This is a genomic window from Candidatus Thiodictyon syntrophicum (genome assembly GCF_002813775.1).
GTDB lineage: Bacteria > Pseudomonadota > Gammaproteobacteria > Chromatiales > Chromatiaceae > Thiodictyon > Thiodictyon syntrophicum.
Window position 1 is genome coordinate 3,891,941 of the sequence record NZ_CP020370.1, and the last position, 115,343, is coordinate 4,007,283.

Here is a 115,343-nt window from a genome sequence, read left to right on the forward strand (position 1 = left end):
CGCATTTGGGCAGTTGATTATCAGGGCGGCATCTACGGCGAGATCTTTACCCAAGGGCGAATCTTCTCGAGCATTTTCTCGCCAATGCCCCTTACCCGCAAGAGATCTTCGACGGTCTGGTATGGGCGCCCCTCAATGATGGCATTGGCAGTCGCTTCGCCGACCCTGGGGATGCCCATCAGTTCATCTCTGGCCGCAGAGTTGACATCCACCATCTGCGTGGGCTGCTTCGGGTGCTTGTGCCCAGTCGCGATGCGGGCTTCCGAATCCTCCACTCGCTCGGCGCGACGCTCTTCCGCCAAGGCATCCCAATCGGTGTAGGCCCAGACCCCTTTGCGCTTATTGGCCGCCAGCAGTTCGCTGTCTCGCAGGACGTCCCGATAGTCTTCCTTGCTCAATCCCTTCGGAGTCGCTCGATACACGCCAAAGGCGCGGGCATGCCCCGCGGATACCAGTGACGTGGCAAGGTCCTCGCCTTGGGCTGTGGTAACGAATGCAAAAATGCGCCTGTACCTGCCGTCGCCTTTGGCATCGGAAAACGCGGTGTGCACAGTGAATGGTTCCGCCAACAGTGAACGCGTCGCGACGGCTGCGGCCTCCCCCAGGGATTTTGCCAGTTCGATAGAAGCGGTCGGCGTTCCGCCGTAACCGGAAATACCGAAGTACCGTCGCTGGGCACGTAGGCGCCTGGCGTCGGCGCCATCCGTAACATGCCACTCCAGGCAATCCGCACCATACAGGCGCAGCGTGTGTTCCGATCCGTCCGGGAAACGCACCAGAAAGCTGTCGCCATCCGCCCATTCGGCCGGCACCAAGCGAACGTTCTCAATGGCTTGCAGATCCGCGGCAAGAGCAAGTCCGTTCAGAAAGACAAGGACACAGAGCAGTGTTGATCGGATTACAGCGGAGAACATGATGTGAATCGAATGAGTTGATCCGGTCTGAGAGGGTGTTCATCTCGAAGATGGCAGCGGTGACGACAGAAACGCCCATCGGCAATGGCCTGCGCAAGGTTGTATTGGTACACGATCGAGCCGAAGTAGTCCAGCACCGCGGCAGTCCCAACGGGGTCGAAATGGCGTTCCGGGGTGGCGGAGAGTCCCAGGCGCAGGGTGATGCCGTCGGGCAGTGCCGCACGGGCGTTCTCGGCGCCCAGGTCGTGGACCTCGTCGGCGATCAGCAGGTGGTGGACGTTGCCGGCCGCGACCCGCGGGCGCAGGCGGGTCTGGAAGGCGTCGCTTTGAAAGGTCGCATTGGTGGTGACAATGGCCTGGACCTGGTCGAGCCCGGCGGTGAGGCGTTGGTATCCCTCTTCCAGTTGCGCCTGCCAGCGGTGGCGGCCCTCGAAGCAGGCGATGGCGTCGAGGCCGAAGGCGGCGATTTCTCTGATCCACTGGCGACAGAGATTGATGAAGGGACAGACGATGATCACGACCAGGGGCCGGTTGCGCTCGGCGACCTTGCTGGCGAGAACGAGCGCGGTGACGGTCTTGCCGGAGCCGGTCGCGATGGCGAAGACGCCGCGCCCGCCGGCCTTGCTCCAGGCGCGGATGGCGTCCTTCTGGTAGGGACGCAGTTCGAGCCCGGCGGGCGGGGTCAAGGTGGCGCCGGGGCCGGGCTCGCGGACCTGGTTGGGGTCGATGCCGGGCGGGGGTTGGTCGGGGTTGCGGTAGCGTTCCAGGAGGACGCGGCTGGCCTGGCTGAAGTCGATGATGGAGAGGCCCGGGACCTGGCCGGTCCACAGTGACTCGAAGTCGTCGATGGCGGCCTGGACCCGGCCTTCCGGGTCCTGCCAGGAGCGGAACACGTCCAGGTGCTCGAAATTCTCGACCAGGCCACCGGCGGTCTCGTTGGCGGAGCCGGAGAAGCTGACGTGGTGGCCGCGGTCGTCGGAGAAGACGCCGGTCTTGGCGTGGAAGAGGCCGCGGGCGTAGCTGCCCTGCGGGGTGACGCGTAGCGCCAGCTTGATCTCCAAGAGACCGGCGGCGGCGAGCCAGGCGAGCGCGTTGAGCCGGTCCTTGATCAGGGCGTCTTCGATCTCGGCCAGGCTGCGGGCGGCGATGGTGCGCAGCACCGCAGCCGGGGTGTCACGGGCACGTTCCAGGGCGGCGCAGTCGTCCGGTTCCAGGTGCGGGGAGACGATGAGTCGCATCCGCCCGCGCCGCAGCGCCAGGCTCGCGACCCCGCGGGCGGCGAGCGCGAGGCCGCTGCTGGTGAAATAGCCGGCGGCGCGGCGGTAGAGGACGGCTGACTGGAGACAGGGGACGAAGAAGCCGCGCACCAGGTCGTCCCGGCCGGTGCGGTAGGTGAGTTGCAGCGGGAGGTCGGTCAGGTTGGGCACTGGGTGTTCGGGTTCTGGGGCAGTGGCGGGCTGGGCGTCCGGTTACTGCTGCCAGGCGGCGGCTCAGTGTTGGCGGAGCCAGGCTTCGAGGTCGGTGACCGCGGTGAAGTCCAGCAGCGCCTCACCCAGGTCTTCGCTTCGTTCCAGCGGCAGATCGGCGATGCGCTCGGCGGTCTCCGCAGCCAGTACGCCGAAGCGGCGCCGCAGCAGTTTTTGCACCAGGGCCGAGGCTTCTGCGCGGCGGCCTTCCTCATGGCCTTCAAGATGACCCCGTTGGTAGGGTGTTCAATATCGGACCTATTTCACAAATTATCTTCATACAGTTTTAGTGTTTGATAACGAATCAATGAGAGCATGCCGACGCCGGGCCAGCATCGACGCACCGATATGCGCTTGCGCCCAGTGCTCGACATCAATCGTACGCACCGATTCCATCGCCTCCCGAATCAACGGAGTCGCCAGGTCGGCGATGAAGGCAGGAATCGCAAGCAGCAGCTTGCCGATCTCCTTGAGTGGCCCCCTGGCGGTGAAGCATTTGTATTTCCCGAAGACCGATTCGATGATATCGGAGGATGCCAGCCAGACATTATCAGTCGGGATCTTGGCGGCTTCCACTGCCACCTTCGCGAGCATCTGTTGGGTAAAGGCCGCCGTGCGTGGGGTGAGCGTTGACTGCGGTGGCAGCGTGGCCTGGAGTGATTCCTGGGAGCCCCGCTGGAGGCCCTTGGATTTGAGGTGCGACTGAATCAGCTTGGATTGCGCCATCATTTGCGCGTAATCCACCAGGTCATCCCGGTAGGACAGTAGCCAGGCAAAGCCGTCAAGGAAGCGGCTGTACCCAGCGTCCGCTTGCTGCCAGAACACATCGTCGAGCGTATCACTCTCGAGGTCTGAGTGTGTCTGCAGTGCCTGGCAAAAAGCCGCCCGGTCGGGATAGCGAATGCCGACGATGGCCCGCAATGGGTGCGCCCGGGCGGCGCCGAACCGCGCGCACAGGTGCTCCCATGCCGGCCACTTCAGGACGTATTGCGCGCGGATCGCGCTGAAGTCGCCGCGATCATGGTAGGCGAGGAGCCGTTGTGCCCACCGCACCTGGACATCCAGATTCATGAAACGCGCCTTGAGGCGCTGCCGAGGCGGCAGCAAGAAGGCCAGATCGGTCTGCTGCAAGGCTGACCAGGCGTTGCGACAGTGCGCCAGCAAGGACTCCCAGCGCGCGTCCCGGCCCATCTCGGCCTTGAGCAGCGTCGCGATCAGATGAGAAATATCATAAGTATAGACGCAGGCAGTGGCGTGCTCCTGAAACAAGGCGATGCCCTTGCGCAGGTCGCTGCCGTGGTCGGCAACGATCTGGACCGGGGGACCGGTGCGTTGCGCAACGCGCCTGAGCACGTTCGCGACCCACGCCCCCGTGCTGTGTGTGGTGATCTCCACGGCCAGCACCTGCATGGCGCCGTGACCCGGACTGTAACCGCTCCGAGCCAGTGCATTCACCGGAATACCCAGGATTACCAGGCACTTGGATGCCCCCAAGGCGATGGTATGATCAGCGACGTAGATCCAATCCGTGCGCCATTCCGGTTGGCGATTGAGGATCGCGAGACCGCAGCGATAGATCCAGTTCAGCACCGTGGTGTGGGCTGGCGCCGCCACCGGGAATGTCGCGCCGAACAGATTCAAGACCCGCGCCACGCCGCGACTGCCAAGCCCCGCGTGCAGATACAGCCGCATGGTCAACTGCATGACCATGACCGAATAGTGATGGCCGACCGGCGGGGACAGCGCAAGCTGTGGTGGCTCATCCACTGGTTCGTCAGCCGCCGGCGCCGCGGCCTCTTCGGCGCCCGTTCGCCCACGCTCCGCCTTTAGCGCACGCGCCTTCCACTGCGCGCGGCTGTGCTCCAGATCCCGAATCTTGACCTCCGCGGCCCGCAGGCGCTGCTGCCGCTCCAACGCTTTCGCCTTCCAGGCATCACGTGACCGCTGGAACAGGTTGGCCAGACGGCTCACTGGGCTCTTGAATGCGTTCATCACGTCGTGCGCGCTCCGGCAAGGCGGTCAGATCACCGCGCCAGTAGGCTGGCCAACCGTTCGCCGTTTGTCAAGGGCTGGGCATGAGCTAGTGTCGCACCGTCATCGTACCCACCCGAGCACAGAACCGACAGCCGGGCCTTCCCGGCAACACGCTTCTTGCATGGGCTTTTCAGCGCCTTTTTGGGTCAGATTGAACATCCTACCCCGTTGGTATCCGATGCGTTCGACAGAGGTGACGTAAGGCATGGTCTTGTTGCACTCCAGGATAGTGAGTTCCTGCCAGAGCTTGTTCTCCAACTCGGGAGGCAGGCGCCTCATCCAGTCGATGACGGCGAACAGGTCGATGATCCACTGGCGATCCCAGTCGCGCTCGTAGAGCAGCCGGGCGAGGCGCCATTTTGCCGCATAGCGGCGTTCGGTGTCGCCGCGGGTCTCGCGGGTGAGCAGATGCGCGGCGGTGACCAAGGCGAGGGGGTTGGGGATTTCACGGGTAGAGGCGCTTGGTCTTGATCCCGGCCAGCGTGCCGAGCGCGCGGTCGCCGGTCCGCGCAGCGGACCCTACGGGCGCGCAGCCGCAAGGCGTCCGGTACGGACCGCACAGTGTCGGGTGTCGTGTTGCTTCGGTGGAAACCCGAGGTTGCCGGATTCAGTGCCGACGCAGCCAGATGTCCAGGTCCACGAGGGAGTTGAAGTCCAGAAGGTCTTCGCCAAGTGCTTCGACTCGCTCCAGCGGCAGGGCCACGATTTGATCCTCGGTTTCCTGAGCAAGCGGGCCAAACCGGCGCCGAAGCAATTTTTGCACGAGGGCACCGGCCTCCTCTTGGCGCCCCCGCTGATACCCGATGCGTTCGACAGAGGTGACGTAAGGCATGGTCTTGTTACACTCCAGGGTGGTGAGTTCCTGCCAGAGCTTGGTTTCCAACTCGGGAGGCAGGCGCATCATCCAGTCGATGACGGCGAAGAGGTCGATGATCCGCTGGCGATCCCAATCCCGTTCATAGAGTAGTCGGGCGAGGCGCCATTTTGCCGCATATCTGCGCTCGGCGTCGCCGCGGGTCTCGCGGGTGAGCAGATGCGCGGCGGTGACCAGGGCGAAGGGGTTGGGGTCTGCCAACAGGCCTTCCAGGCGGGGCGCGTAATCGAGGAGCTTGACCAGCGGGTACTCCAGGACGTGCCGACAGCCGAACAGGTCCCAGCCGAAGGCGCCCGGACGCCAGTTGGGACTGTCGTCCGCGAGCACGGCGAGACTGGCGACGGGGCGGTCGTAGCGTTGGAAGATCCGGCAGTTGTAGGTGAACATCCGCTAGGCGAGGAACTCCGGAAAGTGGTGCTCCAGGGCGTTCTTCCAGGGGGTGTCGTTGTCGGTTGCGGGGGTGGGCTGGTCGGGGCGCTCGGCCATGGTTGAATCTCGGGTTCGTCGATGCCTTGTGATCATGGTGCCGGACGCTGCGTTGACGGCGAGGGCGATGGTCCGCACAGCGGACCCTACGCGGCGCCGCGCCCGTAGGGTCCGCTGTGCGGACCACTCAGGCATCCGCCGGCACCATGGCCAGAACGGGCTTGGGACCGGACCCCAGGCGGCTGCTGCCCGGGCGCACGAAGCGCCAGCTTGACCTCCAGCAGGCCGGGGGCGGCGAGCCAGGCAAGCGCATTGAGCCGGTCCTTGATCAGGGCGTCCTCGATCTCGGCTATGTCGCGGGCCAGGTCTTCGTCATGACCGGGGCCGCACACGCAGAGCGGCGCGGATCGCCCCCGGGTCCACTGCTCCGCCCTCGCCCGCCGACGCCCAGCCATTGCGTCGCTGCGCAAGGTGCGCAAGGTGCGCACGGCGCACCCTACCCCGATCGTCGGCCGCGGGCGCAACGACGATCGAGGCCGCGGTGCCCAGGGCCCGTCCTGCCGCCGGTCGCGCACAAAAAAGCGGGACCGGGCAAAGGCCCAGTCCCGCTTTGAATTCCCCGGCCTTCCCTGGCCGGCACCGATCAGATCAGTGGAATTGCTCTTCTTCAGTCGACCCGGTAAGCGCGGTGACCGAGGAGTGACCGCCCTGGATGACGGTGGTCACGTCGTCGAAATAGCCGACACCGACCTCCTGTTGATGGGAGACGAAGGTGTAGCCGCGCTCGCGGGCTTCAAACTCGCGTTCCTGAACCTTCTCGACGTAGTGCTTCATGCCCTGGCCGCGGGCATAGTCATAGGCCAGGTCGAACATGTTGTACCACATGTTGTGGATACCGGCCAGGGTGATGAACTGGTACTTGTAACCCAGATCGGCCAGCCCTTCCTGGAAGCTCGCGATGTCCTTGTCGTTCAGGTTCTTCTTCCAGTTGAAGGAGGGCGAGCAGTTATAGGCCAGGAGCTTGTTGGGATTGGCCTTGAGCAGCTCGTCGGCGAACTCCTTGGCAAAGCCCAGGTCCGGGGTCTCGGTCTCGCACCACACCAGATCAGCATAGGGGGCATAGGCCAGGCCGCGGCTGATCGCCTGCTCACCGCCGTTGCGCACCACATAGAAGCCCTCGTCGGAGCGGGCGCCGGTGAGGAAGGGCTTGTCGTTGGGGTCGACATCGTTGGTCAGGAGGTTGGCGGCCTTGGCGTCGGTGCGGGCCAGGAGCAGCGTGGGCACGCCCATGACATCGGAGGCCAGGCGCGCGGCGATCAGCTTCTCGACCGCCTCGCGGGTGGGCACCAGGACCTTGCCGCCCATGTGGCCGCACTTCTTGACGGCGGCGAGCTGGTCCTCGAAGTGGACCCCGGCGGCGCCGGCGACGATCATGTTCTTCATCAACTCGAAGGCGTTGAGCACGCCGCCGAAACCGGCCTCGGCATCCGCCACGATGGGCAGGAAGTAATCGATGAAATCCTTGTCGCCGGGGCCGATGCCGCGCGACCACTGGATCTCGTCGGCCCGCTTGAAGGTGTTGTTGATGCGACGCACCATGGTCGGGACCGAGTCATAGGCATAGAGCGACTGGTCAGGGTACATGGTCTCGGAGGTGTTGCCGTCGGCGGCCACCTGCCAGCCGGAGAGATAGATGGCCTCGATCCCGGCCTTGGCCTGCTGCATGGCCTGACCGGCGGTGATGGCGCCCATGCAGTTGACATAGCCCTTCTTGGAGCCGCCGCGTACCAGTTCCCACAACCGCTCCGCACCGCGCTGGGCGAGCGTGTGCTCGGGTTGAACACTGCCGCGCAGACGCACCACGTCGGCGGCCTTGTAGCCGCGCTTCACATCCGTCCAACGCGGGTTCTCTGCCCAGTCCATTTCCAGAGCCTTGATTTGTTCGTCGCGGGTCATGTGGTAACTCTCTTGAAGTGGTGGAAAAACCGGAAACTGCCTGCCTCGCCTCGCCCCCGGCGGGTCCCGCTGCCTGTTCGCGCGGGCCTTGTTCTTATTTACCGACCAAATATGTCGGTCTTAATCACGCAAATTACCGGGCTGGAGCGGATTTGACGAACCAATTCTACTAATAGTCAGTATTGGTGTTGCCAAGGGTCGGTGCGAGCGTCGATGATTAGCGGCTGAACACCACGGCGGCACCGTCGTCGACCGCCCGGGAGCCCCCGCGACTCCCCGCCCCCAGCCACAGGAACCCCAGCGATGAATGTGAACCCGGAAGCCTTCCGCACCGCCGCCATGGCCCAGGGGCTGGGCGAGGCGGACCTGAACCCGGACCCGGTGCTCCAGTTCCAGCACTGGTACGAAGACGCCATCGCCCAGGACCTGCCGGAGCCCAACGCCATGAGCCTGGCGACGGTCGATGCCGACGGCCAGCCCTACCTGCGCACCGTGCTGCTCAAGCTCTACGACCGGGCGGGCTTCGTCTTCTTCACCAACTACGACAGCCGCAAGTCGCACCAGATCGGGACCAACCCGCGGGTCGCCCTGCTGTTCCCCTGGGTCGCCCTGGCCCGTCAGGTGCACATCACCGGCAGCGCCCGGCGCATCTCCACCACGGATTCGCTGCGTTACTTCGCCACCCGCCCGCGCGGCAGCCAGATCGGGGCCTGGGCCTCGCCCCAGAGCCGGGTCATCAGCTCGCGCTCCCTGCTGGAGCTGGAGGTGGCGGCGATGCAGCGGCGCTTTGCCGAGGGGGAGATCCCGCTGCCGGACTTCTGGGGCGGCTACCGGGTGGAGCCCACCGAGATCGAGTTCTGGCAGGGGCGCGACTGCCGGCTGCACGACCGCTTCCGCTACCGGCGTGCCGCGGGCGCGGACTGGACGGTGGAGCGCCTGGCGCCCTGAGCGCACCCCGCGGCTTGCCCGAGCGCGCGGACTCCGGGAGAATCCGGGGCCAGTAGAAGCCGATCGCGATCACCAGCACCGGGAGACAGCACGATGCGTTTGAACCACCCCTGGCGCACCGGCGCCCTGTCACTCCTTGCGCTCGGCGCCCTGGGCCTGATGCCGGGGGCGGCCCGGGCCGGTCTCACCGACTTCCAGACCTGGACCCAGGTGCAGGACCCGCCACACGTGAGTTTCACCGGCCTTGCGACCGCGACCGAGGTGACCCTGAGTGCCGACGGCGGACCAGTCCCCGGCGGGACCGATATCGGCTACCAGAGCGTCGACGGCAAGACCCCCGGCGTCTCCAGCCTGGGCTATGCCTTCAGCCCCGGCGCCGACTTTGCCTTGGCGATCGATTTCGCCATCACCTTCGGCAACAGTCCGGTCGGGTATCTGGGGCTCGGCTTCGGCATCGGGGAGGACAGCGACGGGACCGACTCAGCCGGGGCGGCGCTCCTGTTCAATAACGGCAATGCCCTGGGGATCTTCGGCGCCGCCGCGCGGGTCGACGACGTCAACCAGACCCCGCTGGCGCTTCCGGTACTGGCTTCTGCCAGCGGCAGCATGTTCGTAAGCTACCAGGCAACGAGCGGCAACGTGACCTTGGGCGCGTCCCGCACCCAGGGTGTGTCCAATCCCACGGGCACCGGCACCTTCACCGGCATCCAGAACAACTGGGACGGCGGCAACCTCCTGGTCTCGTTCTTCCTGCGCAGCGACGGGTCCTTGGGCACACCCTGGCAGAGCGGCACGGCGCACGCGGTCTTCTCCAATCTGCGGGTGCTCTCCGGCACGCCCCTGGCCGTGCCCGCCCCGCCCCCGCTCGCGCTCCTCGCGCTCGGCCTCGCGGCGCTGGCCGTGCGGCGGCGGCCGGCGTCGAGCGCCGGGCAGCGGCGCCGGAGGGAGTAGGTCAGGTTGAACTGCGGCGGCTAGGACTGATGTTGTGTACTTCAAAGGCGCGCGATCGATCCCTGCCATGCGGGGCCCGGTCGCCTGCCGCCAGGCCGCGGCGCACGATGGCGCTGTCGCCAACCAGGACGACCAACCCAAAATGATCAAGACACCACCGCGACCGGTCCTCTTCTACGATGGCGGCTGCCCCCTGTGCCGACGCGAGATCGCCCATTACCGCCGACTCGACCGGGACGGCGCGCTCGAGTGGGTGGACCTGCTGGCCGCGCCGGAGCGCCTGCGTCAGGTCGGACTCGACACCCGACAGGCCATGGCCCGGCTGCATGTCATCGATGTCGATGGCCGCTTGATCAGCGGCGTGGCCGGATTCGTCGCGATCTGGCGGCGGCTCCCCTACTATCGGCACCTGGCCCGGGTCGTGACCGGCCTGGGGCTGCTGCGCCCCCTGGACTGGGCCTACAGTCACTTCGCCGCCCGGCGTTTTCGCAGCCGGTGCAAGGCGGGCGTCTGCGGGGTCGGTTGAGGGCGCCCGCTCATCCGGAGCAGTTCTCACGCAGAGGCGCAGAGGCGTTGCCCCGCGAGGTCCCCTCCGGACTTTCACGGTCAATCGGGGAATTGCTCTCACAAAGACACAAAGACACAAAGAAAAACAGATCATTGGAGGTGTTGGGCCGATCGCCGCCCAGGTGACTTCATCGACCGACATATCGCTTTGACGTTCTTTCTGATCTTTGTGTCTTTGTGTCTTTGTGAGAGAACTACTCTTTCTTCGTTCAGCCGCGACGAGACCGCGACGGCTTGCGCGGTCCGACCCCAACGGGGTCAGACATACCAGCCCAGGGCAACGCCCTGGGAGAGCGTCGTCTATTCGGGCCAGCCCTGAAAGGGCGTGACATAACGGCACAGACCCTGATGTCAGGCCCTTTCAGGGCTGGGCCCCGTCCCAGGGCCTTGCCCTCACTGCCATTAAGTTAAGCCGCACGGCTACTGGGAGCGCCGCACCCCAGTGCGGCGCGGCCTCCGGCGAACCCACACCGGCGGGGTTTTCTGCGAGATCGCGCCGCACTGGGGTGCGGCGCTCCCAGGCCTGGCCGGACTGGAAGTGGACCGGGGGTCAGGCCCCCGGCGGGCCCGCCTGCCGGTGGGCGCGCCCTTGGTCGAGCTCCTGCCCGAGCATCCGCGCCGGCTCCTGCGCCAGCACCAGGTCCCGCCACAGGGGGACCTGCCAGCGATAGCCGTCCCCCTCGCGCCCCACCAGGAAGGCGAGTTCCAGCCGGGTCAGTGACTCCTTGATCGACTCCGGCGCCACCTGGAGCCCGCCCAGCAGGTCCAGCACGTCCGCCAGCCGGAACCGCTCCCGCCCGATCAGCCCATAGACGATCACCCGGTCCAGCCGTGCCGCCGCCGGGTCCGCGGTCAGTTCCCCCCAGCCCTCCAGCGCGCTGCGCAGCGACCCGCTGGTCAGGGCACGTTCCAGGTCCGAGTCATCGAGCACCCGCTGCGCGAGCCCGAGCCCCTGGAGCATCTGGTCGCACAGGATGGCGATCAGGTTGGCCCGCCCGCCGGTCCGCTCCAGGATGCGCTCCACCATCCCCGTGTCGGCATAGGTCAGCCCCAGGGCCGCCATCGGCTTGGTCACCAGGTCCCGGCACGCCTCCGGCTCCAGTGCACCGATCTGGATGGTCTCGGCGAAGTTCTTGATCGGCGACTGATAGTCGAAGCTGGCGGAGCGGTACAGGCTCCAGAACCCGGCCAGGATGAAGTGGCAGCGGCCCTCGTCGCTCAGTGACCGGAAGCCGTTCAGACAGGCATAGCCGCGGGCGGCGTCCGCGGCCACGAAGGCGTCCGCCTCGTCCAGCAGCAGCACCCGCCGGGTGCCGGGCGGTACCTGCGCCAACTGCCGCAGCAGGTCCTGCAGGGGTGTCGCCATCGGCAGCCCCAGGGCGGCGGCGAGCCGGGACTCCATGCTTGCCTGGCCCACGGACAGATAGCGGCAGTCGACGCCCTTGCGCCCATCAAAGCGGCGTTGCAGGGCCAGCAGCAGGCTCGACTTGCCGAGCTGGCGCCCGCCCACCAACAGATAATTGGCCAGGTCCCCGCGGTTGAGGATGTCCGACAGGATGCGGGTACGGCCGAAGAAGCCGGACTCCTTACGCACGCCGAGGCTCGTCTGGTACGGCGAGATGCGCGCTACCTTCACATAGCGTGCGATCAGGCGGGCGAAGGTGTCCACCGGCTCCGCGGCCAGCAGCAGGGCGGAGAGTTCGCCGTCCTGCGGCGCCACCCACCAGGTCTCGGGGGAGCGGCAGCGGCGGCTGAGATCCGCGCACTGGTCGGGGTCGCGCCCGAGCACCAGACAGGGCCGGTCGCCGCCGGTGCCCAGCAGCGTCAGCACGTCCTGCGCCGGCCAGTCCGCGGGCGGGAAGGCCACCCGGCAGGCGTTCAGGTTCAGCGGAAAGCCGTCCCCGAGCGTCAACTCGAAGTGCTCCATGGCCCCACCGTCCCCCAGCCCTTCGAGCCGTTGCCAGCCCGCCCCCAGCCGCTCGGCCAGCCAGCGTACCTGCCCCTCCGGCGACTCGCCGCGGAACCGGATCGCCCGGTCCAGCCAGCGCCCCTGCACCCCGCCGGCCGCGAGCACAGCGCCGAGCCGGCGGGTGCGCCGCAGCAGGGTGCGCGCCCGCTCCAACTGACCGAGCCCGAGCCCGGCCAGGGCGGCCGGGTCCGCGGCCAACCGGCGGGTCAGCGGGTGGGTGTATTGGCGCAGCGACCAGAGCAGCGCGGACAGGGTCAGGACCAGCGCGGCGAGTCCGGCATAGAGCTGCCAGGGCGGGGTGGGCAGGCGGATCGGCCGGTCGGCGAAGGTCCAGTCGTGGGGCGGATAGGAGCGCTCATCGACGACCAGGGTCAGGCGGCTGTCCTTGTCCACCCGGGCGCCCTTGGGCAGCGCGAAGGAGAGCGGTAGATCGGCGCCCGCCTTGACCAGGGGCTGGCTCTGACGCGGGAGGTCCGCGGCGAGGCCGGTCAGATGGGCGCGCACCTCCGCCTGCTCCAGGTCCTGACCGCCGCCGTTGCGCAGCCTCACCGAGACGGCCGGGGCGTCTCCCGGGACCAGTTCGGGCTCCGCCGCGACGACGATCCCCGGGGCCGTGGCGCGTATCGGGACTTCGACGGCTCCCGCGGTCCCGTGGGCGTGGTCCAGTTGGAGCCGCAGCCGGCCCGTGTGGGCTTGCGGGTCGGTCCAGGCGGCGAGATAGGAGACCTGGCCGGTGAGGTCGACCGACTGACCGGGGTCGAGACGCGGATGGACCGGCGGCGGAATATAGAGCAAGGGGTCGCCCAGGTCGCGCGCTTGGCGGATGCGCAGCCAATAGGCAGGGACCGAGCCCTGGTTGACGATGCGGACGCTGACCTCGGTGGAGCGGCCGTCGCCGGTGGCTAGGTCCGAAACGGGCCTTCCCCTTTCGAGTGCGTAGAACTCCAGGCGGGCGGGCTCGGCGCCGGCTGGCGGGGGCACCGGGGTCAGGAGACCGTTGGCCCCCTTGCGAACCAACAGCGAGCCGTTGTCATGCCGCCAACAGCGCCCCTCGGCGGGTCGGCAGGCGACCCATGCCCCATCGCGACCGCTGGCCAGGATCGCATTGCAGACTCCCGATTTCGGGTCCCACAGGCGCACCGTCTTGTCGCCCGAGGTGCTGGCGAGCAGGCGCCCGTCGGGGCTGAAGGCGACCCAATCCCCGTGCCCCTCCAGGGTGCGCACCGCCGCCCCCGTGGCCAGGTCCCAGAGGCGCACCGTGTTGTCCGAGGCGCTGGCGAGTAGGCGCCCGTCAGGGCTGAAGGCGACCATCTCCCCTTGCTTCTTCAGGGTGCGCACCACCGCCCCGGTGGCAGGGTCCCATAGACGCACCGTCTCGTCCCACGAGGCGCTGGCGAGCAGACGCCCGTGGGGGCTGAAAGCGATCGCTTTAACCTCGTCCTTCCCCCGTTCCCGCAGATGCGGGTCACCATAATATGGGGAGCCCTCCAGGATGCGCACGGCCCCCCCCGTAGCCGGGTCCCACAGGCGCACCGTGTTGTCATCCGAGGCGCTGGCGAGTCGGCGTCCGTCGGGGCTGAAGGCGACCGCGTTGACCACATCCCCGTGACCCTCCAGGGTGCGCACCGCCACCCCCGTGGCCGGGTCCCACAGGCGCACCGTGTTATCCTCCGAGGCGCTGGCGAGCCGGCGTCCGTCGGGACTGAAGGCGACCGCGGTGACCTGATTCCCGTGCCCCTCCAGGCTGCGCACGGCCGCCCCCGTGGCCGAGTCCCACAGGCGCACAGCGTTGTCATACGAGGCACTACTAGCGAGTAGCCGTCCGTCGGGGCTGAACGCGACCCCGGTGACCCAATCCCCGTGCCCCTCCAGGGTGCGCACGACCGCCGCGGTGGCCGGATCCCACAGGCACACCGGATTGACTCCCGAGGCGCTGGCAAGCAAGCGCCCATCGGGGCTGAAGGCGACCGCGTTGACCCAATCCCCGTGCCCCTCCAGGGTGCGCACCACCGCCCCCGTGGCCGGGTCCCACAGGCTCACCATATCCCTCGAGGCGCTGGCGATCAGGCGCCCGTCGGGGCTGAAGGCCACCACGGTGACCGAACTCCCGTGCCCCTCCAGGGTGCGCACTGCTGCGCCCGTGGCCGGGTCCCACAGGCGCACGGTGTTGTCGCGCGAGGCGCCAGCGAGCAGGCGCCCATCGGGGCTGAAGGCGATAGCACCGACCGGCGCGTTATCTCCCGCGAGATTTCTTACTGTCGGGCCCGTGGTCAGTTCCCACTGGCGGACGCTCGTACCCGCGGAGGTGCTCGCGAGGAGGCGCCCATCGGGGCTGAAGGCGACCGCGGTGACCTCTCGCTGCCACACCGCGCCTTTAGGCGCCCCAGTGGCCGGGCTCCAGAGCCACACGGTGCCGTCGTCCGACACGCTTACCAACTGGTCCCCGTCGGGGCTGAAGGCGACCTTGACCTCGACATAAACGACGCGAAGAACGTCAAACCCTATAGGTCCCTCCGTGGGCTCGGTATACACCGTGCAGTCCTGCCCGAGGCACGCCCCCGTGGCCGGGTCCCAGAGGCGCACGGTGCCGTCTCGCGAGGCGCCTGCGAGCACGCGCCCGTCGGGGCTGAAGGTGATCGCTTCGTCCGTTTCCTGATACCGCTCTAGGGCACGCACGAGCGCGCCGGTGGCCGGGTCCCACAGGCGCACGCGATCCCGGGACGCGCTCGCCAGCAGCCGTCCGTCGGGGCTGAAGGCGACCGCAGTGACCGAATACCCGTCCCCTTCCAGGGTGCGCACGGCCGCGCCCGTGGCCGGGTCCCAGAGGTAAACCACGTCACCCGAACCACTGGCGAGCAGACGCCCGTCGGGGCTGAAGGCAACCGCGCTGACCACCTCTTGCGGCATAATCCCAGCAATGACCCCTTCCGGATCATCGATCACCTCCCCCTCCGCCACCAGCGGCAGAAAATCCCCAGCCGCCAGGCCGCGCGCCAGGCACAAGAGCAAGAGCCCCCACCACCCAAGCCCCAGCCGCCGCCAAAGCCCCCCCGCCCGGCTCATGCGAGCACCCGCAGCCCCGCCCCAACCACCGCCGGGCAGCGCCAGACCAGCCGCTCCTGACCCGCCGGGCCCTCGGCGCGCAGCAGGTTCAGCCAGTAGAGCCGGCGGAGCCCCGGGTTGCCGATCCAGGTCCGAAAGGCCCCCAGGTCGGACCGGGCCAGCCACTCCTTGAGGTCCCGGCGCTGGTCCGGGTCCTGGGCGATGGCGCTGAACTGGGCCTCGATCTGGCTGGAGCGCTCAAGCGCCTGGGTACACTCGGGCAGCGGCCGACCCTTGGCCCGGAGCCGCAGGGCGTCCAGGATCAGGCGCGGGTGTCCGCCGCTCGCCGTCAGGATCGCCAGGGCGTCCTCCGCGGACAGGTCCAGGGGCGGGGTGCAGTGCCGGGCCTGATCCATCAGATCGCCGGTGTTCCACTCGGGCCAGTGCCTGGGCTCGGCGTGGCTCAGAAAGGACAGGTCGCCCTGGGCGTATTTGAGCCCGGCGAGCCCCTCGCCGCCCACGAGCACGACGCGCAGGGCCTCACCGTGGAAATCGGAGAGTCCGCGCAGGCAGGCCGCGAGCCGCGAGCGACCGGCCTCGGAGCAGGAGTCCAGGCCGCTGACCAGCAGGAACAGCCGCTCACCGGCGGCGAGCCGATCCTCCAGGCGGGACTCGAAGGCGCCGGCATCCTGGGGCGGCGGCTGCATCCCGGCGCGCCGGCCCAGGGTGGCGAAGAATTCGGCCTCGGTGGCCTCCGGACCCTGGGGCGGGGCCAGGCGCAGCGCCCGTTCGGAGCCGCAAACTTCCTTCGACCGCTCGTGCAGCGCCGCCAGTGAGCCGTTGAGTTCCCGATCCTTCTGGGCGAGCAGGATCAGGGTCGGGTAGCTGTAGAGAAGCTCGAAGACCTCGTCCAGGAAGACGCTGTCGCTGGGCAGCGGCGGCGGGTCGGCCGCCAGGCCGTCGGCGGGAGCGGTCGTCGGGGCGGCGCCGGTCCCTGACGCGGGGGGCCGGCCGGTGATGCCCCAGACCAGGCGCGCAAGGTCCTCGCCATCGAGCCCGCCGCGCAGGTCAACCCAGGTGCGGTTAGCCAGGAACAGCGGCAGTTCCGGCTGCACCGGCGCCCCCGGCAGGACCACCGGGATGACCGGCCGGCCATCGCGCACGGCCAAGGTCAGTGCCCCCCGCATCTCCTCGTCCTCCCAAGGCCCGATACCGTCCGCGGCCACACAGACCGCGACGCTCGCGGCGCCCTTGATCCCCTGCTCCAACAGGCTCTGCCAGGGCAGACCTGGGCGCAACTGCTCCTCGTCCAGCCAGCAGCGCACACCCTGCCCCTCCAGGGCCAGTTTGAGCGCCCGCACGGCGGGCTTGTCCTTGCTGTTGTGGGAGAGGAAGCAATCGAAGCTGGGCATGGCCGGTTCCTTTGTCGGATCATCCGCCGATTATGCCCGCCCGCGGCGGGCCTGTCCCGTGCCGCCCTTCGTCACCATTCCCGGCGGCGGTCTTCGCGGCAGCCCGTCGCGGCCGGGGGCCGCTCCTACGGCGTAGGAGCGGCCCCCAGGCCGCGACGGGTAGCAAACAGACACAGCGCGGCGGCCAGGACGCTAAGCGGCGTCCATCACCCGCATGTTCGACCGCCCAGGCATGATGCCGCTCGCGGCGATCAAGAAAGGCCACCAAGGGTCCGGTATCAGCGATGGCCCAGCGCGTCACGACCGAACCCTTCCAGGTGCCGCGGATGACTGGCCAGGTCATCGACGCCCGAATCGATGATGCCCGCGCCATCCGCCATCAACGCCGATAGGTCCGCCGCCATCGCCCCCGGCTCAAGCTGCATTTGCTTGGAGTCCAACCGCTGCGCCGGGGGCAGCAAGCGGCGCAGTGCCTCTGCCAGCAGGTCGGCCAGACGCAGGCCGCGCCGGGCCGCTTCAGTATTGGCCTGACGCAGCAGTTCGTCCGGTAGATCGACGGTGGTCTTCATGGCTCGATACTCGGCAGAAGGACGGATACGGATAGGAACTTCAACGACCAGAGACTGGATATAGCCCCGATCCCAGCCACGCGAAGGGCGCCGGTCAAGGCGGTTCGCGAGTTGCCGTCAGCCGGTGTCGGAGCACGAGCACGAGTCCAGTCCGATGCCGTCCACGGCGACACAGACCGCGACGCTGCCGGCGCTCTTGATCCCCTGCTCCAACAGCGTCTGCCAGGGCAGCCCGGGCCGCAACTGCTCCTCGTCCAGCCAGCAGCGCACCCCCTGCCCTTCCAGGGCCAGTTTGAGCGCCCGCACGGCGGGCTTGTCCTTGCTGTTGTGGGAGAGGAAGCAATCGAAGCTGGGCATGGCCGGTTCCTTTGTCGGATCGCCCGCCGATTATGCCCGCCCGCGGCGGCCCTGTCCCGTGCCGTGCTTCGTCACCATTCCAGGCGGCGGTCTTCGCGGCTGCACGTCGCGGCCTGGCGGCTGCTCCTACGGCGTATACGCGGCCTCCAGCACCCGCATTTCAACCTGTCAACCGGCCGCCGACGCGATGTTGACCAGGCAATCCAGGCCGAACAGGTTGATCTTGCCGCGCATGAGGTCGCAGACCCGCGGTTGCGTGACGCCGAGCAGCTTGGCGGCTCGCGACTGACTCCGACCTGGAGCCGGGTCTCTCGCTACCGGCGGGGTTGCGGGTGAATGCGTATATCGCGATCCCGCCGCCAGGCTGAGCCGGGAACATTGTCGTTGTCGTTGTCGTTGTCGTAATCGGAAAAGCGATGCACGTTGGGTGCAAGAGAATCCGGAACGCAACATCGATTACGACTACGACTACGACAACGACAACGACGCTACAGGCAGTCCCTGATGAAATTATTTTACTTACTGGTTAGCCGTCCCCAAGTTCTCTTCTTAGAGTGAAGACGGGACCCTCGCACTGAGGCGCGGGGATGGCCGGGCTGCTCGCCTGGCGCAACCTCGCCCATGACCGCTCCCGCTTTGCCGTGACCCTGATCGGGATCATCTTCGCGGTGGTGCTGATCGCCATGCAGATCGGGCTCTTCCTGGGCTTCTCCGACAGCACCACCAATGTCATCCGCCACACCCGTGCGGACTTCTGGATCGTCGCCAAGTCGGGGTCAGCCGGATCGGCACCCGCGTGGAGATCAACAACCGGCGCGCGCTGGTGGTCGGGTTCACCCAGGGCATCCGCTCCTTCACTACCTCCCCCTGGGTCTTCGCCTCCACCCGCAATGCCCAGCGTCTGAGCGGCTTCGCCGAGGACCAGACCAACTATGTCATCGGGCGGCTGCGCCCCGGTGCGGACCAGCAGCGGGTACGCGACGACCTGGTCCGCACCCTGCCGCGGACCGACGTCTATCTCAGCGAAACATTTGCCGCCCGCACGCGCGACTACTGGATGTTCACCACCGGCGCCGGGGCCTCGGTGCTGGTCTCCGCCGTCCTCGGCCTCCTGGTCGGCGTGGTGATCGTCGCCCAGGTGCTCTATGCCACCACCGTCGACCACCTCCCGGAGTTCGGCACCCTGCGCGCCATGGGGGCACCGCGCGCCTTCATCTATAAGGTCATCATGGGGCAGGCGGTGATCAGCGCAACCCTGGGCGGACTGCCCGGCATCGCCCTGTCGCTGCTGTTCGCCCGGGGCAGCGAGGCCGGCGCCGCCGTGATCCTGGTTCCGCCGGGGTTGGCCGTGGCGCTCTATGGCGTGACGCTCGTGATGTGCGTTCTGGCCTCGGTCGTCTCCATCCGCAAGGCGATGAGCATCGACCCGGCGATGGTCTTCCAACGATGAGTTCGCCGGCCTTGGAAACCCGCGGTCTGTCCATGGTCTACGGCACCGGGGACACGGCCGTGCGCGCCTTGGACGGGGTGGACTTCCAGGTCGCCGCCGGACAGGTCATGGCCCTGATGGGGCCATCCGGGAGCGGCAAGACCACGCTGCTGATGATCCTGGGCTGTCTGCTGCACCCCACCGCGGGCTCCGTCCGGGTGGAGGGCCAGGCACTCGCCGGGCTCTCCACCCAGGCGCTGACCCGGCTGCGCCTGCGGCGCATGGGCTTCATCTTCCAGAGTTACAACCTGTTCCCGGCCCTCACCGCGGCGGAGAACGTGCAGGTCGCACTGGAACTCAAAGGCCGGGACCTGGGTGAGGCGTCCGCACTCCTGGACCTGGTGGGCCTGGCCGGACGGCGGCGCAACTTCCCCGCCCAGCTTTCCGGCGGCGAGAAGCAGCGCGTCGCCATCGCCCGCGCCCTGGCCGGCGACCCGCCCATCCTGCTCGCCGACGAGCCCACCGCCGCCCTGGACTCGGTCAACGGGCGCGCCGTCGTGCGCCTGCTCGGGGACCTGGCCCATGCGCAGGGCCGGGCGGTGGTGATCGTGACCCACGACCCGCGCATCGGTGAACTGGCCGACCGGGTGGTGCACATCGAGGACGGCCGAATTCAGGGCTAGCGGCGCGAACCGAATCCGCGATGCAAGTCGGGCGAGCGCGCCAGAAGCAAGAAATTGGACAGGATTAGCAGGATCGACAGAGTGCGACGTTCAGCAACAGACCATCCTGTAAATCCTGAGAAATCCTGTTAATCCTGTCTATTTTTCGCGCTCGCTGTTGGTCACGAATGGTGTCGGGATCTGCGCTTCGTGTTACTAAGGGTTTGGTTCCCCTGCTTCGGTATAATTGGGGGCTTTCCCGATCCTCCCCCTGACCCCCGCGGACCTCTCTTAAGCCATGCTGGACAAGAACTACGACCCCCAAACCCTGGAACAGGCCTGGTACGAGCGCTGGGAGGGCCGCGGCTGGTTCGCCCCGGGACCGGCCGGGGGCGCCGGGGCCGGGACCGGCGCCGGGACCTATTGCATCATGATCCCGCCGCCCAATGTGACCGGCAGTCTGCACATGGGCCACGGGTTCAACAACACGGTGATGGATGCGCTGATCCGCTACCGCCGGATGTGCGGGGACCGGACCCTGTGGCAGCCCGGCACCGACCATGCCGGCATCGCCACTCAGATGGTGGTGGAGCGGCAACTGGAGGCACAGGGCAAGACGCGGCATGATCTCGGCCGGGACGCCTTCATCGCGCGGGTCTGGGAGTGGAAGGCGCAGTCGGGCGGGGCCATCACGGGCCAGTTGCGGCGGCTCGGGTCCTCGCTCGACTGGGGCAATGAGCGCTTCACCATGGACGAGGGTCTCTCGGCGGCCGTGCGCGAGGTCTTCGTGCGCCTGCACCAAGAGGGTCTGATTTACCGGCGCAAGCGCCTGGTGAACTGGGACCCGGTGCTGCACACGGCGGTGTCGGACCTGGAGGTGCTCTCAGAGGAGGAGTCCGGGTATCTGTGGGACATGCGTTATCCGCTGACCAACGGGACCGGCCACCTGGTGGTCTCCACCACCCGCCCCGAGACCCTGCTCGGCGACTGCGCGGTGGCCGTGAACCCGCACGACGAGCGTTACCAACACCTGATCGGCGAGTTCGTGGAACTGCCGCTGACCGGCCGGCGCATCCCCATCATCGCCGACGACTACGCGGACCCGGCGTTCGGCACCGGCTGCGTCAAGATCACCCCGGCCCACGACTTCAACGACTACGCGGTCTGGGAGCGCCACCGCGACGAGCTCGCCATCGCCGGCCAGCCCCACGGCGGCCTGATCAACATCTTCAGCCCGGACGCGGCGGTGCGTGACAACCTGCCCGAGGAGGGCGACCTGATCCCCGCCGCCTATGTCGGCCTGGACCGCTTCGCGGCGCGCAAGCGCATCGTCGTCGACCTGGAGGCCCTGGGCCTCCTGGCCCTGGTCAAGGACCACAAGTTGCAGCAACCCCGCGGCGACCGCTCCGGGGCCCTGATCGAGCCCTATCTCACCGATCAGTGGTATGTGCGCATCGCCCCGCTCGCCGAGCCGGCCATCGCGGCGGTGGAGGACGGGCGCATCCGCTTCGTCCCGGACAACTGGAAGAACACCTATTTCGAGTGGATGCGCAACATCCAGGACTGGTGCATCAGCCGCCAGATCTGGTGGGGGCACCGCATCCCCGCCTGGTATGACGCCGAAGGCAACGTCTATGTCGGCCGCGACGAACAGGAGGTGCGCGCGACCCACCAACTCCCGCCGGAACTCGCCCTGGAGCAGGACCCGGACGTGCTGGACACCTGGTTCAGCTCCGCACTCTGGCCCTTCAGCACCCTGGGCTGGCCGGACGACACCGAGCGGCTGCGCGACTTCTACCCGACCTCGGTCCTGATCACCGGCTTCGACATCATCTTCTTCTGGGTCGCCCGGATGATCATGATGGGGCTCAAATTCATGGGGGATGTCCCCTTTCGGGATGTCTATATCCACGGCCTGGTGCGCGACGCCCACGGCGACAAGATGTCCAAGTCCAAGGGCAATGTGCTGGACCCCATCGATCTGATCGACGGGATCGGGCTGGATGCCCTGGTCGAGAAGCGCACCCAGGGGATGATGCAGCCGCACCTGCGCGAGAAGATCGCCCGCCAGACCCGCGCCGACTTCCCCGGCGGCATCCCCGGCTTCGGCACCGATGCACTGCGCTTTACCTTCGCGGCGCTGGCCACCACCGGGCGCGACGTGAAGTTCGACCTGGGCCGCATCGAGGGCTACCGCAACTTCTGCAACAAGCTCTGGAATGCCTCGCGCTACGTATTGATGAACACGGAAGGTCAGGATTGCGGTCTGGGGTCGGACCCGCTCGAATTCTCCCCTGCGGACCGCTGGATCGCCGCGCGGCTGGCAGCCACCACCAATACAGTGCGCGAGGCCATGGACGCTTACCGCTTCGACCTGGCCGCCCAGGCGCTCTACGACTTCACCTGGAACGAGTTCTGCGACTGGTATCTGGAACTGTGCAAGCCGGTCCTGACCGGGGCGGGCGCGAGCGACGCCGCCCGCCGCGGCACCCGCCGCACCCTGGTCACGACGCTTGAGACCCTGCTGCGCCTCATCCACCCGCTCATGCCCTTCATCACGGAGGAGATCTGGCAGAAGGTCGCCCCCTTGGCCGGGGTCGCGGGCGAAACCATCATGCTCGCCCCCTACCCCGCCGCGCCCGCCGTCGCGGCGGACCCCGCGGGCGAGCGCGAAGTGACGGCGGAGATCGACTGGGTGCGCCAGTTCATCCTCGGGATGCGGCGCATCAAGGGCGAGATGAACATCCCCCCGGGCAAGCCGTTGCCGGTGCTGATCGCCAATGCATCGGAGCAGGACCGCCGCTGGCTGACCGCCGCCCGCCCCTATCTCGACTTCCTGGCCCGTACCGAGTCCATCACGGTGCTCGAGGACGAGTCGCAGGCGCCGGAATCCGCCATCGCCCTGGTCGGCGCCATGAAGGTCCTGATCCCAATGGCGGGGCTGATCGACAAGGACGCCGAACTCAAGCGCCTCGACAAGGAGATCGGCCGCCTTGCCGACGACGTGGCGCGGACCCAGGCCAAGCTCACCAACCCCGCCTTCGTCGACAAGGCCCCGGCGACGGTGGTGCAAAAGGAGCGCGACAAACTCGCCGAGCACGCCACAGCGATCGGGAACCTCAGGACGCAGCGGGAGCGGATTGCGGCGCTCTGACGTGACAGGCTTGACCCGGTGCGGGACCGGGGCTAGCGTTTCGCGGGAAGCCACCAGGAGCGCCCCATGACCACCACCAAGTCAGACCTGCAGGCGCTGGAACTGGCCCTCAAGTCGGAGATCCGCGAGTTCGAGTACCGCCTGATCATCAAGCTTGGGGCCATGCTGGTGGGCGCGGTGGCCGCGGTCGCCGCCTTGGTCAAGTTGCTGTGACCAGATGAGTCACGCCTGCGGGTCTGAAAATAACTTGTTGCAGCACACGCCAGTCATACAGCAATACCTGGGCTTCAAGGCGCAGCACCCAGGGATGCTGCTGTTCTTCCGCATGGGCGACTTCTACGAGTTGTTTTTCGAGGATGCCGAGCGCGCCGCCGCGCTCCTGGACATCACGCTGACCAAGCGGGGCACCTCCGCCGGGCAGCCGATCCCGATGGCCGGGGTTCCCTATCACGCCGCCGAGGGCTACCTGGCCCGGCTGGTGCGCAAGGGGGTCTCGGTCGCCATCTGCGAGCAGATCGGGGACCCGGCCACGACCAAGGGGCCGGTGGAGCGGCGGGTGCTGCGGATCGTCACCCCGGGGACCCTGACCGACGATGCCCTGCTCGATGAACGCCAGGAGAACCTGCTGGTCGCCATCGCAGAGAGCGCCGCCGGCGCGCCGCCGGGCTTCGGTCTGGCCGTCCTGGAGTTGTCGAGCGGGCGCTTCTCGGTCCTGGAGTTGGAGTCGATGGAGGCCCTGGCGAGTGAACTGGCGCGCCTGCGCCCGGCCGAGGTCCTGTTGGCGGAGGACAGCCAACTCCCCGCGGCGCTCGGCCTGGAGCGGGGCCTGACCCGCCGCCCCGCCTGGCACCTGGACGCGGACAGCGGGGAGCGGCTGTTGTGCGAGCAGTTCGGCACCCGTGACCTGACCGGGTTCGGGTGCGCCGGGCTGCGCCTGGCGGTCGGGGCGGCTGGCTGTCTCCTTCAGTATGTCCGCGACACTCAGCGCGCCGCCCTGCCCCACCTGCGCGGCCTGACCACGGAGAGCCGGGACGCGGCGGTGATCCTGGACGCCGCCACCCGCCGTAACCTGGAGCTGACCGAGAGCCTGTCCGGCCGCGCCGAGCACACCCTGGCCGGGGTGCTGGACCACACCGCCACCGCCATGGGCAGCCGGCTCCTGCGCCGCCGCCTGGCCCGACCCTTGCGCGATCAGGCGGCGGTGCGCGCCCGTCATCAGGCACTCGCGGCCCTGATCGACGCGGCCGCGGGGGCGCCCCTGCGGGACCTGCTGACCGGCATCGGCGACCTGGAGCGCATCCTCGCGCGGGTCGCCCTGGGCACGGCGCGTCCGCGGGACCTCGCGGTCCTGCGCGATTCGTTCGCCCTCTGTCCGGACCTGGGCACCCTGTTGGCCGCCATCGACGACCCGCTGCTGGCGGACCTGCACGCGCAGCTCGGCGAGCACCCCGACCTGGTCGCCTTGCTCAATCGCGCCATCCTGCCCCAGCCGCCGCTCCTGATCCGCGACGGCGGGGTCATCGCCCCCGGCTATGACAGTGACCTGGACCAGCTGCGGGCGCTTTCCACCAACGCGGACCAGTTCCTGCTGGACCTGGAACTGCGCGAGCGCGAGCGCACCGGGATTGCGACGCTCAAGGTCGGCTACAACCGCGTCCACGGCTATTACATCGAATTGGGCCGGGCGCGCGCCGATCAGGTCCCCCCGGACTATGTGCGCCGCCAGACCCTCAAGGGCGCGGAGCGCTATATCACCCCGGAACTCAAACGCTTCGAGGACGAGGTGCTGGGCGCCCGGGAGCGTTCGCTGGCGCGGGAGAAGGCGCTCTACGAGGCCCTGCTCGCCACCCTGCGCGACGCGATCGATGCGCTGCAAGTCAGCGCCGCGGCCATCGCCCAGATCGATGTCATGGTCAATCTGGCGCTGCGGGCCCAGGCCCTGGACTGGTCCCGGCCCAGCCTCACAGACGAGGCCATCATCGAGATCACCGACGGTCGCCACCCGGTCGTGGAACGGGTCCTGGACCGCCCCTTCGTGCCCAATGGGCTGCGCCTGGACGGACGGCGGCGCATGTTGGTGATCACCGGTCCCAACATGGGCGGCAAGTCGACCTATATGCGCCAGTGCGCCCTGATCGTGCTGCTCGCCTATGCCGGCAGCTTCGTGCCGGCACGCGCCGCCACCCTGGGGCCGGTCGACCGGGTCTTCTCGCGCATCGGCGCCGCCGATGACCTGGCCGGGGGGCGCTCGACCTTCATGGTGGAGATGGAAGAGACGGCCAACATCCTGAACAACGCCACGGCCCAGAGCCTGGTGCTGATGGACGAGGTGGGCCGCGGCACCAGCACCTTCGACGGACTCTCGCTCGCCTGGTCCTGCGGCGTGGAACTGGCCACCCGCATCCGCGCCTACACCCTGTTCGCCACCCACTATTTCGAGCTGACCACCCTGCCGGACGAATACCCGGGCATCGCCAACGTCCACCTGGACGCCGTGGAGCACGGTGCGAGCATCGTCTTTCTGCACGCCCTGCTGGAGGGGCCGGCCAATCAGAGCTATGGGCTCGCGGTCGCCGCCCTGGCCGGGGTGCCGCCGGGGGTCATCACGCGCGCCCGCGGGCGCCTGCGGGAGTTGGAAGACGCCGCCCGCCGCCATGCGGAGCAGGGATCGCGGCAGTTGTCGCTGTTCCTGCCCGAACCCCAGCGCGCCCCTGACCCGCCGCCGGAGCCCCCCGCCTGCGCGGCCCTGCGCGCCATCGAGCCGGACGAACTGACCCCAAAGGCCGCGCTGGACGCCCTGTATCGGTTGAAAGGACTACTGTAGGGTCCGCTGTGCGGACCGCCACCCGCAGACCGCCGCCCGCAGACCGCCGCCCGCAACCAACTGACTAGCCGGGCGACATCGGCGCCCCGGCACTAGCGCGCGCCGGCCCTTCCCCCATCCACCGACCCCGCCGCGCCCGGACCGGCCTGACCGCACCACAACGAGTCACCGCTCACACGATAGACCGTCGCCACCGCGGGTTCCACCAACTGCCGCAGCGGCCGATCCAGCCTGCCCGCCAGGCCCCCGGGCAGCAACGCGACGCCGGCCCGCACCCCCTGCAGGAGGCGCACCCCCAGGCCCATTCCGCGCGGATTCAGGTCCTGCAACTTAGTCCAGCAGGCCGGCACGGTATCGATCACCACCGCCCCGTTGCCCCAGGACTGGTTCTCCCGGTCGATGATCGCCAGGGTCTGCGCCGGCGCACCCTCGCCCGCGGCGGGCAGCGGCTGCCGCCCGGCCTGGTCGAAGGTCAGGACCCGCTGTGCCAGCCCCGGATCGCTATCGAGAACCGAGCGCACACCGGCCATCCGGACGTTATTGACCGAACCGACCACCAGGGCCTGCGGATGCGCCAACGCCAATTCCACCGCCGCCTTGCTGTTCGCGGTGAACACCTGATAGGCGGCCTGCTCCATGACCCCGAGCCCCAGGCCCCCGACCACCGCCGCGCTGAGGAGGCCGATACGCAGACCAGCGCGTGACAATTGCGCGAGCCAGGCACCGCCGAGGATTGCCATGGGCGCCAGGAACAGGTTCAGATAGTTCGACTGTTTCTGCACCAATATGAACGGATCGAGTGATACCGGCAAAAAGGAGAGCACGGCCAGCAAACCCAGCAGCCACCAGGCGGTATAGGCCGGCACCGACAGCGTCGGGGCAGCGCAGTTACGACCGGTGCCGCCGGTGCCGCGCCGTCGCCGCAGCAGCTGAACCAAGGCCGCGAGACTCAGCCAGGCCAGCAGAAAGGTGTGCTTGACATCGAACAGGAGATAGCCGAAATAATACCAGGGTGACTGCGACGCCGCCCCATCCGCATTAACGGCCCGCCCGACCTGACCCAGGACGACCCGAAACGCGTGCAGCGGATCGCCCGCAATAGCCTGCATCAAGAGCAGGTGCGCCGCGAGCATGAGCGCCCCCCCCGCAATGGTCCACAGCCACTTGCGGTCCACCCGGCGCGCCGCCAGCGGATAGGTGAGGAAGACCAGCAGCGCCACCACGGCCAATTCCTTCACCCAAAACACCATCCCCATGGCGACGCCGGCGAGCAAATACAGGCGGCGGCGACCACTGCGCTCCGCCGCAAAAAAAAACATAAAACTCAAGACCAGGGCGCAGGCGAGCACCGAATCGGAATGGATGCGGGTCGCCAACGCGAGATGCAGCGGCGCGCTCGCCAGCAGCAGCGACCCATAGAGTGCAGCCCGGCGCCCGCGATAGGCATTCAGAAAAACATAGACGGCGGCGACTTCCACCAGCGAGCAGACAAAGGGCCACAGGGTCGCCGCCAGCGTGCTCGGACCGAACAGCCACAGCGGTAGCGCCGCCGGAATATTGTAGCCATAGCGCAAGGCCCCGTTGTAGTCAGCGCTGCTCCAGATGCCGTTTGCGATCTGCAGCGAGCGGTCCAGATAGACCAGATCGTCCGAGCCGAAAAACCCATTGAAAAGCAGCAGTTGCAGGACTGCAGCGGCAACCAGCAGCGAGCCCAGGACCAACCAATCAAGGCCCTGCCCGGCAAGCGCGGCGGCAGGCGTGGGCGACTCTTGCGTCATCATCAGCCGGTGAACCTCAAATAACCTTTTCGACAAAATAGCGGGGGCGCTGCTTCGCTTCGAGATAGATCTTCGCCACGTACTCACCGAGGATCCCGATGGACAGCAACTGGATCCCGCCCAGGAAATAGATCGGCACCACCGAGGAGGCCCAGCCGGGGACGACCGCCTGCAACACCAGGGTGCCGTAGACGATATACAGAATCATCACAAAGCTGAAACACGAAACCAGAAAACCCAGCAGCGTGATCAGCCGCAACGGCACGACACTGAACGAGGTGATGCCCTCGATCGCGAAGTTCAGCATCTTGCGCAGCGGATATTTCGACACGCCGGCGAAACGCGCGGCGCGGTCGTATTTGACGGTCGCGGCGCGGTAGCCGATCAGCGGGACTATGCCGCGCAGGAACAGGTTGACTTCACCGTACTGGCGCAGCGCCTCCACCACCCGGCGGCCGAGCAGACGGAAATCGGCGTGATTGTACACCAATTCCACGCCCATCATCTTCATCACCCGGTAATACAGCAGTGCACTGCCGCGCTTGAACGCGCCGTCGGTCTGCCGCGAATCGCGCACCCCGTAAACGACCTCGGCCCCGGCGAGATGTTCCCGCACCATGGCCTCGATCACCGATACATCGTCCTGCAGGTCGGCGTCGATGCTGACCAGGGCATCGCCCTCCACGGCCAGCAGTCCGGCCATCAGCGCCCACTGGTGGCCGCGGTTGCGTGACAGTTTCAGACCGTGCACCCGCGAATCCGCCGCGGCGAGCGACTCGATCAGCCCCCAAGTGTTGTCCTTACTCCCATCATCGACATAGAAGAGCGTGCTGTCATCGGTCGTCAACCCCAGTTCCTGCAGGCGCGTGAGTTGCGCAAGCAGCCGGCGGTTGGTCTCCGGCAGCACCGCCTCTTCGTTGTAGCAGGGTACGACAATTGCGAGGCGGATGGTCATGATTAGCCTTCGGCGGTTGAGCGGCGAGAAAGGGGGCTATTCACTTGCGGCGCGGAGGGGCTGCCGCTCAGGGCGAGGGCAACGGCTCGGGTTTCTGAGCCACGACCCGCCAGCCAAACGGATGGTCCTTCTTGGTATCGAAACGATCGAGCCACAGCAGCACCACTTGCACGGGCAACAGCAGTACTCGCAACAGCAGTTTAAACGGATAGAGAATGACACCTGACACCCCCAACTCGGCCAGTTTGGGGCGCTTCAGCAGCGAAGGTAACAGGACGACCGGAAGATCGTGCGCCCAGCGCACGTAGGAGCCGCCGAAAGGCTTTACATCCACCTGCGCAAAGCCCGCGTGTGTACAGATCGAACGCAGGCCGTAGGAGGTGTAACGAAAGAAATCATAGGGAACCTGATGTTCCCCATGTGACATCGGCACCGTGATGAAAAGCCGACCTCCCGGTTTCAGTACCCGATACATTTCGGCGACGCTCTCCCGTGGCCATTCGAGATGTTCGAGCACCTCGGTGCAAAGCACAGCGTCGAACATCTCGCTGTCGATCGGCATATCGTCCAATTGGCCGATATAGTCGAGGTTGCGATAATCCCATTTGCTGTCACCGACACCGAGATCGATTGCCTGGTATTGGCATCGTGCAAACAATGGCCGATATGCGGACTCACCGGCCCCGGCGTCCAACACCAGTGACCCGTCCGGCAGCGACGCGGCGACCTCCTTGACAAAATTGTTGACGTGGTACCGCGCCAGATCGAGCAGTTTCGGTTTCGACAGAAAATCTTCACTACCCATGCTCGTCAGGACACCTCTACCATTTCGCTGTTCCGGGAAACCCGGACTCGCAAGCGCCGCGCCCGCCTGGGCACAGCGATTCCAGCCTATTGCGATCCTGGGGAAACCGCCGGGCACTGGTCGCGTTCGCCGTCTTCACCCGACCCCCGATAAACGTCGCCAAACACAGGTCGGGTCCGGCAATCTCGCCGAATCTTACCAGCGAAATCGCCAGGCTGCACCCGGCGTTTGCAATTTCACCGGTGATGCCGCGCCCTGACCGCCAAGGCCACCGCCATGAGGTCCACCACTGCCTGCCGCCAACCGAGACCGTAGTGTATGTAGTCCCCGCGGCGAAGCGCCCGCCACAGCAAGCCGGGGGCGCTCAGCGGCTCGATGCGCATCCGTGCACGCTGGATGATGAAACGGCACTTGTCGTCGAGGGCCGCCGGCAGCGGATCTGTCGGGGCCAAGCCGCGAGTGGCCAAGCGCGCGCGCAGCGTCTGGAAATTCTGCGCCTCCCGGCGGCAATAGTCTGCAGTCTGCTTGCGGGCATAGGCCAGGGCCTGCGCGAGTCCCTGGCGGGCCACGCCCACCTGCTGATTGCGGTGGCAGCGGTACCGGATAAGCGGCTCCGCGATGCATACCCCTCGCCCCCGTGCCTCCAGCAGGAATGCGATGAAGTAATCGTGGATCCACCCCGGCTCGAAGGGGAGCGTTCGGATCAGGTCCGCACGCCTCACCGCTAACGCGGCGCCGGTGACAACGTTATGCCGGAGCAAGACCCTCAACCCCTCGCCACTGCGATAGGCGGCTTGTTCGGCCGACGTGAAGCCCACGCTCGAAAACAGGGTCCCGGTTACTGCATCGCCATCCTCGTCGATGAGCAGACCATCGGAGAACACATAGGATGCATCGGAATTTGCAGCGAAGGTCTCGACCACACGGGCGAGACGCTGGGGCAGCCAGAGGTCGTCCTGATCGGCAAAGACCACCAGGTTACCGCGGCAACGCCGCGCCACCTGTTCAAAGTTACGGGTCGAACCCAGTCGCTCGCGATTGCGTTCAAAGCGCACCGCCATGCCGGGATGGCGCTCGGCAAACGCGCCCACTACGGCCGCAGTATCATCGCGCGATTGATCGTCGCCTATGACGAGCTCGTCGGGCCGACACGTCTGTGCCGCGATCGATTCCAGTTGAGCATCCACGTAGCGGGCGCCATTGTAGGTCGTCATGGCCACCGAGATGCTGACTGGTGCAGCAGCGCCACGCGACTCGGGAACGCTCAGAGTGGGGGACATCGGGGTGCATGCTCCGCCAGGTAACGATAAAGAACCAAGGTGCCCAAGGGGACTGCGCAGCACAACAGGGCCAGCGCCTGGGCCAGGGCCACCCCCACCGGACCCAACCAGGTGCCGGAGAGAAACGCCAACGGCAGAAATATCAGGGTCGTCACCCCGGCGACCACGACCAGTTTGCGCTGCATGGACAGCGCGCCAAGTAGCACCAGCAACCAGGAAAAAAGGCCAAGACCCAATGCCTGGAGACAGGCAGCGGCAAGAAGACCGGGAGTGGAAAAACCGGCGGCCCCCATCCACACCTCCACGAACAGAGCGCCCAACAAGCCGATCCCTGCGGCAGCCGCGGCCCATAGCCCTAATACCAACATCAGGGTGTATCTTGCCGTGCGCGCAATCCACTCATAGTCCCGCCGCTGCGCCGCTTCCCCGAGGGCCGGCCAAAACGGCAGCAATACCGCCTGAAATACGGCGACCAGCAACAACGGCAGGCGGCCGACGGACGCAAAGGGACCCACCGCGTCCACCCCATCGACGGAGGCCACGATCACGTCGGGTGAGCGCAGCAGCAGGATGGCGGCGGCATCGGTCAGGAAAAAGAGAAGCCCAGTCTTCATGAGGTTCGTCAGGGTCTTGCCGTCCACCAGCGCCCACCGCGGGCGTGGCATCAGTCCGGTCGCGAGCCCCAGCCACCAGAGCGTCAGGCCGCCTAGCAAGGGAGCCGCCAGACTGAGTCCACCGACCACCCACAGCGGCTGTTGCAGCCGCATCGCTATTGCCATCGCCGCGAGCCCGACCAGACTCGCGGCACTCATGATCATATGAACCAGGTCGCCGCGCTGATGGGCGAAGATGGCGAATCCGGCGAGCATGGCAGGCAACGCCAGAACCGACACGGTGAGCGCCGCCGTGGCAGTAGCCTGCGCCAGCCTGAGGGAGGCGTCACCGTCGGGAAGCCCACTCCAGGAGACGAGGGGAACGAAAAGCACGATGATCAGCAGCAGCCCCGCCGCCGCGCAGGCCACCAGCAGGGCACTGGCGGAAAACACCCGACAGGCGGCCGGTCGGTCAGTGTGCGCCAGTGCACCCAGTCTGGTGAGAAGAACCGCGGTCTGCCCCATATTGGCGACTGGGACCCAGGTCGTCACCGCAAGTATGGTCATCCACAACCCATACTGCTCCCTCCCCACATAGCGAACCAACATCCCGAGCGCGACGAGTTGGGTGGCAGCGTATACGCCTTGATAGATCACCCCCCACACGCCGGTCCGTCTGGCCTTGGATCCGCGATCTTTGCGTAGACGAGTAAGGTCATCCACTGGCCGGGAGTCTAACGCAGGGCCATAAGCACGAGTTCGCTGCCTTGGTCACGCCCGACGCCGATCCGCTGGTAGAGCGATTCCAGCACCTGCTTGACCTGCGCGCGCGTCCACAGCGAAAGGCCCGGCCACTGCCCCCAGTGATAGGTCCCCTCCTCGTGTAGTTTGCTGCTGGCGATCTCCGTCAGGGCCACTGCCCGTGCGGTGCTGATTACGCGGATCTCGCGGAAACCGACCGAGGCCGCTAGAGCGGCCAAGCTCTGCGGGGTGAACAGGACCAGATGGCGAGGCGAGTCCAGGTTCAGCCAGTCGGCGCCATGGTGTCGGTGACACCGTGCCCGGGCATTGGGAGTGACCGCGACCAGCGTCCCACCGCCGCGCAGCACGCGTCGCGACTCTGCCAGAAATGCTCGCGGATCATGCACATGTTCGATGACATGGCTCGATGTCACGGCGTCGAAGGTCTCGTCCGGAAAGCCCGCCGCGGCGAGGGTGCCTTGCTTCACGTCCAGATCGCGCCGACGGGCCGCCGTGACCGCCTGGGCGTCGACCTCCACCCCGCAGACCTGCCAACCCAGGTCGCGGAGAATCTCCAACGCCTCGCCGTCCCCGCACCCAACGTCCAAGAGCCGGCCGCCCCCATATGCACTGGCCGGCAGATAGCGCACCAGCAGGTCCAGATGAGCCGCGAGTCCCGGATAGAGCATCGCCAGCGCGGTCGCCAGGTGTTTACCCGGCCAGGGCAGGCGGCTTGCGGAAAACCCGTAGCGCGACGCCGCAAGTTCCCTTGCCAATGCGCGCACGGTCCTCTTCACGAAGGTACGCTGCTGCGCGTCGCCGTGGGTGTAATAGTCACCGTAGGCCTTGCCGATGTCAGCCAAGGTGGGTCGCGGGTCCAGCCACAGGGTACCGCACGCGGGGGCGTCACACTCCCTGATCGTCCATGAACCTGGGGCGCCGAACAGCCGATCGGTCAGGTCCCGATACTTGGGTGTACCGCTACCCCCACAAACCACACAGGTAGGATGGGGCTCGGTCTGAATGTGATCGTTGCTGGTCATGTTGATCCTGGGAGTGGCAGGGTGCCCCATTCGGCAGGCGCCGACATAGACGCTGATGCAGCGCTTCGGGCCCCCCGCGCGAGCGTGGTGCACTCGATCATGCCCCTCAGCGCAGGTACAGCCGGTAGAATGCCAGGCGCAACAGGTTATTCAGCGAGGCCATGACGTGCGCCGCCATGCGATCGGCAAAACCGGGCGCACTGCTGAGGCGCGGACCCACGCGACTGATGAAGGCCAGGAACTCCTTGCTCTGCGAGCGGCCGATCGCCACGCTCCACTGCTGGGCGGAGACGCGGAATCCGGCCAGCGGCTGTGGACAATACCAGGCATCGCCATGGGCGAGCAACCGGAACCAGTAGTCCAGGTCGATGACATAGGGATAGGTCGCATCGAAGGCGCCGATCCGTGCGGTCAGCGCGCGGCGCATCAGGACCGCGCCCGGCTCGCCGAGCAGGTTGGTGCCGCGGCGGATGCAGGAGCTCATCACCGCGGCGGCGGCGATGCGGCCCTCCCGGCCGCCCGGGTAGCCGCGCCGGGTGAGTCGGCGGCCGTCGGGACCAAGCACGTCGCGTGCACTGAAGGCCAGCGCGAGGCGCTCGTCAGGGTCCGCTTCGAGTACCGCGACCTGGCGCTCGAGACACTGCGGCGCCAGCACGTCATCGTGGGGCAGCAACTTGAAATACTGTCCACGGGCCTCGTTGAGGCAGCGGTTCCAGTTGCCTGCGGGCCCCAGGTTGACGGGGTTGCGCAGGCAGATCAGGCGCGGGTCCGAATAGCCGGCCAGCACCTGCGCAGTCTCATCGGGCGAGTGGTCGTCGATTACGATCAACTCGAAATCGGCGAGGCTTTGTGCCAATACTGAATCGATTGCGGCCGCCAGATGCGCGGCCCCGCGGTAGGTCGGTATCGCGACCGACACCAGCGGTACGCCATCACCGTTCAGGCTCACTAGGCGACGCTCTGATAGTAGAGGTTCTGGGGGTGGCGGGCGTCGGCAAAGAAGTACCAGCGCTCGGCGAGGAGCCCGATGAACTGGGCGCCGAAGGCAATAATCGGCAGGGTTGCGGAACCGATGAGATAGGCGGCCGCCAGCAGCAGCAGCGGCACGGGGAAGACCAGGACCAGGAAGCCCAGGCGCACCAGGCGCAGCGTGGCCGGGCTGCGGCCGTGGAAGAACTCCCGGGTGTTGAAGGACCCGCCGGTGGCCCCTTGCGCCTTCTGGACCACGGTCTGATGGCGCACGCCAATGGCGGTCTGGACCGTGCTCTTGGGTTTCAAATGGTCGTTGCGGTAGAGTGACGACCAGCGGGTCACCAGTGCCATCAGGGTAAAGATCACCCCCCAGACGCCATAGACGGCCACCAGCGCATTGCCGCTGTAGGCGGCATAGGCGCTCGCCAGCAGGAACCCCGAACTGAGCCCGAAGAGGGTAAAGTTCGCCACCGTGAGCGGGGAGCGCCACTCCGCGAGAAAGGGTACCCCGGCGTAGACCATGGCGGTGCAGACGAACAGGGCGAAGACCGCCAGGGTGGCCGCCAGGCCGAGTACGAGACTCGGGTCCACCCGCAGCCAGTTACCCAGGGTGAAGAAGGGCGTCGTGAAGCCCAGCGCGTGGGCGAGCCCGTAGGCAGCGATGAGGCCCATCGCCACGGGCAGGATCACGACCTCCCGGGACAGCCAGGACGCATGCCAGCGGGCGGGCGCCCGCCAGGCGCGCAGCGGCCGGCCCAGATGGAAGAAGGAGGCGATGAGCCCGGCCGCCAGCAACAGCAGGGCCAGCAGGCTGCCGACGGCATAGAAGGCCGCCCCCTGGGTCGGCAGAAAGTTGGCCAGGGCATGGACCTGGCCGGTGAACAGGGCGAGGAACAGCCCCTGGCCGGCGCCGATCAGGGTGGTAAGGAAAATGACTGAGAAGGCGGGGTGCATGGGGATTCAGTGACCAGTGGAAGTGGGTAGTGGCCAGGCCGTAGGGTGGACAAGCGATAGCGCAGTCCACCGAGCCCCGCGCCGCCGCTGGTGGACTGCGCTGCGCTTGTCCACCCTACGATGCCTAACGATGGCGCGTGGCCGCAAATGCGACCAAGGCCCATGTGGCATACCGACCCCAACGGGGTCGTACATACCAGCCCAGGGCAACGCCCTGGGACGGTGTCGTTTAATCGGCCCAGCCCTGTAAGGGCGTGACATAAGGACCTGCATACTCCGTCATCCTACCAAGTGACGTCGTCCAAGGTCTCCTCACCCTGATAGGTCGTGAGGTCCTCCTTGTGCAAGGGGTTGTCGGCGCGCAGGAGTTCCTCCGGGTCGATGTAGATCCGGGTCTTGCGCCGCGGCAGGTAGTGGTTCGCCGGATGGGTGCCGCACTCGGGCAATAACTGGTAACCGCCGCGCTCGCGGATGGCAATGGAGACCTCCGAATCCGGGTCGTGCACGTCGCCGAAGAGCCGGGCACTGGCCGGGCAGGCCAGAACACAGGCGGGCCGTCGCTCCCGCTCGGGCAAGGTCAGGTCGGTAATGCGGTCGATGCACAGGGTACACTTCTTCATTACCCGTTGCTGCTCGTCCACTTCCCGGGCGCCATAGGGGCAGGCCCAGGAGCAATATTTGCAGCCGATGCACTTGTCGTAATCCACCAGAACGACGCCGTTGTCCGCCCGCTTGTAGGAGGCGCCGGTGGGGCAGACCTGCACACAGGGCGGCTCTTCGCAGTGCAGACAGCTCTTGGGGAAGTGCACCGTCTCGGTGTCCGGGAAGGTACCGACCTCGAAGGTCTGAACGCGATTGAAAAAGGTCCCGGTGGGGTCCGCGTCATAGGGATTCTCATCGACCAGCGGTCCCGCCCAGCCGGAGGTATTCCACTGCTTGCAGGAGGTCACGCAGGCGTGGCAACCGACGCAGACGTTGAGGTCGATGACCAAGGCCAGTTGGGTCATGGGCGGTTCCTTCTCATTTGGTGTTGCGCGCCGCGATCGGTATTCGACTCACGGCTGCTTAAGGGCGGTCCCGATCGTCGTCTTGCGGACCATCGTCGTCCTCTTCTTCGTACTCATCGATCAGCAACTCCTCGGCCAGGTCGGACGGCTCGACCTCCAGGCCCTCGAGCTCCGCGTCCCAGTTGGTCCCGACCAGGACCCCGTCCTCGCTCATTCCGGCGAGCCAGGTATCAATGAAGAGGTCGAGCTTCAAGCTGGCGGGGGTATAGCCCGCCCAGTCGTCCGTGCAGTGGATGGCGGCCTGCTCCGCGGTGGACCAGAAGACATAGACGTCCGTCTCCTCATACTCGACGGACTCGCACACGGCCCAGCCGTGGTCGGACTGCAGGCCCCACACCAGGCCGCTGGCACGGACTTCGCGCACGAAGCAGTCGTGGTTCGCTTGAGGATCGACGGAGGAGTCTGTCATGGTGCCACCTGGTTGGGGAAGTACGTCAGTACGGGAGTTCGGAAGTACGTTGGTAACGCGTCAAGAAAAGGTTAAACACAAACACCATCGTCGTTGTCGTTGTCGTAATCGTAATCGGAGAAGCGATGCAATCCGGGGTGCGAGAGAATCCAGGGCGCTGCGATAACCTCGATTACGACAACGACAACGACAGGACCGGACGGGGCATCCGCCCCGTCCGGAACGTTTTCGCGCCATCCCCGAAAGCGCCAACGATGCGACTTGCCGAGGTTCCTTAAACGTTCGGGACGGGGCGCATGCCCCGTCCCGCCAGAGTCACGCTCGCCCTCCGCCCGCACTAACGCACTTTCTTAGCGAACAACCCCGCGACATACGCCTGCCACCTGCCGCGGCGGGGCTCCTGACCGGGCAGTATGGGCATGGGCGGAAACTGGGGGGAGGTCTCTTTGGGTTCGTCGGCACCGGCCTTGTAGACCCGCACCCGCACATCGAACCAGGCCGCCTGTCCGGTCACCGGGTCGGCATTGGAATAGTGACCGCCGCTCGCGTCGGCGGGGAGTTCCTCGCTGATCAGGTGATTGAGCAGGAAACCCTTGCGGGATTCGTCCGCCTGCTGGCCCAGACTCCAGGCGCCGGCGGCCTTGCCGATGGCGTTCCAGGTCCAGACGGTGCCGGGTTCCACGGCCTCGGAGAAGCGGCACATGCAGCGCACCTTGCCATGGGCGGACTCCACCCAGATCCAGTCCCCGTCGCCGAACCCGTTGGCCGCCCCGACCCGCGGGCTGACAAAGAGGTAGTTGTGGCTGTGGATCTGGCGCAGCCAGGCGTTCTGGCTGTCCCAGGAGTGGTACATGGCCATGGGCCTCTGGGTCAGGGCGTTGAGCGGATAGCGCTCGGTGTCCACGCACCCATTCTCCAGGGGCTCGTAGTAGAAGGGCAAGGGGTCGAAATAGGTCTCGACGCGCCGCGCCAGCCGCTCCGGGGGCCGCCGGCCGGGCCGCTTGCCCTGGGCAGCCAGGCGGAAGCGCTGCAGCACCTCGGAATAGATATGGATCAGGATGGGGTCCGAGTACCGGGTGATGCCGTGGACGTGCGACCAGTGCAGATAGCCCTGGTTCCAGTTGCGCATGTATTGGTAGGAGCGCGGCAACTCGTGGTGGTAGAAACAGCCGTGCTCGGCGTAGCGCTCCCACTGCAGCGGATTGGGTTCACCCTTGAGGAACTTGTCGCCGTCCTTGCCCCGCCAACCGGCCAGGAAGCCGATGCCCGAGCCCGGGGAGGTCTCGTAGTTGACGATGAAGTCGGGGTAATCGCGGAACTTGCGGCTGCCGTCCTCGCGCACGAAGGCGGGCAGCTTGAGCCGCGAGCCCAGTTCGATCAGCACGTCCTGAAAGGGCCGACACTCGCCCTTGGGGGGCAGCACCGGGATGCGCACCGAGTCCACCGGGCCGTCGAACTCGGAGATCGGGCGGTCCAGCATGGAGAGACAATCGTGGCGTTCCAGGTAGCTGGTGTCGGGCAGCACCAGGTCCGCGAAGGCGACGGTCTCCGAGGAGAAGGTGTCGCAGACCACCAGGAAGGGGATCTTGTACTGTCCCTCCACGCCCTTGTCGGTCAGCATCCGGCGGACCTCGACCGTATTCATGGTCGAATTCCAGGCCATGTTGGCCATGAACAGGAACAGGGTGTCGATCGGATAGGGGTCACCGCGCCAGGCGTTGGTGATGACGTTGTGCATCAACCCATGAACGGCGAGCGGATACTCCCAGGAGAAGGCCTTGTCGAGGCGCACCGCCTCCCCCTGCGCGTCCACGAACAGGTCCTCCGGTCGGGCGGGCCAGCCGAGCGGCATCCCGTCGAGCGGGGTGTTGGGCTTGACGCACTCGGGACCGGTCGGGGGCTTGGGACAGGGCGGGATGGGCCGCGGATAGGGGGCCTTGTGGCGAAAACCGCCGGGCCGGTCGATGGTCCCCAGGATGCTCATCAGGATGGCGAGCGTGCGGGTGCTGTGGAAACCGTTAGAGTGGGCGGCCAGACCGCGCATGGCGTGGAAGGCGACCGGGTTGCCGGTCACGGTGGCGTGCTCGTTGTCCCAGCAGTCGGTCCAGGGGATCGGCAGCTCGATCTTCTGATCGCGCGCCGTCACGCCCATCTCGTGCGCCAGGCGCCGGATGGTCGCGGCCGGGATGCCGGTGATGGTCTGGGCCCACTCCGGCGTGCACTCGGCCACCCGCTCCTTCAAGAGTTGAAAGGCAGGCTTGACCGGGGTGCCGTCCTCCAGGATATAGCTGCCCATCAGGTGCGGATCGGCGCCCTGGGTGTGGGTGAGGACGGCGCCGGTGCGGCGATCCCACCAGAGCTTGTTCTCGGGGTCGACACAGGCCCGGTCCACGTCGGCGTCGACCCGCCGGAAGAGCCCGTGGTCGGCCCGTGCGGGGTCGTCCACCACCAGCTCCGCGGCGTTGCTGTACTGGATCAGGAAGTCCCGGTCATAGAGCCCGAGCACGATCAGCTCGTGGATGAGGGCGAGCAGCAGGGCGCCGTCGGTCCCCGGTTTGATCGGCACCCACTCGTCGGCGATGGCCGAGTAACCGGTGCGGATGGGGTTGATCGAGATGAAGCGACCGCCCTGCCGCTTGAACTTGGAGATGGCGATCTTGAGCGGATTGCTGTGGTGGTCCTCGGCGGTGCCGATCATCACGAACAGTTTGGCGCGGTCGAGATCCGGTCCGCCGAACTCCCAGAAGGAGCCGCCGATGGTGTAGATCATCCCCGCGGCCATGTTCACGGAGCAGAAGCCCCCGTGGGCGGCGTAGTTGGGGGTGCCGAACTGCTTGGCGAAGAGGCCGGTCAAGGCCTGCATCTGGTCGCGCCCGGTGAAGAGCGCGAAGCGTTTGGGGTCCTCCGCCCGGAGTTTGCCCAGTCGCCGCGTCAGCAGTTCAAAGGCCTCCTCCCAGGAAATCTCCTCGAACTGCGAGGTACCCCGCTCCGCCCCGGGCTTGCGCCGCAGCGGCCGGGTAAGACGCGCCGGGGAATATTGTTTCATGATGCCCGACGAGCCCTTGGCGCAGATCACCCCGTGGTTCAGCGGGTGGTCGGGGTTACCCTCGATGTAGCGGATCTCCCCGTCGCGCAGGTGCACCCGGATGCCGCAGCGGCAGGCGCACATGTAGCATGTGGTCTCTTTGACCTCGACCCGGCCGACGCTGGCGTCCGAGTGGGTGGTGGGGTCTTGCATGGAGCGACCTTGCGGCAGGGAAACAATTCAGGGGATTCTAATATTCTTCCGCGACCCGGCGCAAACCCGCTCACCGGCCCGGCCGGTTCGCGCCCCCGCTCACCCCGCCGCTGCGACCCCGCCGCGCACGGGGAGTGGACGCACCCGACCCTACCGGCCCAGTGCCCGCCGCGGTCTTTCACCCGCGCCACCCGCCACCGCCGCGTCCGGTCTTGCCGGCCCTTCCACCCCAGCCCCGGGCCGACGGCCGGCGCCACCAATCGCCTTGCCCGCCGCCCGTCGCGCGACGTAAGATAAGCAGTATAAGTACATCAACAGGTACTTAATCCGGTTTACGGATGGTTGAATTTTCCGTCCATCGATGCGTGTTCGATGACCTGGACCTGGAGGTCTCAGCCATTCCTGCAACCAGGGATTCTGACAATCACAAGTAGTCGACACCTCCGATCGTGTCGGCGCGGGTTCGAAAAAGGGGGGACAAGGCCGATGAAACTGGTTGATCCACATGGTGGGGGCGATTTGCTGCCACTGCTGCTCGAGGGCGAGGAACTCGCGCAGGAGCGTCGGCACGCGGCCACGCTGCCCAGTCTGCGCGTGAGTCAACGTGAGAAAGGCGACCTCATCATGCTGGGCATCGGCGGCTTCACGCCGCTGACCGGCTTCATGTCGCACACCGACTGGCAGGGCGTCTGCGATGGGATGAGAATGGCCTCCGGCCTGTTCTGGCCCATCCCGATCACCCTCTCGGCCGCCGCGGCGGCGGCCGATACCATCATGATCGGCGGCGAAATCGCCCTCACCGACCCGGATGACGACAGCATCCTGGCGACCATGCGTGTCACCGAAAAATACGCCATCGACAAGTTGCACGAATGCGCCACCGTGTTCCAGACCACCGACCCGGCGCACCCCGGCGTCACGCTGGTGATGCAACAAGGCGAGGTCAACCTCGCCGGCCCGGTCAAGGTGCTGTCCACCGGCGGCTTCCCCGAAAAATACGGCGACCTGTTCAAGACCCCGAAAGAGACCCGCGCGCTGTTCACCGCCCTGGGCTGGTCGCGGGTCGCGGCCTTCCAGACCCGCAATCCGATGCACCGCTCGCACGAGTATCTGGCCAAGGTCGCCATCGAGACCTGCGACGGCGTGCTGATTCACTCGCTGCTGGGCAACCTCAAACCCGGCGATATCCCGGCCGAGGTGCGCACCAAGGCCATCGGCACCCTGGTCGAAAACTACTTCGTCAAGAATACGGTCGTGCAGGCCGGCTACCCCCTCGACATGCGCTATGCCGGCCCGCGCGAAGCCCTGCTGCACGCGCTGTTTCGCCAGAACTACGGCTGCTCGCACCAGATCATCGGGCGCGACCATGCCGGCGTGGGCACCTATTATGGCCCGTTCGACGCCCAGCATATCTTCGACCGCCTGCCCGTCGGCGCCTTGCAGACCCAGCCCATGAAGATCGATATGACCTTCTGGTGCTACAAGTGCGGCGGCATGGCCACCGGGCGCACCTGCCCCCATGCCGATGCCGACCGGCTGCAGGTGTCCGGTACCCAGTTGCGCAAGTCGCTGTCCGCCGGACTCGACGTGCCGCCCGAGTTCAGCCGTGCGGAGGTGCTCACGATTCTGCGTGAATACTACGCCAGCCTTGACAGCCAGTGATCTCGTGTACACTCCCAAACCTTGAACGAGGAGAGACAGCAATGCCGACCTATGTAAGAACCGACAAATGCGATGGGTGCAAGGGTCAGGACAAGACCGCCTGCATGTATATCTGCCCGCACGACCTGATGGCCCTGGACAAGGACGGCTCGGCCACCGGGCACGCCATGAAGGCCTGGAACCAGGAACCCGAGCAGTGTTGGGAGTGTTATTCCTGCGTCAAGATCTGTCCGCAAAACGCGATCGAGGTGCGCCATTACGCCGACATCGTGCCGCTGGGCGGTTCGGTCCAGCCGCTGCGCGGCTCCGACTCGATCATGTGGACCATCAAGTTCCGCAACGGCACCATGAAGCGCTTCAAATTCCCGATCCGCACCACCGCCGAAGGCTCGATTGATCCCTACGGCAACAAGCCCATGCCCAAGATCGCCGACCTCGGCGCCCCCGGCGTCTTCACCAAGGAAATGATGGGCGGCTATCGTGCCGGCCGGCCGGACGAACTGATCCGCCGCTGAGCGGGCGTTCCAACCATCAACCATCCTGACTCGTTGCGGGACAGAGCGCGGCCCACGCGGTGGGTAGCCGCTGTCCCCAAACACTCCAAACGGTGAATGCGAATGTCACAAGGTACCTTTGAAGATCCCACCGTCGTCCAGGAAGAGCTGGACATCCTGCTGATCGGCGGCGGCATGGCCTGCTGCGGCGCGGCCTATGAGATGATGCGGTGGGCCGAGGCCCTCAAGGCCGAAACCGGCACTGAACTCAAGATCAAGCTGGTGGACAAGGCCGCGATGGACCGCTCCGGGGCCGTGGCCCAGGGACTGTCCGCGATCAACACCTACATCGGCTCCGAGCAGGACCCGGCCGACTATGCCCGCATGGTCTCCAACGACCTGATGGGCATCACCCGCGACGACCTGGCCTATGACCTGGGCCGCAATGTCGATGATTCGGTGCACCTGTTCGAGGAGTGGGGCCTGCCGATCTGGAAGACCGACGCCGACGGGGTGCGCCATGACGGTGCCGAGTCGCTCAAGGAAGGCCTGCCGCTGCTCAAAGACGGCGGCAAACCGGTGCGCTCGGGCAAATGGCAGATCATGATCAACGGCGAATCCTACAAGTGGATCGTCGCCGAGGCCGCCAAGAAGGCACTGGGCCTGTCACGCATCGAAGAACGCATCTTCATCGTCAAGCTGATCAACGACAAGAACGACCCCTCGCGCATTGCCGGCGCGGTCGGCTTCTCGGTGCGTACCAACACCATCCACGTCTATAAGGCCAAGGCCGTGCTGCTGGCGGCCGGCGGCTGCGTCAACCTGTTCCGCCCGCGCTCGGTGGGCGAAGGCACGGGGCGCGCCTGGTACCCGGTCTGGAACGCAGGCTCCACCTACGCCATGGCCGCCGAGGCCGGCGCCGAGATGACGATGATGGAAAACCGCTTCGTCCCCGCCCGCTTCAAGGACGGTTACGGCCCGGTCGGCGCCTGGTTCCTGCTCTTCAAGGCCAAGGCCACCAATGCCTACGGCGAAGACTATATGGTCAAGAACAAGGAGATGCTCAACGACTATCCGCCCTACGGCCAGGCCGCCGTACCCGCCTCCTGCCTGCGCAATCATCTGATGCTCAAGGAGATGAAGGAAGGGCGCGGCCCCATCTACATGGACACCGTCAGCGCCCTGGCCAAGCTGCGCGAGACCCTGACGCCCAAAGAGGTCAAGCACCTGGAAGCGGAGGCCTGGGAAGACTTCCTGGATATGTGTATCGGCCAGTGCGGCATCTGGGTCGGCGAGAACATCGAGCCCGAGAAGAAGAATTCCGAGCTGATCCCGACCGAACCCTACCTGCTCGGCTCGCACTCCGGCTGCTGCGGCATCTGGGTCTCGGGTCCGACCGACGTCGGTGCCCCCACCGCCGATGAAGGCGACTACGACGGCGTGCCGGCCCACCTGCCGCGCGGCTGGAACTGGGGCTATCGCTCCATGACCACGGTCAAGGGCCTGTTCACCGCCGGCGACGGCGTGGGCGCCTCCGGCCACAAGTTCTCCTCCGGTTCGCACACCGAGGGCCGGCTGGCCTCCAAGGCCATGATCCAGTACGCGCTGGACAACAAGGACTGGACGCCCGAGCTCGACACCCCGGTGGAACAGTTGGCGACCGAGATCTACCAACCGGTGCGCAACTACCTGGCAAACAAGGATTACAGTACCGCCATCGACATCAACCCCAACTACATCACGCCCAAGATGCTGCAGTTCCGCCTGCAGAAGATCATGGACGAGTATGTGGCCGGCACCTCCACCTACTACAACACCAACGACAAGATGCTGGAGGTGGCTGAATACAAGCTGGGGATGCTCAAGGAAGATTCGCTCAAGATGCGCGCCAAGGACCTGCACGAACTGCTGCGCGCCTGGGAGAACTACCACCGCATCATCACGGCGGAGGCCCACATGAAGCACATCCAGTTCCGCGAAGAGTCCCGCTATCCGGGCTTCTACTACCGCACCGACAAGAACTTTGTCGATGAGGAGAACTGGCATTGCTTCGTCAATTCCATCTACGACAAGAACACCAAGCAATGGACCTGCTTCAAGCGCAAGCACGTCGACCTGGTGGACAAGTCCAAGCTGTTCAAGGCCGCGGCCCACTAGGCCCCTGAGGCCCAGCGCGTAACGGACCCGGGGCCGGGCGCCGCAAGGCGTCCCGGCCCTTTGCTTGGCAAGGGGCCATTAGCGAGTGCCGATAGCATCGTTGTCGTTGTCGTAATCGCGGTTATTGTAGCCCCGTAGGATGGGTAGAGCGCAGCGAAACCCATCGTCTTCGCCAGCGCAAACCGCTGATCCTCTCGCCCCCTCAGCCGTAACCAAAGTCAAGCCCCACCAACGCCTTCAGCCACTTATTCCGTGGACCGACCACCAGGTAACCGCCATGCAAGATGCCCAGCCCCTCCCCTTCCCCGGCAGCCCGGTGGTCCCGCAAACCTTTGACGACGGCAAGGTCATCCAATTCCAGTGCCGCCCCGGCATTTCCTGCTGGAATGCCTGCTGCAGCAATATCGACATCTCCCTGACCCCCTACGACATCCTGCGCCTGAAGCACCGCTTCGCCATCAGTTCCGGCGAATTCCTGCGGGACTATACGGTCCCCTACGAGATGGAGCAGGACAGCATCGCCGGCGTCAAACTGCGCCCCGTCGCCGATGGCACGGCCTGCCGCTTCATGACCCCCGCGGGCTGCAGCGTCTACGCAGACCGCCCGACCGCCTGCCGCTATTACCCGGTCGCGCTGCTGTCGCTGCGCCGCCAGGACGAATACACCGACCGCTCCTCCTACGCCCTGGTCGAAGAGCCGCACTGTCTCGGTCACCAGGAGCCGCGCCCCATCAGCGTCGCCGACTACCGCAAGGAACAGGGGCTGGAAGACTATGACGATGCGGCGCGCGGCTGGCGCCAATTGATCCTGAAGAAGAAATCGTCCGGCCCCAGCATCGGCAAACCATCCAAGCGCAGCCTGGAACTCTTCTTCATGGTCTGCTACGACCTCGACCGCTTCAGCCAATTCGTCGCCAGCGACGGCTTCAGCGACATCTACGACCTGCCGGCCGAGGAGTTGAAGAACATCCTCTGCGACGATCTGGAGTTGATGCAGTTCGGCTTCCGCTTTCTGCGCCAGGTCCTGTTCGGCGAAGAGACCATCCCATTGCGGCGCGAAGCGGCCGAACAGCGCCGTCTGCGGCACATGGAGCGACAGCAGCGCCTCGCGACCGAGGCGGCGGCGCGCCGGGCCATGGAGCAGGACGAGATGTATGAGGACCCGGCTGAGTAACGAGTCAGGCACAAGTGAAACACAATCGTTGTCGTTGTCGTTGTCGTTGTCGTAATCGAAATCGGAGCAGCGAAGCACCTTGGGGTGCGAGAAAGTCCGGGGCACCACGATAACCTCGATTACGATTACGACAACGACAACGACACCCGTCGCGGCCGGGGGCCGCTCCTAAGTCGTAGGAGCGGCCCCCGGCCGCGACGGGTTGGGCCAAGGACCCGTGGCCGGAGTTATGATCGAGGCCAAAATAGTGGACCCCCGCACCTGACCCCAGCGCCCCATGACCCAACCGATCCCACAGGAACCACCCCCACCCGCGATCTCACGCGACGACTACGACTCGCCGTGGAAAGCCCTGCTCGACCGTTGGCACCGGCAGTTTCTCGAGTTCTTTTTTCCCGTGGCCGCCGCCGATATCGACTGGTCGCGTGGACATGAATTCCTCGACAAAGAACTGCAAAAAGTCACCCGCCGGGCGGTCGTGGATCGCCGCTATGTGGACAAGCTGATCAAAGTGTGGAGGCGCAGCGGCGATGAGACCTGGGTGTTGATCCACACCGAGGTCCAGGGCGAGCGGGACACGCACTTCGAGAAGACTACCATCGCTGTATCCAAACCATCGAGGAGGCAGAGCACATGCAATACGTGACCACTGCTGAGCGCATCGGGATCAAGAAGGGCCGGCAAGAGGGCCGGCGAGAGGGCCAACGTGAGTTGTTGGAGCAACTGCTGGCGGTGCGGTTTGGACCCTTGCCGGACCTGGTGGAGGCGCGGTTGGCGGGAGCCGAGTCGGTCCAGTTGGCCGCCTGGTTTCAGCGGGGGTTGACCGCGCCGACGTTGGATGCGGTGTTCGAGCCGACGTGAACCGGGGGGCCTTGATCATCGTTGCGGCCATCGCTGCTAACCCCTGGTCCAGGAATTTCTCTCACGGAGACACTTAAGACACGGAGAAAGACAGGTCCGGATCTCCGTGTCTTTGTGTCTCCGTGAGAGATTTCTTCTAACCTGCGTCGCTGCAGGGGCTTGAGCTTGCTGCCAACCCCCACTGCGCGACGCTGGGTACGCATCAGCCACCGGCCGGAACCATGATCAAGCCCAGGGGCTCCTACCGCCCCTGCATGACCTGATCGACCGGCGGCGGCCCGACTGATTCCCTCGGCGAGACGACACGCCTCGCCCGCCGATCAGGCAGCAGGCAAGCAGTCATATCAGCGCCCAGTCGCCAGATGGGCCGCTTCCGGGGCCTTGCCGGCAGGTTTCCGGCAACCATAACCAACATTTATTTGTGTCTACCTGACCTGGATCAACGAACAGCCGTTGCAAGCCATCAACCCTTTGGCGGTACTAGCGTCCGCCAGGTGGGAACGTTAGGCTAGGAACTCATGTCAAAACTTCTGGGCTTCATCGAATTAAAATTGCGCTTTCTTCCGAAATCTATGGCCAGCAAGATCGCGGCCGAAGTGCTAGCCTTTGCTCTAGACAAGAATAATGATGAGTCCGAAAGAGTACGTGCAATTGCAGTTCTCGGTGTCACCCGTTACGCATCTGAGTTCTTGAGCGCGTTTATCCGGATTGCTACTGATCTCGAGGACTTCAGGCACCCCCGCCGTATGGCCTTGTCGAATTTAAAGCGCGAGGCTTCGGATGCAAGAAAGAACAGCGAGGACGAAGAGCATAAGACTGATGCCTTAATATTGGTGATATCCGGAAATTACTTTGACAAAGAACGTGCGCAAAGGGCGATTGACTTTGACATTATTGAAGAAGAGTTTCGGCGCTGGGCTATAGAGTTTAGTGATTGCCGAGATGATAGAATTGTCTCTGCCATTGCAACTGTTCTTCGCGACAAGTCCGAAAGCTTCAGTTTCCGGTCAAGTATCCTCCCGCTGGTTAAGTTGACACCCCAAGATCGCACATATCTAACCTTCACTAATGCGCTCATCGATATTGCCCTAGATACCACGCAGAATAGTACTCTAAGGTGGTACGCTGAGGGACGCTTAGATCCGGAGATTCACAAAGACGTACTATTGCGTCTGATGAACGATGCGGACGATGACGTCAGAAAAGGCGCCATTTGGATGCTGAATAACGCATCGATAAAACGAGCGGCAGGAAAGGGACAATAGGCCAAACAGAGTAAAGGGGTCTGTACCGAATGGCACTGACTTAAGCTGCAAGCATCGCAGAAATAACTGGTTGCGATGCGGCGAAGCACGCGAAAAATCGCTCCGGACCGGGCAGAAGCCGGGAAACACGGCGGAAAAAGCCGCTTCCACTCAAGTGACTGCTAGCCGACCCTCCCGTAACTAGCTGATTTGTCGATGCTGCGGCTTAAGTCAGTGCTATTCAGGTCAGTACCCTTTAAGGAAGAAATGGGAAGAAATGGCGCCAGACCACGGCTTCAACGCCGCCGCTGGCTGTCGGTTGCTGTAACATGATCGTGGAGAAAGACCGTGGGTACGCCATACGAGACCGATATCATTGTTTGGGCCGACGAGCAGGCGGCATTACTGAGAGCGGGCAGATTTTCCGACATTGATATCGCGTGAATCGCCGAGGAGATAGAAGACGTGGGCAAGAGCGAGCGGCGAGAGTTGGGAAGCCGGATGGCAGTTCTCTTGGCTCACCTGCTCAAGTGGCAGTTCCAACCTGGCCGCCGCGGCTCAAGCCGGCGGCGGACGATCAAGGAACAGCGCCGGAGTATCGCGGCGCACTTGCGCGAGACGCCGAGCCTCAAGACCGCGCTTGCCGATCCAAACTGGCAAGAGGGGGTCTGGGCGGACGCAACCGCTAAGGCGATCGATGACACCGGCCTTGATCTATTCCCCGAGGACTTTCCATGGGAGATCGAGAAGGTTCTTTCAACGGATTTTTATCCGGGGTGACGCCGGGGGTAAAGGGGGGTGAAGGGGTCGGTAAGGTCTTAACCTCGACAAACGGCCCTGATCATCACTCCGGCCACGCGCCTTTGCGGCAACCCGTCGCGGCCGGGGGGCCGCTCCTCCACCGCAGGAGCGGCCCCCCGGCCGCGACGGAGATCACCCCCTCGGTGGTCCTTGATCGTCGCTCCGGCAAGCGGCTACCTGCTGGAGTCCAAGGCCGGCGATGTCACGAGGACCGAGCGCTCAAGGCCTGCCGACCGGTCTTACAACTTACTTCTTGGCCGCAATCTCTTTCAACTTGGTCGGCGCAATGATATGCCCATCGAGCCCGGCCTCCTTGACGGAGCCGCCGTAGGCCACGGTCAGCAGTTGCGAGTAATAGAGCACCGGCAGGTTGAACTTGGTGCCGTGCTTGCGGTTGATCTCGGACTGGTAGACCTCGACATTGGCCTGGCACAGGGGACAGGGCGTGACGATCATCTCGGCGCCGTGGTCGTAGGCGGATTGGACGACGTCGCGCATCTGCTTCTGGCTCTTGTCCGGTTCCGAGAAGGCCAGCGCGCCGCCGCAACAGGTGACCTTCTGGTCGTAGGCCGTCAGTGCCTCAGCGCCGACGGCCTCCATCAGGTGGTCGAGGTACAGGGGGTTCTCGAAGGATTCCCCGGCGATCCCGAAGGGGCGGTTGGTCTGGCAGCCGACATAACCGGCACACTTGATGCCGCCGAGCGGCTTGACCACCCGCCGCTTGAGGTCCTCGTAGCCGAAGTCCTCGATCAATACCTCGACCATATGGCGCACCGGACCGCTGCCCTGGTAGTTCAACCCGGCCTCTTTCAGCGCCTCGTTGGCCTCGGCCTTGAGTTGCTCGCTGCCGTCGATCTTCTCCTTCGACTCGCGGGCATTGAGCCAGCAGGCGGCGCAGGTGGCCACGATGTCCTGCCCGGGCAGGTGCTTGGCCGCCAGGGTGAAGTTGCGCGCGTTCAGGACCAGGCGCTCCAGTTCACCGCCGCCGGCATAGGCGATCGAGGCGCTGCAGCAGTTCCAGTCCGGGATCTCGGTCAGCGTGATGTCCAGGGCCTTGCACAGCGAGGCGACCGAGGTCTGGAGGTTGGCCGCGGAGGCCTTGCGCTGCGAGGAGCAGCCGGGGTAGAACGCGTATTCCTTCTTGGCCATAATCATTGCCTCAGTGGTTTGGGGACTGACGCTGCGCTTGGAGGTCGCGGGCCTTTTTCAGCATCGCGGCGATACCCTTGTGGTCCTTGGAACCGTGGCCGCCGAACAGCTCGAACGGGTTGAGCCGCCCGGCCTTGACCAGCCCCAGCGCGATCTTGCGCATGGTCCAGCCTTGCTTGAAGCCCGCCACCAGTCCGTCCTTGAAGTACAGGCCCATGGTCAATTTGAGTTCGTTGACCCGGCCGGTCGTGGTGCAGTTGTTCCAGAACTGGATGGAAAAGTCGCGCGTCGGCTGCATCTTGGGCGCCATGCCCAGTTCTTGGGCATAGCTCGCGATGCCGTGCATGATCTGGGTGATCGGCAGCTTACGCGGGCAGCGCACCACGCAGTTGTAGCAGGAGGTGCACATCCACATCGCGTCGGACCCGAGCACCTCCGCGCGCTTACCCGCGCGGATCATCATAAAGATCTTCTGCGGCGTGTGCTCCCAGTAAGGGCCGAATGGGCAGGAGCCGGCACAGACGCCGCACTGCATGCACATCTTGACCCATTCGCCGTCTTCGACCCGCGCCTCGACTTCCTTGAGGAAGTCGTTGCGGTAGGGTGCCGCCGCGGCGGCGCTCTGGTTACCGGTCGTACGCAGTGCGTTCATCAGTTGAACCCCTTCAACGGCGACATGCCGATGGTCTTGATCGTCTCCGCATAGTCGTTGATCAGGGTCGCGACGCGCCGGCTGTCGGTGATCGCAACCTCAAAGCTGACCACCCGCTCCTTCTCCAGGCTCAACTGCTGGAGGGTGTCGTCGATCTTGCTCATGCGGTAATACGCCAGTTCCGACCCCTTGACGAAGTGGCACTGGTAATCATCGCCGCGCTTGCAGCCCATCAGCATCACGCCGTCCCAACCGCTGTTGAGGGCGTCGGTGAGCCAGATGGTATTGACCGAGCCCAGGCAGCGCACCGGAATGGCCCGCACGAAGGCGGAATAGACGATGCGTGACACGCCGGCCATGTCCAAGGCCGGATAGGCGTCGTTCTCGCAGGCCAGCAGCAGGATACGCGGCTTTTCGGAAAACTCGTCGGGCATGTCGAGCGACTTGATCTGGCTGCCCACCGTATCAACCGAATAGTTCTCGAACGAGATCACGCGCACCGGGCAGGCCCCCATGCAGGTGCCGCAGCGCCGGCAACGCGATTCGTTGAAGACCGGGAAGCGCCGCTCGTCCTCATCAATGGCACCGAACGGGCACTCCACCGTACAGCGCTTGCACTGGGTGCAGCCCTCCAGGCGGACGATCGGGTAAGACAGATCGCCCGAACGCGGATGGGCGGCACGGCCCTGCGCCGCGTTCTCCACCGCCTGGATGGCCTTGAGTGCCGCGCCGGTGGCGTCCTCGGTGGCCTGCAGCATGTCCATGGGACGGCGCACCGGGCCGGCCGCGTAGATGCCGGTGCGGCGCGTCTCGTAGGGGAAGCAGATGAAGTGCGAGTCGGCCAGCCCGGCCTTGAGCTGCGGCAGGTCGGGACCCTGGCGATAGGTCAGATTCAGGATGGAGGGCGGCAGGATGACGGGCGGCAGGTCCACCGGGGTCTGGTCTGCGCTCTGCTGGCCCTGCGGCGTCTGGCCCTCGGGCGCCGGCTCGACGAGGAGGTCGATGTCGACACCCGAGTTCGGCACCTGGCCGGTGGCCAACACCACCAGATCGGCGCCGAGCGTCACCTCCTCGTCCAGGATCAGGTCGCGGAAGTTCACGCTGCAACCCGTGCCCGCCGCCGTGACCGTGCTGACCTTGCCCTTGGTGAAGAGCACGCCCTTGTTCTGTGCGCTGCGGTAAAAATCCTCCCCCATGCCGGGCAGGCGCAGGTCCGTATACAGGACCACCGTATCGACATCCGGATTGACGTCCTTGAAATACATCGCCTGCTTGACGCTGGTGGCGCAGCAGTGACCCGAACAATAGGGCAGATGGGTGCCGCCCTCGTCGCGCTGGCCCGCACACTGAACGAAGACCACACTGCGTATCGCCTGACCATCGGCGCGCTGGATGGCGCCGCCGTTGGCGACCTTGGCCAGGTGCTCCAGACCGGCCTGATCGACCACCCCGGGCAGCCCGGCGCCCAGTTCGGGCAGCTTCGCCAGGTCATAGGTCGAGAAGCCGCTGGCCTGGACGATGGCGCCGACGGTCTCCTGCGTGATGGCGCCGTCCTGCGCTGCGATTTTCACCGCAAAGCGGCCCGGCGCCCCGGCCGTCTCGGCCAGGGTGGAGGCCAGATACACGCGGATCCTGGGGTGCGCGGTGACGCGCGCGACCAGCTCGGCCAGGCCCGTGTCCTGCGGCTCGGCATAGGGCGCGCGGAAGGGCACGCGCTTGTACAGCTTGGCCGCCCAGCCGCCGAGTGCCGGTTCCTTTTCGACCAGCAGCACCTCGTAGCCGGTCTCCGCCGCCTCGATGGCGGCCGTCAGACCCGACATGCCGCCACCGACCACCAGGATGCGCTTGTTCGAGGCGCAGTCCGGGTTGCCGGCCGGCACCGCCATCTTCTTGAGCTCGGCGCAACCCATGCGCACATAGTCGTCGGCCATCTCCTGGCGGACCTCATCATGCTCCGCGCCCGGCGCCAGGACCCACACCACGCCTTCGCGCAGATTGGCGCGCGCCATGGCGACCTCCGGAAACGCGAAGGCCTCGGTCTTGGCGCGGCGCGAGCAGGCCGCAATCATGACATGGGTGACGCCCTCATTGGCGATGTCATCGCGAATGCTCTGCACGCCCTCGGCGCTGCACAGGAAGCCGTGGCGTCTGACCACCTGCATCTTGCCTTCGCGCTGCGCCACCTTCTCCAGCGTGCCGAAATCGAGCACCTCGCCCAGGCCGCAGCCGGTACACAGATACGCCCCAAATTTTTTATCTGCCACCTTATGCCTCCTCGCTGGCCGTCTGGTGAATGACTTTCATCGCGCGCAGCGCCGCGGCGGTCGCGCTTTGCGCCGAGCGGTTCACGTCGAGCGGGCTGGCGGCGGAGCCGGCGCCGCACATACCGCCATCGGCCGAGCCCTCGATGAAGCCGCAGGCATCGGTGATCAGGTCGTCCGGCAGGATGATGCCGTTGGACTCGGGCTCCATGCCGATCGCCAGCACCACCAGGTCGTGCGGGGTGGCGTAGCGGTGGTAGCCCTCGGTGTCCACCCCGTGCAGGATCGGGTCGCCGTTGTCGGCCTGCGCGATGCGCGCGACCTTGGACTTGACGAAGCGCACGGTCGCATCGCGCTGCACCATCCGGTAAAAATCCTCCAGGCGATCGATGGAGCGGATGTCGATGTAATAGACCGTCGACTGCCCCGCGTCGCCCAGTGCCTCGCGCACATACTGGGTCTGCTTCAGGGTGGCCATGCAACAGATCCGCGAGCAGTGGCGCAGGTGGTTCTCGTCACGCGAGCCGGCACACTGGATGAAGGCGATGTTCTTCGCCTCCTTGCCGTCGGATGGCCGCAGCAGCTTGCCGCCGGTCGGCCCGGACGGGTCGGCCAACCGCTCGAACTCGACGCTGGTGATGACATTGGGGAAACGCCCGTAACCGTAGGGCTGGATCTTCTCGGCCGCGTAGGGCCGCCAGCCGGTCGCCCAGACCACGGCGCCGACGTCGAGTTGGACTGTCTCTTCCTGCATCTCCAGATCGATGGCGCCGATCTTGCAAGCCGCCTTCGCCAGGTCCGCATCGGCGGTGCCGATGATGGACGGGTCGAGCACATAACGCTGCGGATACGCCATCGCGTGCGGCAGGTACGCGGCCTTGAGCCGATCCATGCCATAGTTGTAGGGATTGGGGATCGTCGCGCTGACCGCGGCCGTACAATCGCCGCAGGCGGTACAGCGATCATCGACGTAGCGCGGACGGATCTTCAGCGTGGCCTGGTAGGCCCCACGCCGGCCGCTGATGCCCACCACCTCGGTCATGGTCAGCACGCGCACGCGCCGGCTGGCCTTGAGCCGCCGCAGATTGATCTCCAGCCCGCAGGTCGGATGGCACATCTTCGGAAAATAGCGGTACAGCAGCGCGGTGCGTCCACCCAGGGTCGGACTGCGTTCGACCAGGACCACGTCACGGCCGCATTCCGCCGCTTCGAGCGCCGTCGTCATGCCGCTGATGCCACCGCCGACCACGAGAATCGTCTGGCTAGTCGCGATTGGTGCCGTCATGGAATCTCCATTGCACAGGTTACGAAACGGTCAGGTACTTTGGTCCCGGCAGTCCGTCGGGGGCCGCGTTGGGGGTGCCGGATTGCTTGGCGAAGAGCAGGATCAGGGCCGGCATCCGGTCGCGCCCGGCGACGAGGCACGCCGCGTGTCTGGGGTCCTCGACACGCGGCCGGCCCAGCCACAGTGTCAGTCGCCCGAAGGGTGCCTCCCGGGAAATCCCCGACCCGGTCGAGGTCTGCGTCCGGGTGGAGACTGGGGTCCTGCATGGGGCGACCTGAACCTGAAGTGGCGGAGTGACAATTTAGAGGATTCTAATATTCTTCCGCGATCCGGTGCAAACCCGCGTTGCGGTGCTTGGCCGCCCACGGCCGGTTCCAGACCTTGAGCGCCGCCGCCGTCGCGAGCGATTTCGACGAGTCCGACCAGCCGGTCCTGGCCGGCGTGCGTCCCGGGCACCGGCTGCCGAAACGATCATCAAGGCGCTTGACCCTTGCTCGCACCGGCACCTAAGATCAAAACCAAGTTCTTTAGATAATGAGGTTTTCCGCGCAGGCGGGGGGATACAACGATGCACATCACCGGGATGCTGTGGGGGGCAAAGCTCCTTGAGTATGTGGACTATCCGACCGCGCAGGTGCTGGGTCCGGACGCGAGTGGCGCGCAGGTCAAGGACCTGATCGACCGCTGGGGTAGTGTGCTGATCAAGCCCATCTTCAAGGGCGGCATCGGCAAGAAGGGCAAGTCCGGGTTGATCGGGCGGGCGACCGACCTGGCCACTGCAATGCGCGAGAAGGAGCGGCTGTTCTTCGTCGAGCACCGGGTCGGCAATCAGGTGGCCAAGGCAGAGGGCGTCACCTTCGAGGGTGCCGTCCCGGCCGAGCACGAGATCTATGTGTCGATCGCGGACGCGACCCGCTACCGGGCCCCGACGCTGACCATCACCCACCACGGCGGCGTCGATATCGAAGGCCTGGCGCCCGACCAGATCGCGACCATCCCATTCGATGCCCTGACCGGCTTCAAGGGGTTCATCGTCGCCAATGCGCTGGACAGCATCGACGCGCCGCGCGAGATCATCAGCCCGCTGGTGCAGCACCTGCCGAAGCTGTGGGACCTCTTCAATAACTACGGCATGAGTATGCTGGAGCTCAATCCCATCCGCATGATGCCGACGGGTCAGGGGCGGTTGAGCCCCGTCGCCTGTGACTTCAAATGCGCCTTCGACGGCGACGACCCGACCTGGCATCGGCTGAGTCTGCCCGACAACCTGGAATCCGCGAGCGACTCGGCCTTCGAGATCGAGGTCAACGCGCTGCGGACCTACCAGGGCCAGTCGGACGTGTTCGTGATCAACGACCAGGGCACCATCACGGCCATGACCTTCGGCGGCGGTGCCAACGCGCTGGTCACCGAGTTGCTGGGCGACGCCGGCAACATCTCCTCGGACTTCGGCGGCAACCCGCCGTACGAGAAGATGTACGACATCAGCCGCATCGTCTACAAGTACTGGCTCGCGCAGAGCAACGTGCTGTTCATCATCGGCGGCAAGGCCAACAACACGGACATCTACACCACCTTCCGGGCCATGGCCGATGCCTTGCGGGACTATTTCAACACCCAGGGCCGGCGGCCGCTGTTCGTCGTCGTCGGGCGCGGCGGACCGAACCTGATCCGCGGTATGGCGTATCTCAGGGACACCCTCGACGGGCTCGGGCTGCCGTATCGGATGTTCGGCCACGACTCGGCCATGAGCGGCGTGGTCAATTACGCCCGCGACATCGACTCCTGGATGCGCAATGGGGGCCGTGCCGAGATCGGCCGCCAGATGGGCCTCTCAAGTAACGAGTCAGAAAGCGGTTAGACAACCAGCGTTCGTTGTCGTTGTCGTTGTCGTTGTCGTAATCGGATAAGCGATTCGCTTCGGGCATGAGCAGGCCGAAAGTAAAACGACGAGGTACGAGAAAATCCTCGCGGGTATCGTAATCTCGATTACGACAACGACAACGACAACGACTAAGCACAGCGATTGTATCAGTGGTTAACTTGTTCTTGACTCGTTACTTAACACAAGCCCGACCAACCCGCCCGCAACACGAGATTCGCTATGTCTGCCAACGACTCCCAGTTCCTCGGCGCCATGCGCCGCAAGGGTATCCCCGAGTTCCCCCATTATTTTGTCGGCAACGGTAACCTGGCCCAGCTCGCGACCCGCGACGACCGGGTGTGCGTACTGAACATCCTCGGCAACGAGAGCCGCACGGTGACCCCGATCAGCCATACCTACTCCGGCGGCAACGTGGTCTGCGGCGTGCAGCCGGGGCGCTCCGGCTCAGTGCTGAAGACCGAACTCAACGACATCCCGGTCTACAATACGGTCTCCGAGGCCCTGGAGGCCGGCCACCGCTTCAATGTCGCGGTCGTCTATGTACCGCCGGCCTTGATCATCGTTCCGGCCACCCCCGTTACGCCGCTACCGGCAGGAGCGCGGGCGGCTTGGGCGGGCGCGGTCGTCGGCGCGCTGGCGGCGGGGGCAACGGCATGCGCTGGAGCACCTGCGCGAACAGCGTTTCGTGGGCCCGGCCGAAGAAGCGCTCAGCGGCAGTGGTCCCGTCGGGGCGACGGAGGTGGAAGTTATGTACGGCGGTCAGTGCCTCGAGCTTGCGGTCGCTCAGGCGATGTCGGCCATGGTGATGTAGGGACAGTTGGCCGTTGCGCCCCTCCACGCTGGAACTGCTGCGCTGGAACAGGTCGGCGCAGTCACCGGCCACCTGTTCGAGGCGCGCGCGCTCGGCCTCTGGGAGGGCCTGGAGCGGATGATCGCGTTGGCGCAGCGGTTCGAGCAACTGCCGGCTCAGGGCGTGCAGACGGTGGCGCGGTTCAGCGAGCGTGCTGCGATTGGCGACGCGCTCGAGGTAGAGCGCCGGAATCAGCTGCGTGAGCAACGCCAGTTCCACGGCGGGCGGCAGATTCAGCGCCTCGACCTTGGCCTGCACGGTCGCAAAGAAAAAGGTAATGGTGGCAAGGAACTGAATCGTCAGGCGCTGCGCCTTGGCCAGGCGCTCACGGGCGCGCGTTGGCAGATCGGCCGCGTCGGCCAGCTGTTGCAGCCGCGTCCACACGTCGGCAAAGCGTTGCGCGATGCGCGCCACGGGCTGCGCCTGTCCCTGCTCCAACTCATAGGGGTGATAGAGGGTCCCCAACTCACGCACCAGTTCACGGGCCTCGGCCTGACGCGCTTGCGCCTGTACCTGATCGGCTTCGGCCTGCACCACGACCGCCAGGGCGGCTTCAATGCGGGGCGCGAACGCCGGTGGGCGCCCGCGCGGACGCGGGGATTGGGCGTCATAGGCCTGCGCGGTCGCCCGCTCAGCGTCCAGCGACGTCTGGGCGGCCGCGACGCTGGCGCCCGCCTGTTTCACGTGGCGGACCAAGTGTAGGCTGGTGCCCTTGGACACCTCCTGTTGCACATGAAACAGGTCCGGGGAATGATGGGCCGCACAATCCGTCTGGATATGGCGGCGCAACGCTGTGGCCTCGTCGCTGGTGCCCTGGATCACGGTCACGTTCAAGCCGTCCAGACCCGCGCGCAACGCCTGCGTCCAGGTGGCCGCCGTGCGATCGGCGGCGTACTGTTCGCGCAGCAGAAAGTTCGACACCGGCTCCAACATGACCAACAAAATCTGCGGATGAAAGGTCTCATCCTCGCACGCCGTGATCGCGCGGTGCGGCATGCCCACCGCCAACGCCGCCCGTTGCTCACGCGCCACGGCGACCACCATCTCCTCCAAGGCCGCATTGAGGGCCTGGTGGGTGCCATAGCTCGCGCCGACGAACGCCGACAACCCACTCAACTTCAAGAATTCACACACCATCCGCACCCCGGCACCGCCGTGCAGCGTGATGACGAAGTGCGCCGCCACCACCACTTGGTGCAGCCACTGCACGCCCTCAGGGGTCGCCACGAAGGCTGCCAACACCGCCGGGGCCGCGCCGACCGGGGTCGGCTTGCACCAGTCCTGCAAGGTGCTGCGCGCCACGCCCAGTTCGGCGGCGACGTGGCGTTGCGGCTGCCCCGTCGCCAAGCGGGCCACGGCCGCCCCGCGCTGTTCGGCTCGCTCCAGGCGCGAGCGGTGCTTCACGACCCACCGCCGGCCGACCGCCGGACCACGCCCGATGGCGTCGACCCGATGTCTGCGCTAAAGTCGATCCCGGCAGGACCTTCGAACATCGTGCTTCTCCCTCGGTTTGTTTGCACTTCCAAGGGTACACAATTTCGCGGGTCCTGCCGCTCTCCAGTGGGGGTTAACCAAGCCCTACGCTAGGTCTTGGCCGGATTTATGATCAAGGCCGTACCGCCGGCCGGGGTCAGTGACGCGGTCATCGAGGCGGTGCGGGTCAACCCCCTGCTCACCCGCGTGGTCATCCTGACCGAGAAGGTCCCGCTCAGCGATGCCCGGATCATCCGCCAGTACTGTCAACTGCAGGGTGTCGACGTCTTCGGCGGCAACTGTCTCGGCATCGCCGATGCCCACCACCATGTGCGCATCGGCGGGGCGCTGGGCGGCACCCATCCGGCCGAGTCGCTGGTGCCGGGTACGGTCGCGATCTACTCGAACTCCGGCAACTTCACGACCACGATCGCCGTCTACCTGCTGACCGCCGGCTGGGGGACCACCGTGTCGCTGTCGTCCGGCAAGGACGTCTATATCCACTTCGCAGCCGCCGAGTTCACGAACGCCTTCCACAACGACCGCCGCAGCCATGCCGCCGTGATGTACATCGAGCCTGGCGGTTACTACGAACGGGACCTGGTGTTCGAGAAGCCGGTGATCGCCTGCATCGTCGGGCGCTGGAAGGACCGGTTGACCAAGGCCTGCGGCCACGCCGGTGCCATCGCCGGCAGCGGCGACAATGCCGCCGCCAAGGAGCGCTGGTTCATGGAGAAGTTCGGCGTCGATGCCATCTATACCGCCGATCACCCGGTCTTCTCGGCCAAGGGTGCGGTCGTCACCAACATCGCCGACATCCCGTCGGCCATGACCGCCGTGATGGCGCTCAATCGCCGGCAACCGGACTTCGCTCCGATCGGCGACCTGTCGATGAAGTGCTGGTTCGCCGATGACACCGGGCTCGCGTTGCCCGCGGCGCTCGACGTCAAATCGGTGCCGGCCGTCGAGCCCTTCAAGGAGCAGATCGACGCAGTCAACCGCCAGGTCGGCGTCATCCCACCGCGGGAGGTGATGAAAGACGCCTCCGGGGCCTCCATGATGGACCCGGAGACTCAGATCACGCGGCTGCACGGCCTCAGCATCCTGGATCTCGCGACCCGTGCCTACGAGGAAAACCTGGTCCTGGCCCTGGTGCGCGAGTAGCCCGACGACACCGGTCGCGCGCTCGCCAATGTCGCGCTGAACGCCTATGTCGACCTGCATGGCACGCCGATGCTCGCCGCGGCGCACGCCGCCCGCGAGGCCGGAAGCAGCCCGAACACAGCGCTGTGCGCGGCGGTCGCGCTGATCGGGCCCAAGATGGTGGAGGGTGCCCGCACGGCCGTGCAGACGCTGCTGGAGGTCTTTCGGCAGTCAGGCATCACGGACTTGGCTGATCCGCACGTCGCCGTCGCTGCCCGCATCGCCGCCACCTCTGCGGAGCAGGCCGGCACGCTGTTGGCCGCCGAGCTGGACCCCTTGGCCGAGGCAATGCTCGCGGGAGCGAGTGCCCGCGGCGCGCTCGAGACTGCCATCCTGCGCTACCTGACCGGCCTGGCCGCCGCACGGGGCGGCCACCCGAGCGCGGACGCCGTGCTCGCCGCCATCTGTTTCCACGTCGCCTGGCGCCCGCTGCTGCACAAGCGGATCTCGGTGACGACCCTGACCAACCTGCCCTGGCACCTGCGCGTCGCGGCGACGATCGTCGGCGCATCGGTGAACCCGTCCCGCCAGGGCGCGGATCAGTTCGGCGGCGTCCCGGTGCAATCCCTGATCGACGACTGGAGCTTCACCGAGACCGCCTACCTGGCCTTGCTGGGGTGCCGACCCGATGCCGATGGGCGCTTCGCCTTCTCGGTGCTGCTCGGGCTGACCGCATCCAACGGCCCCGGCACCATCTCGGCCCAGGGCGCGAAGGGTGCGGTCAGCGGGGACGGGCCGGAGATGCCCGAGCGGGTCCAGGTCAACAAGGGCTATCTCGGCTTCCTCAGTCACACCGGCTTTGCCCACGGCGACAACGGCTTCGAGGCCATGCAGTTCTTGATCGAGCGTGCTGGCGCGCATCCGCGACATCCGCGCCTCGGAAAAGCGGTTCTATCAAAAAGTGCGCGACCTGTTCGCACTGGCCGCCGATTACGACAAGACCGATCAGACCACCCAGCAATTTTTCGCCACGGTGCAAAACCTGCTGCAGTATGAAGTGACGCGGCAGACCGCCGCTGAAATCATCCTCGCCCGGGCCAACTCTGCCGATGCCCATTTTGGCTACGCCAACGAGGCGGCCTATCGCGAGGACACCCGGCGCTGGTCCAACGGGGGAGATCTTCTCCGACATCCTCACCAAGTGTGCCCGCGCCGCGTCCTTGCCGGTCAGGCGCCGCAGCATCGCCAGGCTCGTCTTGTGGAGCGCCGCCAGGACCTCGGGGCGCTCCTGCAAGCCTTTGCGCACCGCAACGGCCTCCGCCACACCCTGGTCCGACAAAGGCCCGTCGGCATCGCGCAGGACTTCCAATACCAGCCGCTGGCATTCCCCCGGCGCGAACCAACGCTGGCCGCGGCGCCGTTTGCGCGCCCGAATCGCGCCGAGGTCGTACGCCGGGGCGAACAGCCGGATCATCGCGTCCAGATGCCCCAACTCCGCCGCCAGCCGCTGCAATTCCTGGTGACACAGCTGCGCCTGCCCGGCCAACTCGCCCCGCTTCGCCACCAATGCGCTCATTACGTGTAACTCCGCCATGAATCCGACTCCTCGCTATCAGGTGAGGGGAGATTCTCCCGGTTCGGCCGGGTTGGATCATGTGCGGCTGCTACATAATGGCGCAGTTTTCCCGCATCCGGTTCCTCGGTCGTACTCGCTCATCAAGCGCGCGACAAGTTTCACGCAAACACCAGTTCGTATTGCAGGCAGCGCGACTCGGTGATGCGGGGTTTGGCGATACCAAGCTTTATCGATGGCGCGACCGAAGGCCGCCCAGGTGAAACACGGATCATGGAGGTCCTGGAATCGGAGTCGCACCGCGACGCGGCCGACGACCGCTGCAACCGCCTGGATCTGAAGGTGCGCAACCACCGCGGCGAGTTGGTGCTGATCGAGGTCCAATATGGGTCGACCGGTTCGACGACATCGCCCGCGACCCCCTCGACGAGAGTTCCTCGATTGGGCGGCATCCGGTCGCGATGCGGCGCCGCGGCGGGGACGGCGATGCCGCATCTCCCGCGCTGGGCTCGTCGCGGCTGAAGCCGCTCCCACGGGGTCGCTGCGCGACGCTTACGGTGACGCCCCTCCGGGCGGGCGGGGGGAATGGTCCGCGCAGCGGACCCTACGGCGGGGCGCTCGGGTGGTTGCCGAACCCGGGTCGGCGCAGCACAATGACCGGTCTTCGCGCGCCGCGAGCGACCCCCTCGGGCGACCCCCTCCACGAGAACCACTATGTCCGACGATCTGAGACAGGACGCCCTCGCGTACCACTTGTACCCCCGCCCCGGCAAGCTGGAGATCAAGGCGACCAAGCCGCTCGCCAATCAGCGCGATCTGGCGCTCGCCTACTCCCCCGGGGTGGCGGTCGCCTGCGAGGAGATCGTGCGCGATCCGCAGACCGCCGCCCTCTATACCGCCCGCTCCAACCTGGTCGGGGTCATCACCAACGGCACCGCGGTGCTGGGCCTGGGCCCCATCGGCAGTCTCGCGAGCAAGCCGGTGATGGAAGGCAAGGCGGTGCTGTTCAAGAAATTTGCCGATATCGACGTGTTCGATATCGAGATCGAGGAGCGCGACCCGCAGCAGTTCATCGAGACCGTGGCGCGCCTGGAGCCCACCTTCGGCGCCATCAATCTGGAGGACATCAAGGCCCCGGACTGCTTCATCATCGAGCAGGCGCTCCAGGAGCGCATGGGCATCCCGGTCTTCCACGACGACCAGCACGGCACCGCCATCGTGGTCTGCGCGGCGATCCTGAACGGCCTGCGGGTGGTTGGCAAGGACATCGGGTCGGTGCGCCTGGTGACGGCCGGGGCCGGCGCGGCGGCGCTCGCCTGCCTGGACCTCTTAGTGGAACTGGGGCTTAGACCTGAGAACATCATGGTCACGGACATCGCGGGTGTGGTCTACCGCGGGCGCCCGGAGGTGATGGACCCCTACAAGGACCGCTATGCGGTGGACACCGACCTGCGCACCCTGGAGCAGGCGATCGTCGGCGCCGACCTGTTCCTGGGGCTGTCCGCGGCGGGGGTGCTGAAACCCGAGTGGCTGGCCCGGATGGCGCAGCGCCCCATCATCATGGCGCTCGCCAACCCGAACCCGGAGATCATGCCGGATCTGGCCCGCGCCGCCCGCCCGGACGCCATCATCGCCACCGGTCGCTCGGACTTTCCCAATCAGGTCAACAACGTCCTGTGCTTCCCCTTCATCTTCCGCGGCGCTCTGGACTGCGGTGCGACCCGGATCAACAAGGCGATGGAGATCGCCTGTGTTCATGCCATCGCCGATCTGGCGATGGCGGAGCCGTCCGACATCGTGCGCGCGGCCTATGGCGGCCAGGGCCTGAGCTTCGGCCCCGAGTACCTGATCCCGCGGCCCTTCGACCCGCGGCTCATGGCCCACCTGGCCCCCGCGGTCGCCCGCGCAGCCATGGAGTCGGGCGTGGCCAGCCGCCCTATCGCGGATCTGGACGCCTATCGTAATACCCTGTCGCTGCGCGCCTTCCGCAGCGGCATGACCATGAAGCCGGTCTTCGACCACGCCCGCGCCGCGCCGCGGCGGCGGGTGGTGTTCGCCGAGGGCGAGCAGGAGAAGGTGCTGCAGGTCGCGCAGCAGGCGGTGAGCGAGGGGATCGCCCGGCCCCTGCTCATCGGCCGGCCGGAACAGATCCGCCAGGGGTTGCAGGACCTGGGGCTCTCCATCCGCCCCGGGGAGGACTTCGACCTGATCATCCCGTCGGAGAACCCGCGCTTCGACACCCACTGCACGACCGTCTACGAGCGCGTCAAGCGCCGCGGCTATACCCTCACGGAGGTGCGCGAGTATGTGCGCAAATCCCCGACCGTGCTCGCCGCGGCCGTGCTGCGCTCGGGCGATGCGGACGCCATGATCTGCGGCGTGGTCGGGCGTTACCTGCGCCACCTGGAGCACGTCCAGGCGATCATCGGCTGCGCCCCCGGGGTCCATCGGCTTACGGCCATGAACGCGGTCATCCTGTCGCAGGGGCCGCTCTTCATCGCCGACACCTATGTGCAGGAGGACCCGAGCGCCGCGGACCTGGCGGAGATCGCGCGCCTGTGCGCGGCGCAGGTCGCCCGCTTCGGGCTCGAGCCCAAGATCGCGCTGTGCTCACACTCCAACTTCGGCACCCGCCACACCCCCTCCGCGGAGAAGATGTGCGAGGCCCTGCGACTGCTGCGCGCGAGCGACCCGGCGCTCGAGGTGGAGGGCGAGATGCAGCCCAACCTGGCCCTGGACCCGGAACTGCGCGCGCGGCGCTTCCCGGACTCCCGGCTCACCGGACGCGCCAACCTGCTCATCATGCCCAACCAGGCCGCCGCCAATATCGCGCTCAACCTGCTGCGCTCCACGGCCGGGGGCAGCAGTTCCATCAACGTCGGACCCATGCTGCTGGGCGCCGACCGCCCGGCACACATCGTGAGCACCAGCACCTCGGTGCGCGGCCTGCTCAACATGACCGCGCTGGCGGCGGTGCAGGCGGGCTGAGGACGCAAGCGATGATCATGCAATCCCATCCGCATCACCACCACGTCGCCGTCTGGGGCACCGCCCTCCTGCTGCTCGGCCTGACCGGAGCCCAGCTCGCGGCCGCGGCGCGGGAGCACAAGTGCTGGACCGGCGCGGACGGGGTGCGGGAATGCGGCGACCTTGTACCGCCGGGCCAGGGCGGCGACGGCGTCAGCGTCTATGGGTCCGGCGGGGGCAAGCCGATTCGCCAGGAGGCCCCCACCCCGACCGCCGAGGATCTGGAACGGGTGAGGCTGGAAGGCCAAGCGCAAGCGCAGGCCCGGACCCAGCACGAGGCCGACGATGCGCTGCGGGCGAAATACCGCTCGGAGGCCGAACTGAACGCGGCGCTTGGCGACGAACTGGCGACCCTCGACCGGCTGAGCGAAATCGACCGCAGTAACATGCGCCAGCAAGAGCTGCGGCTGGACGGCCTGCGGGCCAAGGCCGCCGACCTGGAGCGCGCCGGGCAGATGATCCCGCCTGACCTGGGCGCCGACATCGACAAGGCCGATCGCTCCATCCGCAACAGCCAGGCCGCGATCCAGGAAAAGGAGGCCAGGAAGGCGCAAATCCGGCACCAATACGCGCAGAAAATCGAGCGGCTGCGCCAACTCTCGGAGGCCACCCAGACCACCGGGCAGGCGGCGCCGCGCTGAGCGGGCGCCCCGCCAGGCACCCCCTGAACGCCGCGGCCCGCCACACGCTGCCTTAGCGTAGCGCCCTGGATTCTCTCGCACCGCAAATTGCATCGTTGCTCCGATTACGACAACGATTACGACAACGACAACGATCATGCCCCGGGGTCTGTCTGCAATCGAACGGTACCCAGGCGGCAGACAGTGCAATAATTCATGGCCCCCGTAACCCACAGATACCGGACCAACCCATGAGCGACGACACCCACAGCGACCTCTTTCAGCCCTACCAACTCGGCAGCCTGACACTCGCCAACCGCATCGTGATGGCCCCGCTGACGCGCAGCCGCGCCGCGGCCGGGGATGTGCCCACGCCCTTGATGGCCACCTATTACGCCCAGCGCGCCGGCGCCGGCCTGATCATCAGTGAGGCGTCGCAGATCTCGCCCCAGGGCAAGGGCTACATCCAGACCCCGGGCATCTACAACGAGGCCCAGGTCGCGGGTTGGCGGCAGGTCACCGCGGCGGTCCACGCCAAGGGGGGCAAGATCGTCATCCAACTCTGGCACGTCGGGCGCATCTCGCACCCCGAGCTGCAGGAAGGCGGCGCCCTGCCGGTAGCCCCCTCGGCGGTGAAGGCGCAGGGGCAGGTGTTCACCGGCCGGGAAATGGTGGACATGGTGACGCCGCGCGCCCTGGAACTCTCGGAACTGCCCGGCATCATCGACGACTACCGGCACGCGGCGGAAAACGCACAAGCGGCCGGCTTCGACGGGGTCGAGATCCACTCGGCCAACGGCTACCTGCTCGATCAGTTCCTGCGTGACCAGACCAATCGGCGCACCGACGCCTATGGCGGCAGCATCGAAAACCGCGCCCGTCTGCTGCTGGAGGTTACCGAGGCCGTGCTCGGGGTCTGGCCGCAGGATCGGGTCGGCGTGCGCCTCGCCCCGCTCTCCCCCGCCAACGACATCGCCGACAGCAACCCGGAGCCGCTCTTCACCCAGGTGGTACGGGAACTCTCGGCGCGCGGTATCGGTTTCCTGCATGTCGTGGAGGGGGTGACCGGCGGCCCGCGCGAGACCGGCTCCAGTTTCAAGCTCGACACCCTGCGCCCACTCTTCCGCGGTACCTATATCGCCAACAACGGCTACACCCGCGCGCTGGCCCTGGCCGCGCGCGCCGCGAACACCGCCGACCTGATCGCCTTCGGCCGGCCCTTCATCGCCAACCCGGACCTGGTGGAGCGCCTGCGGCGCAATGCCCCGCTCACCGAGCCCGATCAGGCCACCTTTTACGGTGGCGATCAACACGGCTATACCGATTATCCCTTTCTGGAGGGGAGCGCCTGAGCGGCGGACCAACTTGAGAAAGTGCCGGAAACCAGATCGGCATCGCTACGCGCTGCCCATCCTATGGGAATACTCTCGGTGCAGCTCGGGCCTCGGTTGCCGGGGATCACGCCGACTGCGCCGGGGCGCTCGGACGAGGGCCGGTTGATGCGGCACGCCGAACGGCGCAAGTCGGCGCGGGCCTGCCATCAACCCAACACCAGTTTGCGCCCGAACGGCGCCGCGGCATCCTGGTAGGCGACCGGCACGGCCCAGATGACCGGCCAGGCAGGGCGCCAGTCGGCCGGACCCTGCAGGTCGGTGAGGAAGAGACCGAGATCCGGTCGATGGCGGTCGGCTTCGCGCAGCAGGGGGGTGAAGTCGGTCCCGCCGCCGCCGTTGAAGACGATCTCGCGCAGGTTGGAGCGGCCGGGCTCGAAGGTCTGCACCGCGGTGACCCGTTCATCGCCGATGATGACGATGATGCGCGCCTCCAGGCGGCGGCTGGCGGCCTCGACCTCTTGGGCGAAGCGGTCCAGGAGCGGGTCCTCGATGGAGCCGGAGCAGTCCACCATCACCACCAGCCGGGCAACCGCCCGGGCGGCGGTGCGGCCGGGTTCCCAGGGCAGGCGCCCATGGGCGCCGACGCGGCCCTTGTTGGCCTGATAGGAGCGCGCCGGGCGCGACCAGGAGAGCCCGGGCTGCAGCGAGAGTCCACGGGTCAGGTGGGTACGCAGCAGGTGCTCCCAGGGGGTGCGGACCCGCGGCAGGTCGGCCAGCAGGGTGCGCAGCAGGGAGAATTGACCGTCGCCGGTGTGGGCGCGCAGCAGGCGCTCGCCCCAGGCGCGGGCCTGCTCCGGGGCATCCTCGGGGCGGTCCTCGTCCGGGCCGGGCCACAGGTCATCGAGGACGTCGCCGCCCAGACGCCTGACGAGCGCGGCGCGCGGACCATCGGGGCGCCAGGTCCCGGCACTTGCCCCGTCCTCTTGCGCGTCGCCAGCCTGCTCCCCGGCGCTTCCCTGCGCGCCCTCGCGGCGGGAACTGGAGCCGCGGCGCCCCAGGGCCGGAACGCTCGGTCCGCGGTCGTCGATGGCGCGGTAGAGCCGCTCCAGGTCCCATGCGAGCAGGGCCTGCTCCGGGGTCTCGCGCCGGTTCAAGGCCTCGAGCAGGACCTGTTCCAGCGTGACGGCCGACGCGGGCAGTTCCAGCCAGGTCAGGTGCCCCAGGGCGCTGTTGACGATGGCGTCGGCGCAGCGGTTGAAGAGTTGCAGATCGACATCCCCCAGTACGCCGCGCAGGGCCGCGTAACGCGGGCGGTGGCGCAGGGCGACGTGCAGGACCTCATGGGCGACCAGGGCGGCCTGCGCGGGGAGCGACAGGGACTCGAACCCGGGGCCATAGAAGATGGTGCAGCCGTCGTTGGCGGCGGTGACGGCGGCGGGAGCCTCGCACAGGTCGCGATGGTTGATCCAGAGGGCCAGCCCGCCGCTGGAGGGGGCGTACTCGACCAGCCGCTGGATAGCGCGGGTGCCGCGGTGGGTGTGGACAATCGTCGATAAGTTAAACACGTCCATTAGCGAATGCTTTTACCGCCATTGTGGTTGTGGTTATCGTTGTCGTTGTCGTTGTCGTAATCGAGGTTATCGTAGCGCCGCGGATTCTCTCGCCCCCCAAAGTGGGCCTTGATCATAACTCCGGCCACCGGTCGCCGCGACGAGTGCCGGCCGGGATCGCGCCGGATTCATGATCGAGGCCCCACAGTGCATCGCTTCTCCGATTACGACCACGACAACGACAACGATTGAGGCTGACTTGTCCTTGACTCGTCACCTAGGCCTCCAACCCATCGACCTTGCGCTGCGCGACATAGCGTCGATAGGGGTCGCTTCCGTAAATCGCCGCCTCCAGGCCGCTCTCCAGAGCGCGCTGGAACAGCAGTTCCATAGCGAGCGTCTGGGCCTCGCGGATGGGCAGCGGGGTCTGGCCCCGGGCATCCGGCAGTTGCTCGATGATCTCCAGGGCGCGCGCCAGGCTCACCTCATCCCGGGTGGCGGCGAGCAGGCCGTAGAGCATGCCGTAGAGCCCGTCGAGGCTCGTGGGGAGCAGGGCCGCGGTCGCGGCGCCGGGGGCGGCGGCCAGGAGGCGCAGCACGTCGACCCCGGCCTGGATCTCTTTGAGCACGCCGAAGAACTCGGCCGCGTTGGCGGCGCCGATCCGGCCCTGCACGAAGACCCGCTTGGCCGGCTCCGAGAGGCGCGACTGCAGGACGTTGGAGATGTCCTCCCAGCCCCGGGGGCTCGCCCCCACCAGGTGGTCGCCCGCGAGCTGGGCCGCCGTATCGTCCAGCTTGTCCGGGCGCACCTTGAGATAGGCCAGCACCTCCGGGGCGAAGCCCATGGTCAGGGCGTGGGCGAGGAAGGCGTCGATCACCGTTTGGACATTGAAGTGGAACATCCGATCCGACAGCGCCGTGCCCATGTCGTGCGCCACGGCCCCGTGGAAGCTGGCATTGCCGGCGGCGATGACCTGCCAGCCGTCGGGGAGTTCGTAGTGTCCGACCCGCCGGTCCAGAATCAGCGAATAGGCGGAGATCTGTAGCCGCTGGTCCGCCGCGGTCAGTTCATCCAAGAACAGGATGCCGTTGGGCTGGTCCGGCCCGGGGAGGAACTCGGGCGGAAACCACACGGTCTTGGCCTGGCGCTCGTCGACCCAGATGGCGCCGCGGATATCCACCGGCTCGATGGTGGTGAGGCGCAGATCGACCAGCGGCACCCCGAAATGCGCCGCCACCTGGCGGACGATGGACGACTTGCCCACCCCCCGGCTGCCCCACAGCATGGAGGCGCGATGGCGCAGCCGCGGCTCCGCGTACTGTTCGATCAGTGCCGCCTTGACGGCGGCGATGGAGACGGCGGGGATATTCATTGTTTGCGTTCATTGGCGTTCATTTGCGGACGAATATTCTTTCTTCCCCGGTCGCAGAACCCCGACCAGCCACCGGACGGCGCGCCGCCGGCGGGCCGGCGATGCCGCCGCGGCGGGCGCGGCGTCCGGCCGCGGAAGGGGCCTGGGCCGCGGGGGCGCGAGCGGCTCCCAGGCGCTCGCCGGCAGGGGCGCCGGGATGCGCGGCGGCCGGACACTGGGGATGTCGCGCATGAGGAACCAGGCGAAGAGGAGAAAGTTCGGGCTGTTGAAGGCCAGCATACGCAGCACCGAATCGCTCTGCGGATCGACCCACAGGATCAGGGGCCCGGCGGCGAGCGCCCCCAGCACCGCCAGCATCCCGGCCACCCGCCGCCCGACGAAGACCCAGCGGGCACGCCGAAAACGCGCGTGAAAGCGCGCCGGGGGCGCCCCCAGGACCAGCACCAGGTGATCCAGGGTACGGACCAGTTTGCGCTCGCAGTCGGGGGTGCGTGCGGGCTCGCGCTTGGCGACCCGCAGGTCCGCGCGCCACCCCTGGGTGAAGCGTTTGATCGACCTCCAACTCCACCCGAGCACCGCCAGCAGGTCTTCCGGCGGGTCGAAGGCGCGGTCCGCGGCGGGGACCAGGCGGATCTCCACCGGCCAGCCGGGGCCGGTCATGGCGTCGAAGGTCATCACGACGCCGCCCAGGTCAGCAACGGCCTGCGCCAGGACCGGGGGCGGCGCCTCAGCGGGCGCCTGCGTACCCTCGTGTGCAGCGGCGGCCAGCCGATAACTGCGCGCCACCATGACCCCGTGGCGCACCTCGAACTGCCCCTGCGGATCGATCCGCTCCAAGCCCTCGACCAATCCCTGCGGCCCCTGCCCCTCCACCCGCAGTGTCGCCGCCAGCCCGGTCTGCGTCGTCAAGGTCCGGGTCAGCCGATACAGGTCGGGGCGCGGGTTCTCCAGGACCAGTTCCTCCCGCAGCGGCTCCCCCAGGGGCGGCGCGGCCGCAAGTTCCCGGGCCTTGAACACCAGGCGCCGCTCCGGCCGGTCGGTGGCGGCCAGGTCCACCTGGCGCCCGCCCCGGGAGAAGGGCTCGGCGAGGGTCAGGATCTCGTGATGGGTCAGTGGATTGTTCGACATGTCATCCGCTACTCATGGGCGTTGATTGGCGTTCATTGGCGGACAAGACACCTCGGCCGGGACTTCTCCGCAGACCGATAAGCCAGAGGCTACAAGCCAGTCGTCGAAGACCGTGGCAACCGGATGCAAATAGACAGGATTAACAGGATGCAGTCGCAGTCAATCCAGTTATCGGCAATCCTGTAAATCCTGCGAAATCCTGTTAATCCTGTCCAATTTTCCTGCCCCAACTTCAATCGTCTGAGGGGTACCGGCTTTATGTGCTGCGGCCCTCGGCGGCATCGCCGTCGGCAGGCTCATAGCGCAGCGGCACCCGGCCGGTCACCCCGGTGAAGAGCGTATAGGCAATGGTGTCGCTGGCCGCGGCCACGGCGTTGGCGCTGACCTGTCCGCCCCAGAGTTCCACCCGATCCCCGATATGGGCCTGCGGCAGTTCGGTCAGGTCCACCGTCAGCATGTCCATGGAGACCCGGCCGATGAGGCGCGTCGGGCGGCCGGCGACCGCCACCGGGGTGCCGTCGCGGGCGTGGCGGGGATAGCCGTCGGCATAACCGGCCGCGACCACCCCCACCCGGGTCGGGCGCGCGCAGACGAAGCGCCCGCCGTAGCCGATCGCCTCCCCGGGCCCCAGGTCGCGCACCGCGATCAGGGCGGACTCCAGGGTCATGACCGGGCGCAGCCGGGCGGCCGACGGGTGCCCATCGCCCAGGGGCGAGGCCCCGTAGAGCATGATGCCGGGGCGCACCCAGTCGGCGATGCCCGCGGGCCAGGCGATGAGGCCGGGGGAACTGACCAGGCTGCGGGGTGCCGCGAGCCCCTCCCAGACCTCGGCGCACAGCGCCAGTTGCTGCCTGGTATAGGGGTGCTGCGGCTCATCGGCGCGGGCCAGGTGGGTCATCAGCACCAGGTCGCCGACCGCGGGGCAGGCGGCCAGTTGCGCGTAGGCGGCGGCGAAGGCCTCCGGTGTCAGGCCGAGGCGGTGCATCCCGGAGTCCAGCTTGAGCCAGCAGGCGAGCGGCCGCGCCGGGCGGGCCGCCTGGACCCACTCCAGTTGCTCCCGCTGGTGGACCACCATGGCGAGACGGTGCCGATCGACCAGCGCGAGTTCGTCCGGGGTCACGACCCCCTCCAGCAGGAGGATGGGGGCACTGATCCCGGATTCGCGCAACTCCAGGGCCTCCTCCACGCACGCGACCCCGAAGGCATCGGCCGCCCCGACCAGGGCGCGGGCCACCGGCACCGCCCCGTGGCCGTAGCCGTTGGCCTTGACCACCGCGACCAGGCGCGCCGACCCGGCCAGTTCCCTGGCGACGAGAAAGTTGTGGCGCAGGGCATCAAGGTCGATGCGGGCACGGGTGGGACGGGCCATCGTGGTCTCCAAGCGACGGGCATTCTCTGCCGGGTAATGCGGGTCAGGACGATGACCGCGGGTGCTTCGGCGCTACCCTGAGCCTGCTCGAACAGGCCGCGCCGATCGTCGTCGCGCGTCTGCGTCGGTCGCGCGGCGATTGGGCAGTTCAACCGACGCTCAGGGCGATCCCGCAGCGTGCGGCCTTGGGGGAAGGTGCGGCCGACCGCAAGTCGAACCAAGGCGGCGACTCGGTTGACGCCGATCCTTCTCACGGACCGGGCGTCGTTGTCGTTGTCGTAATAGAACAATCCGATCACCACAACGACAACGACAACGACCAGGACCAGGACAGCGCACCCCGACGACTCGCCATGGATGCAGGCGCATACCCGATCAGATATCCTGTCAGGGCTATGCCATCTTCCAAATCCACTCGGAACCTCGCCCCGCGGGCGATCTTCCGAGCACCGCAGCCCCGAGCCCGATGACCCCCCCTGCCCTACTTGCGTCGACCGCCGAAGCCCTGTTCTCACCCCTGACCCCGCCCCTGCCGACGCGCCCCGGCGAGCGCCTGCTGTGGGGCCGCCTCCAGGGCGCGGCCACGGCGCTCGCCATCGCCGCGGCGGCGCGCGCCCACCCCGGGCTGGTGCTGGCCCTGGTGGAGGATGTCCAGGCGGCGGGGCGCCTGCGCGACGCCCTGACCTTCTTCCTGGGCGAGGGGTCGGAGCAGGGCGCCATCCCGCTCCTCGGCTTCCCGGACTGGGAGACCCTGCCCTACGACTGCTTCTCGCCCCTGCCGGAACTGGTCTCGGAGCGGCTGCTGACCCTGCACCGGCTGCCGGGGCTCAAGCGCGGGGTGCTGGTGGTGCCGGTGGCGACCCTGCTCCAGCGCCTGCCGCCGCGCGACTATGTGGACGGCCAGTCCTTGGTGCTCGCGGTCGGCGACCAACTGGATCTCGACGCCACCCGCCGCCGCCTGGAGCGCGCCGGCTATTCCTGCGTCTCCCAGGTGATGGGCCATGGCGAGTTCGCGGTGCGCGGCTCCATCCTCGACTGCTTCCCCATGGGAAGCACTGAGCCCCTGCGCATCGATCTCTTGGACGACGAGGTCGATACCATCCGCACCTTCGATCCGGAGACCCAGCGCACGCGCGAACGCCTGACCCGGGTGCGGATGCTCCCGGCGCGCGAGTTCCCCCTGAGCGAGGAGGCGATCTCGGGCTTCCGCCAGCGCTACCGGGTGCTCTTCGAGGGCGACCCCACGGTCAGCCTGATCTACCGGGAGGTCTCCGAGGGCCGCACCCCCGGCGGGCTGGAATACTACCTGCCGCTCTTCTTCGAGGAGACCGCGACCCTCTTCGACTACCTGCCCGAGGGCGTCCTGGCCCTGGAGTCCGACCGCTGCCGGGACGCGGCGACCGCCTTTCTGGACGGGGTCGAGGCGCGCTACGAGCAGCGCCGTCACGATGTCGAGCGGCCCCTGCTGCCGCCCGCCCGGATCTATCTCGCGGCGGACGAACTCGCGCATCGGCTCAAGGGCCTGTCCGGGGTCCTCTACCAGCGCGGCGAGCAGGACGAGCGCCGCAAGGGCTACGCCGAGGCGCACAACTTCGCCACCCGCGCCCTGCCGCCCATGAACATCCAGGCGCGCGCCGCCCACCCGGCCCAGGCGCTCCAGGAGTTCCTGGCCGCCCCGGGCCGCCGTGTGCTCTTCATCGCCGAGGGCCTGGGCCGGCGCGAGATGCTCAACGACCACCTGCACGGCTTCGGCGTCAACCCCCGCCCGGTCGAGGGCTGGGCCGCCTTCCTGGCCGGCAAGGACCCGATCGGACTGACCGTCGCCCCCCTGGAGCAGGGCCTGTGGCTGGCGGACCCGGATCTCGCCATCGTCACCGAGACCCAACTCTACGGCGAGCGCGTGCGCCAGGAGCGCCGCCGCCGGGCGCGCGAGCGCGACGGCGACGCCATCGTGCGCAATCTGACCGAGCTGACGGCCGGCTCCCCGGTCGTCCACGAGGACCACGGGGTCGGTCGCTATCTGGGTCTGGAGACGCTGACCGTCGGGGGTCTGACCACCGAGTTCCTGACGCTCGAATATGCCAAGGGCGACAAACTCTATGTCCCGGTCAGCTCGCTGCATCTGATCTCGCGCTACACCGGCGCCTCCCCGGAGAACGCCCCCCTGCACCGCCTGGGCGGCGACCAGTGGGACAAGGTCAAGCGCAAGGCGGCCGAGAAGGCGTGCGACGTGGCCGCGGAACTGTTGGACATCTACGCCCGGCGCGCCGCCCGGCCCGGCATCGCCTTCCCGGAGCCGGGCGAGGAGTACGCCGCCTTCGCCGACGCCTTCGCCTTCGAGGAGACCCCGGACCAGGCGCGCGCCATCGAGGGGGTGCTGGCCGACATGGAGGACACCAAGCCCATGGACCGCGTGGTGTGCGGCGATGTCGGCTTCGGCAAGACCGAGGTCGCCATGCGCGCCGCCTTCGTGGCTGCCAACGGCGGGCGTCAGGTGGCCGTGCTGGTGCCCACCACGCTGCTGGCCCAACAGCACTTCGAGAACTTCTCCGACCGCTTCGCCGACTGGCCGATCAAGGTCGAGAGCCTGTCGCGCTTTCGCAATGCCAAGGAACAGAAGGTCATCCTGGACGGCCTGGCCAAGGGTACGCTCGACATCGTGGTCGGCACCCACAAGCTCCTGCAGGCATCGGTCAAGTTCAAGAACTTAGGGTTAGTCATCATCGACGAGGAACACCGCTTCGGCGTGCGCCACAAGGAGCAGATGAAGTCACTGCGTGCCGAGGTCGATGTCTTGACCCTCACCGCCACCCCCATCCCGCGTACGCTCAATATGGCGATGTCCGGCCTGCGCGACCTCTCCATCATCGCCACGCCGCCGGTCGAGCGCCATCCCATCAAGACCTTCGTCAGCCCCTGGAACGATGCACTGATCCAGGAGGCCGTGCTGCGCGAATTGAAACGCGGCGGCCAGGTCTATTTCCTCCACAATGAGGTGGAGACCATCGAGAACCAGGCCCAGAAACTCGAGGCCCTGATCCCGGAGGCCCGCATCCAGGTCGCCCACGGCCAACTGCGCGAACGCGACCTGGAGCGCATCATGCGCGACTTCTATCACCAGCGTTTCAATGTCCTGGTGTGCACCACCATCATCGAGAGCGGCATCGACGTGCCCAGCGCCAATACCATCGTCATCAACCGTGCGGACAAGCTCGGCCTGGCGCAACTGCACCAATTGCGCGGCCGGGTCGGGCGCTCGCACCATCGCGCCTATGCCTACCTGATCACCCCGCCCCCCAAACAGATGACCGAGGACGCCAAGAAGCGCCTGGAGGCGATCGAGTCCATGGAAGACCTGGGCGCCGGCTTCACACTCGCCACCCATGACCTGGAGATCCGCGGCGCCGGTGAACTCCTGGGCGATGAGCAGTCCGGCCAGATCCACGAGATCGGCTTCTCGCTCTATATGGATCTGCTGGAGCGGGCGGTCCAGGCGCTCAAGGCCGGGCGCACTCCGGAACTCGATCGTCCCCTGGACCACGGCGCCGAGATCGACCTGGGCCTACCCGCGCTGCTGCCCAGCGACTACCTGCCCGATGTCCATACGCGGCTCGTCATGTACAAACGGATCGCCAGCGCCAAGGACCAGGAGGCCTTGCGCGAGATTCAAGTGGAAATGATCGACCGCTTCGGCCTGCTGCCCGACCCGGCCAAGAACCTGATGGCGATCACGGAGATCAAGCTCACCGTCCAGCCCTACGGCATCAAGAAGATCGAGGCCGGCCCCGCGGGCGGGCGGGTCATCTTCGGCAGCGATACCAAGGTCGATCCCACGCGGCTCATCAAGCTCATTCAGACCCGGCCGAAGGAATACAAGCTCGACGGGGGGGATAAGCTGCGGTTCTTTCGGGACCTGTCCGATCCGACCCAGCGGATCGAGCAGGTCGGGCGGGTGGTAGAACAGTTGCTGGGCTGACCCCCAACACCGGAAGTCGAGCCTTTCCCGCGAACGTCGCGCAGCGACACTGTGGGAGCGGCTTCAGCCGGTCGACGCCCGACACAGACGGGGTACAATCGCGCAGTCAATCCATCCCTAAGCGAGTCAGACACATGAATCCCTTGCAGATCGAGGATCGTGGCTTACTGATCCCGCCGGAGTACCTGGCCGGCCTGGCCCGCCAAGTGCGCGTGCGTCCGATCAAAGGCGGTATCGTCGTCGAATCCGCCGATCAGGCCGACGCCAGGGACGCGCTGCAATCCATGGTCGAGCGGCTGCGCGCGGTCGCCGCTGAAGACCCGCTCGATCCGTCCGAGATCGCCCGCATCGTCGACGATATCCCCGAGGACGCGCTACTCGCGCCGAAGGTGTCCGACGCCACCGCCGCCGCGGAGATCCGTCTCGCCGCCGCGGTGAAACTCTACGAACTTGGCCGTTTGTCTTCCGGCGCGGCAGCACGGCGGGCAGGATTACCGCGGGTGCAGTTCCTGAGCAAGCTGGCCGATTACAGTGTCGACACCTTCTGCCTCTCCGACGATGAACTGAAGCGACAGACTCACCTTGCCTGAGGTCATCTGTAACACCTCGCCGCTCCAGTATTTGCACCAACTGGGGCGTCTGGACCTGCTGCCGAGCCTGGTGTCGCGGGTCCTGGTGCCGACCGCGGTAGCCGCCGAACTGGCCGAAGGCCGGCGGCTTGGCCTGGATCTGCCGATCCCTGAGAACCTGCCCTGGGTGGATCTGCGTGAGGCCCCTCAGGGCCGCCCCGGAGGCATCAAGCGCGGATGACCTGGATGCGCCGCCCCTCCGGGTTTGGCTCTTCGGCCGCAGCCGTGCGCTCGGTGATCGGCGGCTGGTCGCGGCGGCGGTCGAAGATCGTTGTTGGCGTTGCCCAGCGACACCCGGCGGAAAGCCGATCCCAGGGGTGCCCCTCAGTTCGTTGAGGTTAGGGTGAACTGGCTAGACATACAGCACTACTGGGGCTATGCTCCCTCGAAGACAAAACTTTCCCCTTTAATCCAATGCAAGCACTGCAGTTGCGTGAGCGAGTCGGTTGCACCGAGCCGGACCGCAAAGCCTGGGAGCGGACCGGGGTCCTGGTGGCCCTGCGCGCGGGCTCGGGCGCCGGGGTCCACGCGCAGTACGACGATGCGAATCTGGTGGCTGCAATGATCGCCAAGGAAATGAAGCGGATGCGCGTTCCCGCGTCCCGCTATGCCACCGCCTTCGGCGAGTTACACAACTGGCTGCGCCGCCGTTCCAGCCTGGATTGGCCGCGCTACCGGGTCTTTCTGACCCCGGAAACCGCCCAGTTCCAACGCGCTGGCGACCCCGCAGTGCCGACACTCGCCGGATTCTCCCTGGACTTGGGCCAACTCTGCACCCGCCTCTTCCCGGACGGGGTGATGGCTGATCCTCAGTTGTCGCTACCTTTCGCGCTGGGGTCGGTACGATGAGACGGCATGCCAACGTCGCTGCCACGCGCCGTAGCGCCGATTGGTCGGGATGCACACGGTGTGGCTCGTCCGGTCCACTGACTCCAATCTGCGGTAGACCATGAGCGCCCTGGACGACCTGGTCGAGCGTTACGGCGCCAATCCCGCCGGGCTCTTGGCGTTCGATCAGGACGTTCCGGCGCTGCTGCCCTATGCGACCCTGGTAGCCACCCGCCGAGCCGGTTGCCCTGACCTGAGCGCCCTGCACGCCGTCTATGAGTGGCAGGACAGCCCCCTGGTATTCCTGGTCGACGGCGATCGGCTAGAGGATGACAACCACCTGCGTCGCATCCGTCGCCGGATCGCACTCAGCGGTGACGCGCCCTATCTGGGCGTCGTGCAACCGGGGCGGCTGACCATTCACGCGATCGGACTAGACAGTGCCTCGGCGGGACTTAGCAGAATTCCTCTTGCGGTCGAAGCACCCATCACCTTCGCCTACCTGGCCTCTCAGCGACCCCAAGCGCGGGGCGTGCGGCGGCAGTGGATTACGGACTTGATTCTGCGATTGCTGCAAGGCTCCCTGGGCGATCTGCGACGCGCTGGGATTGCTGAGCCAGACGCCATCTCGCTGGCTGGCCGCGCGCTGTTCACCCGCTTCCTGGCCGACCGCGAGTTACTCCCGCAGACCCTCGCGCTAACGGAAGTGGTGCGTGCCTTGTTCGACGACCCGGACCAAACAGCACGAACCTCTCGCTGGCTCGATAAGACCTTCAACGGCGACTTCCTGCCACTCAGTCCCGGCTTGCTGACCCGTTTGCCCACCGCGGCCTGCCTGACTTTGGGTCATATCATGCGCCGCGCGGAGCCTGGCGGGCAGCTCTACCTGGGGTGGGAGCAGAAGTGGGACTTCCTGGATTTCGCCCAGATTCCGGTGGGTGTCTTAAGCCAGGCCTATGAGGGCTACCTGCGCGAGCATGACCCGAAGCGCCAGCGCGACCAAGGCGGTTTCTACACACCGCGCCCAATTGCCGAACTGCTGGTGCGCGGTGCTTTTCATGCCCTGGGTCGCGAGGGTTCGGCCCATACCGCCAGAGTGTTGGACCCGGCCGTCGGGGCGGGCGTCTTTCTGATCACGGCGTTTCGCCAACTGGTGGCCGAGCGTTGGAAGCACACGGGTATCCGGCCCGATTCGGCGACCCTGCGTGACATTCTCTACCACCAGCTCACCGGCTTCGACATCGACGAGGCGGCCCTGCGCTTTGCCGCCCTTGGACTCTACCTCATCGCCATCGAGTTGGACCCGCAGCCGGAGCCAGTTGAGAAGCTGCGCTTTGAGGACCTGCGCGAGCGGGTGCTCTGGAAGGTCGGTCAGGTTGATGACACGGGCGGGAACGGCCGGCTAGGCAGCCTCGGCAATGCGGTCGGCGAAGTCCACGCGGGCTTTTACGACTTGGTGGTCGGCAATCCGCCCTGGACCGGAGCGCGACGTATCCCCGACTGGAAGCAGGTCACGGATCACGTCACTCGTATCGCCTGCGCACGATTGGGACCCGACACCGCACCCCCGCCGATCCCCAACGAGGTGCCGGACCTGCCATTCCTCTGGCGGGCCATGGAGTGGGCGCGGTCCGGCGGCCAAATCGCCGTTGCACTGCACGCCCGGCTCTTGTTCCAGCAGGGAGACGGGATGCCCGAGGCGCGTAGCGCAATCTTTTCGGCGCTCGACGTAACCGCCGTCGTCAACGGCACCGAATTGCGCAAGACCAAGGTCTGGCCGCAAATTACAGCACCATTCTGCCTCTTGTTCGCGAGGAACCGGCTGCCCTCGCCAGGGGCGGGATTTCGCATGTTGAGTCCGCGGCTGGAACCAGCGCTCAATGGCGCGGGAAGCATGCGTCTCGACCCGGCCAATGCCGACGAGGTGACTGCACAGCAAGTGGCGGCGCGGCCCACGATCCTAAAGACGCTATTCAGCGGCACGCGACTCGATTTGGAGTTACTTGAGCGAATCGAGGCTCGAGGACTGCCTACGCTGGACCAGTATTGGCGACGGCTGTTTGGGCAATCAAAGAATCGAGCGCGGCCGGTTGGCGGCAATGGATACCAGCGACTACGCGAAAGCACCGAGCATCCGCAATCAGCAAGAGATATAGTCGGTTTGCCCGAGCTTGTGATACATGGGCGGCTGCCTCTTTTGCTGGGTGTTGATGGTCTCCCGGCGTTCGATCAACCTCTCGTTCATCGCGCGAGAAGCCGTGAGACCTATCGAGCACCTTTGGCAATCGTCCCTGAGTCCCCGCGAGCGGACTCCGGTCGCATTCGGACAACCGTATCAGATTTCGATGTCGTCTTTAACGAAAGCTATTACGGCTACAGTTCGGTCGGACATCCCGACGCTCAAACACTGACCCGCTATTTGGCCTTAGTGCTGGGCAGCCGCTTCTCCCTTTGGCATGCGCTGCTAACGAGCGGGAAGCTGGGTTTTGAACGGGACACGATCGAAAAAGCAACCATCGACTCCGTTCCGCTGGTTCCACTGGAGGATCTGAGTCCATCGGACCGCAAGCGAATTGCTCCGCTATTCAACTCGATCGTGTCAAGCGAGACCGATGAGCACTGGGGCGAAATCGATAACTGGGTCGCATCACTCATCGGACTACGGGAGCGGGACCGTCAACTCATAACTGATACCCTGGCCTATAATCTGCCGTTTGCGGCAAACAAGAATGCGGCTCAAAGCGCACCCGCCCAAGCAGCGATGGAGGCCTTCTGCCGCTGCCTCGCGGCGGACCTAATGCCTTGGGCCAATAGATTCGGAGCAGTGATCGTTGTCGCTGTTGCTGATACGCTGCCCGCGAACTGCCCCTGGCAGGTCCTGTGGTTGGGCGTCACTGAATCGGGCGCCCAACCGGCATCCGCCCGGGGGACCGATGATTGGTTGGAGATCGTGCATATCGCGGATCAACTCGCCGTTGCAGAGATCGTGCGTCCAGACCCTGCCCGCAGAGGTCTCTGGATCGCCCGGCTGCGCCAGGCACGGTATTGGAGTCTCAGCCAGGCACGGCTGTTGGCCCAGCGTATCCTCTGGGAGCATATGGACAGCCTGCTCAGCGGGGGAGATGCGTGATTAATGCCCCAGCCCCGGCTGGCCGAGCGGTCTACGAGCAACTCACGGCGGGTGTGCAATTGCCCTTGCCACCAATACCCCGGTTTATGCTGGAAGTCATTGCGGAGAGTATCCTTGCGGCTTGGTTGAATATCCCCCAGGATCAAATCGGGATCGCTGACGAGGCGGGGTTGAACGCCATGATGGAGACGCAACTGAACCAGCTCGCCGACCAGGACGAGCAGTTCCAAATGTTGGTGGCGGCTGCAGTCCGCGGCAAAGAGACAATCAATTTCGATGGCACCTGGCTGGAGAAGCGCCCCGACCTCTCACTGATCCTGACCAACGGCGTCAGGGCGCGCGATTTCCCACTCACCATTGAATGCAAGCTGATCCACAAAGCGACGAAGAAAGGCGTAAGTCTTTACTGCAATAAGGGTATGAAGCGATTCATCGACGGGGATTACGGTTGGGCCAGGCAGGAAAGTTTGATGCTCGCCTACGTCCGTGACGGCTCCAGCATCAAGACACATCTTGAACCCTATCTCGGCCGCCATTTCGGAAAGGCCCACGACATCTTCTGCACCACGACCCTACCCGTACCGACCGGGTCAAGCGCCGCGCAGGCGATATCGAAGCATCGCCGCCGTTTCCGCTATATCGATCGGGCAGCGCAGGACGATCCAGGCCCAATCGCGATCGAACATATCTGGCTGGATGCCCGCGGTTCAAACTGACCGTTACGCACCACGTCGATGCGCTGCATCGCAAGCAGTCGCTTGGCCCGCTCGACCCCGACATCGCCCAGCCACGACTGGATGACCAGCAGGAATTCGGTGCGGTTGGATGCACACAGACCGATCCTGGCAGCAACAGCCAGCGCGTTCAGAAGGTCCGCGGCCTCCGGTTCCCAGAGCAGGATCGCGGTCAGGGCGCTGGTATAGACAGCCAGATCAATCCCAGTGGCCATCGGCGTTGTAGCCCAGAATCTCATCCTCACTGCGCCGATCGAGTACCGGCAAGGTCCAGACCTCGGCCTTCAGCCAGTCGAGGCTTTCCTCTACCGTGAGTCTGCGCGGGACGTCGAGCGGCTCAGCCAGTCCCGACGCAAGGGTGACGATAGCCTCCTGCGCCATCGAGCAGCGGTGGTCGGCGGCGGCTTGCTTGAGCCTGCCGTACAGGTCATCCGGGACGTTTCGCAAGACCAGGGTGGGCATATCACACTCCTCGCAACGGCGATGCTGGCGTCATGCTAGGGCCGATCCGCGGGGCACGCAACCAGTCTTGATCATGACCGCGGCCGGCGGCGCTCGGTCCGCACAGCGGACCCCACGGCGAGGCCGCGTTCCGTAGGGTCCGCTGTGCGGACCAACGACCTCGCGGCTCATGCGGCGGCTGCAATCTTGACCAAGACCACCCACGCCCGACAACCGGAGGTCGAGGCTTGCGCCGGTCGACGCCGGACACAGACGCGGTACAATCGGGCAGTCAACCCATCCCTAAGCGGGTCAGACACATCGCCGGAGCCGTGCCCATGCCCGCTGACACCTTCGCCTGGCTGCATCTGACCGACCTGCACTTCGGCCTCAAGGGCCAGGGCTGGCTGTGGCCGACCCTGCGCCAGCCCTTCCTCGCCGACCTGGCCCTGCTGCATGACCTCTGCGGCCCCTGGGATGCGGTGCTCTTCACCGGCGACCTGGTCCAGTCCGGCCAGTCGGCCCAGTTCCAGGGGCTGCAAGAGCAGGTGCTGGGGCCGCTCTGGGAGCAACTGACCCGTCTCGGCTCCGGCGACGCGGTGCTGGTCGCGGTGCCGGGCAACCATGACCTGTTCCGGCCCAATGCCGCCGAGGACAACGCGGCCATCGACGCCCTGCTGGAGCCGGACCGGTTCCCCGGCATCGCCGCCAAGTTCTGGGACCAGCCGGACGGCGGCTATCGGCGGGTCATCAACCACGCCTTCGCCGCCTGGCGCGACTGGTGGGACAGTGCCCCGCACCGCCCGGCGCGGATCGCCACCGGCGCACTCCCCGGCGACCTGGCCCTGACCCTCACCAAGGGCGGGCGGCGCATCGGGCTCATGGGCCTCAACACCGCCTTCCTGCAACTTCGAGCCGGCAACTATCAGGGCAAGCTGGTCTGGGACCCGCGCCAGGTCCAGGCACTCTGTCCGGACGGCATCGACCGCTGGCACGCGGACCACGACCTCTGCCTGCTGCTCACCCACCAGGGCCCGGACTGGCTGACCCCGGAGGCGCGCGCCTTGGGCGACAGCGAGATCGCCCCCGCCGGGCGTTTTGCGCTGCACCTGTTCGGGCACCTGCACGAGGCGCGGCTGGAGACGACCCGCCGCGGCGCCAACCCGGAGGCGGTGCGGCTGTGGCAGGGCTGTTCGCTCTTCGGCATGGAGCACTTTGGTGAGCCGCCCCAGTTGCACCGCGCCCACGGCTACAGCGCCGGTCAGGTCCGCTTCACCGCAGACGGGCCGCAACTGCGTCTGTGGCCGCGCGTCGCGACCAACAAGACCGGCCCCTGGCGCCTGATCCCGGACCATGACCACTTCCATTTGGAACCGGATCAGGGCACCCCACCCGAACCGCTGACCCAGCGCCGCCGGCCCAATCCGGCCGCAACCGCCCCGACCGCCCCCGCCGACGGACCAACGACCCAGGCGACCCCGCCGCCCCGGCCCGCCCCGCACTCGACCCTGCCGCGGCGCCAGCCCTTCTTCGGCCGGGTGGATGAACTCGCCCGTATCGCCGCCGCGCTGGAGCCCAGGGACCGCTCCTGGGGCCTGGGGCTCGCCGGCCCCGGCGGCATCGGCAAGACCGCGCTGGCACTGGAGGCCGCCCACCGCGCCCCGGCCGAGCGCTTCCCGCTCAAGCTCTGGGTCACCGCCAAAGGCCGCGAACTGGACCCGGACGGCGAGCGCCCGCTGCCGGACCAGCCGGTGCATGACTTCGACAGCCTGCTCGCCGAATTGGGTCGTGCCCTGGCGCGCGAGGACATCCCCCGCAGCGACCCCGCCGAGCGCGCGACCCTGGTGCGCCATGCCCTGGCCGGGCAGCGGGCGCTGCTGGTCATCGACAACCTGGAGACCCTGAACACCGCCGAACGGCAGCGGGTCTTCGACCTGCTGCGCAATCTCCCCGACGACTGCCGCGCCCTGGTCACCAGCCGCCGCGCCAGCGGCGCCAGCCCCGGCAACTGGCTCGCGCTCGACCGGCTGGACCGCGGCGCCGCCGACGCACTGCTGGCGGAACTGGCCCGGCGCTGGCCGCCGGTCGGGCGGCTCGATGACGCCGACCGCGCCCGGCTCTATGCCGAGACCGGCGGCAACCCGCTGCTGCTCACCTGGACCGCCGGCCAACTGGGGCTGGACCGGGGCCGCTGCCACACCGTCGACGACGCCATCGACCGGCTGCAACAGGCCCACCGGCACAACGACCCGCTGGCGTTCATCTTCGGCGACCTGGTGGACGGCTTCACCGCGGACGAGACCGCGGTGCTGGCCGCACTGGTCCACTTCAGCGAACCCGCACCGCTGCCCTGGCTGCTGCCCCTGACCACGCTCAGCCCGACCGCCGCCCGCACGGCGCTGGACGACCTGCGCGACCGCTCACTGCTGCTCACCGACGACGACCGCGGCACCTGGCTGCTGCCGGCCCTGGCCGCCCGCTATCTGCGCCGGGTGCGCCCGGAGGTGGTCGCCGCCACCGGCGAGCGCCTGGCCGAGCGCGCCTATGCCCTGGCCCAGGAGAATGGCTACGACAAGCACGACCGCTTCCCGACCCTTGAGGCCGCCTGGCCCGAGCTGGCCGCCGCGCTGCCGGTGCTGATCGGCGGGGCCAACCGGCGGTTGCAGGGGTTCTGCGGCGCGCTGGGGCAGTTTCTCACCTTCTCCGGCCGCTGGGACGACTGGCTGGCGCTGAGCCTGGCCGCGGAGTCCCAGGCCTTGGCGGCCGGCGACCACGACAGGGCGGGTCGGCGGGCCTATAACGCTGGCTGGTGCCATCTGCTGCGCGGCAACGCCGAGGGCGTGCTCGACTGTGCCGGACGCGCCGCAGCCGACTGGCAACAGTCCAACGCCGGTTCCCGCGAACGGGCGACCGCGATCCAACTGCGCGGCCAGGGCCATCGGCTCGCCAAGGACTACCCGGCCGCCATCGCCGCCCTGCACGAGGCCCTGGCACTGGATCGTGGCGTGTCGGCCCGCAGCGGCGACGTTGCCGCTGATCTAAACTCACTCGCCTCCGCGCTGCGGGACGCCGGGCAATACGACGAGGCCGAGGGATATTACCGCGAGGCCCTGGCTATCGCCCTCGACCTCCCCGCTCCCGAGGGCGTCGCAACCTTGACCGGGAACCTCGCCGTACTGGCCCTGGACCGCGAGGACTGGCCCGCGGCCGAGCGCCTGGCCCGGGAGGCCCTGACCCTGGCCGAGCCGGTCGGGCGCAAGGAACTTATCGGGGCGCACTGTCAGGTGCTCGCGAAGGCCCTGGCCCGCCAGGGCCGCGGTGCCGAGGGCCGCTGTCACGCCGAGCGCGCCGTCGCACTCTTCACCGAGCTGCGCTCCCCGCACCTGGCCGAGGCCCAGGCCACCCTGGCCGAGTGCCGGGCCTAGCCCCCGGCGGGCGCGGACTGCCGGCCGCGACCAGCGGGCCTTCGCCCTAGTCCCATGACCGGCGGCAGTGCAGTCCCGTAGGGTCCGCTGCGCGGACCATTCGCCAGTTGAGTCTGCGCGCGGTTCGGTCCGCACAGCGGACCCTACCAGTGGCGGACGACCCCAACGGGGTCGAACCTACCAGCCCAGCCCGATCGGCCTACCCCGCGCCAATGGGCCACCATCGGCGGACGACCCCAACGGGGTCGAACATACCAGCCCAGGGCAACGCCCTGGGTTAGTCCCGTCGGGTCCGCTGCGCGGACCATTCGCCAGTTGAGTCTGCGCGCGGTTCGGTCCGCACAGCGGACCCTACCAGGCTGACCGTAGCGGACGACCCCAACGGGGTCGAACATATCAGCTTAAGGCGCAGCCCTGGGTTAGCGTTGTTATTCGGCTTAGCCCTGAAAGGGCGTGACATGACGGTGGGCTCCCCATGTCACGCCCTTTCAGGGCTGATCCCTGGTGTCCGCCGACCCCAGGGCGTTGCCCTGGGCTGGTATGTCCCGCCCCTTCGGGGCTCAAGGTCGTGGCGATGACAGGGTAACCTTCCGCCACGAAACCAAGGCGCATGGGCACCCGGATTGACCCCAGCGCGCCGAATAAGGAACCCGCCGCAGCATTCCAGGGACAGGGCATTCCAGGGACGGGATACTTAATTCGCGCCCTGGCTGATTCGATGAGGTTGTACCGCAATCAGGGCATAGGATAAGCCGCAACCCGCACATCAGTCTGCGAAAAGTCATTCCCCTTGAAGAGCAGCGGAACCTGTTCGCGGATCGCCAGGGCATAAGAGAAACAGTCGCCGAAGTTGAGCCCAGCCGGATGCCGACCCTTGCCGAAGCGCCGGAAACGCAGGGCCGCGGCATCGGCCAGGGCCTCGTCCAAGGGGACCGTTTCGATGCGCTGCATGGCAAGCAGTCGCTTGGCGCGCTCGACCCCGACATCGCCCAGCCGCGACTGGATGACCAGCAGGAATTCGGTGCGGTTCGGGGCACACAGACCGATCGTGGCAGCGGCAGCCAGCGCGGTCAGGAGGTCCGCGGCCTCCGGTTCCCCGAGCAGGATCGCGGTCAGGGCGCTGGTATCGACGACCAGATCAATCGCAGTGGCCATCGGCGTTGTAGCCCAGAATCTCATCCTCACTGCGCCGATCGAGTACCGGCAAGGTCCAGACCTCGGCCTTGAGCCATGCGAGGCTTTCCGCTACCGAGGGCCAGCGCGGTCGGTCGCGTGCGCCGCCCAGTCCCGACTGAAGGGCGACGATGGCCTCCTGTGCTATGGAGCAGCGGTGGTCGGCGGCGGCTTGCTTGAGCCTGCCGTACAGCTCATCCGGAACATTTCGCAAGACCAGGGTCGGCATGTCTATCCTCGCAATGGGGGTACTGGCGCAATGCTAGGGCCGATCGACGGGGCCCGCAACCAGGTTTGATCGTTACGCCGTCAGGCTGCGGCGGCGGCCTTGATCAAGACTCCGGCCACGCGCCCTTGCGGCAACCCGTCGCAGCCGGGGGGCCGCTCCTACCGCGTAGGAGCGGCCCCCCGGCCGCGACGGATGTCAGGCGCGAGCTGGCCGGAATAACGATCAGGGCCGATGCACCCGGCAGCCGTCGCACGCCTCTGACCCGCCGGATGGTCAACCGGGATCTCGATGATGGCATCGGTCCACCGCCGCACCACCAGGACGAACGGGCGCGGCGGGGTCCGCGGGCAACGCCGCGGGATTGCGGGCGCAGAGGCTACCGCCTGCCCGGGCGACCGGCTATCCTGCGCGGACCCCCACTCAAGCCCGATCGCCGCCCGACACCCATGACGCCCCAGCCCGCAGCCGTTCCGCAGATCGACCCGAGTCGTTTCGCAGCCCTCCCCGGCGGAAAGCGCAAGTTCAATTGGTTCGCCTTCGAGCTGGCGTGCGAGATCCGGCAGGCGATTGCGCCGCCGCTCGTGCGCACCCTCGCCAAACGCGGCTACGATCACGCGCGCATCAAGCGCTCCTGCATCGCGCTCGCGATCGGACTGCAAGGGGTTGTGCGCAAGCAGCTCAGGGGCGAGATCCCGCAGATGGAGATCGGTTGGGACCAGGTCGAGGCCGCCTTTCCGGGCCTGACCGACAAGATGGTCGACCGGTTGTTGGATTGTACGGGAACGGCCTGGGAGCGACTCCTGAGCTATTGCGTGGCCTGTCCGTCCGCGTGTGTGACGAATAAGGACGACTACTGTCCGATGTTTGACGATCCGCTCTATTCCGACGGCTGATGCCCGCAATGAAGCACTACCGCAACGACACCTGGACCCTGGACGACGGCCTCGGGCTCGGGCGCGCCGGGGACCAGGTGGCGCGCATGGTCCTGGAGGTGGAGCCGCCCTTCACCGTCGGCGTTACCGGCAAATGGGGCTTGGAAAGCCCGGCACCGTCGTCTCGACTTCATCGCCCGCTTCCTGCGCCGGCGCCAGGAATGGCAGGTGGAGGCCCGTCGGCTCCTGGATGAGTTCGAGTCTGCGCTCCAGGACCCGCGCCGCCCGCACCTGCTGAACCTCGCCCGCCGGCCCATCTTCCTCACCCTGGATGGCCCTGGTGCAAGTCAACGAGCGGGAGCCGGGGGGAAGCGATCGAAACCGTGGCGGCCGCCCCGCGCCGACGGCCAGCGTAGGATGGGTAGAGCGCAGCGAAACCCATCACGGATCGACAAACCGGACGCGGCTTAGCCCCGTCCGCAAGGCTCTCCGCGACGCCGCGTCCAAGCTGGGTCCGGCCGGGAGAGCGGGAGGTCTTTGGCGATAGTCTGCGCTTAGAGGCTTATCGCGCGCCGTAACCCGACAGCGATGGCGCCTGGCGGGTTAAGGCGCGCACGGGCTCCGCGCTCCGACGCGATTCCATCAGGGCGCGCCTAATTCGTTGTCCCCGGAGTCCTGGACGCGGGCGACCGCTCGGAGACCGGCCGGCACGACCGGGCGCCGCACCCCTGGCAACGGTGACGGGGCGGCGCAGAGGGCTCCGCGGGCGGGGCAACAAGGCGCTTCTCGACGACGAAGCCGCAGCTTGTAAAGGTCCCCTGCTCGACGCTGCTCGCGCTTACGACGATGTACTTGCTCGCACTTGCGAATCGTCTTTATTAGCTCTTCGCTTGGTTTTCCGCTTGATCTTGCACTCCCTGGTGTTGTTTCGCTTTCGTAAGCAAGAGCAAAGAATCGTTCGAATCTGTTCCCGGTTCTCGCGACAAAATCCCCGATGGTAGTGGCGGTTTCGCAGATTACGACAACGTCGACATATTTGAATGTTTCTCGGACTAAATCAATGAACACTGCGGCATCATCGAATGAGTGAGCCGTTGGCGAAGCGGGATCGATCAAGACGACGTTTATGTTCGCATCGTTGCGGTATTTTTCACAGTTCCCGACATACCGCTCGACGGCAATCCGGTCAGTGGGCTGCCGGAGAACTGCACTGAGGCTCTGAAGGAACGAAGTCTCGTCGTAATAGTGCGCATCGGGAACGATGAGAATCCCGGGTGGCGGCGCCGGCCGAAGACACAAGACGGGCGTCAGGTATTCCGGGATGCTCTCCAACTCGATCGCGTTGCAACCCAATTCGAATGCGAAATCGACGGGTTTTCCTGCAGCGATCACACGGTAGAAGCCGACCGCGAATTTCATCGCTGCCCGGTCCCCGATCGAGTGGCTGGTTCCAATGACATAATCAATGTGTGCTGCGATCGCTTCCGCCTGCGGTTTCGAGCTGCAGGCGTTGAGAACAACACACCCGACTTGACCCGCAAAGAGCCGGAACAGATCCGCCAGAGCAGTTGTGCCGACCAACCGGGAGTGTCCCGCCTCATCTTGAAAAAACAAGCCGTCTTGGCCCGCGCCGTGGCCGCTGAAGTGGACGACTTGCGGTTTCACATTTAGTATTGATGCACCGGGGCCGCGGATTGCCGGGCCTGCGCCGGCGCGTCGCGCAGGAGCAATGGACGAAGCGGCCGGGATAATGTTAAAGGCTATCGAGTGAGGCCGTTCCGGCCCCCCCGCCCCCCCGGCCGACCCTATCCCCTATTTGGGCCCGTCGGCGGCCTGCAACTCGGCACACAGGGCAGAATAGTTATCGAGCCAGTTCTCGATGGTGCCGCTGCCGCCATTGGCGGAGCCGCAGCCACTCATCTGGTTGCCGTCGATATCGAAGAAAAAGCTGAGCTGCCTGCCCTTCAACTGAAGATGCCTGCCGTCGGCTGACAGCGTGCCCACCAACGCGCTGGTGTGTAATGGTGTCGTCAACGAGACTTCCAGATGGCGCCCCTGCCGGCGCGCGATCTTGATGGTCACGGGGTTTTCGTGAAACCCGAATCCCTTCACTGCATCAGCCTTGCCGACATTATCGCTGTGTTGGGGATGGTGCGGGATGGGGGCCCCGATTCGAGGTCACGGTGATCTTGCCGACCCAGTTGGTGGGTAGCCGCGGGCTGTCCTGAGCCAAGTTGGGTTGCAGTGAGCTCAGGATCATGCCGCCGGTGATCACCAGCACTTTACTTGCTCTCATCACGAGTTCCTCAATATCCGGAAAGGAAGTATAGATACTACCATCGCGCAGGGTTCAGGCCAGCCGGTCGGTCGGGGTGACGGCGACCGTGAGCTGGTCGGTGCCGATCCACACCTGGCCGCCCTCGATGGTGCAATTGAGGTCCATGGAGCGCTCGGCCAGGGCGGCCAGGGCGCGGACCTCGGGGGTGGCGATCGACCAGACCCGCAGGTTGCGCTGGCGGCGCAGCGACTCGCCGTTCTGCTCCCACCAGAGATCCGCCGCCCGGCCGCCGTAGTTGATGACGATGACCTCTCGGGCGCGTCCGCACGCCTGGCGGATGCGGCGCTCGTCGGGGTGACCCAGTTCGATCCAGCGCTCGATCTCCCCGGTCAGGCTGTGTTGCCACAGGTCGGGCTCGTCATCGGCACTCACGCCCTTGGTGAAGGTGAGGCGCGGGTCGGCATAGAGACAGAAGGCGAGCAGGCGCACCATCATCCGCTCGTCGGTCTCGGAGGGGTGGCGGGCGATGGTGAGCGCGTGGCTCTCATAATAGTGACGGTCCATGTCGCTGATCTGCACCTGGGCCCTGAAGACCGTCGCCTTGAGGGCCATCAGCGTGCGAACCCATGCTCAGCGAGGAAGTCCACGGTCAGGCCACGGGCGCTGGGTGCGGCGGCGCGCTCGCCCAGCAGCAGGCGCTCCAGGTAGCGGGCGATGAGGTCCACCTCCAGGTTGACCCGGGTGCCGGTCTGATAGCGGGCGATGATGGTCTGCGCGATGGTGTGGGGGACTATGTTGAGGTCGAAGCAGGCGCCGTCGACCGCATTGACGGTGAGACTCACCCCGTCCACGCAGATCGATCCTTTGTGGGCGATGTAGCGGGCCAGTTCCGCCGGGGCGGCGATGCTCAGGCGCCAGGAGCGGGCGTCTTCACTGCGATCAAGGACCTGACCTACCCCATCGACATGGCCGCTCACCAGGTGGCCGCCCAGCGGCGTGGACAGCGTCAGCGCCGGCTCCAGATTCACCGGGCTGCCGGGGCCGAGATCGCCGAGCGTGGTATGCGACAGCGTCTCACGGGACACGTCGGCCACGAAGGCGTCGGCGGCCAGACTCACGGCGGTCAAACAGACCCCGTTGACCGCGATACTGTCGCCCAAGGCGGCACCCGTCAGCGGGAGCTTGCCGGTGCCGATGGTGAGTCGGACGTCCCCGCCGCGGGGTTCCAGGCGGCGGATCTCGCCGACTGATTGGATGATACCGGTGAACATGCTGGGATTCCGATGCAGCGGTGAGGCCCTTTCAGGGCGAAGTTGGGTGTCAGGTTGCGCCGTTGTCGTTGTCGTTGTCGTTGTCGTTGTCGTTGTCGTTGTCGTTGTCGTAATCGAGATTATCGTAGCGCCCAGGATTCTCTCGCACGCCAAATTGCAGCGCTTCTCCGATTTCGATTACGACAACGACAACGAGACGACAACGATGGTACTCGTGGTTTAACTTATTTCTGACTCGTTACTGACCCTCGCCAGGCGACAATACACCCGGACGCAGGATCAGCCGCAGGTCAGGCCCGATGCGCCGCACCTCGGCGATCCGCAACGGGATGCGGTGCTCCATGTGCTCCAGGCCCGGGAGCCGGAACAGCCCCCGTGCCCCGTCGCCCATCAGGTGGGGGGCGATGTAGAGGATGATTTCGTCGATCAGTCCGGCGGTCAGCGCCGCCCCGGCCAGCGTGGGGCCGGTCTCCAACAGGACCTCGTTCATCTCCTGCGTGGCGAGCCAGGCCAACAGGGCGCGCAGGTCGACCTGGGCGTAGTGCTCCGCAAACTGCATCACCCGCGCCCCGGCGGCCGCCAGGGCGGCCCCGCGCGACGAATCGGCCCGGGCACAAGCGGCAATGACGGTGATCCCGGGCAGCCCGAGCAGACGCGCCCCCGGGGGGGTGCGCAGGCGACTATCCACCACGACCCGCCAGGGTTGACGCACCGCCTCACCCGGTTGGAGCCCGGGCAGGTCCGCGGGCGTGAGGCGGACGTTGAGCGACGGGTCATCGGCGAGCACGGTCGCCACGCCGGTGAGGATGGCGGAGTGGCGCGCCCGCAGGCGCTGCACGTCCCGGCGCGACGCCTCCGAACTGATCCAGCGGCTCTCGCCGCTGGCCATGGCGGTGCGCCCATCCAGGCTGGCGGCGAGCTTGCAGCGGCAGTAGGGCAGGCCCTGGGTCATGCGCTTGATGAAACCAGGGTTCAGGGCCCGTGCCTGCGCCGCCAGCGGCCCGACCTCGACCGCGATACCCGCCGCCCGCAGCAGCCGCACACCGCGGCCCGACACCCGCGGATCGGGGTCCACCATGGCGCAGACCACCCGCGCGACGCCGGCCTGGACCAGCGCGTCCGTGCAGGGCGGGGTGCGGCCCTGGTGGCAGCAGGGCTCCAGCGAGACATAGGCCGTGGCGCCGCGCGCCCGGTCACCGGCCGCGGTCAGGGCGATGCGCTCCGCGTGGGCCTCGCCGGCGCGCCGGTGCCAGCCCTCCCCCACCACGACCCCGTCGCGGACCAGAACACAGCCGACCCGCGGGTTGGGGTCCGTGGTGTAGAGCCCACGGCGGGCGAGCCGGATGGCCTGGGCCATGGGGCCGACGTCGGCCGCGCTGGGTTGGGGGGCGCTCACTTGGGTTTGATCTCCAGTGCGTCCAGCAGGTCGAGTTGTTTACGCCGGACCTCCGGGGTGGGTTGGCGCTCGAGGCGGTCGATCTCCTCGCGAAAGGCGGCCACGTCCTCGAACTTGCGGTAGACCGAGGCAAAACGGACATAAGCGACCTGGTCGAGACCGCGCAGTTCGTCCATCACGAGTTCCCCCACCCGCCGGGCCTGGACCTCCGATTCACCGCTCGACATCAGACGGCGCTGGATGCGCGCCTGGGCGGCATCGATCTGCTCGGTGCTCACCGGGCGTTTTTCCAGGGCCCGCATCATGCCGGAGCGCAGCTTGCGCCCGTCGAAGGGCACCCGGCTGCCGTCGCGCTTCACCACCCGCGGCAGGTTCAGTTCGGCCGTCTCGTAGGTGGTGAAGCGCTCCTTGCAAACCTCGCACTTGCGCCGACGGCGCACCTGATCGCCCTCCCCGGCCAGCCGGGAATCCACGACCTTGGTGTCCTCGGCGCCACAGAATGGACAGCGCATCAGGTAAGCGAGGCTAGCGGGCGTAGACCGGGAAGCGCTTGCAAAGCTCCAGCACCCGCGCCTTGGCGGCGGCGATCACGGCCGGATCGCCGCGCCCGTCGATCACATCGCACATCCAACCGGCCAGGTCGCCGGCCTCCTTGAGACCGCAGCCGCGGGTGGTCATCGCCGGGGTGCCGACGCGGATGCCGCTGGTCACGAAGGGCGACTGAGGGTCATTGGGGACCGCATTCTTGTTGACCGTGATATTGGCCGCGCCCAGCCAGGCGTCCACGTCCTTGCCGGTTAAGCCCTGGTCGATGAAGCTGACCAGGAACAGGTGGTCGTCGGTCCCGCCCGAGACCACGTCGTAGCCCCGGGACAGAAAGACCTCCGCCATGGTCTGGGCATTGAGGACCACCTGGCGCTGGTACTCCTTGAAGGCCGGCTCCAGGGCCTCCTTGAAGGCCACCGCCTTGGCGGCGATCACATGCATCAGGGGACCGCCCTGGATGCCGGGGAAGACCAGCGAGGCAAGCTTCTTCTCAACCTCCGGGTTGGCGCGCGCCAGAATCAGCCCGCCGCGGGGGCCGCGCAGCGTCTTGTGGGTGGTGGTGGTGGTCACGTCGGCGATGGCCACCGGGCTCGGGTAGACCCCGGCCGCCACCAGCCCCGCCACATGGGCCATGTCGACGAAGAACCAGGCGCCGACCGCATCGGCAATCGCCCGGAAGCGCGCCCAGTCGATCACGCGCGAGTAGGCGGAGAAGCCGGCGATGATCATGCGCGGCCGGTGCTCGTGCGCCAGGCGTTCGACCTGCCCATAGTCGATCTCACCGGTGGCCGGGTCCAGGCCGTACTGCACGGCCTGGTAGAGCTTGCCGGAGAAGTTGGGCTTGGCCCCGTGGGTCAGGTGCCCGCCGTGCGCCAAGCTCATACCGAGCACGGTATCGCCCGGCTCGCACAGGGCCATGTAGACGGCGGCATTGGCCTGGGAACCGGAGTGGGGCTGGACGTTGGCGTAGGCGGCGCCGAAGAGCTGCTTGGCCCGCTCGATGGCCAACCGCTCGGCCACGTCCACGAACTCGCAACCGCCATAGTAGCGCTTGCCGGGGTAGCCCTCGGCATACTTGTTGGTCATGACCCCGCCCTGGGCCTCCAGGACCCGCGGGCTGACATAGTTCTCGGAGGCGATCAGCTCGATGTGCTCCTCCTGGCGGCGCTCCTCGCCCTGGATCGCCGCCCAGAGTTCCGGGTCGTAGTCGCGGATCGTCATGGTCTGGTCAAACATGGGAGCTCTCCCCAGCGTGAAAAGCCGTGTAGTTTAATCGGTTTCGATCCGGACCGCCCGTTATAGAATGTAGGGCCTTGACCACGGGAGCCGGGGCGTCCCGCCCCGGCCCGACCACCAGTCACGCAGGTCCGCGCACCCATGACCGCCACCGTCCACCCCGGCGACTATCACGCCAATGTCGACCCCGATGAGATCAGTAAGTTCGAGGCCCTGGCCGCCCGCTGGTGGGACCCGCTGAGCGAGTTCAAGACCCTGCACGACATCAACCCCCTGCGGCTCGATTATGTGGAGCGCGCGGCGGGGCTCGTGGGCCGCGAGGTGCTGGACGTCGGCTGCGGGGGTGGACTGCTCGCCGAGGGCATGGCACTGCGCGGCGCCCGGGTCCTGGGGATCGACATGGGGGCGATGCCCTTGCGGGTGGCCGAGTTGCACACCCTGGAGACGGGGGTGGTGGTGGACTACCGGCGTATCACGGTGGAGGCCCTGGCGGCGGAGCGCCCGGCGGGCTTCGATCTCGTGACCTGCATGGAACTGCTGGAGCACGTCCCCGATCCGGCCTCGGTGATCGACGCCTGCGCCCGCCTGGTGCGCCCGGGGGGCAAGGTGATCTTCTCCACCCTCAACCGCAACCCCAAGGCCTATGCGCTGGCGATCCTCGGCGCCGAGTATCTCCTGGGGATGCTGCCCAAGGGCACCCACGACTACAACCGTTTCATCCGTCCCGCGGAATTGGATCGCTGGGTCCGCACCGCCGGGCTGCGCACCCGCGACCTGACCGGCCTGATCTACAACCCGCTGACCCGCACCTATCGGCTGGAACCAGCGAATGTGGATGTCAATTATCTGGTCACCTGCGAGCGCGACCTCTGATGGATACCCACGCGACCGAAAAACCACTGCTGGAGCGCATCGTCCTGGTCACCGGGGCGGCCGAGGGCCTCGGCCGCGCGGTCGCCCTGGCCGCCGCCGCCGCCGGGGCCACGCTCGTCCTGAGCGATCTGCCCGAGGCCGATCTGAATACCGTCTATGACCGCATCGAGACCGGCGGCGGGGCCTTGCCCGCCATCCTGCCGCTCAACCTCGACACCACGGACGAGAAGGGCTGCCGTAGTGCAGCCGAGCTGGTCGGCGAGACCTTCGGGCGCCTCGACGCCCTGGTGCACTGCGCCGCCTTCGCCCCCTATCTCTCCCGCATCGACGACTACGAGCACGCCGAGTGGGAGCGGGTGCTGCGGATCAATCTGACCTCACCCTTTCTGCTCACCCAGGCCTGTCTGCCGCTGTTGCACGCCTCCCGGGACCCGGTGGTGATCTTCACCTCCGACCGCGTCGCCCGTGCCGGGCTCGCCTATTGGGGCGCCTATGCGGCGGCCAAGTTCGGCCTCGAAGGGCTGGCGCAGGTGCTCGCGCAGGAGTCCGGGGGCCGCCACCCGATCCGCGTCGCCAGTGTGGACCCGGGGACCCTGCGCACCGGACTGCGCGCCCGCCTCTACCCCGGGGAGGACCCCTTCACCCTGCCCGCGCCCGAGACCGCCGCGCCGCGTTATCTGCAGCTGCTGGCGGGGTGCGATCAGAAGTGATGTGGTGACCGAGATCCCGGGTACGTTGTCGTTGTCGTTGTCGTAGTCGAACAATCCGACCACGATCACGACAACGACAACGACGCCCGTTGCGCGGGCGTGAACCGTTGCGCTCAGTCGCTCTTGAACCCGGCCGCACGGTGGCTGCCGTCGCAGAAGGGCTTGTTCTGGGAGGCCCCGCAGCGGCACAGCGCCGTCTCGGTGCCCTCCCAGGCAAGGCGCCCACTGGCGGCGCGGATGCTCAAATTACCCTTGACCAGGAGCGGACCGTCCGCCAAGGGCTTGATGGCCAATGGGCCGCCCAGCGCGTGCAGCGGCGCCCCGCGCTCACCGACGGCCCCGAAATCCTCAAACCCCGCGGCCAGGTGGCTGTTGTCGCAAAACGGCTTGTTGGCGGACGCCCCGCAGCGGCACAGCGCGGCCCGGTGGCTGACCCCCGGCAGGTCCTCCGGTATCCCGTCGATGACCAGTTCCCCGTGCGCGTACAGCGGACCGTTGTAGGCCAGGGTGACGATATTCTCGGCCGGCGCGACCTCCGGCCCGCCATCCTTGTCCCGGTACGTCAGGGCACCGCTGGGGCACCGTTCGATGATCTCGCGCACCTCGGCCTTGCTGCAACCGTCCGGGACGCACCAGGGCTCCCGGCCGCCGACGAACAGTTCCCCGGCCGCGGTGCCGCACTCGCCGATATGGATACACAGCCGCCCGTCCCACTGGACATCGATCTCGGCCCCGGGATACTCGACCACCTGCTTGTCGCTCATCTGCCCGACCTCTGGTAACGGTTGAAAGACTTGTCGCTAAATGCCTACCCCGACGGCGGATTCAAGCCCGAGGCGCAGCGTCGCCAGGTGCCGGCGGACCCGGAAGGTCGAACAGCAACACCTGCGCCTCGTCCGGCCCGCTGCCGCTGATCCGGACCGCCTCCTCGGCGACCAGATGGACCCCGTCGCCCGCCTCCAACTCCAGACCGTTCACCAGCGCCCGCCCCGTCGCCAGATGCACATAGGCCTCATGGCCCGCAATCAGGGGATGGGTAACCGACGAACCGGCGCACAGCAGGGTCGCATAGAGCAGCGCGTCCTGGTGGGTCGGGAGAGAGCCCTCGCGCCCATCCGGAGAGACCAACAGGGCCAGACGGTTGCGCCGCTCATCGGCGCAGAACTGGCGTTGATGATAGTCCGGCTCGCCCCCCAGGCGGTTGGGTGTCAACCAGATCTGCAGCAAATGCACCGGCACCGCGGCGTCGGCGTTGTACTCGCTGTGGCGCACCCCGCGGCCGGCGCTCATGTGCTGGACCTCCCCCGGGCGGATCACCGACCCGTTGCCCATGCTGTCGCGGTGCTGCAAGGCGCCGGCCAGGACATAGGTGACGATCTCCATGTCCTGGTGGCCGTGCATGGGAAAACCGCCGCCGGGGGCGATGCGGTCGTCATTGATCACGCGCAGGTTCGCGACCCCCATGTGGCGGGGGTCATAATAGTCGCCAAAGGAGAAACTGTGGCGGCTGTCAAGCCACGTCAGCTGCGCCTGGCCGCGCTCGCTGGACGGTCGCAAGGTCATCATGGCTGCTCCGGGATTGGTATTTGGTGACCCCAAACTGGCGCCGGACCTGGATCGATTCCAGACCCGTCGGCAGGCAGACACCCTTGATCGGGGCGCACGGCGGTCGGGACGACGCCGGGTCCCCGTGCGCCGGTCAGACCGGGCGAGATCGCGGCTGGAGGCACCCAAGGCGAAGAGCGAGCGGATCAGCAGATCCAGCGAGATGCGCGCGACCGCGAAGAACGGCGGGGTCTTGACCTCGCCATGTAGCCAGACGAGCGGCCGGTCGCGGAGGCCCAGACGACCGAGGCATATGTCGGACTCGACATAGCGTCAACTGCGGGTAGCGGTCCGGGAATTTCGGTGGCAGTTTACTCAATTCGGTCTCTACGACGGACGCAGATAAGTAAACGGTCACCGGAACTCGCCGAGCTAAGCCCCGCAGGGGCGTGACATACCAGCCCAGGGCAACGCCCTGGGAAAGGGTCGTTTTCTCGGTACAGCCCTGAAAGGGCGTGACATAGCGGCGGGGCTCAAGGTGTCACGCCCTTTCAGGGCCAGGCTGGTGAAACGACGCGACCCCGGGGCGCTGCCCCGGGCTGGTATGGGTCATCTCGGCGCCGTAGGCGATGCACACGAGGACATCCGCGTCGTCGAGACCCGGATAATTATCGAGGATTTCGCGATGGCTCCAACCGGCGGCGAGCAGATCGAGGACCAAGGAGACCCAAATCCTGTGCCCCGTGATACAAGGCTTGCCGAAGCAGACGCCCGGATCGACCGAAATGCGCGCCAACAACTCGTCTTTGGACATCGTTTTACCCTCAAGTCGGAATGGTTAAACAGCCGGAATCGCATTCAATTCCAGAAAAATAGCCTCCTTGTGCGGTGCCGAGAGGGGCTCGCGCGACACCAGCAGATGAGTCGTTCCATCTATTTATCTAGGCAATGGCGGCGTTCATGTCGAGCAGGTACGGCATTCGTCGAGGGCCTGGCGCGGCGCGTCGAGACCTAAGTCATCGTCCGCGATGTCGTCGGGAAAGTCGTCGCTGAGCCCGCCGAAGACCGCCGCGAGAAAGCGATCGGTGTCCTGCGGGTCCGCAACGGCGGGCAGGGCCACACCGTAGCGATCCTCCAAACCCTCAATGTAGGCAAGCGCCTCACGGGCCACCGGCTCCGGCAGGCGAAGGCTGTGTGCGTAGATGACCTCGGCGAGTGACATGGTGGGGGCTCCGCGGATTCCGGGACTTTGGCGTCGTCGAATGTCGGCAGTATAGGGGTTTGTTCTCGTGCCGGGGCTGTCGGCCCGGCAGGCGGGTGCGAGCAATACTAATTGTGGGCTTGCGGGGCGACGTAGGGTGGACAAGCGCAGCGCAGTCCACCAGCACCGCCGATCCCTTGGCTTGATCATTCGGTCTTGCGTCCTTGCAGAAGCACGCGAAATGCCTGCTTGTGGGTCCGCGCCAGTTCCGCGGGTCCGCCCTCGCCAACCCCCACCAAATCGCCGATCAAGTCGAACGCGCTAAGCCCGGTCGATGCGCCGGATTGCGCTTTCTCAAGCACGATCAGCGCGTCGCGCACGAGGTCCGACTTGGAGCGCCCGGTCGACGACGACAAACGGTCGAGACGGGCATCCGTCTCGCGTTCCACGGAAATGGTTGCTTGCATAGCCTACCTCGCTTCGTCTTCAATGGTCTGGGGTCGCTCACGGTTACCGATCAAGCGGACCGGACGCGACTGCTGCTCGGAGGGCGATCGTTCCGGCGAACAACGTATCGTCTGGATAAGCAGGATAAGAGATCAGGATAAGGGGTCACAATCAAAACCGTAATCCCCAAGTTGACGCTTGTCGAAGGCATCCAAGAACCAGCGGTGATATCGCGGGTCTAACTCCCCGGTCTTGGCGAAATGGGCTCCAAAGGCGCCGATTGCTCCACTGTGCTTGGAGAAATGCAATCCTTTCTCGGCCGGCAATGCCTGCACGCAGTAGAACATCGCGTAATAGGCACGGCTGGCCCCGAAATCTATGTCGGCATCCGCCGGTAATCGAGTCGCCGCACGGATGGCGCGACCGGCCTTTGCCAATAGCTTGACGCTGTCTTCGGTCATGCCGCGACGGCCTCAGCGGGCCTTGGTCATAATCCCGGCCACCCGGCACCGGCGAGAGCACACGCGGAACCCGGGTCGAACGCTGGGAGCGCCGCACCCCAGTGCGGCGCGGCCTCGCGGGCGACCGCGACGTTGCGTGCTGCGGATAGCCCGCGCCGCACTGGGGTGCGGCGCTCCCAGTGGCCGGAGTGATGACCAAGGCCCCTCAGCGCGCGCATTGACCAAGAATGGGGTTGTCCGCTCCTTCCGATTCAGCGCATCGCAACCGATTGTTTCCGCGATGCTTGCGGCTTAAGTCAGTGCTATTCTACCCTGGCCTTTTTTCCTTAGAATTTCGGTGGCAGCTTACTCAATTCGGTCTCTAACGACGGGCGCAGATAAGTAAACGGTCACCGGAACTCGCCGAGCTAAGCCCCGAAGGGGCGTGACATACCCGCCCAGGGCAACGCCCTGGGAAAGGGTCATTTTTCGGTACAGCCCTGAAAGGGCGTGACATAGCTGTTAGCGGCTTCCAAGAAGCGCGGAAAAATGGCGAACTCACCTGCGGTAGGAGCGGGGGGCCGGGGCGCCCACGGAGGAGCGCCGACCGGGCGGGGATCAGAACGGCATGGGGTCGCCGGGGTCGAAGAGGTCGCCTTGGTCGGTATGCTCCAGGGTGACGTAGTGTTCGGCTTGGAACTCCTGGATGCGCAGGCCATAGCGGGCCCAGATGTGCTCGCGTAGTTGGTCGAGGAAGTCAACGACGGCGAGCGCCTCTTCGGTTGACCAGTAATGGGGGATCAGTGAGGTCGTCATGATGTTGCTCCGGTGGGTTGGCGCGCGTGCCGCGGGGACGCGGCCGGGTGTGTCTGGTGGCGCTGTTCGGCGCGTTCTTTGGCCTCCTTCAGGCGGTAGGATTCGCCCTGGATGGTGATGATTTCGGCATGATGGACCAGGCGATCGACCAGGGAGACGACGCAGGCAGCGTTGGGAAAGACCTCGCCCCATTCGGCAAACGGGCGATTGGTGGTAATCAGGGTCGATTTGGCCTCATAGCGGCGCGAGACGATCTCAAAGAGCAGATCGGCGTGGCGATTGGAGTAGGACAGATAGCCGACCTCGTCAATGACCAACAGGCGCGGGCGGGCATAGACGGTGAGGCGATGACGTAAGGCATGATCGCCATCGGCGCCGGCCAGTTCGTTGAGCAGGTGCCCGGCACTGGTGAACAGCACGGTGTGGCCGGCGAGCAGCGCCTGATGGGCGATGTTGCGGGCGATCATGGATTTGCCAACGCCATTGGGGCCGACCAAGATAATGTTGGCGGTCTCGGCGAGGAAGCGCAGGCCCATCAGGTCGTCAATGGCGGGGCGGTCGCAGTGGGTGGGCCACTGCCAATCGAAGTCGGCCAGCGGTTTGAAGCGCCCCAGGTGGGCATTGCCTAGGGTGTTCAATATCTCACCTATATCGCAAATTAAATTCATGCAGTTTTCGTGTTTGACACAAAATCAATGAGAGCACGCCGACGCCGGGCCAGCATCGACGCACCGAGGTGCGTTGTCGCCCACTGCTCGACATCAATAGTACGCACCGATTCCATCGCCTCCTGAATCAACGGAGTCGCCAGGTCGGCGATGAAGGCAGGAATCGCAAGCACCAGCTTACCGATCTCCTTGAGCGGCCCCCTGGTGGTGAAGCATTTGTATTTCCCGAAGACCGATTCGATGATATCGGAGGAGGCCAGCCAGACACTATCAGTCGGGATCTTGGCGGATTCCAATGCGACCTTCGCGAGAATCTGTTGGGTAAAGGCCGCCGCCCGTGGGGTGAGCGTTGACGGCGGTGGCAGCGTGGCCTGGAGTGATTCTTGGGAGCCCTGCTGAAGACCCGTGGATTTGAGATGCGACTGAATCAGCTTGGATTGCGCCATCATTTGCGCGTAATCCACCAGGTCATCCCGGTAGGACAGTAGCCAGGCAAAGCCGTCAAGGAAGCGGCTGTACCCGGCGTCCGCTTGCTGCCAGAACACATCGTCGAGCGTATCACTCTCGAGGTCTGAGTGTGTCTGCAGTGCCTGGCAAAAAGCCGCCCGGTCGGGATAGCGAATGCCGACGATGGCCCGCAATGGGTGCGCCCGGGCGGCGCCGAACCGCGCGCACAGGTGCTCCCATGCCGGCCACTTCAGGACGTATTGCGCGCGGATCGCGCTGAAGTCGCCGCGATCATGGTAGGCGAGGACGCGTTGTGCCCACCGCACATGGACATCCAGATTCATAAAACGCGCCTTGATGCGCTGCCGAGGCGGCAGCAAGAAGGCGAGATCGGTCTGCTGCAAGGACGACCACGCGCGGCGACAGTGCGCCAGCAAGGACTCCCAGCGCGCATCTCGGCCCATCTCGGCCTTGAGCCGCGTCGCAATAAGATGCGATATATCATAAGTATAGACGCAGGCAGTGGCGTGCTCCTGAAACAAGGCGATGCCCTTGTGCAGGTCGCTGCCGTGGTCGGCAACGATCTGGACTGGTGGACCGGTGCGTTGCGCAACGCGCCTGAGCACTTGTGCGACCCACGCTCCCGTGCTGTGTGTTGTGATCTCCACGGCCAGCACCTGCATGGCGCCGTGACACGGGCTGTAACCGCTCTGGGCCAGTGCACTCACCGGAATACCCAGGATGACGAGGCACTTGGACGCCCCCAAGGCGATCGTATGGTCGGCGACGTAGATCCAATCCGTGCGCCATTGCGGTTGGCGATTGAGAATCGCGAGACCGCAGCGATAGACCCAGTTGAGCACGGTGGTGTGGGCTGGCGCCGCCACCGGGAGTGACGCGCCGAACAGATTCAATACCCGCGCCACCCCGCGGCTGCCGAGCCCCGCGTGCAGATACAGCCGCATGGTTAACTGCATGACCATGACCGAATAGTGATGGCCGACCGGCGGGGACAGCGCAAGGTGTGGTGGCTCATCCGCTGGTTCGTCATCCGCCGGCGCCGCGGCCTCTTCGGCTCCCGTTCGCGCACGCTCCGCCTTTAGCGCACGCGCCTTCCACTGCGCGCGGCTGTGCTCCAGATCCCGAATCTTGACCTCCGCGGCCCGCAGGCGCTGCTGCCGCTCCAACGCTTTCGCCTTCCAGGCATCACGTGATCGCTGGAACAGGTTGGCCAGACGGCTCGCTGGGCTCTTGAATGCATTCATCACGTCGTGCGTGCTCCGGCAAGGCGGTCAGATCACCGCGCCAGTAGACTGATCAAGCGTTCGTCGTTTGTCAACGGCTTGGCATGAGAAAGTGTCGCACGCGTCATCGTACTCCCCCAAGCACAGAACCGACCGCCGGGCCTTCCAGGCAACACGCTTCTTGCATCGACTTTTCGGCGCCTTTTTAGGTCAGATTGAACACCCTAGGCATTGCCCAGGCGTCGCTCCAGGCCGCGGCGGGCGCGCTCATCCTCTTCCCAGGTGATCAGCGGCGCGACCCAATCCGCCGACGCGACGTCCTCCCAATGGGCCAGCAGCCCATGGAGCTTCAGCGCCTTGGCGCGCGCCATCAGGGCCTCAGGCGTGGTCGTCATCGTGGGGCTCCGGGCTGAGTTGGTCGTAGTCGGCCAGGGCATGGGGACGGACGGCCTGATCGCGTACCCGGGGGTCATCGGGCAGGCTCAGGGGCACGGGTGGCGGCTGGTCACGCTGTTCGCGCCGCCGCTCCAGACTCAAGCGGACCGCGTTGGGATGGGGCACCCCGCGCTGCAGCGCCTCGGTGATCGCCGCCTGCAGCTCACTGCTCCCATACGTGTCGAGCAGCCGCAGCAGGGCGGCCGTGAGGGAGCCCAGGTTCTCCCCGCGCGCGGCGGCGGCCAGCAGCAGGTCACGGCTGTTAGGCGCGGCCTGGGCCAGGCGATCCTGACCGCGGTGGTGGCGCGCCGCGCGTTTGCGCGCTACCAGTTCCGCCAGATGGGCCGGGTCCTCGATTTGCGCGCCCTGATCGTAACTGCGCGGATGGCAGGCAATGACCGCGGCGCCATCGAGCACCCGCACCTGCTGGGGGCTGGCCACCACCGTGACCAGGCGTTGGACATGGGTCGACGGCAGCGAGTAATCGTTCAGGTCGAAACGCACATAGGGAGTCTTACCGACCTTGGCTTCCAGGCGCTCGTCGGTCGGGAACGGGTTGTCGGGCAGTGCCAGCAGGCGCGGTTGTTCCTGGGCAAAGGCCTGGCGCACCGTCAGGGTGCGCTCCTCAGGACAGGGGCGATCCGCCGCCTGACCGGCGCACCAGGCGTCGGCCTGGGCGTTCAGATCATCCAGGTCGCGCCAGGTGCGGGCGGCAAAGAAGCCTTCGCGTACATAGCGAATGGCCCGCTCCACGCGCCCTTTCTCGTTCCCGCGCGCGACCGCCACCGGGCGCGGCTCAAAGCGATAGTGGGCGGCCAAGGCCAGCAAGGTGGGATGAAAACGAATGGCGTCGCCCTGGCGTTCGAGCACGGCGCTTTTCAGATTGTCATAGAGCAGCACCCGCGGCAGCCCGCCCCAGGACTGGAAGGCCGCCTCATGGCCGCGCAGAAAACTGGCCATGCGGGCATCGGGAAAGAAGCGCAGCAGGATCTGGCGCGACCAACTCAGCACCATGACGAAGGCCATCAGGGGGCGCGTGGCCCGGCCGATGGTGAGGGTCCCGAAGTGACCCCAATCGACTTGCGCCTGCTCCCCCGGCAGGGTCTTCAGGCGCAGATAGGCTTCGGGTTGCGCCCGTGGCCGGTAATGCTGCATCAGGTGACGAAAGTGGTCGGCACCGCCTGGGTACCCGCGCTCGCGCACCATGGCGTAGAGCCGGCTGGCGCACAGGCGCGGGTACTGCTCCAAGGTCGCCCGCACGAAGGGCAGAAACGGATCGAGCATGGCGGCCCGATGAGGCCGCTCCAACTTCGGCAAACCGGCCTGGGACAGCACCCAATCCACGGTGCCATGGTGCAGGCCCAAGTGCCGGGCAATGGTACCCACCGGCCACTTCTCCACATGGAAGTAGCGCAGGATTTTCGCTTCGAATTCTGTCGAGATGGTCACCGTCGACTCCCCGTCCGGGCCACCCCGGCGACGCTCAAGGGCTCTGCGCCCGCGCGCGGGGTGGCCGTGGCATCACTGGCCCATCGCAGCGTTGGCGCAAGAACCCCAGACGGACAAACTCCGAACAGCAGCGCCCGCAGAAATGGCAGCGTAGACCCTCAGGGGCAGGCGCGGGAGCAGGCTCGGTCGGGGGCGGTGCCGCGGCACGCGACTCGGCGGGCAGTGAAACACCGGGGGGCGGGGCGAGTGAACCCTGATGCGTCACTTTCCGCCGCCGGGTCCGGTAGCGACGCTGGCGGCGGGCGTGGTTCATGCGACCTGGACGGCTGTGTTGATAGCGCGCCCCGGCCGCGCGACCCGCGGCCCGCCGTGCGGCCTGGGCGCAGTCGGGGCCGCAATAGCGATGGCCGCGGTCGCAGTGGCGACAGATCGCCACCTGACGACCGCAGCGGGCGCAGTTGAACAGACGGGCAGTATCGTGCATCGGCAACTCCTGCCGATGAGCCCTGGATCACCGCCCACCAGCGGGCGATACTTACCCACGGTACGTGCGAGGCACGCTCCGGGGTACGGCACTGGGGAAGACTGTGGCGGTCGCGACCAGTGCCGTACCTGTCTCAACGGCACTGATCCTGTAGACCATGGCGCGGCCCTTGTCACCGCCCTCACGGGTCACCCGCCAGCGCGGGTTGCCGTTGGCACTTGCGCGCCGTGCCCGACGGCTACCAGGCGCGTGGGCCGCCTCGGCGCTGCGCCGGGTCCCGTCCCCGGCTGCGCTACGCTCCGCCGGGGACGGGACCCGGCGCAGCGCCGCAGCCATGCCGCTGCAGGACCCGACACCCGGCCTTTCCCCCTGACTACCAGCCCCCCCAACGTCCCCCAGCGACCCGACCGGTCTTCACCACCCTCGTTGGCGACTGCCCGCGCTATCCGCCAGCTATCCGCAGGTTTTCGCAGCCATCGACACATAGCGGCCGGGCTCCAGATGTGACGTCCTTTCAGGTGCGGGAAACCGCGGGGAGGCCTTGGTCATCATTCCGGCCACCGGGCCCACCGCGAGGCCGTTGGTCCGCACAGCGGACCCTACGAAGCGCAGGCTTACCGTAGGGTCCGCTGTGCGGACCGATCGCCGCCGGCCGGGCTGATGATCAAGGCCCGCGGGGACAATCGCGAGAGACCTCAGCCGGAGTCTTTCGATCTATTCGTAGGTTGTCCCTGACTACAATAAAGCCGCTTTCACCGGGTCCCGGCCGGAGTGGGTCCGCTCTATTCTTAGGCTGCCTCGCGGTGAAACCGAACAACCTCTACGTCGAGCGTTTTCTCAACAACATGTTGCTTTAACAGCAGTTCGTCGATCGCATCCAACGTCTTGGCATGAAAATACCTTTCCCCGCACGCGGTGCATACCTCTGCTTCGACATTCTCGACGATGTAGAGCTTGCCGTTCAACCAATGCTGCCGTTTCACAGCCTTCAGTTTCGTTTGCCCATCACAAAATTCGCATTGCATAACGCGCACCTCACAGGGCATAGACGGTAATGATAATGAGACGATCGCCATCGCGGAACCGACAGAGCACCTGGATCGACCTTCCATCGCGCGCGGGACCTTCGATGCGGTAGCGGATACCTCGCGAGTCGTGTGTCAGCTTGCTTTCGATTCGCCCGTTGAGAATCGCATACTCGACATCTTTTCGCTCCAAGTCATCGTCAAGCATCTCTTCTTCGGCGTGCGAGGACAAAAAGTAATCGCGGGACGATATGCGTTGTCGGATTTGGTGCAGCGTATTCATTGGTTGCCGTGGGCTCGCGCTGCCAGGCGGAATTCTTCACCTGCGCCTCCGGTTCCGCGACCCATTGTGTACCCCCAGCGTACGGCGGATGCCCGCAGGGCGGTCCGCCATAATGCCTCGCACCATCATGCGAGGCCGAAATGGCGGAACCACTATCGGGTTTCCCCGACGCGGGCTGCTCAGTTACCGCAAACGCAGCAACTTCCTCCATAATCTCGGCCATTCACAAGTCCCGAACTGCCGGAACATGAACCGGTAGGCCTTGATCATAAATCCGGCCAAGACCTAGCGTAGGGCTTGGTTAACCCCCACTGGAGAGCGGCAGGACCCGCGAAATTGTGTACCCTTGGAAGTGCAAACAAACCGAGGGAGAAGCACGATGTTCGAAGGTCCTGCCGGGATCGACTTTAGCGCAGACATCGGGTCGACGCCATCGGGCGTGGTCCGGCGGTCGGCCGGCGGTGGGTCGTGAAGCACCGCTCGCGCCTGGAGCGAGCCGAACAGCGCGGGGCGGCCGTGGCCCGCTTGGCGACGGGGCAGCCGCAACGCCACGTCGCCGCCGAACTGGGCGTGGCGCGCAGCACCTTGCAGGACTGGTGCAAGCCGACCCCGGTCGGCGCGGCCCCGGCGGTGTTGGCAGCCTTCGTGGCGACCCCTGAGGGCGTGCAGTGGCTGCACCAAGTGGTGGTGGCGGCGCACTTCGTCATCACGCTGCACGGCGGTGCCGGGGTGCGGATGGTGTGTGAATTCTTGAAGTTGAGTGGGTTGTCGGCGTTCGTCGGCGCGAGCTATGGCACCCACCAGGCCCTCAATGCGGCCTTGGAGGAGATGGTGGTCGCCGTGGCGCGTGAGCAACGGGCGGCGTTGGCGGTGGGCATGCCGCACCGCGCGATCACGGCGTGCGAGGATGAGACCTTTCATCCGCAGATTTTGTTGGTCATGTTGGAGCCGGTGTCGAACTTTCTGCTGCGCGAACAGTACGCCGCCGATCGCACGGCGGCCACCTGGACGCAGGCGTTGCGCGCGGGTCTGGACGGCTTGAACGTGACCGTGATCCAGGGCACCAGCGACGAGGCCACAGCGTTGCGCCGCCATATCCAGACGGATTGTGCGGCCCATCATTCCCCGGACCTGTTTCATGTGCAACAGGAGGTGTCCAAGGGCACCAGCCTACACTTGGTCCGCCACGTGAAACAGGCGGGCGCCAGCGTCGCGGCCGCCCAGACGTCGCTGGACGCTGAGCGGGCGACCGCGCAGGCCTATGACGCCCAATCCCCGCGTCCGCGCGGGCGCCCACCGGCGTTCGCGCCCCGCATTGAAGCCGCCCTGGCGGTCGTGGTGCAGGCCGAAGCCGATCAGGTACAGGCGCAAGCGCGTCAGGCCGAGGCCCGTGAACTGGTGCGTGAGTTGGGGACCCTCTATCACCCCTATGAGTTGGAGCAGGGACAGGCGCAGCCCGTGGCGCGCATCGCGCAACGCTTTGCCGACGTGTGGACGCGGCTGCAACAGCTGGCCGACGCGGCCGATCTGCCAACGCGCGCCCGTGAGCGCCTGGCCAAGGCGCAGCGCCTGACGATTCAGTTCCTTGCCACCATTACCTTTTTCTTTGCGACCGTGCAGGCCAAGGTCGAGGCGCTGAATCTGCCGCCCGCCGTGGAACTGGCGTTGCTCACGCAGCTGATTCCGGCGCTCTACCTCGAGCGCGTCGCCAATCGCAGCACGCTCGCTGAACCGCGCCACCGTCTGCACGCCCTGAGCCGGCAGTTGCTCGAACCGCTGCGCCAACGCGATCATCCGCTCCAGGCCCTCCCAGAGGCCGAGCGCGCGCGCCTCGAACAGGTGGCCGGTGACTGCGCCGACCTGTTCCAGCGCAGCAGTTCCAGCGTGGAGGGGCGCAACGGCCAACTGTCCCTACATCACCATGGCCGACATCGCCTGAGCGACCGCAAGCTCGAGGCACTGACCGCCGTACATAACTTCCACCTCCGTCGCCCCGACGGGACCACTGCCGCTGAGCGCTTCTTCGGCCGGGCCCACGAAACGCTGTTCGCGCAGGTGCTCCAGCGCATGCCGTTGCCCCCGCCGCCAGCGCGCCGACGACCGCGCCCGCCCAAGCCGCCCGCGCTCCTGCCGGTAGCGGCGTAACGGGGGTGGCCGGAACGATGATCAAGGCCAACCGGTAGTAGATGACACATGACAAAACCCATTGATTGGACCAAGGATTGGACCAACTACTGTTGTTTTCGCACAGGTGCACGGTGACACGTTGGGTCCACCAGTAATACACACGGCGCTCGTTGCCGTTGATGCGAAAGGAGGGGTTCCAGATACAGAAAACCAATTTAAGTCCTCATTTCCGTAAGAAACAGTGCAAGTTCCCATTCCTTCAGCGTGAACAGAAAGGTTGGCATTTATTTGCAGCGATGATTCCATCCTTAACAGCCCGGCCTCCGTCGTTTGAAAGCAGGATAGCATATCGCTTGGCGCCGTCACACGCGGGCGGTGTCTTCTTGGTGCCGGCAATCGAAAAAACGAAAATATCGCTTCTGCCAAGGGAGTATTCACTGACCACGCCGGTGGAACTGCCGGCTCCCAAAGCCGAGCCGGAAAAAACGATCGAGAGAGACATGCAGATCAGTAGCCAATACCTATTCATTGTAAATCTCCACTGTAAGTTACCTCAGACGTTCCAGAGTGCATCAGGATGCCTGCGCATTCGATTGCACGCAATCCAGTACGCAAACATGCTAACGCTGCGGGTCGCCCATCGCGGGCGTCTGTCCCCGCTGCCAAAGGGACAGCGCGTTGGCGGATCGGTCCGGATGCAACCGCCAGACGTGCAAGATGAGCTTGGTCAACAAACCTCGGTTTGTCAAGGACGATTGGTTGATCTCGGTCAGTCCCGTAGAATGGGCAGAGCGAGAGCGATGCCCATCCTCAACCATCACGGCCCGCAGTCCCAATACTCCCCGACTCCCCGGCCCGCCGCGCATCGCCCCGCACCCGCTCGACCGGGTAACGCCCCTCATGGATGGCGATCTTGCGGTAGGCGGCGGCGATGGGGTCTATGCCCAAGCGCTCGGCGGGCCGGATGAGGTTGCGACGCGTCGTCGCGGCTAAAGCCGCTCCCACAGCGTCGCTGCGCGACTTGCACGGTAACCCGACCGGCACCGCAGGCCTGGCCCGAGCCCTGTCAGGTGCCGACGTCGGTGGCCACCGACCGCTATACTGCGCTCGCGCGCCGTGCAACGCCGGACCGCCAGGCGCCGGCAATCGACCGCCACTCGGAGTCGCCCATGAAAACCGACCGCGAGATCTATACCCTGCTCGGTGCCGACGCCGAGACCCTGGCGATCCTCACCGACGGCATCCGGGTGCGCGGGCCCTATCATTTCGAGGCCCTGGAGGTCAAAGGGCTCGACCGGCGCACCGACGGGGTCCTGCTGCCGGAGGCGCCCGGGGAACCGATGTGGGTGATCGAGTTTCAGGCGCAGGCTGATCCCGGCATCTACCACCGTCTGGTAGTGGAGTTGGGGTTGGTCGGTGAGCGCCATCTGGGGCGCGTCGAGCGCGGGCTGATCATGTTCGCCACCCCGGCGCTCGATCCCCGGACCGAGCCCTGGTACGGTGCTTCCCAGCAGCCGGACCCGCCGTTGCGCGTGGTCTACCTGAAACCGATCCTTGCGGACCTGGAGCGGCGCGAGCCCGGGCACCCGCTGCTGGCGGTGTTTCTGCCCTATCGGGTCGCCGATCGGGAGCGGCTGCGCCGGGAGGGACCGCAAGCCCTCGAGCGGATCGCGACGGCGGCGCTGCCGCAGCCCGTGCGCGAGCGTCTGACCGACGTCTTTTTTTCCTGGCTGACGGTCCGCTTCAGCCACATGAGCTATCGGGAGATATTGACCATGTTCGGTATCCAGACACCGTTCGAGCAGACCCGTGCCTACAAGGAGCTGGTGGCTATCGGCCACGGGAAAGGGCTCGAGGAGGGCCGAGAGGAGGGCCGCGAGAAGGGCCGCGAGGAGGGTCGGCAGGAGGGCCGACAGGAGGAAGCCGCCGCCTTGCTGCTGCGCCAAGCCAGGCATCGCTTCGGTCCGCTGCCACCGGAACTCGAGGTCCGCCTCGATGCACTGCCGCTTGCGCGCCTCGAAGCCCTGTCCGAGGCCATCTTCGATCTCGACAGCCAGTCGGACCTGCGGGACTGGCTGGGTCGGCCCTGAGCCTTGTGGGTCGCTGACAGTCTACGCCAGGCACCGGGCACGATCCGAATACTTGCCCAATCTCGAGAGCGATGCCCATCCTCAACCATCACGGCCCTCAGTCCCCATACTCCCCCGCCCGCCGGGCATCGCCCCGCACCCGCTCAACCGGGTAACGCCCCTCATTGATGGCGATCTTGCGATAGGCGGCGGCGATCGGGTCCACGCCCAAGCGCTCGGCGAGCCGGATGAGATAGATCAGGCAGTCCGCCAACTCCAGGGCCACCTGCTCTTTCTTCTCCGGGGTCAGGTCCCGGCTCTGGGCCTCGGTGAGCCACTGGAAGTGCTCCAGCAGTTCGCCGACCTCCCCGGCCAGGGCCATGGACAGGTTCTTGGGCGAGTGGAACTGCTCCCAGTCGCGCTCGCGGGCGAAGCGGATGAGGCGGGTGTTGAGGTCGTCCAGGCTGTCCATGGCGGTCAGGCGGCCGACCGCGCCCGTGCCCGGGCGATGGCGGCGCGCACCTGGGCCGGGGCCGTGCCCCCCAGGTGGTCACGGGCGGCCACCGAACCGTCCAGGGTGAGGACGGTGTAGACGTCGGGCTCGATGCGCTCGGAGAACCCGCGCAGTTCCTCGATGCTCAGTTGCGCGAGGTCACGCCCCTCCCGGACCCCCAGGGCCACCGCCTGGCCGACGATCTCGTGGGCGTCGCGGAAGGCGATCCCCTTGCGCACCAGATAGTCCGCCAGGTCCGTAGCGGTGCTGAACCCCTGGGCGGCGGCGGCACGCATCCGCTCGCGGCGGCAGGTCACATGCACCATCATGTCGGCATAGACCTTGAGGCAGCCCTTGACGTTATCCACGGTGTCGAAGAGTGGCTCCTTGTCCTCCTGATTGTCCTTGTTGTAGGCGAGCGGCTGGCCCTTCATGAGCGTCAGGAGGCCCATCAGGTGGCCGAAGATCCGCCCGCTCTTGCCGCGCACCAGTTCCGGCACGTCCGGGTTCTTCTTTTGCGGCATGATGGAGGACCCGGTACAGAAGCTGTCGGACAGTTCCACGAAGCCGAACTGGGCCGATGACCACAGGATCAACTCCTCGGAGAAGCGTGACAGGTGCATCATCAGGATCGCCGCGGCGGCGGTAAACTCGATGGCGAAGTCCCGATCGGAAACCGCGTCCAGGGAATTCTCCGCGGGGCGCGCGAAGCCCAGGAGGTCGGCGGTGAAGGCGCGGTCGATGGGGTAGGTGGTCCCGGCCAGGGCGGCGGCCCCGAGCGGCATCACGTTGACGCGGCCGCGGCAATCGGCCAGGCGGGCCCGGTCGCGCTCCAGCATCTCGAACCAGGCCATCATGTGGTGGCCGAAGGTGATCGGCTGCGCGACCTGGAGGTGGGTGAAACCGGGCATCACGGTGTCGGCCTCCCGTTCGGCGAGGTCCAGCAGGGCGTCCTGGAAGCGGGTGATCGCATCGCGGATGGTGTCGATCTCCTCGCGCAGCCACAGCCGCACATCGGTGGCCACCTGGTCGTTGCGCGAGCGCCCGGTATGCAGGCGCTTGCCGGCCTCCCCGATCGCCTCGGTCAGCGCGGTCTCGACGTTCATGTGGACGTCTTCGAGCGGGATGGACCAGACGAAGTCGCCGGCCTCGATGCGGGCGCGCACCGCCATGAGACCGGCGCAGATCTGCTCGCCCTCGGCCTGACTCAGGATACCCTGGCGGGCGAGCATCGTCGCATGGGCGATGGAACCCTGGATATCATAGCGGTAAAGTCGACGGTCGAAGTCCACCGAGGCGGTGAAGGCCTCGACGAAGGCGTCCGTCGGGGCGCTGAAGCGCCCGGCCCAGGGTTTGCCGACGACGGCGAACGTGGTTTGACTAGGCTGGTGCATCATGAGGTCCGACCGGTGACAAAGTGGTCATTCTACATGCGCCCCCAGCGGGGTTGGACCTGAACCAATGCAACATCTCCTGGACGTTCCGGAGCCGACCCCGCGCCGCAAGGCCTTCCTGCCGAATTTCTGCCGCGTGCCCATGGTCCTGGGCGTCGTGCTGACCGCCCAGTTGCTGGGGATCAGCCTCACCCTGGCGTCGCGCCGCCCGCTCGCCGAGTTCTGGGAGCATCTGGGTCCCATGGCCTTGTTCGTCCTGACCATCTCGCTCACGGCGAGCGCCGTGCTCTGTGCCATGCGCCCGGCGTTGCTGCGGGTCGGCGATCGGGCGGCCGCGCTGCTCGCCTGGCTGCTGCTGCTCGCCACCACCGGACTGGTGACCTGGGGGGCCTACAGCGCGACGCCGGACCCGATCCACGCCCAGCTCTTCCCGGGCGATGGACTCCCCGGGATTCTGGTCCGCAGCCTGGGGATCGGCGCCATCCTGGGGGGCATGCTGCTGCGCTATCTGTATCTGCACCACATGTGGCGACTGCAGGTGGAGGCCGAGGCGGAGGCCCGCTTCCAGAAGCTCCAGGCCCGGATTCGGCCCCATTTCCTGTTCAACAGCATGAACACCATCGCCAACCTGACCCAGACCAACCCGCGGGTGGCCGAGGAGGTGGTGCAGGACTTGGCGGATCTGTTTCGCGCCACCCTGGCGAACCCGGACGAGACCTCGACCCTGTCCAAGGAGTTGGAATTGGCCTACCGCTACCTGAATATCGAGAAACAGCGGCTCGGCGAGCGCCTGCAGGTCCTCTGGGATGTCGAGGATCTGCCGGGCGATGCTATGCTGCCCCCGTTGATCCTGCAACCGCTGGTCGAGAACGCGGTCTATCATGGTATTGCGCCGTCGCGTCGTCCCGGGCTGATCCGCATCAGTGGGCGTTACCGTCGGGCGCAGGTGAACTTGAGCGTGCGCAACACCCTGCCCGCGGACAGCGAGCCGGGCGAGCGCCACACCAACGGCAACCACATGGCGCTCGACAACGTAAAGCAACGCATGGCGGGCCTGTTCGACGGCGCTGCGCGGGTGATCATCTCGCGGATCGAGGGCGATTATCAGGTCCGGCTGGTGTTCCCTTACCCCTGGAAACAGCAATGAAAATTCTTGTCGTCGACGATGAATCCCCGGCCCGGCAACGGTTGGTCCGCCTGCTGTCCGAGATCCAGGGCAATTACGAACTGGCCGGCGAGGCGAGCGACGGGATCGAGGCGGTGCAACTGTGCCGCTCCACACCCGTGGACCTGGTGTTGATGGACGTGCAGATGCCCGGCCTCAACGGGCTGGATGCGGCCCGCCAGATCTCGCACATCGAGCCGCCGCCGGCGGTGATCCTGGTCACCGCCTACGAGCAGTACGCCCTGGCCGCCTTCGAGCGCAAGGTGGAGGACTATCTGGTCAAGCCGGTGCGGCGCGAGCGCCTCCAGGAGGCCCTGGAGCGGGCCCGCATCCCGACCCGCCCGCAACGCGCCGCACTCGCCACCCGCGACGAGGCGCACCCCGGGCGGCGGCTCTCGCTCAGTGCCCACTACCGGGGCGGGCTGCAGACCGTCCCCATCGAGGACATCATCTTTCTCCAGGCCGAGCACAAGTACGTCACGGTCCGCCACACCGGCGGTGAACTCCTGGTGGACGAGTCCCTGAAGGCCCTGGAGGACGAGTTCGAAGACCTCTTCCTGCGCATCCACCGCAATGCACTGGTGGCGCGCTCGCGCCTCTTCGCGCTGGAGAAGGGCACCGACGGCGGCACCGAGGTGCGGCTGCGTGACTGCCCGGAGCGCCTTCCGGTCAGCCGCCGCCACCTGGCCGACATCCGCCGCTGGCTGCGGGCCGGCACGCCCTAGCCATCCCCGGTGCAGACACCCGCAAGCCCCAGCCGCGACTGGCGCCCCCAACTCCTGGCCCTGGCGCTGCTCGCCCTGATCGGCACCCTGCCCTTCTGGCTCAGCGACCTGGATCTGCGCGTGGCCGCGCTCTTCTATCATCCGCAGGCCGCGGACCCCTGGTGGGAGTCCAGCCGCGACCTCTGGGCCTTCCTCTATCAGGCCTCGCCGCTGCTCGGGGGCCTGATCCTGATCGGCAGCCTGCTCACCATCGCCGCGACCCGGATCTGGCGCTCCCAGCGGCGCCGCCGCCGCTACGCGATCTTTGTCCTGGCCGTGACCCTGCTTGGCCCCGGTCTGATCATCAACGGGGTCATCAAGGACTACTGGGGACGCCCCAGGCCCCATCAGACGGTCGCGCTCGGCGGCACCCAGCCCTATGTCCCGCCGCTCAAGCGCACCCCCGGGGGCCTGGGCAAGTCCTTCCCCAGCGGCCACAGCGCCATCGGCTTCGCCCTGGGGGTCTTCTATTTCATCTGGGCGCGCCGCCGCCCGCGGCTCGCCCTGACCGCGGCGCTCGCCTCCGTCGCCCTGGGCACCCTGCTCGGGGTCGGGCGCATGACCGCCGGGGATCACTTCCTCTCGGACATCATCTGGTCGGCGGTGCTGACCTATGGGGTGGCCTTCGTGCTCTATTGGCTGGTCCTGCGCATCCCCCACTGGGAGGACGCGACGGCCCTACGGCCGCCGCCGGCCCCGCGGCCCCTGCGTCACCCCACACTGACCCTGGGGGCCTACCTGCTCGCCGCGGCGGGCCTGCTGTTCGCCGTCCTGCTCGCCACCCCGGTGCAGGAGACCCGCAACCTCGCCATCGCGCCATTGCCCGCCGCGCCCGGGCCGCGCACACTGCGCCTGGCGGCAGACGCGGCGACGCTGACCCTGTTCCAACTGGGCACCCCGGCGGTCGCCGCGGGCGAGGCGGCCTCCATCCGGCTGAAGGGGCGCGGCTTCGGCCTGCCCGGCAGCCGGGTGCAGGGCCGTCTGGAGCGAGCGGACGACGCCCTGACCTCTTCGGTGACCTATACGGTGACGCACACCGGCGTCTTTACCGAGCGCGACAGCACGGTCACCGTCGGCATCGACCCAACCGCCTGGGAGCGGATCGAACTGGTCACCGGCAGCGGCGACATCCGCATCTACCCGCTGGGCAACCGGCGACCCCAACTGACGCTGACGGCCGACCGCGGCCTGGTGCTGGACGAGAACCCCGCCCCCGCCAGCGCCGCCACGGACCCCGCGGGGGCCTCCCGGTGACGCCGCCCAACCAGCAACGCGCAAGAACCACGGAGCAACGCCGATGTGCGGTATCGCCGGTGTCCTGATGCGCGCGGGCCGCTACCCGGACCCGGAGCAACTGCGCGTCATGGCCGCCGCCCTCGCCCACCGCGGGCCGGACGACCGCGGCGCCTACTGCGGCGGGACTGTCGGTCTGGCCCAGACGCGGCTCGCCATCATCGGGCTGGCCACCGGCCACCAGCCCATGGTCGCGGTGGAAGACAAACTCGCCCTGGCCGCCAACGGCGAGGTCTACAACTATCTCGAGCTGAACGAGGAACTGCGCGCGGCCGGCCGCGTGCTGCGCACCGACTCCGACTCCGAGACCATCCTGCACGCCTATGCGGTCCACGGCCTGGGCTGCCTCACCCGGCTGCGCGGCATGTATGCCTTCGCCCTGCACGACGCCCGGTCCGGCCAACTGATCCTTGCCCGCGACCGGCTCGGCATCAAGCCCCTGTTCTATGTCAAGCTGCCGGACCGGATCGCCTTCGCATCCGAGATCAAGGCCCTGCTTCCCTGCCTGCCGGGCCGGCCGGAGGTCGAGCCGGGGGCCCTGCGCCGCTTCCTGCAGAACCAGTTCGCCGGGGGGGAGGAGACGGTGCTCCATGGCATCCGCCGGGTACTGCCCGGCGAGGCCCTGGTCCTGCAGCCGGACCTGAGCATCGAGCGGCACCGCTACTGGTCGGCCCTGGCGGTCGCGCCCCGGACTATCGGGGTCGCGCAGGCCCGGGAGGAGTTGGACCGGCTCATGGACACGGCCATGCAGGAACACATGCGCTCTGAGGTCCCCTTCGGGCTCTTCCTCTCCGGCGGGGTGGACTCGGCGGTGCTCGCCGCGCAGCTCCACGCCCACGGGGCTGGGCGCATCCGTTCCTTTTCCGTCGGCTACCGTGGGACCACCATGGCCGATGAACTGGACGAGGCGGCGCGGGTCGCGGCCCACTTCGGCTTCGACCACCAGCCGCTGGAACTGACCCTGGACCAGGTCTTCGCCCGCATCCCCCACACGGTGTGGGCGGCGGATGAGCTGATGCGCGACTATGCGAGCCTGCCCACCTCCATCCTCGCCCAGGCGGCCGGGGATGAACTCAAGGTGGTCTTCTCCGGGGAGGGCGGCGACGAGGCCTTCGCCGGCTACCGCCGCTACCACCCGCGCCCCCTGGAACGCTGGTTCAAGACCCTGCGCCACCCCGGCAGCGGGGGCTTTCGCACCCGCGGCCAGTGGTCGCGCCACTGGTCACAACGGCTCTTCGGCCCGCGGCTGGGCGCCGCCCCCGGGCTGGACCGCGCCCCCTTCCTCGCCGCCTGGGCCGCGACCCCCGCCGCCTGGTCGGCGATGCAGCGGCGCCAGTACACCGATCTCGTGACC

General features: G+C 66.6%; 97 protein-coding genes and 3 pseudogenes (1 of these 100 cut by a window edge). 40 read left to right on the forward strand and 60 right to left on the reverse strand.

What is annotated here, in order from left to right:
* Window positions 1–32: 32 nt before the first annotated feature.
* From THSYN_RS33995 to aceA, 8 genes are all read right to left on the reverse strand, one after another.
* Window positions 33–914, reverse strand: coding sequence for a helix-hairpin-helix domain-containing protein (locus tag THSYN_RS33995; RefSeq protein WP_157817733.1), 882 nt, complete (start codon window positions 912–914; stop codon window positions 33–35).
* Window positions 899–2,341: a DEAD/DEAH box helicase family protein gene (locus THSYN_RS16350; protein ID WP_100920078.1), complete on the reverse strand. Its 1,443-nt coding sequence runs from the start codon at window positions 2,339–2,341 to the stop codon at window positions 899–901. The genes THSYN_RS33995 and THSYN_RS16350 overlap by 16 nt, the downstream gene beginning before the upstream one ends.
* A 63-nt stretch (window positions 2,342–2,404) precedes the next feature.
* Window positions 2,405–2,560, reverse strand: coding sequence for a DUF4351 domain-containing protein (locus THSYN_RS16355; protein ID WP_157817734.1), 156 nt, complete (start codon window positions 2,558–2,560; stop codon window positions 2,405–2,407).
* Window positions 2,561–2,656: 96 nt separating this feature from the next.
* On the reverse strand, window positions 2,657–4,372 hold the full coding sequence (locus THSYN_RS16360; RefSeq protein WP_100918684.1) for a hypothetical protein: 1,716 nt from the start codon (window positions 4,370–4,372) through the stop codon (window positions 2,657–2,659).
* Window positions 4,373–4,474: 102 nt separating this feature from the next.
* Window positions 4,475–4,840: a hypothetical protein gene (locus tag THSYN_RS16365; RefSeq protein WP_216644552.1), complete on the reverse strand. Its 366-nt coding sequence runs from the start codon at window positions 4,838–4,840 to the stop codon at window positions 4,475–4,477.
* Between the two features lie 181 nt (window positions 4,841–5,021).
* Window positions 5,022–5,675 carry a DUF4351 domain-containing protein gene (locus tag THSYN_RS16370; protein WP_100920080.1) on the reverse strand — a complete coding sequence of 218 codons (654 nt, stop codon included), beginning with the start codon at window positions 5,673–5,675 and terminating at the stop codon, window positions 5,022–5,024.
* 185 nt (window positions 5,676–5,860) lie between these two features.
* Complete coding sequence (locus tag THSYN_RS16375) at window positions 5,861–6,106, reverse strand: phospholipase D-like domain-containing protein (protein ID WP_100920081.1); 246 nt, start codon at window positions 6,104–6,106, stop codon at window positions 5,861–5,863.
* Window positions 6,107–6,362: 256 nt separating this feature from the next.
* Window positions 6,363–7,670 carry an isocitrate lyase gene (gene aceA / locus THSYN_RS16380; RefSeq protein WP_100920082.1) on the reverse strand — a complete coding sequence of 436 codons (1,308 nt, stop codon included), beginning with the start codon at window positions 7,668–7,670 and terminating at the stop codon, window positions 6,363–6,365.
* A 303-nt stretch (window positions 7,671–7,973) separates the two neighbouring features.
* Between aceA and pdxH the strand changes: the two genes are divergently transcribed.
* The 3 genes from pdxH (at window position 7,974) to THSYN_RS16395 (ending at window position 10,095) form a co-directional block, all read left to right on the forward strand.
* Window positions 7,974–8,618, forward strand: a complete 645-nt coding sequence (pdxH, locus tag THSYN_RS16385) for a pyridoxamine 5'-phosphate oxidase (protein ID WP_100920083.1) — start codon at window positions 7,974–7,976, stop codon at window positions 8,616–8,618.
* 93 nt (window positions 8,619–8,711) lie between these two features.
* On the forward strand, window positions 8,712–9,569 hold the full coding sequence (locus THSYN_RS16390; RefSeq protein ID WP_100920084.1) for a hypothetical protein: 858 nt from the start codon (window positions 8,712–8,714) through the stop codon (window positions 9,567–9,569).
* A 142-nt stretch (window positions 9,570–9,711) separates the two neighbouring features.
* The gene (locus tag THSYN_RS16395) at window positions 9,712–10,095 is read left to right on the forward strand and encodes a thiol-disulfide oxidoreductase DCC family protein (protein WP_100922461.1); all 384 of its coding nucleotides are present in this window, start codon (window positions 9,712–9,714) and stop codon (window positions 10,093–10,095) included.
* A gap of 591 nt (window positions 10,096–10,686) precedes the next feature.
* Here the strand turns inward: THSYN_RS16395 and THSYN_RS16400 are convergent.
* The 5 genes and pseudogenes from THSYN_RS16400 to THSYN_RS37010 all read right to left on the reverse strand — a co-directional run.
* Window positions 10,687–15,168, reverse strand: coding sequence for an AAA family ATPase (locus THSYN_RS16400; RefSeq protein ID WP_100920085.1), 4,482 nt, complete (start codon window positions 15,166–15,168; stop codon window positions 10,687–10,689).
* Window positions 15,165–16,559, reverse strand: coding sequence for a toll/interleukin-1 receptor domain-containing protein (locus THSYN_RS16405; protein WP_100920086.1), 1,395 nt, complete (start codon window positions 16,557–16,559; stop codon window positions 15,165–15,167). The genes THSYN_RS16400 and THSYN_RS16405 overlap by 4 nt, the downstream gene beginning before the upstream one ends.
* Window positions 16,560–16,837: 278 nt before the next feature.
* Entirely contained in the window at window positions 16,838–17,128 is a 291-nt protein-coding gene (locus THSYN_RS16410) for a hypothetical protein (protein ID WP_100920087.1), read from the reverse strand.
* A 117-nt stretch (window positions 17,129–17,245) separates the two neighbouring features.
* Entirely contained in the window at window positions 17,246–17,485 is a 240-nt protein-coding gene (locus tag THSYN_RS16415) for a toll/interleukin-1 receptor domain-containing protein (RefSeq protein WP_100920088.1), read from the reverse strand.
* Window positions 17,486–17,653: 168 nt separating this feature from the next.
* Window positions 17,654–17,773 (reverse strand): annotated as a pseudogene (locus THSYN_RS37010) (XRE family transcriptional regulator); the annotation flags it as partial.
* Between the two features lie 299 nt (window positions 17,774–18,072).
* Here THSYN_RS37010 and THSYN_RS35380 point away from each other — a divergent pair.
* From THSYN_RS35380 to mutS, 6 genes are all read left to right on the forward strand, one after another.
* Window positions 18,073–18,390, forward strand: coding sequence for a hypothetical protein (locus THSYN_RS35380; RefSeq protein ID WP_216644553.1), 318 nt, complete (start codon window positions 18,073–18,075; stop codon window positions 18,388–18,390).
* Window positions 18,282–18,935: an FtsX-like permease family protein gene (locus THSYN_RS16425; protein WP_216644554.1), complete on the forward strand. Its 654-nt coding sequence runs from the start codon at window positions 18,282–18,284 to the stop codon at window positions 18,933–18,935. The genes THSYN_RS35380 and THSYN_RS16425 overlap by 109 nt, the downstream gene beginning before the upstream one ends.
* Window positions 18,932–19,597, forward strand: coding sequence for an ABC transporter ATP-binding protein (locus tag THSYN_RS16430; protein WP_100920090.1), 666 nt, complete (start codon window positions 18,932–18,934; stop codon window positions 19,595–19,597). The genes THSYN_RS16425 and THSYN_RS16430 overlap by 4 nt, the downstream gene beginning before the upstream one ends.
* A 277-nt stretch (window positions 19,598–19,874) precedes the next feature.
* Window positions 19,875–22,730, forward strand: coding sequence for a valine--tRNA ligase (locus tag THSYN_RS16435; RefSeq protein ID WP_100920091.1), 2,856 nt, complete (start codon window positions 19,875–19,877; stop codon window positions 22,728–22,730).
* A 66-nt stretch (window positions 22,731–22,796) separates the two neighbouring features.
* Window positions 22,797–22,943: a hypothetical protein gene (locus THSYN_RS35385; RefSeq protein WP_216644555.1), complete on the forward strand. Its 147-nt coding sequence runs from the start codon at window positions 22,797–22,799 to the stop codon at window positions 22,941–22,943.
* Between the two features lie 4 nt (window positions 22,944–22,947).
* Window positions 22,948–25,554 (forward strand): DNA mismatch repair protein MutS, encoded by a 2,607-nt coding sequence (gene mutS, locus THSYN_RS16445; RefSeq protein WP_100920092.1) that lies wholly within the window; start codon window positions 22,948–22,950, stop codon window positions 25,552–25,554.
* 92 nt (window positions 25,555–25,646) lie between these two features.
* Here mutS and THSYN_RS16450 read toward each other — a convergent pair whose 3' ends face one another.
* The 11 genes from THSYN_RS16450 to soeA all read right to left on the reverse strand — a co-directional run bounded on the left by THSYN_RS16450 (window position 25,647) and on the right by soeA (window position 39,389).
* The gene (locus THSYN_RS16450; protein WP_100920093.1) at window positions 25,647–27,335 is read right to left on the reverse strand and encodes an ArnT family glycosyltransferase; all 1,689 of its coding nucleotides are present in this window, start codon (window positions 27,333–27,335) and stop codon (window positions 25,647–25,649) included.
* 13 nt (window positions 27,336–27,348) lie between these two features.
* Window positions 27,349–28,239, reverse strand: coding sequence for a glycosyltransferase family 2 protein (locus tag THSYN_RS16455; protein WP_216644556.1), 891 nt, complete (start codon window positions 28,237–28,239; stop codon window positions 27,349–27,351).
* Window positions 28,240–28,354: 115 nt separating this feature from the next.
* The gene (locus tag THSYN_RS16460; protein ID WP_100920095.1) at window positions 28,355–29,092 is read right to left on the reverse strand and encodes a class I SAM-dependent methyltransferase; all 738 of its coding nucleotides are present in this window, start codon (window positions 29,090–29,092) and stop codon (window positions 28,355–28,357) included.
* A gap of 236 nt (window positions 29,093–29,328) precedes the next feature.
* Entirely contained in the window at window positions 29,329–30,372 is a 1,044-nt protein-coding gene (locus THSYN_RS16465) for a glycosyltransferase (protein WP_172965299.1), read from the reverse strand.
* On the reverse strand, window positions 30,357–31,622 hold the full coding sequence (locus THSYN_RS34000; RefSeq protein ID WP_157817736.1) for a lipopolysaccharide biosynthesis protein: 1,266 nt from the start codon (window positions 31,620–31,622) through the stop codon (window positions 30,357–30,359). Before THSYN_RS34000 ends, THSYN_RS16465 begins: the two co-directional genes overlap by 16 nt.
* A gap of 77 nt (window positions 31,623–31,699) precedes the next feature.
* Window positions 31,700–32,749 carry a class I SAM-dependent methyltransferase gene (locus THSYN_RS16470; protein ID WP_157817737.1) on the reverse strand — a complete coding sequence of 350 codons (1,050 nt, stop codon included), beginning with the start codon at window positions 32,747–32,749 and terminating at the stop codon, window positions 31,700–31,702.
* Between the two features lie 106 nt (window positions 32,750–32,855).
* A complete protein-coding gene (locus THSYN_RS16475; protein WP_157817738.1) occupies window positions 32,856–33,698 on the reverse strand; it encodes a glycosyltransferase family 2 protein in 843 nt (280 codons plus the stop codon).
* A complete protein-coding gene (gene soeC, locus THSYN_RS16480) occupies window positions 33,698–34,675 on the reverse strand; it encodes a sulfite dehydrogenase subunit SoeC (RefSeq protein WP_100920098.1) in 978 nt (325 codons plus the stop codon). The genes THSYN_RS16475 and soeC overlap by 1 nt, the downstream gene beginning before the upstream one ends.
* A gap of 284 nt (window positions 34,676–34,959) precedes the next feature.
* Entirely contained in the window at window positions 34,960–35,682 is a 723-nt protein-coding gene (soeB, locus tag THSYN_RS16485) for a sulfite dehydrogenase subunit SoeB (protein WP_100920099.1), read from the reverse strand.
* Window positions 35,683–35,740: 58 nt separating this feature from the next.
* On the reverse strand, window positions 35,741–36,151 hold the full coding sequence (locus tag THSYN_RS16490) for a DUF2750 domain-containing protein (protein WP_100920100.1): 411 nt from the start codon (window positions 36,149–36,151) through the stop codon (window positions 35,741–35,743).
* A gap of 337 nt (window positions 36,152–36,488) precedes the next feature.
* Entirely contained in the window at window positions 36,489–39,389 is a 2,901-nt protein-coding gene (gene soeA / locus THSYN_RS16495) for a sulfite dehydrogenase subunit SoeA (protein ID WP_100920101.1), read from the reverse strand.
* 486 nt (window positions 39,390–39,875) lie between these two features.
* Between soeA and sat the strand changes: the two genes are divergently transcribed.
* The 8 genes and pseudogenes from sat to THSYN_RS16530 all read left to right on the forward strand — a co-directional run bounded on the left by sat (window position 39,876) and on the right by THSYN_RS16530 (window position 47,761).
* The gene (gene sat / locus THSYN_RS16500; protein ID WP_100920102.1) at window positions 39,876–41,051 is read left to right on the forward strand and encodes a sulfate adenylyltransferase; all 1,176 of its coding nucleotides are present in this window, start codon (window positions 39,876–39,878) and stop codon (window positions 41,049–41,051) included.
* Window positions 41,052–41,092: 41 nt separating this feature from the next.
* Window positions 41,093–41,566: an adenylyl-sulfate reductase subunit beta gene (gene aprB, locus THSYN_RS16505; protein ID WP_100920103.1), complete on the forward strand. Its 474-nt coding sequence runs from the start codon at window positions 41,093–41,095 to the stop codon at window positions 41,564–41,566.
* A gap of 102 nt (window positions 41,567–41,668) precedes the next feature.
* A complete protein-coding gene (aprA, locus tag THSYN_RS16510; protein WP_100920104.1) occupies window positions 41,669–43,702 on the forward strand; it encodes an adenylyl-sulfate reductase subunit alpha in 2,034 nt (677 codons plus the stop codon).
* Window positions 43,703–43,979: 277 nt separating this feature from the next.
* Window positions 43,980–44,876, forward strand: a complete 897-nt coding sequence (locus THSYN_RS16515) for a YkgJ family cysteine cluster protein (protein ID WP_100920105.1) — start codon at window positions 43,980–43,982, stop codon at window positions 44,874–44,876.
* Between the two features lie 277 nt (window positions 44,877–45,153).
* Window positions 45,154–45,522 carry a hypothetical protein gene (locus THSYN_RS35985; RefSeq protein ID WP_236848582.1) on the forward strand — a complete coding sequence of 123 codons (369 nt, stop codon included), beginning with the start codon at window positions 45,154–45,156 and terminating at the stop codon, window positions 45,520–45,522.
* Window positions 45,510–45,737, forward strand: coding sequence for a DUF4351 domain-containing protein (locus THSYN_RS35990; protein ID WP_236848583.1), 228 nt, complete (start codon window positions 45,510–45,512; stop codon window positions 45,735–45,737). The genes THSYN_RS35985 and THSYN_RS35990 overlap by 13 nt, the downstream gene beginning before the upstream one ends.
* A gap of 518 nt (window positions 45,738–46,255) precedes the next feature.
* Complete coding sequence (locus tag THSYN_RS16525; RefSeq protein WP_100920106.1) at window positions 46,256–47,002, forward strand: hypothetical protein; 747 nt, start codon at window positions 46,256–46,258, stop codon at window positions 47,000–47,002.
* A 327-nt stretch (window positions 47,003–47,329) separates the two neighbouring features.
* Window positions 47,330–47,761: pseudogene (locus tag THSYN_RS16530) on the forward strand (DUF29 domain-containing protein).
* A gap of 267 nt (window positions 47,762–48,028) precedes the next feature.
* On the opposite strand, the gene THSYN_RS16535 reads toward THSYN_RS16530, so the two are convergent.
* The 4 genes from THSYN_RS16535 to THSYN_RS16550 are packed head-to-tail and all read right to left on the reverse strand — an operon-like array spanning window position 48,029 to window position 53,129.
* A complete protein-coding gene (locus THSYN_RS16535; protein ID WP_100920107.1) occupies window positions 48,029–48,931 on the reverse strand; it encodes a CoB--CoM heterodisulfide reductase iron-sulfur subunit B family protein in 903 nt (300 codons plus the stop codon).
* Between the two features lie 10 nt (window positions 48,932–48,941).
* Window positions 48,942–49,583 carry a 4Fe-4S dicluster domain-containing protein gene (locus THSYN_RS16540; protein WP_100920108.1) on the reverse strand — a complete coding sequence of 214 codons (642 nt, stop codon included), beginning with the start codon at window positions 49,581–49,583 and terminating at the stop codon, window positions 48,942–48,944.
* Window positions 49,583–51,847 carry an FAD-dependent oxidoreductase gene (locus tag THSYN_RS16545; protein WP_100920109.1) on the reverse strand — a complete coding sequence of 755 codons (2,265 nt, stop codon included), beginning with the start codon at window positions 51,845–51,847 and terminating at the stop codon, window positions 49,583–49,585. Before THSYN_RS16545 ends, THSYN_RS16540 begins: the two co-directional genes overlap by 1 nt.
* 1 nt (window position 51,848) lies before the next feature.
* The gene (locus tag THSYN_RS16550; protein WP_100920110.1) at window positions 51,849–53,129 is read right to left on the reverse strand and encodes a CoB--CoM heterodisulfide reductase iron-sulfur subunit A family protein; all 1,281 of its coding nucleotides are present in this window, start codon (window positions 53,127–53,129) and stop codon (window positions 51,849–51,851) included.
* A gap of 568 nt (window positions 53,130–53,697) precedes the next feature.
* Here THSYN_RS16550 and THSYN_RS16555 point away from each other — a divergent pair.
* Window positions 53,698–54,990 carry an ATP citrate lyase citrate-binding domain-containing protein gene (locus THSYN_RS16555; protein ID WP_100920111.1) on the forward strand — a complete coding sequence of 431 codons (1,293 nt, stop codon included), beginning with the start codon at window positions 53,698–53,700 and terminating at the stop codon, window positions 54,988–54,990.
* A 601-nt stretch (window positions 54,991–55,591) separates the two neighbouring features.
* Here the strand turns inward: THSYN_RS16555 and THSYN_RS16565 are convergent.
* Window positions 55,592–57,268: a DUF6399 domain-containing protein gene (locus THSYN_RS16565; protein WP_100918590.1), complete on the reverse strand. Its 1,677-nt coding sequence runs from the start codon at window positions 57,266–57,268 to the stop codon at window positions 55,592–55,594.
* A 198-nt stretch (window positions 57,269–57,466) separates the two neighbouring features.
* On the opposite strand from THSYN_RS16565, the gene THSYN_RS35995 reads away from it, so the two are divergent.
* The 6 genes and pseudogenes from THSYN_RS35995 (at window position 57,467) to THSYN_RS16600 (ending at window position 65,052) form a co-directional block, all read left to right on the forward strand.
* Complete coding sequence (locus THSYN_RS35995; RefSeq protein WP_236848584.1) at window positions 57,467–58,501, forward strand: hypothetical protein; 1,035 nt, start codon at window positions 57,467–57,469, stop codon at window positions 58,499–58,501.
* 886 nt (window positions 58,502–59,387) lie between these two features.
* A pseudogene (rhuM, locus tag THSYN_RS37580) lies at window positions 59,388–59,691 on the forward strand (RhuM family protein); the annotation flags it as partial.
* A 635-nt stretch (window positions 59,692–60,326) separates the two neighbouring features.
* The gene (locus THSYN_RS16585; protein ID WP_172965206.1) at window positions 60,327–60,575 is read left to right on the forward strand and encodes a hypothetical protein; all 249 of its coding nucleotides are present in this window, start codon (window positions 60,327–60,329) and stop codon (window positions 60,573–60,575) included.
* A gap of 192 nt (window positions 60,576–60,767) precedes the next feature.
* Window positions 60,768–63,041 (forward strand): NADP-dependent malic enzyme, encoded by a 2,274-nt coding sequence (locus THSYN_RS16590; RefSeq protein WP_100920113.1) that lies wholly within the window; start codon window positions 60,768–60,770, stop codon window positions 63,039–63,041.
* Between the two features lie 11 nt (window positions 63,042–63,052).
* Window positions 63,053–63,721 (forward strand): hypothetical protein, encoded by a 669-nt coding sequence (locus THSYN_RS16595; protein WP_100920114.1) that lies wholly within the window; start codon window positions 63,053–63,055, stop codon window positions 63,719–63,721.
* Window positions 63,722–63,951: 230 nt separating this feature from the next.
* Entirely contained in the window at window positions 63,952–65,052 is a 1,101-nt protein-coding gene (locus THSYN_RS16600) for an alkene reductase (protein WP_100920115.1), read from the forward strand.
* 188 nt (window positions 65,053–65,240) lie between these two features.
* Here the strand turns inward: THSYN_RS16600 and THSYN_RS16605 are convergent, their stop codons facing one another.
* The 4 genes from THSYN_RS16605 to alr all read right to left on the reverse strand — a co-directional run bounded on the left by THSYN_RS16605 (window position 65,241) and on the right by alr (window position 70,453).
* On the reverse strand, window positions 65,241–66,605 hold the full coding sequence (locus THSYN_RS16605) for a vWA domain-containing protein (RefSeq protein WP_100920116.1): 1,365 nt from the start codon (window positions 66,603–66,605) through the stop codon (window positions 65,241–65,243).
* 256 nt (window positions 66,606–66,861) lie between these two features.
* Window positions 66,862–67,956, reverse strand: coding sequence for an AAA family ATPase (locus tag THSYN_RS16610; protein ID WP_100920117.1), 1,095 nt, complete (start codon window positions 67,954–67,956; stop codon window positions 66,862–66,864).
* Between the two features lie 9 nt (window positions 67,957–67,965).
* Window positions 67,966–69,084 (reverse strand): hypothetical protein, encoded by a 1,119-nt coding sequence (locus THSYN_RS16615; protein WP_100920118.1) that lies wholly within the window; start codon window positions 69,082–69,084, stop codon window positions 67,966–67,968.
* Between the two features lie 256 nt (window positions 69,085–69,340).
* Window positions 69,341–70,453 (reverse strand): alanine racemase, encoded by a 1,113-nt coding sequence (gene alr / locus THSYN_RS16620; protein ID WP_100920119.1) that lies wholly within the window; start codon window positions 70,451–70,453, stop codon window positions 69,341–69,343.
* A 466-nt stretch (window positions 70,454–70,919) separates the two neighbouring features.
* Between alr and mfd the strand changes: the two genes are divergently transcribed.
* The 6 genes from mfd to THSYN_RS16650 all read left to right on the forward strand — a co-directional run bounded on the left by mfd (window position 70,920) and on the right by THSYN_RS16650 (window position 79,732).
* A complete protein-coding gene (gene mfd / locus THSYN_RS16625; RefSeq protein WP_100920120.1) occupies window positions 70,920–74,429 on the forward strand; it encodes a transcription-repair coupling factor in 3,510 nt (1,169 codons plus the stop codon).
* Between the two features lie 134 nt (window positions 74,430–74,563).
* Window positions 74,564–75,019, forward strand: a complete 456-nt coding sequence (locus THSYN_RS16630) for a UPF0175 family protein (RefSeq protein WP_236848587.1) — start codon at window positions 74,564–74,566, stop codon at window positions 75,017–75,019.
* On the forward strand, window positions 75,012–75,239 hold the full coding sequence (locus THSYN_RS16635; RefSeq protein ID WP_100920121.1) for a PIN domain-containing protein: 228 nt from the start codon (window positions 75,012–75,014) through the stop codon (window positions 75,237–75,239). Before THSYN_RS16630 ends, THSYN_RS16635 begins: the two co-directional genes overlap by 8 nt.
* A gap of 233 nt (window positions 75,240–75,472) precedes the next feature.
* The gene (locus THSYN_RS16640; protein WP_100920122.1) at window positions 75,473–75,907 is read left to right on the forward strand and encodes a hypothetical protein; all 435 of its coding nucleotides are present in this window, start codon (window positions 75,473–75,475) and stop codon (window positions 75,905–75,907) included.
* Window positions 75,908–76,007: 100 nt separating this feature from the next.
* Entirely contained in the window at window positions 76,008–79,016 is a 3,009-nt protein-coding gene (locus tag THSYN_RS16645) for an N-6 DNA methylase (RefSeq protein ID WP_100920123.1), read from the forward strand.
* Between the two features lie 86 nt (window positions 79,017–79,102).
* Window positions 79,103–79,732, forward strand: a complete 630-nt coding sequence (locus tag THSYN_RS16650; RefSeq protein ID WP_157817740.1) for a hypothetical protein — start codon at window positions 79,103–79,105, stop codon at window positions 79,730–79,732.
* A gap of 216 nt (window positions 79,733–79,948) precedes the next feature.
* Here the strand turns inward: THSYN_RS16650 and THSYN_RS16655 are convergent, their stop codons facing one another.
* Window positions 79,949–80,212, reverse strand: a complete 264-nt coding sequence (locus THSYN_RS16655) for a FitA-like ribbon-helix-helix domain-containing protein (protein WP_100920125.1) — start codon at window positions 80,210–80,212, stop codon at window positions 79,949–79,951.
* Between the two features lie 317 nt (window positions 80,213–80,529).
* Here THSYN_RS16655 and THSYN_RS16660 point away from each other — a divergent pair, with 317 nt between their 5' ends.
* Window positions 80,530–83,616 (forward strand): tetratricopeptide repeat protein, encoded by a 3,087-nt coding sequence (locus THSYN_RS16660; RefSeq protein WP_100920126.1) that lies wholly within the window; start codon window positions 80,530–80,532, stop codon window positions 83,614–83,616.
* A gap of 735 nt (window positions 83,617–84,351) precedes the next feature.
* Here the strand turns inward: THSYN_RS16660 and THSYN_RS16665 are convergent.
* On the reverse strand, window positions 84,352–84,771 hold the full coding sequence (locus THSYN_RS16665) for a type II toxin-antitoxin system VapC family toxin (RefSeq protein WP_216644558.1): 420 nt from the start codon (window positions 84,769–84,771) through the stop codon (window positions 84,352–84,354).
* Window positions 84,755–85,018, reverse strand: a complete 264-nt coding sequence (locus tag THSYN_RS16670) for a FitA-like ribbon-helix-helix domain-containing protein (RefSeq protein ID WP_100920127.1) — start codon at window positions 85,016–85,018, stop codon at window positions 84,755–84,757. Before THSYN_RS16670 ends, THSYN_RS16665 begins: the two co-directional genes overlap by 17 nt.
* Window positions 85,019–85,464: 446 nt before the next feature.
* Here THSYN_RS16670 and THSYN_RS16675 point away from each other — a divergent pair, with 446 nt between their 5' ends.
* Window positions 85,465–85,911 (forward strand): hypothetical protein, encoded by a 447-nt coding sequence (locus tag THSYN_RS16675; protein WP_100922465.1) that lies wholly within the window; start codon window positions 85,465–85,467, stop codon window positions 85,909–85,911.
* A 123-nt stretch (window positions 85,912–86,034) separates the two neighbouring features.
* Here the strand turns inward: THSYN_RS16675 and THSYN_RS16680 are convergent, their stop codons facing one another.
* The 8 genes from THSYN_RS16680 to glyA all read right to left on the reverse strand — a co-directional run bounded on the left by THSYN_RS16680 (window position 86,035) and on the right by glyA (window position 92,617).
* Window positions 86,035–86,241, reverse strand: coding sequence for a hypothetical protein (locus THSYN_RS16680; protein ID WP_100920128.1), 207 nt, complete (start codon window positions 86,239–86,241; stop codon window positions 86,035–86,037).
* A 291-nt stretch (window positions 86,242–86,532) separates the two neighbouring features.
* A complete protein-coding gene (locus THSYN_RS34005; protein WP_157817741.1) occupies window positions 86,533–87,555 on the reverse strand; it encodes a hypothetical protein in 1,023 nt (340 codons plus the stop codon).
* Between the two features lie 147 nt (window positions 87,556–87,702).
* Window positions 87,703–87,972 carry a hypothetical protein gene (locus tag THSYN_RS16685; protein ID WP_157817742.1) on the reverse strand — a complete coding sequence of 90 codons (270 nt, stop codon included), beginning with the start codon at window positions 87,970–87,972 and terminating at the stop codon, window positions 87,703–87,705.
* A gap of 268 nt (window positions 87,973–88,240) precedes the next feature.
* Window positions 88,241–88,780, reverse strand: a complete 540-nt coding sequence (locus THSYN_RS16690; RefSeq protein ID WP_100920130.1) for a YaeQ family protein — start codon at window positions 88,778–88,780, stop codon at window positions 88,241–88,243.
* Window positions 88,780–89,439, reverse strand: a complete 660-nt coding sequence (locus THSYN_RS16695; RefSeq protein WP_100920131.1) for a riboflavin synthase — start codon at window positions 89,437–89,439, stop codon at window positions 88,780–88,782. The genes THSYN_RS16690 and THSYN_RS16695 overlap by 1 nt, the downstream gene beginning before the upstream one ends.
* A gap of 238 nt (window positions 89,440–89,677) precedes the next feature.
* Window positions 89,678–90,796 carry a bifunctional diaminohydroxyphosphoribosylaminopyrimidine deaminase/5-amino-6-(5-phosphoribosylamino)uracil reductase RibD gene (gene ribD / locus THSYN_RS16700; RefSeq protein WP_100922466.1) on the reverse strand — a complete coding sequence of 373 codons (1,119 nt, stop codon included), beginning with the start codon at window positions 90,794–90,796 and terminating at the stop codon, window positions 89,678–89,680.
* A 35-nt stretch (window positions 90,797–90,831) separates the two neighbouring features.
* On the reverse strand, window positions 90,832–91,347 hold the full coding sequence (nrdR, locus tag THSYN_RS16705; protein WP_100920132.1) for a transcriptional regulator NrdR: 516 nt from the start codon (window positions 91,345–91,347) through the stop codon (window positions 90,832–90,834).
* Between the two features lie 13 nt (window positions 91,348–91,360).
* A complete protein-coding gene (gene glyA, locus THSYN_RS16710) occupies window positions 91,361–92,617 on the reverse strand; it encodes a serine hydroxymethyltransferase (RefSeq protein ID WP_100920133.1) in 1,257 nt (418 codons plus the stop codon).
* Between the two features lie 141 nt (window positions 92,618–92,758).
* Here glyA and ubiG point away from each other — a divergent pair, with 141 nt between their 5' ends.
* Together ubiG and THSYN_RS16720 are read left to right on the forward strand one after the other, a co-directional pair.
* Complete coding sequence (gene ubiG / locus THSYN_RS16715; RefSeq protein ID WP_100920134.1) at window positions 92,759–93,490, forward strand: bifunctional 2-polyprenyl-6-hydroxyphenol methylase/3-demethylubiquinol 3-O-methyltransferase UbiG; 732 nt, start codon at window positions 92,759–92,761, stop codon at window positions 93,488–93,490.
* Complete coding sequence (locus THSYN_RS16720; RefSeq protein ID WP_100920135.1) at window positions 93,490–94,200, forward strand: SDR family NAD(P)-dependent oxidoreductase; 711 nt, start codon at window positions 93,490–93,492, stop codon at window positions 94,198–94,200. Before ubiG ends, THSYN_RS16720 begins: the two co-directional genes overlap by 1 nt.
* 113 nt (window positions 94,201–94,313) lie before the next feature.
* On the opposite strand, the gene THSYN_RS16725 is transcribed toward THSYN_RS16720, so the two are convergent.
* The 13 genes from THSYN_RS16725 to THSYN_RS16785 all read right to left on the reverse strand — a co-directional run bounded on the left by THSYN_RS16725 (window position 94,314) and on the right by THSYN_RS16785 (window position 104,684).
* Window positions 94,314–94,964: a CDGSH iron-sulfur domain-containing protein gene (locus THSYN_RS16725; RefSeq protein ID WP_100920136.1), complete on the reverse strand. Its 651-nt coding sequence runs from the start codon at window positions 94,962–94,964 to the stop codon at window positions 94,314–94,316.
* Window positions 94,965–95,025: 61 nt separating this feature from the next.
* Window positions 95,026–95,766 carry a pirin family protein gene (locus THSYN_RS16730; RefSeq protein ID WP_100920137.1) on the reverse strand — a complete coding sequence of 247 codons (741 nt, stop codon included), beginning with the start codon at window positions 95,764–95,766 and terminating at the stop codon, window positions 95,026–95,028.
* Window positions 95,767–96,286: 520 nt separating this feature from the next.
* Complete coding sequence (locus THSYN_RS16735) at window positions 96,287–96,559, reverse strand: DUF433 domain-containing protein (protein ID WP_100920138.1); 273 nt, start codon at window positions 96,557–96,559, stop codon at window positions 96,287–96,289.
* A gap of 144 nt (window positions 96,560–96,703) precedes the next feature.
* Complete coding sequence (locus THSYN_RS16740; RefSeq protein WP_100920139.1) at window positions 96,704–96,967, reverse strand: hypothetical protein; 264 nt, start codon at window positions 96,965–96,967, stop codon at window positions 96,704–96,706.
* Window positions 96,968–97,152: 185 nt separating this feature from the next.
* Complete coding sequence (locus THSYN_RS16745) at window positions 97,153–97,413, reverse strand: ribbon-helix-helix protein, CopG family (protein WP_100920140.1); 261 nt, start codon at window positions 97,411–97,413, stop codon at window positions 97,153–97,155.
* 132 nt (window positions 97,414–97,545) lie between these two features.
* Entirely contained in the window at window positions 97,546–97,854 is a 309-nt protein-coding gene (locus tag THSYN_RS16750) for a HEPN domain-containing protein (RefSeq protein WP_100920141.1), read from the reverse strand.
* A 597-nt stretch (window positions 97,855–98,451) separates the two neighbouring features.
* Window positions 98,452–98,649 carry a hypothetical protein gene (locus THSYN_RS16755; RefSeq protein WP_100920142.1) on the reverse strand — a complete coding sequence of 66 codons (198 nt, stop codon included), beginning with the start codon at window positions 98,647–98,649 and terminating at the stop codon, window positions 98,452–98,454.
* Window positions 98,646–99,287, reverse strand: coding sequence for an ATP-binding protein (locus THSYN_RS16760; protein ID WP_216644559.1), 642 nt, complete (start codon window positions 99,285–99,287; stop codon window positions 98,646–98,648). Before THSYN_RS16760 ends, THSYN_RS16755 begins: the two co-directional genes overlap by 4 nt.
* 26 nt (window positions 99,288–99,313) lie before the next feature.
* Entirely contained in the window at window positions 99,314–101,029 is a 1,716-nt protein-coding gene (locus tag THSYN_RS16765; RefSeq protein WP_100919993.1) for a hypothetical protein, read from the reverse strand.
* Between the two features lie 203 nt (window positions 101,030–101,232).
* Complete coding sequence (locus tag THSYN_RS16770) at window positions 101,233–101,403, reverse strand: hypothetical protein (RefSeq protein WP_216644560.1); 171 nt, start codon at window positions 101,401–101,403, stop codon at window positions 101,233–101,235.
* Window positions 101,387–102,892 (reverse strand): IS21 family transposase, encoded by a 1,506-nt coding sequence (istA, locus tag THSYN_RS16775; RefSeq protein WP_100920143.1) that lies wholly within the window; start codon window positions 102,890–102,892, stop codon window positions 101,387–101,389. The genes THSYN_RS16770 and istA overlap by 17 nt, the downstream gene beginning before the upstream one ends.
* 1,272 nt (window positions 102,893–104,164) lie before the next feature.
* A complete protein-coding gene (locus THSYN_RS37335; protein ID WP_236848588.1) occupies window positions 104,165–104,341 on the reverse strand; it encodes a YgiT-type zinc finger protein in 177 nt (58 codons plus the stop codon).
* 70 nt (window positions 104,342–104,411) lie between these two features.
* Entirely contained in the window at window positions 104,412–104,684 is a 273-nt protein-coding gene (locus THSYN_RS16785) for a DUF4258 domain-containing protein (RefSeq protein WP_100920145.1), read from the reverse strand.
* Between the two features lie 468 nt (window positions 104,685–105,152).
* On the opposite strand from THSYN_RS16785, the gene THSYN_RS16790 reads away from it, so the two are divergent.
* Window positions 105,153–106,829: a DUF6399 domain-containing protein gene (locus THSYN_RS16790; protein WP_100918590.1), complete on the forward strand. Its 1,677-nt coding sequence runs from the start codon at window positions 105,153–105,155 to the stop codon at window positions 106,827–106,829.
* Between the two features lie 241 nt (window positions 106,830–107,070).
* On the opposite strand, the gene THSYN_RS34010 is transcribed toward THSYN_RS16790, so the two are convergent.
* Window positions 107,071–107,340 carry a hypothetical protein gene (locus THSYN_RS34010; RefSeq protein ID WP_157817744.1) on the reverse strand — a complete coding sequence of 90 codons (270 nt, stop codon included), beginning with the start codon at window positions 107,338–107,340 and terminating at the stop codon, window positions 107,071–107,073.
* Window positions 107,341–107,980: 640 nt separating this feature from the next.
* On the opposite strand from THSYN_RS34010, the gene THSYN_RS16800 reads away from it, so the two are divergent.
* The gene (locus THSYN_RS16800) at window positions 107,981–108,901 is read left to right on the forward strand and encodes a DUF2887 domain-containing protein (protein ID WP_100922468.1); all 921 of its coding nucleotides are present in this window, start codon (window positions 107,981–107,983) and stop codon (window positions 108,899–108,901) included.
* 97 nt (window positions 108,902–108,998) lie between these two features.
* On the opposite strand, the gene THSYN_RS16805 is transcribed toward THSYN_RS16800, so the two are convergent.
* Together THSYN_RS16805 and argH are read right to left on the reverse strand one after the other, a co-directional pair.
* On the reverse strand, window positions 108,999–109,352 hold the full coding sequence (locus THSYN_RS16805; protein WP_100920147.1) for a nucleotide pyrophosphohydrolase: 354 nt from the start codon (window positions 109,350–109,352) through the stop codon (window positions 108,999–109,001).
* A gap of 5 nt (window positions 109,353–109,357) precedes the next feature.
* Window positions 109,358–110,767: an argininosuccinate lyase gene (gene argH / locus THSYN_RS16810; RefSeq protein WP_100920148.1), complete on the reverse strand. Its 1,410-nt coding sequence runs from the start codon at window positions 110,765–110,767 to the stop codon at window positions 109,358–109,360.
* 67 nt (window positions 110,768–110,834) lie between these two features.
* Between argH and THSYN_RS16815 the strand changes: the two genes are divergently transcribed.
* The 4 genes in view from THSYN_RS16815 to asnB are tightly spaced (at most 43 nt apart) and all read left to right on the forward strand, a layout consistent with a single transcriptional unit that may run on beyond the window.
* Window positions 110,835–111,914 carry a sensor histidine kinase gene (locus tag THSYN_RS16815; protein WP_100920149.1) on the forward strand — a complete coding sequence of 360 codons (1,080 nt, stop codon included), beginning with the start codon at window positions 110,835–110,837 and terminating at the stop codon, window positions 111,912–111,914.
* Window positions 111,911–112,657 carry a LytR/AlgR family response regulator transcription factor gene (locus THSYN_RS16820; protein ID WP_100920150.1) on the forward strand — a complete coding sequence of 249 codons (747 nt, stop codon included), beginning with the start codon at window positions 111,911–111,913 and terminating at the stop codon, window positions 112,655–112,657. Before THSYN_RS16815 ends, THSYN_RS16820 begins: the two co-directional genes overlap by 4 nt.
* Window positions 112,658–112,666: 9 nt before the next feature.
* Entirely contained in the window at window positions 112,667–113,950 is a 1,284-nt protein-coding gene (locus THSYN_RS16825) for a phosphatase PAP2 family protein (RefSeq protein ID WP_100920151.1), read from the forward strand.
* Window positions 113,951–113,993: 43 nt separating this feature from the next.
* Window positions 113,994–115,343, forward strand: the 5' portion of a protein-coding gene (gene asnB, locus THSYN_RS16830) for an asparagine synthase (glutamine-hydrolyzing) (RefSeq protein ID WP_100920152.1). The gene runs 468 nt beyond the window's last position; only the first 1,350 of its 1,818 coding nucleotides appear in the window; it begins with the start codon at window positions 113,994–113,996; its stop codon lies beyond the right edge, outside the window.

Coding starts and splice junctions, on each gene's coding strand:
- THSYN_RS16595 (WP_100920114.1), top strand. CDS start 63,053: ATGATCATGCAATCCCATCCGCATCACCACCACGTCGCCGTCTGGGGC.
- THSYN_RS16765 (WP_100919993.1), bottom strand. CDS start 101,029: ATGAATGCATTCAAGAGCCCAGCGAGCCGTCTGGCCAACCTGTTCCAG.
- argH (WP_100920148.1), bottom strand. CDS start 110,767: ATGCACCAGCCTAGTCAAACCACGTTCGCCGTCGTCGGCAAACCCTGG.
- mfd (WP_100920120.1), top strand. CDS start 70,920: ATGACCCCCCCTGCCCTACTTGCGTCGACCGCCGAAGCCCTGTTCTCA.
- THSYN_RS16450 (WP_100920093.1), bottom strand. CDS start 27,335: ATGATGACGCAAGAGTCGCCCACGCCTGCCGCCGCGCTTGCCGGGCAG.
- glyA (WP_100920133.1), bottom strand. CDS start 92,617: ATGTTTGACCAGACCATGACGATCCGCGACTACGACCCGGAACTCTGG.
- THSYN_RS16540 (WP_100920108.1), bottom strand. CDS start 49,583: ATGAACGCACTGCGTACGACCGGTAACCAGAGCGCCGCCGCGGCGGCA.
- THSYN_RS33995 (WP_157817733.1), bottom strand. CDS start 914: ATGTTCTCCGCTGTAATCCGATCAACACTGCTCTGTGTCCTTGTCTTT.
- THSYN_RS16600 (WP_100920115.1), top strand. CDS start 63,952: ATGAGCGACGACACCCACAGCGACCTCTTTCAGCCCTACCAACTCGGC.
- THSYN_RS16400 (WP_100920085.1), bottom strand. CDS start 15,168: ATGAGCCGGGCGGGGGGGCTTTGGCGGCGGCTGGGGCTTGGGTGGTGG.
- THSYN_RS16650 (WP_157817740.1), top strand. CDS start 79,103: ATGCTGGAAGTCATTGCGGAGAGTATCCTTGCGGCTTGGTTGAATATC.
- ubiG (WP_100920134.1), top strand. CDS start 92,759: ATGACCGCCACCGTCCACCCCGGCGACTATCACGCCAATGTCGACCCC.
- THSYN_RS16640 (WP_100920122.1), top strand. CDS start 75,473: ATGCAAGCACTGCAGTTGCGTGAGCGAGTCGGTTGCACCGAGCCGGAC.
- THSYN_RS16550 (WP_100920110.1), bottom strand. CDS start 53,129: ATGACGGCACCAATCGCGACTAGCCAGACGATTCTCGTGGTCGGCGGT.
- THSYN_RS16405 (WP_100920086.1), bottom strand. CDS start 16,559: ATGCCCAGCTTCGATTGCTTCCTCTCCCACAACAGCAAGGACAAGCCC.
- THSYN_RS16535 (WP_100920107.1), bottom strand. CDS start 48,931: ATGGCCAAGAAGGAATACGCGTTCTACCCCGGCTGCTCCTCGCAGCGC.
- aprB (WP_100920103.1), top strand. CDS start 41,093: ATGCCGACCTATGTAAGAACCGACAAATGCGATGGGTGCAAGGGTCAG.
- THSYN_RS16430 (WP_100920090.1), top strand. CDS start 18,932: ATGAGTTCGCCGGCCTTGGAAACCCGCGGTCTGTCCATGGTCTACGGC.
- THSYN_RS16785 (WP_100920145.1), bottom strand. CDS start 104,684: ATGAATACGCTGCACCAAATCCGACAACGCATATCGTCCCGCGATTAC.
- THSYN_RS16410 (WP_100920087.1), bottom strand. CDS start 17,128: ATGAAGACCACCGTCGATCTACCGGACGAACTGCTGCGTCAGGCCAAT.
- THSYN_RS16675 (WP_100922465.1), top strand. CDS start 85,465: ATGACGCCCCAGCCCGCAGCCGTTCCGCAGATCGACCCGAGTCGTTTC.
- THSYN_RS16730 (WP_100920137.1), bottom strand. CDS start 95,766: ATGATGACCTTGCGACCGTCCAGCGAGCGCGGCCAGGCGCAGCTGACG.
- THSYN_RS16660 (WP_100920126.1), top strand. CDS start 80,530: ATGCCCGCTGACACCTTCGCCTGGCTGCATCTGACCGACCTGCACTTC.
- THSYN_RS16415 (WP_100920088.1), bottom strand. CDS start 17,485: ATGCCCAGCTTCGATTGCTTCCTCTCCCACAACAGCAAGGACAAGCCC.
- THSYN_RS16720 (WP_100920135.1), top strand. CDS start 93,490: ATGGATACCCACGCGACCGAAAAACCACTGCTGGAGCGCATCGTCCTG.
- THSYN_RS16665 (WP_216644558.1), bottom strand. CDS start 84,771: ATGGCCACTGCGATTGATCTGGTCGTCGATACCAGCGCCCTGACCGCG.
- THSYN_RS16740 (WP_100920139.1), bottom strand. CDS start 96,967: ATGTCACTCGCCGAGGTCATCTACGCACACAGCCTTCGCCTGCCGGAG.
- THSYN_RS16590 (WP_100920113.1), top strand. CDS start 60,768: ATGTCCGACGATCTGAGACAGGACGCCCTCGCGTACCACTTGTACCCC.
- THSYN_RS16805 (WP_100920147.1), bottom strand. CDS start 109,352: ATGGACAGCCTGGACGACCTCAACACCCGCCTCATCCGCTTCGCCCGC.
- THSYN_RS16395 (WP_100922461.1), top strand. CDS start 9,712: ATGATCAAGACACCACCGCGACCGGTCCTCTTCTACGATGGCGGCTGC.
- aceA (WP_100920082.1), bottom strand. CDS start 7,670: ATGACCCGCGACGAACAAATCAAGGCTCTGGAAATGGACTGGGCAGAG.
- THSYN_RS16370 (WP_100920080.1), bottom strand. CDS start 5,675: ATGTTCACCTACAACTGCCGGATCTTCCAACGCTACGACCGCCCCGTC.
- THSYN_RS16390 (WP_100920084.1), top strand. CDS start 8,712: ATGCGTTTGAACCACCCCTGGCGCACCGGCGCCCTGTCACTCCTTGCG.
- THSYN_RS16470 (WP_157817737.1), bottom strand. CDS start 32,749: ATGACCAGCAACGATCACATTCAGACCGAGCCCCATCCTACCTGTGTG.
- THSYN_RS16750 (WP_100920141.1), bottom strand. CDS start 97,854: ATGACCGAAGACAGCGTCAAGCTATTGGCAAAGGCCGGTCGCGCCATC.
- THSYN_RS16815 (WP_100920149.1), top strand. CDS start 110,835: ATGCAACATCTCCTGGACGTTCCGGAGCCGACCCCGCGCCGCAAGGCC.
- THSYN_RS16515 (WP_100920105.1), top strand. CDS start 43,980: ATGCAAGATGCCCAGCCCCTCCCCTTCCCCGGCAGCCCGGTGGTCCCG.
- THSYN_RS16360 (WP_100918684.1), bottom strand. CDS start 4,372: ATGAACGCATTCAAGAGCCCAGTGAGCCGTCTGGCCAACCTGTTCCAG.
- THSYN_RS16525 (WP_100920106.1), top strand. CDS start 46,256: ATGTCAAAACTTCTGGGCTTCATCGAATTAAAATTGCGCTTTCTTCCG.
- THSYN_RS35385 (WP_216644555.1), top strand. CDS start 22,797: ATGACCACCACCAAGTCAGACCTGCAGGCGCTGGAACTGGCCCTCAAG.
- THSYN_RS16655 (WP_100920125.1), bottom strand. CDS start 80,212: ATGCCCACCCTGGTCTTGCGAAACGTCCCGGATGACCTGTACGGCAGG.
- THSYN_RS16800 (WP_100922468.1), top strand. CDS start 107,981: ATGAAAACCGACCGCGAGATCTATACCCTGCTCGGTGCCGACGCCGAG.
- aprA (WP_100920104.1), top strand. CDS start 41,669: ATGTCACAAGGTACCTTTGAAGATCCCACCGTCGTCCAGGAAGAGCTG.
- THSYN_RS16770 (WP_216644560.1), bottom strand. CDS start 101,403: ATGACGACCACGCCTGAGGCCCTGATGGCGCGCGCCAAGGCGCTGAAG.
- THSYN_RS16605 (WP_100920116.1), bottom strand. CDS start 66,605: ATGGACGTGTTTAACTTATCGACGATTGTCCACACCCACCGCGGCACC.
- THSYN_RS16755 (WP_100920142.1), bottom strand. CDS start 98,649: ATGACGACCTCACTGATCCCCCATTACTGGTCAACCGAAGAGGCGCTC.
- THSYN_RS16745 (WP_100920140.1), bottom strand. CDS start 97,413: ATGCAAGCAACCATTTCCGTGGAACGCGAGACGGATGCCCGTCTCGAC.
- THSYN_RS35380 (WP_216644553.1), top strand. CDS start 18,073: ATGGCCGGGCTGCTCGCCTGGCGCAACCTCGCCCATGACCGCTCCCGC.
- THSYN_RS16645 (WP_100920123.1), top strand. CDS start 76,008: ATGAGCGCCCTGGACGACCTGGTCGAGCGTTACGGCGCCAATCCCGCC.
- THSYN_RS35990 (WP_236848583.1), top strand. CDS start 45,510: ATGCAATACGTGACCACTGCTGAGCGCATCGGGATCAAGAAGGGCCGG.
- THSYN_RS16725 (WP_100920136.1), bottom strand. CDS start 94,964: ATGAGCGACAAGCAGGTGGTCGAGTATCCCGGGGCCGAGATCGATGTC.
- soeA (WP_100920101.1), bottom strand. CDS start 39,389: ATGCAAGACCCCACCACCCACTCGGACGCCAGCGTCGGCCGGGTCGAG.
- THSYN_RS16630 (WP_236848587.1), top strand. CDS start 74,564: ATGAATCCCTTGCAGATCGAGGATCGTGGCTTACTGATCCCGCCGGAG.
- THSYN_RS35995 (WP_236848584.1), top strand. CDS start 57,467: ATGATCAAGGCCGTACCGCCGGCCGGGGTCAGTGACGCGGTCATCGAG.
- THSYN_RS16460 (WP_100920095.1), bottom strand. CDS start 29,092: ATGGGTAGTGAAGATTTTCTGTCGAAACCGAAACTGCTCGATCTGGCG.
- ribD (WP_100922466.1), bottom strand. CDS start 90,796: ATGGCCCAGGCCATCCGGCTCGCCCGCCGTGGGCTCTACACCACGGAC.
- THSYN_RS16585 (WP_172965206.1), top strand. CDS start 60,327: ATGGAGGTCCTGGAATCGGAGTCGCACCGCGACGCGGCCGACGACCGC.
- THSYN_RS16615 (WP_100920118.1), bottom strand. CDS start 69,084: ATGTCGAACAATCCACTGACCCATCACGAGATCCTGACCCTCGCCGAG.
- nrdR (WP_100920132.1), bottom strand. CDS start 91,347: ATGCGCTGTCCATTCTGTGGCGCCGAGGACACCAAGGTCGTGGATTCC.
- pdxH (WP_100920083.1), top strand. CDS start 7,974: ATGAATGTGAACCCGGAAGCCTTCCGCACCGCCGCCATGGCCCAGGGG.
- THSYN_RS16435 (WP_100920091.1), top strand. CDS start 19,875: ATGCTGGACAAGAACTACGACCCCCAAACCCTGGAACAGGCCTGGTAC.
- THSYN_RS35985 (WP_236848582.1), top strand. CDS start 45,154: ATGACCCAACCGATCCCACAGGAACCACCCCCACCCGCGATCTCACGC.
- THSYN_RS16610 (WP_100920117.1), bottom strand. CDS start 67,956: ATGAATATCCCCGCCGTCTCCATCGCCGCCGTCAAGGCGGCACTGATC.
- sat (WP_100920102.1), top strand. CDS start 39,876: ATGAAACTGGTTGATCCACATGGTGGGGGCGATTTGCTGCCACTGCTG.
- THSYN_RS16465 (WP_172965299.1), bottom strand. CDS start 30,372: ATGTCCCCCACTCTGAGCGTTCCCGAGTCGCGTGGCGCTGCTGCACCA.
- THSYN_RS16820 (WP_100920150.1), top strand. CDS start 111,911: ATGAAAATTCTTGTCGTCGACGATGAATCCCCGGCCCGGCAACGGTTG.
- THSYN_RS16555 (WP_100920111.1), top strand. CDS start 53,698: ATGCACATCACCGGGATGCTGTGGGGGGCAAAGCTCCTTGAGTATGTG.
- THSYN_RS16695 (WP_100920131.1), bottom strand. CDS start 89,439: ATGTTCACCGGTATCATCCAATCAGTCGGCGAGATCCGCCGCCTGGAA.
- THSYN_RS16735 (WP_100920138.1), bottom strand. CDS start 96,559: ATGTCCAAAGACGAGTTGTTGGCGCGCATTTCGGTCGATCCGGGCGTC.
- THSYN_RS16670 (WP_100920127.1), bottom strand. CDS start 85,018: ATGCCGACCCTGGTCTTGCGAAATGTTCCGGATGAGCTGTACGGCAGG.
- soeB (WP_100920099.1), bottom strand. CDS start 35,682: ATGACCCAACTGGCCTTGGTCATCGACCTCAACGTCTGCGTCGGTTGC.
- alr (WP_100920119.1), bottom strand. CDS start 70,453: ATGGCCCGTCCCACCCGTGCCCGCATCGACCTTGATGCCCTGCGCCAC.
- THSYN_RS16490 (WP_100920100.1), bottom strand. CDS start 36,151: ATGACAGACTCCTCCGTCGATCCTCAAGCGAACCACGACTGCTTCGTG.
- soeC (WP_100920098.1), bottom strand. CDS start 34,675: ATGCACCCCGCCTTCTCAGTCATTTTCCTTACCACCCTGATCGGCGCC.
- THSYN_RS16690 (WP_100920130.1), bottom strand. CDS start 88,780: ATGGCCCTCAAGGCGACGGTCTTCAGGGCCCAGGTGCAGATCAGCGAC.
- mutS (WP_100920092.1), top strand. CDS start 22,948: ATGAGTCACGCCTGCGGGTCTGAAAATAACTTGTTGCAGCACACGCCA.
- THSYN_RS34010 (WP_157817744.1), bottom strand. CDS start 107,340: ATGAATAGGTATTGGCTACTGATCTGCATGTCTCTCTCGATCGTTTTT.